Origin of the sequence: Streptomyces sp. NPDC087901 (genome assembly GCF_044742205.1) — a bacterium.
In the GTDB taxonomy this organism is placed as follows: domain Bacteria; phylum Actinomycetota; class Actinomycetes; order Streptomycetales; family Streptomycetaceae; genus Streptomyces.
Map to the genome: position 1 here is coordinate 1 of NZ_JBIUUC010000018.1, position 112,006 is coordinate 112,006.

Below are 112,006 nucleotides of genomic sequence, written 5' to 3' on the forward strand. Positions count from 1 at the left end.
CCGCCCACCGCTTCACATCACTGAGATCCCCACCCATAACCAGCCCAACGACCAACCTGGCCACCAGTCACACCAAAGACCGTTGCAGTACTAGTTACGTGGGGTGGGCACCATGATTCACACGACCTCTGGTCGCGCTGGCACGCGGTCACCTGGGGGGCCGTTGCCCGGGGATGCTTCGGTTCGTTGTCCTGGCATGGCACAGAACCCGTCCCCCGATCCGTCCCCGTTCGTGGAGGCCGTGCTGATGCGCTGCCCCGACATGCCGACTGCAGATGTTGAGCAGCTGCGGGCCGCGGTCCGCAAGGCGCTGGTCGGCCGGCCCGAGTCCCAGTGGACCGAGGCGTTCGCCGACCTGATTATCGACCGCCGCGACGAGCCGTTCGCCCGACCGTTCTTTCAGCAGTCCGTCGGGGCCGGTATGGCGGCGACGTTCGGGTATGCGGAGCGCGGACCGGCGGGGATGGCCGCACTGATGCGCCGGTGCATGCCTCCGGAGACCGCAGATGCGGCCCTGGCGCTCGCGGTTCAGAGCATTGCCGCCGGCTCGTCCGCGACGGATGCCGCCGGGCACTGAGCACGCCCCGTTCTTGAGCCGGCTTACAGGCCGATGCCCTCGATGACGGCGTCCTCGCAGCGTCACCCTTGTCGACGTTGACCGATTCGCTGACTTGGGCGAGCGCGCCCACAATCACGCCCATGCCTGACTGGATGCCTTCATGGGGTACGACCGCGCTCATCTCGATAGTGACTGCCCTGCTCACCCTCGTGGTGAGCGGGCGGTACGTCTCGCCCTTGCTCGAAGTCCGCAACAGACGCTTCCAGGTGAAGATGCAGGCCCGCGAGGAGTTCCAGGCCAACCTGCTGATCATTCTGTCTGCGGTGACACGTCTGCTCGCCGTGCACGTACCTGCCGAAGCATGGTCCACTGCCCCGAACTCGATGCCCTCACCGGTCACGTCCGGTCCTTCGGCCAGATGCTCACCGAGCGCCAGGGCGAACGGCTGCCGCAGTGGCTCGACGCCGTCCGGCAAGACGACCTCCCCAGCCTGCACACCCTCGCCGCCGGCATCGACCGTGACCGCGATGCAGTCATCGCTGGCCTCACCCTGCCCTGGAACTCCGGCGTCGTCGAGGGACACGTCAACCGGATCAAGATGCTCAAGCGCCAGATGTTCGGCCGAGCCGGCTTCGATCTCCTGCGCAAGCGCGTCCTGCTCTACTCGTGAGCCACAGGTCAGACCGCATCATCAAGGAGCCCGAAGCCTTCAGGGAACCCTTCCAGGAACCCCCGCCGCGCTGAGTCGGACTCAGCTTCAGCCATCGTCCTCAAGAGATCGACGAACTCGCTCCGCTGGCCACTCGACAGCTTGCTGACCAGGTGTCCGACGCCCTCCAGGACCTTGACTGCGTCGTCCGGATCCATCTGCTCGTCGTCACAGCCCTCGATGAACCACAGGACATCGACCAAAGCCTCGGCCAGGGCGTGAGTCAGAGACGAGTACACGGGCATGGAGGCGGTCTCCCAGCAGGTCACGGCAGCAGAGCCCGGCCATCCCACCACACACCACTGACATCACACTCAGTCAGCGCTCCACGAAAAGTGAGCCAGAACCCCCGTTCCGTCTGGGGAGGAGCGGGTGGTAGGGCAGGCCGAAGGCGGCCAGCTCCTCCGGCGTCGCACGTCGGCACCACTCCGCCGCTGCGGTGATCGAGTCGTGGCCGGACGGGGTCATCGCGCAGACCACCAGGGCCAGGACAGAGGAGAGCCGGTAGCGCACTCCGCAGGCCCCTCGCGGATCGGTGACCGACTCGAACTCGGCAACCGGGCCACGGACTTGGTCCTTGGCCACACCCTCGCGGAGAGCTTCCAGGCAGGGCGCATGAGGCGCACGGACAGCGACAGGAGATGATGGAGGAACGAACACGGCACCTTCGTGGATCTTGCAGCGTAGAGAACTACATGATCCACAGGTGCCGTGTTCATCTGCTTCCGGGGCTCGCCATCGAGATCAATCACCCCAGGGTGGGGCGATCCAGGTACTCGCCGGGGCCATGCCCGGAGCCCCCGGGCCCATCCGGTGTCCGTCAGAGCCCGACGGGCTCGCCGTCGATCCACTGGACGCGCCTGTTGCGGCACAGGCAGAAGGGGTGGCCGACCGGGTCGGTGTAGACGCGCCAGCCGTAGCCCTCCTCGCCGACGAAGTCCTTGCGGAGGGTGGCGCCGAGGGCGGTGAGGCGCTGTTCCTCGGGTTCGAACTCGTCGACTTCGAAGTCGAGGTGGAACTGCTTGGGGTGCTCGTCGTCGGGCCAGTTCGGGGCGCGGAAGTTGTCGACGCGCTGGAACGCGAGCTCGATCTTGCCGAACTTGATGCCGGCCCAGTTGTCGTCGCTGTCGCGCTTGACGGGTTCGCCGGTGACCTCGGCGTAGAACGCCGCGAGCTTCATGGGCTCGGGGCAGTCGATGATGAAATCGGTGAGCTTCAGCATCCGGCGATCTTGCCACGCGGACCGCGAGGGCGGCAGGGGTGAGCCCCAGGGCCCCGGCGCCATGCGGGATCCCTCCGGGCCAGCAGCCGACAGCCTGTGCCACTCGTGGCCGCATCCGCTGGAGCAGAAGCGCTCGCGGCGTCGGCCATCGGCTATCGCGAGCACTGAGACCAACAGTCGGAATGCCTTCTGTCGTTCGTCGAGGGGAGCGAGGCCGGCGATCTTCCCCAGCTGTTCGTTGATCCGGCCGCGTGAGATCAGGACGGCGGGCGTATGGGTAGGGCGGAGTCCGGCACGGCGGATGCTCTCCGGTCCGTCCCCGGTAGTGGCACGGGCCTGTACGCAGTATTGGCACAAGAGCCGCAACACGTCGACCTGCTCCTCTGGCGGGAGACCATCGACCCATTCGATGCCCTGAGACAGCGGGCGCAGCCCCTGTGAGAGCTCGTTGAGCATGATGGCCCGCTCGTTCACGTCTCGTACCCCCGTCGAAGGGACAGCAATTCCTTGACTCGCAATCGAACAGCACTGCCCCCTCGCGCGGCCACTCCTTATGAGGCCCCAGGCAGCTCCGTAGCCTCCATCAAACGAGAGCCGTGGCTTCCCAGGCAGCGGTGACACACCCTTCCTCCCAGTGCCACCACCCCTTTGCCTCACCGTGTTCCAAGAGCTTGCGGATTCGCGGCATCCAAGGCAACCATCCGGTACTGCTCGATCCCCTCGCCGGTCGTGCCGAGACGGTGAAAGACCTCCAGCACGCTCTGCCGGGCAGCGGCTGAGCCGTTCTCCTTGAGCACGATCAGCCGGATGGTGCAGTTCTGAGACGGCTGGACCGTCTTCCCGGCCCAGAGAACACCGTCGCCATCGAGCTCCGCCTGGATGATGTCTCCGCTGGCGACGCCGCGGACGAACCACGGTGTGTTGTCGAGCCGCACCGTGCCGTCGCCGAGGTCCACTGCCCATAGGCTCTCGACGCTCGCCGGCGGCCAGCCGTCCTCGTCTATGTCCATTCGGAAGTGGACCTTCACGTGGTCGTCACTGATGTTCGTCACCGCGCCATCATCCACACCACGTCCACGGGCCCGGACCTGGGAGTACGTAGGGAGGATGTCACCGAGTCTGGACGGTGACGCAGGTGAACGTCGTGTCCTGGAGCAGTGCCGGGGTGAGGGCAACGCCGGTCAGGTGTTCTGCCAGGGCGAACGCCGCCTGTGGGGAGAAGTCCGGTTCCGGATTTTCCACCTCGAGATGGAATCCGATCCGTCGCATCACGTCGAGGAGTTCGTCGGGCTCGGCGCCCCAGCGGTCCTCCGGGAACATGGGGTCGAAGCACAGTCGCAGTACCTGGTCTTCTGCCCAGAGGAACGTGCCGACGGCGTTGATGTTGGTGAAGTGAGAGATCCAGCTCGTTCCGGCGGAGGCCGGCAGCGCTTGTTCCTCGGTGACCCCGAGGTAGCCGTTGGGCGGCTCCAACGGCTACCGCACGCGCGGCTGGAAGACCCAGCTCGCCGATCTCGCCGCCGAGACCGGCCTTGAGATCACGGTGTGTCACCTTCCGCCCGGCACCTCGAAGTGGAACAAGATCGAGCACCGGCTGTTCTCCCACATCACCATGAACTGGCGAGGCAGGCCCCTGACCAGCCACGAAGTCATGATCCAAACCATCGCCGCGACCACCAGCCGCACCGGCCTCATCGTCCAGGCCGAACTCGACAGCGGCGAGTACCCCACAGGCATCCGCATCAGCGACGACGAGATCGCAGCCCTGCCCATCACCCGCCACCGCTTCCACGGCGACTGGAAACTACACCCTCCACCCCCAGCGCCCGACGGACACGGCGACCACCATCAGCACACAGGACGAGGCCCTGGCGGACCGACCCTCGCACCTCACACGGTATGCACTCCAGAACCCGGAACTGACCGGAATGACCCGCCAGCAACTCAGCGAAGTCATCGACGCGTTGACTCCAGAGATGGAGGTTCAGCGTGAGCAAGTGCTCCGTGCGCGCCGAGGCCACGAGCGCCTGGTTGCCCCTGGCGCTGGTGCCAAAGCCAAGCTCACCTCAGCCGACCGGGTCCTGGCCACCGTGCTCCACATGCGAAAACTCGCACCTATGCATCTTCTGGGCCAGCTCTTCAACACCACCGCCATGACCATCAGCCGCGCAGCGAAAGACGTCCGCCCGCTTCTGGAAGCCCATGGTGTTCACCTCACCGCCTCAACGGCCCGTTTCCACACACCGGAAGATGTCGCCAGGTTCCTCGACACTGACGAAACCAAGATCAAACCAGCGTGTTGATTCCCGGCAAGCCCTTAGGATCGGGCTTCAAGTACGTTGCTCTAGCGATTCGTCTCCTCGACGACGCCAATGTGGTGGTCAAGCAACGACATAAAGTGTCGGAGGTATTCGATGCTGGCCGTGCGCACACGGTGATTGGTGCCGGAATGCCATAGGCTCTCTTGAAGTTCGCCTTGGCGTGCCTCTTCCCCAAGTCCGGGGCCAGCAAATAGCTCAGCAAGTTCATCGGCCACTGCGGCCAAGGTGTCCAGGCCCTCCGCCTGGGTCGCAAAGTATGCTCGTTGCCACCGTCCCTCGGGAACTTCCTCGATCACTCCACGCCGCGAGTGAACGGTCGAGAGACCAGCGCGAAGAGCTTCTGCGCTTTCGATCATGTAGCTAGACGCCTCCTCCAGTGCGGTCGGCTCGGGCGTGTTGTGCACAGTCTCTGAGATCACTGCGTCTTCGAGACGGGCATGAGCGGCGAAGAACCTACTGCCGCTGAGGAAAAGACAGCGGCAGTGTTCCTGTGTCAGATCCAGGTCCGGTCCGAAGCGCCTACCGTCGCCAGCACCGCCAAGAGGGCGTGGCCAGGGATCCTGCGGGTTCATGCCGCCCATTTTTCCATCCCAAGGTTGATTGGGGTGAAGCTACCCCACTTGCGCTGATCGCCGAACCGTGACGCGCGGGCCCGATGAAGGTCACCAATTTCCCTCTTTGTTGTTCAGCTTGTCCTGTAGTCGCGGCTGCCCCTTCTGCCCCTCGGGGGAGACGTCGGTCGTCCCGGGTTGGGGGTAAAAGGCGTCCCCCTCTGTTGTGACTGTGTGGGCTTCCCACCACCGGACGTCGTAGGCGTACACGCGTTCTTCCCCCCTGCGGATGAGAGTGATCGAAGTGGAGTAAGACCGGCCAGCCAAGTCCCGGTAGTCGAGGAGAAGCTGAACGGGGACTGAGTGGTCCCGCACGTCCTCGAAGATGACCTGCTGGATGTCGCTGGGGGCTAGAGCACCACCTCCCCAGTCAAGGGGACGGGTCAGAACGACACTCCCCTCAAGCTGGGCTCGAACGAATAGAGCGGGGCCCCGACCAGCATTGCGGACTTCCACGGACAACTTCCTGTTCTTGATGGTCCCCTCACGTCCGGGCAAGAGCACGGGGCGCCACTGGGCGCGCTGATCGGCCGCGGTTTCCTCGGCCAGGGATTTCGTGCGAGAAGCGAGGCTGCGGGTGAACCCGGCGAGGACCAGCGTGGCCGCCGCAAGGCCCAGGGTGCCGAGGGCGACGAAGGCATCCCAACCCCAGGACCACGGGCCACCGCTCTCGGCCGCGATCGTTACCACGCTGGAGACCACATCTCGAGTCATCCGGAACCCACCTCTTGGCTGGGGCCGACGACGACCTCGATCGGGATCGAGCCACCCAGGCCCACGAGCAGCAGGCACTGGTGGCCCACGGTGACCGAATCGGGGCAGCGACCGTACCGGTAGATCATGCCGAGCAGAATCCCAGCGCGGAGAGCATCGCGGCGGGAGCGACGCGTCCAGTCTGAACTCCGGTTCCGCCCCCGGACCCCGCGGCGGGACCAGGGCTCCCCGTACGGGCGCAATAGTGGCCGCAGGTGTGCTCGTCTTACCGGCGTCAGTCGCTTAGAGCTACGGCCACCAGACATGTAACGCTGAGTGACTACACGGGGCTCCGGTCGCGTTGCTGGAGGGCGGCGAAGTCGGCGTGCGCCGTCTCGACGGCCTCCGGGTACGCCTGGGCCTTCTCGTGCTCGGCCAGTGCCCGGTAGATGCTGGAGAGGCTTGGGTTCCGCCCCTTGCGCTTGCCAGTGGGGATGAGCAGGTCGGGTTGGATGTCCTCGACGGTCTCGCCGTTCGCGCGGCGGCGGAGCACGGTGTGCAGCATGTCGTCGGTGATGACCGGGGGCCGGCCGCCGTGGTTGCCCTTGCGGGCGGCGGCGTCGAGCCCTTCGAGGGTGGACTCCCGGATGTTCTCCCGTTCCGTCTCCGCCATCGCCGCGAAGAACCCGAACAGCAGACGTCCCGGCCCGCTGGGGTCGTACATCCCCTGAAGGGGGCCGGCGAGCATCTCCAGGACCAGGCCGTGCGCGGTGAGGTGGTCGGCGAGCGCGGTCAATTCTGCGGCGTCCCGGCCCAGCCTCTTCATCTCGTTCACCGTGAAGATCACCCGGCAGTGCGGGGCGTGCGCCTTGATCTCCCTCGCGGCGGCGAGCGCGGCCTCGAACTGTGGGCGGACCCGCATCCGGGTGCTGATCTTCTCGGCGAAGATTTTGTCCCGGGGAATGCCGTGTCCGGCGAGCGCGTCGAGCTGCGACTGGAGTTCCTGGGTGAGGCTGGAGCACCTCGCGTACCCGATGCGGATGTCCGCACTCGGGGTGCCCGGATCGACGGGGGCGGGCACGGGAGTGCCGGGCCGCCACGACTGCCCGGGGCCGCGGTCGGCGGGGGTCGGCACGCGCAGGAGTTTCGCGAGCCGGGGCACCTTCGTGAAGCGGCCTGTGTGATAAGTCCCAGCGACCGCGCCGGAGCGCGAGCGGCAGGGTGAGCCTGGCGCTGCGTCACAGCGCGGGCATGGGTGGCGCTCGACGTCGTCCGCTTCGGACACGAGTGCGGTTTGAGGGTCCGTCATGACCCTGGATACTGTCACAAACAATTCCCAGAACATGCCTGGTCCCACTTTTGAGTGAGAACAAGTTCTGACAGTGAATCCGCGCTTCGGACCGCTTCCGTCGACCGTCCTTGATCTTGCTCGGGCAAAGGACCGTTTCTGACAGGCGCGGTGCGTTCCGGCGTAGTCACCGGGCGGCTGGGCGCAGACTCGGCGGTCCGTGATTGTCACGGAGCTCGGGTGCCGAGATCCTTCTCGCTGGTGGGCGCCGCCGTCTCCTGGGAACGGGTGGCTGCCAGGCTGGCGAGGAGTTTGAGCCGGTCTTCGTCCGGGGTGCCTGGTTCTGCGGTGTAGATGGTCAGGGAGTGCGCTTCTTGGAGAGAGATGGGTAGGTCCAGCGGCTGGTAGGTGAGTTCCAGGGGGCCGGCGTCGGGGTGCTGGAAGCGTTTGACGCCGCCGTGGTGGACGCGTACGTGGTGGGCTGCCCACAGGGTGCGGAACTCGAGGCTGAGCGTGGACAGCTCGCCGATGAGTTCGCGCATGGCCTTGTCGTTCGGGTAGCGGCCGGCTTCGGCGCGCAGCACGGCGACGGTGGTCTTCGCGGCTTTTTCCCAGTCGACGTAGAAGTCGCGTGAGCTGGGATCCAGGAAGTGGTAACGGGTGTAGTTGGGGCGGCCGTGTTCGGCCGTGGTGGGGCTGGCGTACATGGGGGCGAACAGGGCGCGGGTGAGTGCGTTGGAGGCCACGATGTCCCGGCGGCCGTTGGTGACGAACGCCGCGGACAGGGTCATGGAGTCCAGCAGCCACTGCACGCGGGGCGGGACGTCGACGGCTTTGCGGCGGCGCCGGGAGGCCGGGCTGCTGGGCTGGGCGGCTTTGGCCAGGTCGAACAGGTAGGTGCGTTCGTCGTCACTCAGCTGCAGGGTGCGGGCCACCGCGTCCAGGACGTCCTCGGAGACGCCGCTGATGTGGCCCTTTTCCAGGCGTGTGTACCACTCGGTGCTCACTCCGGCCAGGACGGCGACCTCTTCGCGGCGCAGCCCGGGCACCCGGCGCCGTCCGCCGGTGGGCAGCCCGACCTGTTCGGGGGTGAGCTGGGCTCGCCGGCGGGCGAGGAAGTCGCGGATGTCGTCGCGGTTGTCGGGGCTGCTTTCCATGCTTTCCACGTTACGGCCGGAATCCGGCGGGAGGGGGGTTGAGCTTGTACCCCCGATAAACGCAGCCTTTCTCAACCTCGGCAGTGGCGGTTTTGTGGTGTGTGCACCCCGAAGTCAAGCCGTTGCGGAGTTGAAAGTATGAGTACGCAAGGAGGGACCCTTCAGGTCCCCGCCGCTTTGCGGGCCGAAGGCGGTGAGCGTTCACGGTCCCGTCTTCCGCTCGTCGTCTACGTGCTGGCCCTGGGCACGTTTCTGATGGGCACGACCGAGTTCGTGGTGGCGGGCCTGCTGCCGGAGATCGCGGGAGACCTGCAGGTCAGCGTGGCCCAGGCCGGGCTGCTGATCACGGTGTTCGCGGTCGGGATGATCGTCGGGGCGCCGCTGATGGCGATGCTCACGCTGCGCCTGCCCAGCCGGCTGACCCTGATCATCGCCCTGGGTATTTTCGCGGCCGGGCACGTCATCGTGGCTCTGGGGTCCAGCTTCGCGCTGCTGCTGGCGGCGAGGTTCCTGACGGCGCTGGCCACCGGGGCGTTCTGGGCGGTGGCCAACGTGGTGGCGTCTCGTACCGTCGGCCCTGCCGCGAGTTCCCGCGCGCTGGGCGTGGTGGGCGCCGGTGCGATGCTCGCCAACGTCGTCGGGGTGCCGCTGGGTGCCTTCGCCGGACAGCTGATGGGCTGGCGCGGACCGTTCTGGGCCCTCGCGGTCCTCGGAGCAGCCGCCACGGTGCTGATCGCACGCCACGTCCCGCACGAGGGCCGCAGCGGTGCGCCGACGTCGGTCCGCTCCGAGCTGTCCGCCCTGCGTTCCGGGCGCCTGTGGCTGGTGCTGGCGGCGTGCGCAGCCACGACTGGCGGCGTGATGTCGACCTACACCTACATCTCGCCCCTGCTGACCGGCCGGGCCCACCTGGCCGCCGGCCTCGTACCGCTGGTCCTGGCAGGGTTCGGTATCGGTGCCCTGGCGGGCTTTCTCGCCGGAGGCCGCCTGGGCGACAAGCGTCCTCACCTGACGACGATCGTGGCCCCCGCGGTCACCACGGTCCTGCTGCTGGCGATCTGCCTGTTGTCGGGCCAGGCCGCGCTCACGACCGCGCTGGTCGTCCTGCTGGGACTGTTCGGGCTCGGCGCCAATCCGGTGCTGATCGCCCTGGGCGTCCGCTTCGCGGGCAAGGCCCCCACCCTGGGCTCGGCGCTCACCGTCTCGGCATTCAACGTCGGCACGGCCATCGGCTCCTGGTTCGCCGGCCGCGCCCTGGACTCCTCACTGGGAGCCACGGGCCCGGCCGTGATCGGGACCGTCATCGCCGCGCTGACCCTGATCCCCGTGATCGCCATCGCCCTCATCCAGCGCCGCCGCACCGCCTCGACCGTCGTCGCGGGCGGCCACCGCGCAACCGAAGACTGAGACCTTCCCGCCCGGTCGGCGCGGCCGACCGGGAAGGCAACCCACCCGGAGCAGGCAATCCAGGCAAACAGGCGGTAAAGCGGTGATGCTCGTACGTATCACCAGTCCCGCCGGTCTGCTCCCTGCCAATCCCTCTCAAGCCAGCTGCCTCCGCGGCCGGCCCAGAAAGAAATCCAGGAGTACATCTCATGCGCGCTGCAATCCTGCACGCTCCCGGCGACGTCCGCGTGGAAGACATCGCCGAACCGACGATCACCGCCCCGACGGACGCGATCATCCGGCTCGCCGCCGCCTGCGTCTGCGGATCGGACCTGTGGCCCTACCGCGGCGTCGAGGCCGTCGACAGCCCCGTGCACATGGGGCACGAGTACGTCGGCGTCGTGGAAGAGGTCGGCAGCGAGGTGACGACCATCAAGCCCGGCCAGTTCGTGGTCGGCTCGTTCGTCATCGCCTGCGGTGTCTGCGAGGCATGCCGCTCCGGCTGGCCGTCCTCCTGCATCCACCGCACCTTCCAGGCCGGCACGCAGGCCGAGCGCGTCCTGATCGCCCACGCCGACGCCAACCTGGTGGCCACCCCCGGCATGCCCGACGCGGACCTGATCCCGAGCCTGCTGGCCGCCTCCGACGTCCTGGGCACCGGCTGGTTCGGCGCGGTCGCAGCCGAGGCCGGACCCGGCAAGACCGTCGCGGTCGTCGGTGACGGCGCGGTCGGCCTGCTCGCGGTCCTGGCCGCCAAGCAGCTCGGCGCCGAACGCATCATCGCGATGAGCCGCCACGAGCCCCGGCAGAAGCTCGCCCGCGAGTTCGGCGCCACGGACATCGTCACCGAGCGCGGCGACGAGGGCGTGGCGAAGGTCAAGGAGCTGACCGGCGGCCTGGGCGCCCACTCCGTCGTCGAAGCGGTCGGTACTCAGGAGTCCATGAACCAGGCCCTGCGCTCGGCCCGCGGCGGCGGGCACGTCGGCTTCGTCGGGGTCAACCACGACGTCACCCTCAGCGGCGAAGAACTGTTCTTCTCCCAGGTCCACCTGGTCGGCGGGCCCGCCCCGGTACGCCGGTTCCTGCCCGAGCTGATCGACCTGATCTGGCAGCGGAAGATCAACCCCGGCAAGGTCTTCGACCTCACCCTCCCCCTCGACGAGGCCGCCGAGGCGTACAAGGCCATGGACGAGCGCCGCGCCATCAAGGCCATGCTCACCCTCTGACCACCACCCCTGTCCGGGCTGCCCGGCCTGTCGCAAGGCCGGGCAGCCCGCCCCCGCACCCCTTCTGGAGCTGATCATGACCACGTACGCCCTCATCGGCGCCGGCCCCGGCCTGGGCCTGGCCACCGCCCGCCGCTTCGGCGCCGGCCACAGCGTCGCCCTGATCTCGCGCAACAGCGAGCACCTGGACCAGCTGTGCACGGAACTGGAACGGGACAACATCACCGCGCACGGCTTCACGGCCGATGTCCTGGACGCCGCCTCCCTCGCCACGGCACTCGATGCAGCCGCCTCCGCCCTGGGCCCTGTGGAAGTCCTGCAGTACAGCCCCGTGCCCCGCGCGGACTTCATGAAGCCGGTCCTCGACACCACCGCCCCCGATCTGGACGCCCCCCTGGCCTTTTCGGTCAAGGGCCCGATCGCCGCCGTGAACGCGGTACTGCCGGGGATGCGGGCCCTGGGCCGCGGCACGCTGCTGTTCGTCAACGGCTCCAGCGCGGTACGCCCGAACCCCGCCGTGGCCGGCACCTCCATCGCGTTCGCCGCCGAAAGCGCGTATGCGGCCATGCTCCACGACGTGCTCGCGCCGGAGAACATCCACACGGCCCAGCTGATCATCCCCGGAGCCATCCGCCCCGACGCCGAGCACTCCAGCCCCGACGCCCTGGCCGAGCGCCTGTACGCCATCCACACCGACCGCAACGGGTTCCGGCACTACGCCGAACCCCTGCCCGAGTGATGTAGCGGACCACGCCATGCCCTCCGCACCCCGACGAGCTCTGCTCCGCGCCGCCCCGGCTGCCGCCCTGTTGCTGACGCTGGCCGCATGCTCCAACGGTGCACCGGACTCCTTCTCACCGTCCGCGTTCTCCTCCGCCGACAGGAACACTGCCATGGACATCCGTGTCACCCTCGATGGCCGAGCCGTCGACGCGACCTTGAACGACAGCCCCGCCGCTCGCGACCTGGCGACCCTGCTCCCACTCACCCTGGATCTGAAGGACTTCCACGGGACGGAGCGGATCGGCTACCCGCCGCGCAAACTCACCACCGACGGTGCCCCCAAGCCGTCCGCACCCAAGGTCGGCGACATCGCCTACTACGCGCCTTGGGGCAACCTCGCCCTCTACTACCAGGACGGCCCCTCCGCCTCCTCGGACCTGCTCATCCTCGGCCATATCGACGCCGACGCCGACGAGCTGGCCCAGGCCGAGCGGATCACGATCGAGCCAGCCATCTGACTGCCCTCGCCCCTCGCACGGAGAGAAGCCCTCGTCCATGAACCCCACCTACGACTTCACCGGCCAAGTTGCCTTCGTCACCGGAGCCAGCTCCGGCATGGGCCTGGCCGCCGCCCGCGCCTTCGCCCAGTCAGGCGCCGCCGTCGCGCTGACCGATGTCAACGAAACCGCCCTGACCGCCGCCGCTCAGCAGCTCACCGACGAAGGCCACCGAGTGCTGGCCCTCACCTGTGACGTCACCGACGAGGACCAGGTCGCCGCCGCCGTGGACCGCACGGTGCAGACCTTCGGCCGCCTGGACATGGCCTACAACAACGCCGGCATCCAGATCCCGCCCACCGACGCCGCCGAAGAGGACGCCGATCAGTTCGACCGGGTCCACGCCATCAACCTGCGCGGCATCTGGGCCTCCATGAAGCACGAGCTGCGGCACATGCGCGCCCAGGGCAGCGGCGCGATCGTCAACTGCTCCTCCCTCGGGGGCCTGGTCGGCATCCCCGGCCGCGCCGCCTACCACGCCTCCAAGCACGGCGTGATCGGCCTGACCACCAGCGCCGCCCTGGAGTACGCCCCGCGCGGTATCCGCATCAACGCGATCTGCCCCGGCACCATCGACACCCCCATGGTCAGCGACATGATCGCCAAGGGGGAACTCGACCGTGCCGAAGCCGAAGCGAACCAGCCCATCAACCGGCTCGGCACGGCCGACGAGATGGCCCAAGCCGTGCTGTGGCTGTGCAGCCCCGGCGCGAGCTTCGTCATCGGCGTCGCCCTGCCCGTCGATGGGGGCTACACCGCCCAGTAGCCACAGGACCAGAGAGCGGGTCCGGCCGGAACGCCCCCGCCACCGCCCTCCGCCGTCCGCACGGGACGGCGGACAACGCACCGACCCCCGAGGGACACCGCCATGAACGCCAGTAACGACACCTTCACCGGCAAGGTCGCCTTCGTGACCGGAGCTGCTTCCGGCATCGGCCGCGCCACCGCCCTCGCGTTCGCCCGGGAAGGCGCCCGCGTCGCCCTCGCGACACCTCCACGACCGGCCTGAAGGAAACCGAACGGCTCATCACCGAAGCAGGCGGGCAAGCCCTGCCCCTTACCTGTGACATCACCGACGAGAACCAGGTGAAGGCCGCCCTCGACTCCGTCATCCAGACCTTCGGACGCCTGGACGTCGCCTTCAACGGCGCCGGCGTCGAGCAGCCGGTCCAGCCCATCGGCGACCTCACCAAAGAGACATGGGACCGCGTACTCGGTGTCAACGTCACCGGCACGTTCCTATGCATGAAGCACCAGATCCCGCTGATGCTCCAGCAGGGAGCCGGAGCGATCGCGCACGACCACCCCCTGCTGGCCCCGGCCCGGCAGAATCCCATCACGGAGCAGCCACCGAGCGAAGGGGCTTACTACCTGCACACATGACCGCCTGTCACCAGGTGGTCTGTTCCTGCGATCATGAGGGCCCGTCACCCCTCGACCAGTAGGAGCACCTGTGCCAGCACTCCGCCTCGCATCGATCGCCGCCGCCCTCCTTATCGGGTCAGTCGTCGGATGCTCCCCCACCCCGGCGGGGTCCGACGCCAAGCCCTCGACGCAGGCTTCCGTAACGGGGAACGCGTCCGCGGCGCCTGGCGCGCCCGCGGGTGGCAGCGATCTGACCCTCGCCGAAGCCATCGCGAAGCTTTCCGACGGCACGGAGGACCGCGTCGGCTACGAGCGGGACAGCTTCCACCTGTGGATCGACGCGGACAAGGACAGCTGTGACACCCGCAAGGAGGTTCTGCTCGCCGAGGCCGTCAAGGCACCTGAGCAGGGCGCCCGGTGTGCGCTGACCGGTGGTGAGTGGCTGTCGTACTACGACGAGGTCACCGTGGACGCCGCCACCAAGCTCGACATCGACCACGTCGTGCCGCTCGCCGAGGCCTGGGACTCCGGGGCATCGAACTGGGATTCGGGCCGCCGAGAGCGGTACGCCAACGATCTCGACGCCGAGCGGTCGCTTGTCGCCGTCACCGCGAGGATGAACCGACAGAAATCCGACCGCGACCCGGCGGAGTGGTTGCCGCCGGCCGCCTCCGCGCAATGCGTGTACGGCGCGGACTGGGTCGGAACAAAACTGCGGTGGAAGCTGGCCGCGGACACCAAGGAACGGGCCGCCCTGAACAAGCTCGCCGAGGCCTGCCCAGACACCGTCGTGAAGTACGAAGTCGCACCGTAGGGCAGACACGCCTGTTGGGACAAACCTGGCCGCCCGCACGGGCGGTTCGGTTGGTTCTTCCTCAGGCTCCAGGTCAGGGAAGCCGGTAACAGGCCTTCTTCGTGGAGCCCTTGAACTGTGTACAGACCAATGCCTTCGCGGGCAGTTTCGGACCGCTGGCGCGGCCGGTGTGCCCCCAGAGGGTCTCAACCGCGACGCCGGGTGCGCGGCCGTTGTCGCCCGTCCAGGAGGACTTCTTCCACCGGCTGGCCTTCACACCCTTCCCAGGTTTCTGGTAGGTCCACCGCGCCCAGTACGAGTGCCTCTTCCTCCCTGACACCTTGTGAGCAATGACCAGTGGCACCCGGTGGGGCGAGGCCTGCGTGTACTCGACGACAACGCAGTAGTCCCGGCTCGTCGCGCACCGGTGCGTTTGCACGACGCCGCCCTCCGGGCGCGCGGCATCCGCGGACGCTGGAACCGACAGGAGCAGCGCGGCAGCGGCCGCCAGAGAAGAGATCTTCCGCATGCTCGGTGAACTGATCCCGGATGCGGTAGTGCGGCAGGCGTTGCCCAGATCACCCGCACGAGACCTTCCTCGCACGCAAGTGTGACTCGCAGCAGGTAGGGGCACTGCGCGTTTACGCCCTCGAAGGAGAGCCGGGACTGCAGCATGCGCCGGCCCGCCCTTCGGCCATCTGTCAGAGCTGGTCGTTGATCTGCCGAGAGAGCCCCTCGAAGAACTCCTGCAGACTGCCTGCGGAAAGGTCGAACTGATCGAACCACGAGGCGGTGGTCGACCTCCAGATCCGCCCCGAGCCTGCAAGCGCGAACAGACAGCCACCCCCGTCGCTGGCGAAGACCAGGCCTGGCTCTTCCCCGTCGATCCGGACGGCCCCGTACTCGCGGAAGTGGTCTGCGACCAATGAGGCCGGGTGGACGAAGTAGCCGTTCTCCACATCGGGCAAGGAGACCTCGTCGATCACCCAGTACATCGTGGTCAGGTCTGAGGGAATCGGCGTCAGGTCCACGAGCGAGTCGGTCGCGTGCCGGCTCACCTCCGAAGCGGGCACGATCACGTTGCTGCCCGGCTCGAAGCCGTACCGGGCCTCGAACGACTCCATCAGCTTCGCGAGCGCTGCATCCGCCTGCTCACACCAGGCGCGAAGCCACTCGGCATCAAGCCGCTCGTCAGCCACGATCACTTCCTCTGCCCTCGCCGGGGACCGCCCATGCCGAGTCCGGAAGAACCTACAGGAGCGTTCACGTAGATCCGGCCAGAGCCAATTTCGGAGGTCTCATCGATGACAGGCGGGTGGCCATAAACTCGTCCGTCCAGAGCGACTTGTCGCCAACCCACGCGCAGGTTCCCGCGACTCAGCGGCCAGAAATCAGCGAACCCGCCCGCTTTGCCCGGCGGCAACGTCGAGGACGGCGAAGACCTCGACGTTGCACTCGTCCGTGAACTCGCCGAGGAACTCTGCCTCGATACCGCGCAGGCCGAAGGCGGGGACCTGGTGTGGGTTGTCGACCAGCGCGTTACCCGCCCAGGCCCGACCTCGATACCGCGCAAGCTCCACCTGATCTACCGCTTCCATATCAGCCCCGACACCCGCGCAACGCTCGCCGAGCAGGAGTTGGACGAGCTTCCCGACGGAAGCCGCGAGGTCGGCGTGATCGAGTGGGTCAACTACCACGAGACCGCCGACCTGCCGCTCTTCCCGCCCATCGGCCCCGCCCTCGCGGCCCTGCCCCACCCTCGGGCCGCCATCGCCGACACCGCCCTGGACGCCGTCACCGACGCCACGGACGGCAAAATCAGCACCAATCAACCCAGGAGGTCAAGGCACTGTCGAAGCTGCTGGACGGCAAACGGGTCTGCCGCAACTGCTTCGCCCGCAACTCGGCTGTGCCCTGCACCCGCTGCGGAGCCGTCCGCGAGCCCGCCGCCCGGGATGCCGAAGGGCACCCGCTCTGCCCCAACTGCCTCGTCAGCGACCCCGTCAACCTGGAGGAATGCCGCAGCTGCGGGCGCCGCCAGAAAGTCGCCGTCCGCCTTCCCGACGGACCCCGTTGCGCGAACTGCCGGCCCAGGACCGCCACCCAGTGCGGCATCTGCGGACGGACAGCGGCCTGTGAGATTTCCCGGGTCACGGACGAACCCTGGTGCAACCGATGCCAGCTGCGATGGACACTATGCAGCAGCTGCGGCACCGTCGACCACGTCCGCGGCGGCACCTGGGACGCGCCCCTGTGCGCGAAGTGCACCAACCCGGATCCGGACTTCTGGGGCCGCTGCCCGGTCTGCCGCACCACATGGCAGCTCAGCACCCGCCCCTGCCAGCGATGCACGCTCGACCAGTTGGTACGCAACCTCCTGGGCGACAGCACGGGCACGATCCGGCAGGACCTCGTCCCCCTCTACGAGGCACTGTCCGGAGCCGAACGCCCCACCAGCACCATGTTCTGGCTATCGAGCTCGAAGGTCAGCATCCTGCTCCAGCAGATCGGCCGCGACGAACGACCCGTCACACACGAAACGCTCGACGAGCTGCCCGCGAGCAAGGTCCTCGCACATCTCCGCAGCGTCATGGTCGCCACCGGCGCACTGCCACCTCGCGACGAACGCTTCGTCGCGCTGGAGCGTTGGATCACCGCTACCGTCCAGGCCCGCACTGACCTCACTGAACGCCGGATCTTGCACGCCTACGCCGTCTGGCACCACCTGCGCAGACTCCGTCGGCGCCTCGGGGAAGGGCACGCCACCCGCCTCCAGGACCTGAACGTGCGCTGCCACGTCACCGCGGCCGACAACCTCCTTACCTGGCTCCCCGGCAAAGGGTTGACGCTGGGGACTTGCACCCAGGCGGACCTAGAACGGTGGATGGCCGGCCCCACGGCGAGCTACCGCGACGAGACAGGCCACTTCGTCCGCTGGTCGGTACAGCACAGGCATGCCCGTGGCCTGACCTACAGCACCGTCCGCTGGACAGGCCCACTCGGCACAATCGACAGCGAGAAGCGCTGGGCCGACGCCCGACGCCTCCTCCACGACGACGCCCTGCCCACCCCGGACCGCGTCGCCGGCCTGCTGCTGATCCTCTACGCCCAGAAGGTCGCCACCATCAGCCAGCTCACGGTCAGCGACGTCCACATCACCGACGACACCGTCGCCATCGCGTTCGGCACCTCGCCGATCATCCTTCCAGAGCCACTGGCATCCCTAATCCGCGAACTCATCGCGACCCGCTGCGGCAAAGCCAAGATCGGCACCCCGGACGACGTCCCATGGCTGTTTCCCGGAGGCCGCCCCGGACAGCCCCTCGGCGACGACCGGATCGGCCAGCGCCTCCACAAGATCGGGATTCAACCCCAACAGGACCGCTCTACGGCCCTGTTCACCCTCGCCACCGAGATTCCTGCCGCGATCCTTGCCCGGATGCTCGGCGTCCACATCCAAGTCGCCGTCCAGTGGCAGAAGGCCTCAGGCGGAGACTGGGCCGCCTACGCCGCCGACGTGAGCCAGCGGCAGAGACCTTGACCTCCTCATTCTGTATGGTCAGGCCGCATGAACAGCGAGATGCTCATAGCCTCCTCCCGCCGCTGGATGTCAGCAGGGTTGGAAGCATTCACCCGAGGAAGCGATCTGGATTTCGCCGTCCACCACTTCGGCGTCGCCACTGAGCACGCGCTCAAGGCATTCTTGTCCTCCTATCACCCGGCGCTGGTGGTGGACGCCAACGACCTGGCCGGCCTACTGCATGCCACAGGCCATGGGGCACTAACATCCACCCCCATGGCTGGCAGTAAGACCATCCAAGCAACCGCGGCGTTCGAGCGCTGCAATCAGCTCCTCAAGCCACCCATCCCTGTCAAGATGGACGTGCTCAAGTCACTCCTCAACGCGCGCAACGGTGTCTCTCACCTCGGCGCACACGAGCCAGATGAGGTGCGGAAGCATCTGATCACGTCAATCCGCGTCATCGATCCCCTGCTCGTCTCGCTGGGCGTCACACACTCGGACTTCTGGGGCCTCTATCGCGACCTTCATGACGAGCTTCTTCAGAAGCGCGCGGACGAGCTGAAGCTCGCCTACATGGCCAAGATCGTCAACGCCAAGAATGTCCTCGCCTCCAGACTCGGCCCCGCGTGGGACGTACGGGATCTGGCCCGACTCACTGCCGAGCTAGCGTGGATCGACAGCGACGAGGAGTCGGCGCCGTGCCCCGCCTGCAACATGGAGGGGCGGCTGTGGGGCAATACGTCCGTCGATCGGCAGGATGACGGTGACCCCACGGACTACAACACCGGGGACTGGGCCGTGATGCTCTATCCCCTCGGGTTCTCGTGCCCGGTTTGTCAACTGGATCTTGAAATTGACGAGTTTGAACTCGCTGGATTGCCCACCGAAGTCCGTACTTCCCACGATCCAGTTGAGTGGTCGATGCCAGACGAGGACATGGGGCGAGACCGATAGGGCATGCGTTGGGCGCCCGGCTTAGCTCGGCCTTCTGCCTTCCGTTGGCAGGGCATTCGGACAGTTCCAATACCCGACTCCACCATTAGCCATCTACCCCACCGAGACCATCGAGGCTCACCGCGCCTTCATCTCCCGCCGAAGAGCACTACGCCCCGCCGAGGAGTACCGCACTCCCACCGACGCCGAATGGGAAGACTTCCTCGGCCACTTCGAACGACGCAAACTCTCCGTCGGCACCTGCGCCCGCGCCTACGGAACCACCTGCATCCATGAGCACGCCTGCTTATCCGAACTACCCAGCTCACGGACCGACTGGGCCGATCGTGGGCGGAGTTGCTAAAAGTAGTGGGCAACAATCTCGGCGTCCGGGAGTATCCGGGCGTGTCGCGCCGCCAACTCGTGCCTGATCGCTGGCCTCGATCAGTCTCCGGCTCGCTCCATGAACACCGCGTCCCAACTCAGCCGGCGTCCAAGGCGTCTGCGCGCCTCGTCAGGTCCGCCGCGACGCGATCCCAGTCCGGTCCGTGCAGCCACAAGTTCTCGGCAGCCTCGCGCATCAGCGCTGGCTCATCAGGTCGCTGCAGGAGCACCAACCGGTAGGACAGGTTGCGAACCCAGACCGGCAAACGACCATCGACCACGTGAGGGCAGAGCTCACGGAGCATGGCGAGGATCGAATCGGCGTCAGCGAAAGTCAGTTCCTCGACGAAGTAGTGCTCCCGGTGGTCGAGGTCGCACTCAGGCGTCGGTCCGAACTCGTCTCCATAGAGACACCGGGCGTGCTCCGTCAAGGTGCTGTGCATGTCCTGGAGCCTATGACGCCTTGATCCGCGGGGGCGAAGCGATTATCGGGAGGGTGCCCCAGTGGTATTTTGACCCGAAATCGCGGGAGGGGTGAGTAGGCGGGTGGACAGAGACCGGCGGCATGCAGCTGTCGTGGTACTCCGTGAGCTCGGGCGAAGCCACGATTACCGTGACCGGGCGGATGCCGGTCACGGCCTGGCAGGCTTCGCCGAGATGCAGGAGGCCCTCGGGCCGCTGCTGGAGCTCGTGCTCGACGCAGGTGACACCTTCGTCACCCGGGTGACCGCGGAAGCCGTGCTGCGGCGAAAGGACAGGATCGGGTTGGCGGTAGTCGCCTCCGCACTGGCAGTCGCCAACTCGAATCACAGCGATTGGATCCACACCGCACTTCACGATGTGTTCAGCATTTTCTCCGAGGACCGGGACAACGCGATGCATTTGTGCGAGGAGATGTTGCGGGACACTGACGACCGCGTTGCCCTGGGGGCTCGTCAGATGCACGAAGCCCTGGCCGAGATCGACCCCGTTCTTCGTCCCATTTAGCCCGGGGTGGACACTGCCGTGAGAGCGCAGGTGCTCGGATCTCAATCCGGGCATCCTGCTGTGCCCAGCTCCATGAGCGGACCGGCATTCCGCCGGCTGTCGCGTCGGTGCTCAGCGTTCTGGCTCGGCGCTGGTTCGTCCGGCGTCGCGGCGGAAGTCGGGCATGCCGAGGTGGACGGTGGACGGCTGGGCGGCACGGTCGCGCATGGCCTCCAGCTTCTGCGCGGCGGCGGCCATGGTGGTCTCGATGGCGGCGACCTCGCCAAGCCAGCCCTGGTCCCGGGCCTCCCGGAGGCGGTCGACGAGGTTGGCGTGGATCTCCTGGAGACGTGGCATCTGGGCCGGGTCCACGAGAAGTAGGGGACATCTGACGCAGGCGTTTTCATGCTGGCACGGGGTCGCGTAGTCGCGGCCGCAGGTTCCCAGGGCGACCTTGCGGAGTTCGAAGTGGGAGAGGAATTCGTCCCACTCGGTGGTGGTGAGCTCGCGGTACTCCTCGCTGGGCCGCTCGGTTCTGCGGCGGGCGATGAAGGCCCGGTGATGGGAGATCACGTCTTCCGGGTAGATCGCGGCATAGCCCATGGTGGTGTCCAGAGCGGCGTGGCCGCAGATCTTCGCGGCGATGTGCGGGGGCAGTCCGGAGCGGATGGCGTCGGTCACGAAGATCCTTCTGAAGTCGTGGGGGCGCCATTCGAGCGGATCGCCGGCCGCGGTGATCTGGGCGGACTGCGAGGTCGCGACCAGGCACTCGCGGATATAGCTGCGGGTCAGCGGCCGGTCCTCGGTGCCGTACCGGCGTTGGAACAGGAACGGCATGGGCGGGCTCCAGGTCTGCTCGAACACGTCGTAGGCCGACACCAGCGGCAGTGCGGCGTTCCCGGCTCGGACTCTGAAGATGACCGCAGTCAGAACTTCCGCCAGTTCCGGGGAGACCAGCAGCAGGCGTTCCGCATCGGTTTTGGAGGGTGCGACTTGCAGCATCGGTACCACCTCGCCGGTGGTGGGCAGTGTGTAGGCGATGAAGCTGTGGTGGGTGAGCTCCAGCATTTCCTCGATCCGGATGCCGGTGTGCCGCAGCACCTCCACCGTGGCCCAGGACCAGAACGCCGCCTCCTCCTCGTGCGTCAGGTTCCGCCGCCTACTGGCGGTCACCTCGGTGGCATAGACGCGGCCGGCCTGCCCGGACCGGCAGCGCTCGAACTCCTCCCCGGCAATGAGGAACCGTCCACCGGCCGGCGTCGCGCGAGCCGCGGTAATGCGAGCCTCGGCGTTCTTGCGCTGCCGGTCGACGGCGCGAAGCAGGGTGGGCAGCAACGGCAGTTGGGTCCTGGTCCGCTGGTCCATCCGGGACTTCACCCTGGACCTGGACTTCTTCGTCGCGCACTCGCTCGCCTTGATCGGACACGGCGCCACCCAGGGCGCCCACCGCGCCGGATCATCGGCCGCCCAGCGGGCGATGTCCTGGTAGAACGCCCGGACGAACACCAGCTCGCTGCGGAAGTTCACCCGCGGCCGCACCGCGTGACCCTCAGCGCCACGAATGTGGGCCAGACGTTCTTTCCACGCCTGCGCGACCTCCGGCGCCAGTCGCAGCGAGTCAATGCCCGGATGGTGGATCTCCAGGTCGCGCCAGAACAACCGGCATAGATTGCGGGCGATGGAACGCAGCGAGACGTGGTCGAGCTCGGGAGCCCGCTCGGTGAAGTACTCGACCAGCAGATCGCGGACGGCCCGGCACTCGATGCCGTACCCGTCGACGATCTGCTCGACGCTGCGACGGCCCTCGATACGAAGCACCCGCAACCGCAGTGGTGCGCTGGCCGGGAGCACACCGGTCTCCTTGAGCAGGGCATAGAACAGCGGCCGGCCCGCGCTGCCGCGGAAGTGATGTTCCTCCAGCGCGGCGGTCAGCTCGATGCAGTCGCCGACGGTGATGTCGCTGACCAGGCCGCCCTTTCGGATCACAATCCAGGTGAGCTTATTCAGGGCGTCGGACCTGGCCGCGGCAGTCGCGTGCTGAGCCAGTTGGTCGAGCCGCTGGAAGGCATCGGGGTCGATGGCGGCCCGGGTCTCGGTGAGCATCACCGTCAGGCGTTGCCGCAGCAGCCACCGGTAGCTGGGGCGGATCGCCTGCCCGGCGACCAGGAGCGCCAGTCCCGTGGCCAGTTCATCGCGTTGGTGACGCTTGGGTGTGCCGCGCCCCTGCAGGGGCAGATCGGTCCACTCGAAGCCGGCGTCGTCCGCTCCGCTGGCCATCCAGCGATCCTGCCAGGTCTCCCCGGGCTGGCCTTCGAGCCAGTCCAGCAGCTTGCCCAGGCCCCGCCGCCGGGTCTTGTCGCGGGTCAGGCCCGCACCGGGGTCGGTGAACAGTCCCAGCAGCCGCTCGACCAGGCTCTCCCGGCTCTGACAGGTCTGCCACCAGCTCGCTTCGCCGACTCGCGGTTCCCACTCAAGCGCGTTCCCCACCTCAGGTGACTCGACGGGCCCGCCAACGTCGACCTGTACGGTCGTATTCACTGGCTCTCCCCGTCGGAAGTCGATGTGCCGAACAGTGCTGCCAGGACCTCGGGGCGGTAGCCAGGCGCGGGCGGGGCTGGCGGTTTGGCCTGCTCGGTGCGCTGCCGTTCATGGTGGGCCAGGACGCGGGCGACGACCTCGTCGGGCGTGGGAGCGATATAAATTTCCGTGGTGGTGATGTGGGCATGTCCCATGACCCACTGCACGTCGGCGAGGGTCAGGTTCGGATCGCGGACCATCCTCTTGGCCGCGCTGTGCCTCAGGTCGTGCAGGGTCCAGTTCGCGCCGAGCAGCTGGTTGGCGCGGGTGAAGACCATCCGGGCCGCGTCGTACTCCAGCGGGCGGAAGGGCCGTCGCAGCGTCCACCACAGCGGCTCCGACGGGTGCTTGGGGACCATGCCGCGCAGTTCCTGCTGATAGAGCCGCAGCCACACGAACGCATCGGCGGAGGCCGGAAGGTGCTGGAGAGTCTGGCTGCCCTTGCGGACCACGCCGATCGTCTGGTCCTCGGGCACGACCAGGCCCTGTTCGACGCCGAGCAGCTCAGAGGCGCGGGCGCCGGTGGAGATGTAGAACGCGATCAGGGCCCTGTCCCGGTTGCACTTCAACGCGGCGAACAGGTCGTTGAATGCCTGGTCGGGAATGATCCTCGGGGTCGGCTTGGGTTCCTTAGGCTGATAAGTGCCCCGGCGCGAGGGCTGCCGGAACGGCTGCATCGGGTTGTGATGCGCATTCGGACTCCCCTCGTCGGCAGCCCCGCCCTGCGGGAACGGGTTGATCAGCGGTCGGCCGTGGGTCTCGCGGTGGTACTCGTAGAACGACCGGATCACCGCGCGAGCGTGCCGCCGGGTCCGAGCGGCATAGTTCTCGCCGGGCGCGACCTTCCCCGTGACCGGGTTCACCGAGCCCGGTGGGGGCGCGTCGGGACGGCGCTGACGCGGAGGCTTCTTCGTGGTCTTCAGCCACAGCGCGAAGTCGCGGGCCTCGACCCGGCTCGCGAGATACCAAGGCACGTCCACCGCCCGTAAGAACCGGACCCACGCCAACAGCTCGTAGGCGTAGGATCGCAGCGACGTCGGACTCGCGTCGTCGGCGAGCATGTGGTGCAGGAACTCGCTCACCGACGCCACCTCGGTGCCATCGGCGTCCACGAGCCGAAACGGCTGCAGAGGGTCATCGCTCTTCTCGACGCGGCCGACACGTGCCACCTTCAGCGCCGCCACATCCCGGACCGTCGTGCTGTGCTCTGGCATCCATACCTCCACGGGCCGATCTACTCGACGACACGCGACGAAACCAGATCCACCACCACACGTGCAGTCAGCACGACCCGCCAGTAGCAGCCACAACCCCTCCGTCGTCACTGTGAGTTGGCCTCGAAGGAAGCCCAGGGGGGCACCTCAGTTAGTTCGGTCAACGGGACGTCCGCTGCTCCCTCCTCCGGCCAGAGCCAGCGCAGCGCGGCCGGCTCGTGGAGATCCGCGACAACCTCCTCGACCGGATCGCCGAAGCCGAGAGGGAGAGCTGGCTCGGTGAGGTCGAAGGACTCAAGGTCAGCCTGGCCGGAGCCGAGGATAAGCTCGCCCAGATCGACCGCCGTTCCCACCCAAGAACAACCGTCAGTCTCGGCATGCCTACGACCAGGAGCGGAGATCATTGAGCACCGGCGCAGATCACGAAGAACCGGTGCTCGGACTCAGCACTTGGCCGATCGAGCGCCTTCAGGCGTTCACCACGGACGCTGACTGCCAGCAGCTTGAAGCAGCACGTGTCGTCGCGCAGGAACACGCCTACGACTCCGCCCAGCCTCGGGAGGTCCGTCGGCAGTGGGCCAAGCTGTCACTGCTGGCGAACCGGCGCATGCACGGTGACGGTCCGGGTGATCGAGCGCGCGAGGTCCAACAGGACTTCATGCTCCGAATGTGGGTCATCGACCACCTCGGTCCCGATGACAAGGATCCTCACTGGAGCCCCGAGAAGCTGGCGTCCGACACACTCGACGCGCTGGCTCTCACGCCGCCACACGCCCGTGCTCTGACCAGCAGCTGGCGTGAGCTCCCCATCGAGCAGATCCGCGAGCTACGGCGGCACAAGAACCTGACAGCCCATCTGGAGAGGCTCATCAACCACCTGCATCCTGGCTCAACACGAGATCAGTTTCTCCTCTGGGCCGAGACCCGCCGGCTTCTGCCCTGACCTGCCGCTGGCCGATCAGACGCTGCACCGCGGGCCCAGCTCGAAGTTCAGAGAAGTCACGAGCCCGAAGCTGATGGCTCCGCTCCACAGGGCGTGCGGCATCGCGTCCTCCAGGCCCCCCTGGCGGTGCGGGCTGGGAAAGATCGGCACACCTGAGCGCGGCACGTACATGCCGCCGGCCTGCCGCCCGCGCTTCGATCCTGTGACTGAGCGCTTCACCTGGCGGGATTCGTCAACTGAAGTGCCCAGCGGTCAGCAGGGCATGGCGGGGTTCATCAGCTGGCTCAGTCGGTGTGGGTGTCAGGCGGGGGCCATGGCCCATCGAAGGCCGGCCCACAGTCGAGGGGCAGGTTGGCCACGACCAACGCGGCCGCCTCGGACGGCGTGAGCCCCTCACCCAGGACCGAGGAGTACAGCGGTCCGTACACCACGCACGGAGCGCTGCCCGCGATGAACGGTAGGTCATTGCTCCACGGGAACTGCGAGTTCCGGTGGAAGGTGAGGCACCCATGGCTCGGGAACGGAAACAAGACCCGCAGCCGCGGTTCGGCGTAGGCAGCCTCCATCACTGCCGGATCACCCCGCCGCACGCTGGGATCGCCCGCAAGCATTAGCCGCCAGGTCTTCTCGACAGTCGTCTCCTCAGCCATTCGGCGATCATGGCGCCCACACCCCTGGTAGACAACTCACCCCTCCCTCGCCTGGCTCCCGGTCTTTCAATCGGCATGCATACCGACGGTGTCCCGGGCCGGAGCCAGTCAAGACCACCTGACAGGCGTCGCCCGCCAATTCAGACGCTCAGGCTCGCCAACTGGAGCGCTCACCCGCCAGGTGAAGCGCTCAGTCACAGATCCTCGTTCGGGCTCGTCGTGATCGCATCGCGAGGTCGCATGTTCGATTTATGTTCGAGTACTGTAGAGATCTGGAAGGTCCTTTTGGGTTGTTTTGGGATTGTATGACCGGAGGGTGTGATGGGTGGTGGAGTGCATCTGCATGTCGCCAGCGGCTACTCGGCCCGCTACGGCGCCTCCCATCCGCATGACCTGGTCGCCCGTGCCGCCGAGCGCGGCATCGAGGCGCTCGCGCTGACCGACCGGGACACGGTCACCGGAGCGGTCCGCTTCGCGAAAGCCGCGACCGCGGCCGGCGTGCGGCCGATCTTCGGAGTCGACGTCGCGGTCGCCCCGAATACTCCCCCGACCCCCGCCGGATCCGGCGGGCGACGGGCCCGGACCCCGGTCCGCGGCGGCGCCCATGTAGTCGAGGCCCCTTTGCGGGTGACGCTGCTCGCGCAGGACGGTGTGGGATGGGCGCGGCTGTGCCGGCTGGTCTCCGCTGCCCACGCCACTGCGGGCGGCGGGCCGCCGGTCGTGTCGTGGCCGGTGCTGCGTGAGTACGCCAGCCAGGGGCTCATTGTGCTGCTGGGGCCGGCCTCGGAGCCGGTGCGGGCGCTGTCGGCCGGCCGGCCGGATATTGCCGAGCAGCTGCTGGCCCCGTGGCGAGAGGTGGCCGGGGCGAATCTGCGCATGGAAGTCCTGTGGTGGGGCCTGCAAGGGCTCGGTCCCGGGTCTCTGCGCCTGGCCGCACACACCCTGGGCCTGGCCGACCGCCTCGGCATCCCGGCCGTGCTGACCAATGCGGTCCGCTATGCCGATCAGGGCCAGCACCGGATCGCGGACGTCCTGGACTCCGCACGGCTGCTGCGCCCGATCGACCGGCGCCGGCTGGACTGCGGTGAGCGGTGGCTGAAGGACCCGGGCGCGATGGCGGCCGCGGCCGAGGAGATCTGCCGTGCTGCCGGCGCCGGGCCGAGACGGGCAGCGGCGCTGCTCGCCGAGACCGTCCGCACGGGTGAGCAGTGCGTGATCGATCCGGTTGCCGATCTCGGACTGGGCCGGCCGCATTTCCCGGAGCCGTCCGTAGTCGGTGCCGAGCCGGGTGCCGGTGGGGCCATGCGGCTGCTGCGGCAGCGGTGCGAGGCAGGGATGCTCGCCCGCGGCCTGGACCACGATCAGCAGGCGATGGAGCAGCTTGACTACGAGCTCGGCATTATCGGCCGGCTCCGCTTCGAGCCGTACTTCCTGGCTGTGGCGCAGGTTGTCGCGGACGTGCGGGATATGGGGATCCGGGTCGCCGCCCGCGGGTCCGGTGCCGGATCCATGGTCAATCACAGCTTGTTCGTCGCCACGGCGAACCCGTTGGAGCACCGGCTGCTGTTCGAGCGGTTCCTCTCCGAGCGGCGTGTGTCGTTGCCGGACATCGACATCGATGTGGAGTCCGCGCGTCGTCTCGAGGTCTACGACCGGATCATCGAGCGCTTCGGTACCGATCGGGTGGCGGTCACCGGGATGCCGGAGACCTACCGCGCCCGCCACGCCCTGCGCGATGCCGGTCTTGCCCTCGGTATGGCGCCGCACGTCGTCGACAGGGTCGCGAAGGCGTTTCCGCACATCAGGGCGTGCGACATCCGCGACGCGCTGCAGCAACTGCCCGAGCTGCGGCACCTGGCGGCGGACGCGGATGCCTACGGGGCGTTGTGGGAGCTCGCGGAGGGTCTCGACAAGCTGCCGCGTGGCATGGCGATGCACCCCTGCGGAGTCATCCTCTCCAACCAGACGCTGCTGGACCGGCTGCCTGTACAGCCGACGCCGGGCGGCTACCCGATGGTCCAGGCCGACAAGGAAGACGCCGAGGACCTGGGCCTGCTCAAGCTTGATGTGCTGGGGGTGCGGATGCAGTCGGCGATGGCGCACGCCGTCACCGAGATCCGCCGCACCACCGGCCGGCAGATCGACCTCGACAACCCCGACCACGTCCCCTTGGATGACCAGTTCGCGTTCGCGCTGATCCAGGACTCCGACACCGTAGGCATGTTCCAGCTGGAGTCACCCGGGCAGCAGGACCTCGTCGGCCGGCTCCAGCCCCGCGACCCGCAGGACGTCATCGCCGACATCAGCCTCTTCCGGCCGGGCCCGGTGCAGGGCGGCATGCCCGCCCTGTACATCGCCGCCCGTCACGGCGCCGCCCCCGCATACCCGCACCCCGACCTCGAACCCGTCCTGCGCGACACCTACGGCGTGACGATCTGGCACGAGCAGATCATCGACATCCTCGCCGTGATGACCGGCTGCGACCGGGCCCTGGCCGAGGTCGCCCGCCGGGCCCTGGCCGACGAGCAGCGCCTGCCGAAGCTCGAAGCATGGTTCCGGGAGAGGGCCGGCGCCCGCGGCTACACCACCGGCGTCTTGGACGAGGTGTGGGAGATCGTCGCGTCGTTCGGTGCGTACGGGTTCTGCCGTGCGCACGCCGTTGCGTTCGCCGTCCCGGCGTTGCAGTCGGCCTGGCTCAAGGCCCACCACCCCGCCGCCCTGTACGCCGGGCTACTCGAGCACGACCCCGGGATGTGGCCGGCGCGCGTGATCGTCTCCGATGCCCGCCGCCACAACGTGCCCGTCCTGCCCGTTGACATCAACCACTCCCAGCCCGCCTACACCGTGGAGGAGACCCCCACCGGGTGGGGTGTGCGCCTGTCGCTGTCCTCGGTGAAGGGGATCAGCGAGGACCAGGTCGCCCAGATCGCTGCCGGCCAGCCCTACAACTCGCTCCAGGACTTCTGGAAGCGGGCCCGGCCCGCCCTGCCGATCGCCGAACGCCTCATCCAGATCGGCGCCCTGGACCAGGTGAAGGGGGGCCTGACCCGGCGGGATCTGCTGCTGCAGGTCACCGAGCTCCACCGCGCCACCCGCACCCGCCCCAGCACCGGACAGCTCCCCCTCGACGGCACCGTCATCACAGCCGAGGCCTCCGGGCTGCGGGAGATGTCCAGCCGCGATGTCATGGACGCCGAGCTCGGTGTCCTGAAGATCGATGTCTCCCAACATCTGATGACCCACCATCACCGTCTGCTCCGGGAGATCGGCGCCACCGACGCCGCCCACCTCAAGGCCATGCACCCCGGCCAGCAGGTCCTCGTCGCCGGCGTCCGGGCCTCCACCCAGACACCCCCCATCCCGTCGGGTAAGCGCGTCATCTTCGTCACCCTGGAAGACGGGTCCGGGCTCGTCGACATCGCGTTCTTCGAAGACAGTCACGACGATTGCGCCCACACGATCTTCCACAACGGCCTGCTCCTGGTCCGCGGCACCGTAGAGGCCCGCGGCCCGCGCCGCACCGTCGTCGGCACCATGGTCTGGGACCTCGAAGAGCTCGCCGCCGCCCGCCGCGACCACGGCCCCCAGCGCGTCCTCAAACTCCTCGGGCATGCCACCACGGCCCCCACCCCCGCCCAGGCCACCCACGCACCGGCGCAGGGTGGGCCGGCCCGGACGCTGCCCAACGGGACCGCGGGTGCGCGGCTGCACCCATACGCCGACCTCCAGCCCGTCGGCACCAGGTCCGCCGACCTCAACCGGCTCGGCCACACCAGCCAAGGCAGCGCCGGATGACCCACAGCCCCCGCGCCATCATGCGCATCCACTTCCACGTCGCCGAGCCGGCCGAAGGCCTCTACGACCAGCTCCTGGCCGTCCTGAACACCATCACCCCGCGCGTCGAACCCCACCCCGCCGACTGGTCCGCAGACCTCGACCTCACCGGAGCACTGCGCTACTGGGCCCGGGACCCGGCCGCGCTGGTCGGCGTCATCCGGCTGCGGGCCCTCGCTCTTCATGGTGTCCAGAGCTCCGCCGGCGCCGGCCCGAACCGCATGATCGCCACCATGGCTGCCGCCGTCACACCACCCGGCACAGCCACCGTCATCGGCAACAGCCCCTACGACATCGCGACCTTCCTCCGCCCGCAGCCCGCCGCAGCACTCCCCGGGATCGGACCCGCCACCGCCAAAACGCTGGCCCGGTACGGAATCCACACCGTCGGCGACATCACCGACACTCCGCTCTCCACACTGCAGCGGATCCTCGGCGCCGCCCCCGCCCGCCAGGCACACGAGCGCGCCCACGGCCGCGACAAACGACCCGTCACACCCGCGGCCGCACCCCGCTCGCTCAGCACTGCCCACTCATACGACCGCGACGAGCTCGACTCCACCCGGCACCACGCTGCCCTTCTCGGCCTCACCGATGAACTCGGCGCCCGCCTTCGCGAAGAGCACAGCATTACCCAGGCCCTCACCCTGACCGTCGCCTACGCCGACCGGACGAGCACCACCCGCACCCACACCCTGACCGAACCGACCGCTCACACCCCGCAGCTCGCCCGCACCAGCCTCGAAACTGGAGGAGGAGCGGGTTCCCTTGCGGCGGCGTGAACTGCCATCAGCGCATCTCAGCAGGTGGGCCACCCTTGTTCGGGCTGTCACCCATGCGGTTGGGATTCTCGGGATAACTCGCAGATTCTGCGAGCCAGACTCCTAATCTGCATGTTCGTGGCAGATTCCGATACCCGACACTTGCTGGTCGTACCCCGAGGCGCATCGGTCGACAGACCGCCGCCCGGTGAGGCGAGTCTCGCCGACGTGGTGACGCTCGGACGGCGCCGTGCCGCAGAGATGAGCGGGGCGGACGCCGAAGGGTTCTTTCTGGACACCCTTGCCGAGTACCAGTGGGCGCGGGATGCCGCTGGGCTGATGCCGGGAACGATCGACAAGCTGATCAAACCGGTGATCGAGATCTGCGACTTCTTTCAACTCGTGCCCTGGCAGTTGGAGCCGCGCCACCTGGACCACTACTTCGCCGGGCCCGGAAAGCGCGGGCGGGCGACGAATCGCAAGAAGATCAACCACATCGACGCATACTTCGCGTTTATTGAGCAGCGGTACGCCGGGGAGATCCACCGCAGGTTCGGGGCAATGGTGGAGTCCCCGGTCGATACTTTCAACCGACCGCGCCACCGAGGCGATTTCGGGCTGCGGATCCCCCCGTCCCGGGCCGCGCTGAAGGAGTTCTTCCGCCAATGGCGCGATTCCCTGCCAGCTTCCCGGAAGGAGGCGGTCGCCTGCCGGAACTACGTGATGGCGAAGATCGCGTACATCTCCGGTGTGCGGGCGGCGGAACTGTGTGCGGTGAAGCTGTCGGACGTCCACTGGGAGGCTGGCCAATGGGGCCGCTTCCTCGTCGACGGCAAAGGCGCCCACGGGTCGGGTCCGCGCCAGCGAGAGGCGTATCTGTTCAAGGAGGGCCGCGAGTTGCTGTGGTGGTACGTGGAGCAGGTACGCGGACTGTTCCAGGACGATCCCGAACATCCTGCTGCCCCGTTGTGGCCCTCGGAGCGGCTGCCCGCCAGGGTCGCCTTGCTGAACCTGCCGGTCGCCCCGGCGGTGACACCGTCGACGTTCCGCCGCTCGTTGAAGGGGGCGGGTGCGGAATTCCTGACCGGGCCGGTGCGGGAGTTGTTCCCGCATCTGCTGCGCCACGCGTGCGCGGCGCACAACTATGAGAACGGCATGTCCTTGTGGGAGGTCCAAAAATTGCTGGGACATATCTGGGCAACCACGACGGTCCGGTACCTCGCATCCGTACATGCGGACCCTGAGGCAACGGGCCGTGACGCCTCCGAGCGGGCCGCCCAACGGCTGCTCCTGGACCAGGGGAACCTTCGGTGAAGTGGAATCTGCGCATGGTGGCGGCCCAGCGGGATATCTGGCGTCCGGTGCAACTGCTGGCCGCGTTCAAGGCGGTGGGGTTCAATCCGTCGCTGAGCAAGACCTCGGCGCTGTGGGGCGGGACGCCGGTGACGGTTCGCCTGGAGGATCTGGACATGATCTGCCAGGCACTGCAGTGCACGGTCGCTGACCTGATGCAGGCCGAGCCGGTCGCCGCCGCCGAAGCCACTGAAGAGCAGCCGCAGTCGCTGGCGGCGGGTGAGGTGCCCAGGGCCAGGCCGGGGCCGGTGCGCCCGGTACCTCGGCGCGATGGGCCGCGCCGCCTGCTTCCGCCGAACTGAGGCTGACGTGGAGCGGACGCGGCAGTGCCGCGAGTGCCTGACCTGGGGTGTGTTCGCCCGTGACGTGTGTGGTGGTTGCAAGGAGTGGCAGCCCGCCGCCGGGCCGTCGGCGGTGTGCAGACTGTGCCGGCACCGGCAGCGGGTGAGTATCGACGGGCTGTGCCGCCTGTGCCTGATCACCCTGCGGTCGCAAGGGCGTGCCCCGGACTTCGATGATGCGCTCGGGCCGGAAGACATCCAGCTGATGGTTCACGTGTCCGTCGGCCGGCTCGGCCTCGCCCTGCCGTTGTCCCGCGGCGGCGTACGGCCGCGCAGCCAGCGGCGGAACGTGAAGGCCGGACGCCGGGCAAGGCCGCATCTGGACGATCAGACCGTAATCCCTGCCGCCGTGCCCGGGCAGGGGATTCTCCTCCCCGCACAGCGGACGGTCGATGCTCTTCACCTGACCCGGATCCGGGACCGGACCTGGCCGGAGTGGCCCCGGCTCGCCGCCCTGGCAGCCGAGATTGCCGGCGAGCGCCGGGTGAGTGACTCCTGGCGGCGGATGGTGCTGAGGCTGGTGCGGGCGGCCTTGTCGATGCGGGATGCCGACGGCGCGAGGCTTGTTGCCGAGGAGTACTTCGAGCAGCTTCCCAAGAACGGGACCGGCGGCGCCGTCGAAGTCCTGCGCCGCGCCGGCCTGCTCATGCCGCGGTCCCAGCCCAAAAGCCGGTGGCCGACGCGCAGCTGCGGTCACTGCGGCTGCTGGGGCGTCACCAAGGGGCTGTGCCGGGGCTGCGAGAGCTGGAAACACGAGCCGATCCGCTATCCGGTGGCCGGCTGCGCCCGCTGCACGCGCACCCTGCCGTTGTCCAGGGCGGCCGGTCTGTGCCGGGGCTGCCTGATCCACGTCCGCGAACACGGCCCCGACACTCCGGGGCACACCCAGCTCCAGCTTGCCCTAGGCAAGCGGCCCGTCACCCAGCTCAAGCACCCCGCCCGCTTCCTCGGCTACGACACCACCGCCACCACGCACCGCACCCGGGCCCGGGAACGCGCCCGGCGCAGACCGGCACCCCGACCAGTCTCCGAGCATCTCGTCGACCCCCAGCAGGGCGCCTTGTTCCCGGCAATGCGCGACTGGAGCAGGCTCGCCTCGTTCACCGCGGACGAACTGCCGGCCCTGACTCCCAACGCGGAACGGCTGCTGGATGGCTTCACCCGGTTCTGCCGCGCCCAGCTCCGCTTCACCGACCCCAACCCGCACGGTCACGCCGCAGCGTTGCGCGCGCTGCGGATCGTGCTGGCCCACCTCGGCGCCGCGGCGCCCGTCCACGAAGCCGACCTGCGGGACCTGGCCCGTCTCGATCCGAACATCAGCGCCCAACGAGTCATCGGATTCCTCACCCAGCTCGGGCACCTCGTGCCCGCACTCACCGTCGATCACGACCAGGCCGCCATCAACCGGCTCACCGCCTCCTTCCCCGACCCCATGCGCACCGAACTCCAGCACTGGGTCACTGTCCTCAAAGGCGAAGGACGCCGCCGCCACCAGCCCCTGCCCACCGCCACCATCCGCGGCTACCTGTGGCAGGCCGCACCCATCGTGCGCATGTGGAGCGAACACACCACCACCCTGACCGCCATCACCCAGCAGGACATCCACGACATCCTCACCCGCGCACCCGGCAAACCCGCCCGCAGCGCGCACCATGTCCTGCGCAGCCTCTTCGGCGCCCTGAAACAACAACGCGTCGTCTTCCGCGACCCCACCCGCGGCATCCACCTGCCCGCCAACCCGCCACTGCCCCGCCCCCTGCCGAGCGACCGGCTCGCCGGCCTCCTCGACCGCGCTCACACCCCCCTCGCCCGCCTCCTCGTCGCCCTCACCGCCATCCACGCCGTCCTGCCCTCCCAGGCCGCCGCCATCCCCTTGCGTGACCTCGACCTGGCCAACGGCCGCCTCCGGCTGCCAAGCCGCACCCTCTACCTCGACTCGCTCACCACCGAGCTCCTGTGCACCTGGCTCACCCACCGCCAGAACACCTGGCCCGTTTGTGCCAACCCCCACCTCCTGGTCAGTGCCCAGACCGCCCTCGACCCCACCGGTCCCCCCATCGGCAAAACACTCCTGCGGAACGCCATCGGCCGCACCGGGCTAACCGCCCGCGCCCTGTGGCAGGACCGGATCCTCGCCGAAGCCCGCCACAGCGCCGACCCCGTCCGTCTCATCCGCCTCTTCGCCATCGCTGACTCCACCGCCATGCGCTACGTCCAAGCCGCCCACCCTGAGAAGACCGGCCGACTACACCCGTGACAGCCGCCGGCAACGCCGGGTGGAGTCGGCCTGAATGCCAGGGCAGCGCACCGCCGGTGTGGAGCGGGCCATTCAGTGATCCGATCATGCCCGGGGGCGGAAACGGTCCTCAGAGCAGGACGTTAGCCAGGTGAGCCAGGACCGAGGGAAGCTTCTCCCCTGGCTTCCTGAGCTGGCCACTACCCAACCAACGAGAGGCAGCAGCAATGAGCAGCAGCAACATCGACCGGGCTCACGTCCTCGGCTTCGCCCTGGCCACCGCGGCGATGGATGCCAGTAAGAGGATCGGCCGGCGTGAGATACAGGTTTTCCTCAGTTACGCCATGGCCGACTTCCTGCGTAGTTTCGGGCCGGGCAGCGAGGAACGGGGTGTGCTCTTCGGCACGATCGGCTCGACGGCACGCCGCCGCGGCTACAAGGGTGACCCTCGTCTTCTGTTCGGACTGATGTGCGGGGCGATGATCGAACACGGTGCAGCGACCAAGGACGAGCTGGACGAGCTGATCGCCGACTAAATCTGACCACCGCCCCGCCGCGCCCCGTCTGCCTCACGGCCAACGGGGCGTTGTCGTTGCCGGGACCCTTGATTAGCCATCGGGGGGCGAAAATGGTCATAAGGTCCAGGTCCTGCGGTCATCGGACTGTCTGCAACCGCTGACCTCGTCACCTTGTCTTCACCGTCATGACGTCCGGGAGAAGGTCACGATCACTGAATGAACGCGAGCTGCGGCTGTGGAAGGTCGGGCGAGCGCTGGTCCTCACGTTCGTCGCTGCGGTTCTGGTCGCGGGCGGAGTCTTCTACGGGTTGGTAGTCCTCCTGGACTTCCAGGAGATCGACACCACCGCGAAGCTCGATGCGAAGACGCTCTTCGACTTGGTGAAGCTCTCGTTCGGGGTGGTCGCCGGGGCCGGCGCGCTCGTCGCCCTGGTCGTCGCCTACCGCCGCCAGCGCGTCGACGAAGCCGGCGCCCACCGCGAGGCCACCCGGCTGCACACCGAGCGCTTCAGCCAGGCCGTCGAACAGCTCGGCTCGGACTCCCCCGCCGTACGCCTCGGGGGCGTCCACGCTCTGGCTGGCCTTGCCGACGACGCCCCCGAGCCCGGACTGCGCCAGACGTGTATCGACGTCCTGTGCGCCTACCTACGGCTCCCCTACACACCCGACCCCGGCGAGGATCCCGCTCATCTAGAGGAACACCAGCGCTACCTCGCCCTGCGCGAGGTACGGCACACAATCCTTCGCCTCATCGGCGAGCACTACCAACGCCCTCAGGGCACCCAGCGCTCCTGGCAAGGCTCCTACCTCGACCTCACAGGCGTCACCTTCGACGTCGACCTGATGTCCTTCAAGGGCGCGGTGTTCGCCGGCAGCACGGTGTCCTTCAGGGGAGCGACGTTCTCCGATGGCATGGTCTCCTTCAACGGAGCGGTGTTCTCCGCCGGCAAAGTGAACTTTGCCGGCGCCACGTTCTCTGGCGGCATGGTGTTCTTCAGTAAAGCTGTGCTCTCGGACGGCGTGAACTTCTACCAAGCAGTTTTCTCCGACGGCACGGTGGACTTTGGCGGGGCGACGTTCTCCGGCGATGTGCTGTTCGCTGACGCAAGGTTCTCCAACTGCACGGTGCGCTTCGACAACGCAACAGGTCCGGCTCCGCAAGGGCTTCTGGCTGCTGTCGGCACACCTGCCCCCGCAGAGGTCGTGCTTCCCACGTCTTGGTTGCCAAGCCCGTAACACGGGGCGTAACAGCATAGTCATACAGTCGTCCGATGGAGCGGGGAGGCGGAAACGGTGGGTTTGCTTCGGACCTAGCCCGCGCCCGTCACCGTCAGGCGGTCCCCCAGTTAGCCGGGTACACCGACGAAGGGCAGAAGATGGGCCGGATCAAGCCGAAGCGGGCAGAGCGAGCGAAGCGACCGACGGCAGCTCGCTCTGCACCTCTCTCCCATCCGCGCCTGGCTGAGGGAGACGAACTGCTGCAACACATGCTTGCTCTCGAACTTGATGACGCCGACCATCGGGCGGCTGACGGCATCACGCTCTACGCCCTTGCCTTCGACCTGGCCGAAGGCAGTGCCACCGTGTTCTTCCACGACAAGGAGCTCCGTGACGATGACGACGGGGAAGGCCCCTACTGGACCAGCGGCCTGATGATCTACCCCGATTGCGTCGACGCGACTGCTGTGGACCTCGAAGTTGGCGGCCTGGAGGAATGGCGCTTCCACCCGGACCACCTCCAACTCATGCGGGACATCGAGGCCATGGTCTATACGTGGGACGGCGGGCCCTGGGACGACTTCGTCACCTTCACGGAGAAGGACCTCGCCCGCCGCGACGCCCAGGTCCGCGAGATTTACGACCGCTACGCCAGCCGATACCCCGGTCGCATCCACGCTCCCTGGGAAGGATGACCGGCGGCACATGCCGCCCCTCTACAGTCCCCCTATGCCGCAGCACGCCAAGAAGCATCACTTTGTACCCCAGTTCCTGCTCCACCACTTCGCTGGGCCTAAGGGCCAACTAGTCGCCCACCAGGTGATGAGCGAGCGGCGATTCCCCACCGCCGTCCGCGCCCTCGGACACCGCAACTTCGGCCACTCGATCTATCGCCCGGGTCAGGAACCGGACCACATATCGATGGAGGCGGCCATGGGAAACATCGAGGGCGAGGCAGCCACCGTCGTCAGGGAACTGGTGCAGGGCCGGGAGCGCGCTGTACCCGCCCATGCCCGAAGCGCCCTTGCCTGGCTCCTGGCCCTCCAGTGGCAGCGCAGCCGCTTCCTGATGCACGTGATGGGCAAGGCAGCCAGGGACGACGAGTACAGCTGGGTGTCCGACAAACTGCTGCAGACGAGCATGATGGGGTTCATCTTCATCCAGGTGATTGAGCCGTGGCTGCTGCGCAACGACGAGGACGCTCACTACAAAGACCGGTGGAATCCCCTGGTATCCACCCTGCTGTCCAGCAGCATGCACTGGTCCAGCTACCGCCCCCGCGGAGGCGGGCTCCTGGTTAGCGACAACTCAGTCTGTCTCTCTGGCGTGGTGGGCACCCCGCCGGAGGATGTTCCTCCCGCATTCTTCGACCACGGTGTCGGAATCGGGCTTGGCAACTTTCGGCGCCTGACTCTACCGCTGAGCAGTAGCCTCGCAGTGATCATCTCTCGTGATCCCCAGGACGCCTCTCGGCTGCGAGTCGCGGATATCAACCGCTACACCGTCTTCAACAGCCGTGAGTTCGTAGCGCACGCTCCGGACTGGGCCACAGCCCATCCGGAGTTCGCTCGCGAACTTCCTCAACTGCTAGAGCGGCAGCGCATGGTCGCGCCCTCTTTCCTGCAGGGATACGCCCCGGGCGGCCGCAATTAGCGTCTGGCGCAGGTTCGGTGATTACACGCTTGGGCGCGGATCCTTGGCGATCCGATCACAGGCGAGGGCGGGACAGTGGAGCCCGGACCGTGGACGGGTCCCCCGGATGGCTCAGTCCTCGTCGTCTCGGATGATGCCGCCTGACACGTGCGGGTCGAATCGGCCAACGCGCATGGCCTCGATGCACTGCAGGACACGGGCGAAGGACGTCAGTCCGTACGTGATGTATCGCGTAGGCGAATCCCCGGAGACACTTTCACGCTCGACGGGGACCCCGCCCATGATTGCCCAGTAGGTGTCACGCACGTTGTGCTCGGGGTGAGTCCTGACCCACGCCATCTCGACGTCCGACGCGAACTCGTTGGCGGACGTGCAGGTGTACTGGTCCCATTCCACGACGGGCTTGGTCGGGTCGAGCGCGGCGATCGTGCGTACCTGCTCGATGCAGCGCTCGTAGATGCGGGACAGCTCGGCATTCAGATCTTGGCTCATCAGGTTTCCCTCCCCGCACCGGACCGTCCGGCGACTGATGAACTCTGCCCGAAGCCGCAGTGAAACAGTCGCGCCGCCTCGCACCATCCGATGGCCCTGGGGGCGTAATCGGTCATATGGGGCGGGTTTCTTCACGGAGCACCACGGCCCCGGACGCCGCAGGCGAATTCGCACAGCTCGACGGCGACGGCGACGAACTTCCTCACCATCCACGACCTCCACAACGCGGCCTTCACCTACTTCGCCTTCCCCGTACCCCGCCGGAGAGCCACTACGAGCGCGAGCCTGCCGTTGACTGCGGCAGAATGCGGCCGTCGACATACGGGTTCGCCGCTGTACGTGTCCAGGATTCTCGGAACCCGCGCGCTTCACTCCTCACCCGCCTGGGACTTCAGCGCGCCCGCGTCCGCACCATCTCGCTCCGTGCCGAACGGCTCCTCCCGGCCGAACAAGCCGTGCATCAGCTCACGCTCGACACCCACGACGACAAGGCCCGCGACCTTGAAGCCGCCCTCGACCGCGCCCGCGCCCGCTACGGGCCTGGCATCACCGGAACCGCAGCCGCCCATCGCTCGGGCTGATGGCGGGGCACAGCGCGACATCCATCGGACTTTGGCGAAGGAAAGCACAGCTGTGACCCGGGCAATCCTGCTGGTGTGGGGCATGACGGAGCGCTGCGGGCGAGGCACCAACGAACTCCACCCACGCGGTGATAGGTGTCAGTCATGGACTGGACACTGCCGGAGCCGATGCTTGCCGCCGCGGTGGACAGTCCAGTCCTGCCTGCCCAGCACGCTGCGGAGCCGAAGTGGGACGGCTACCGGGCTCTCTTGGCCCGGTATGCGGACGAGCGGGTGATGATCCGTTCCCGGCGGGGAACGGACATGACCATGGCGTTTCCAGAGGTCACCGCAGCTGCCGCCGCACTCCCCGTGGATGTGGGGCTCGATGGGGAAGTGGTGGTGTGGGAGAACAACCGCCTGGCCTTCGAACGGCTCCAGGGCCGGCTGAACCTGATCGGCTCGGCCACTGCCCGGCTGGCGGCGACGTGGCCGGTCCACTTCGTGGCTTTCGACCTGCTGCACCACGGGGCTGACGGAGATCTGACCGGCCGCCCATACGCCCTGCGCCGCGCCGCGCTGGAATCGCTGTTCGCCGAGTACGAGCTCGCAGCACCGTGGGTACTGTGCCCATCCACTACTGACCCGGCCCTCGCGGAAGACTGGCTGTCGTGGTCTGCCGTGGGGATGGAGGGCCTGGTCTTCAAGCGCTTGGACCAGAAGTACACACCCGGCCGCGGCTGGAGAAAGTACAGGCAGCGGGCATCGACGGAGGCCATCGTCGGAGCGATCAGCGGCTCCCTGTCCGCGCCCGCGACCGTTCTTCTGGGCCGCTTGGACACGGCCGGCGCCCTGCAGTACACCGGCCGCACTTCCGTCCTGTCCTACCAGTCAAGGCGGGCGCTCGCTGCCCTCCTGGCCCCGGCCTCGGGTGGGCACCCCTGGGAAGGGTGGACCTTTTCGGCCGCCTGGGGCACCAAGGACACACTGCAGGTCGAGTTGGTGGAACCGGTGTTGGTGGCGGAAGTAGCTGCGGACGTATCGCTCGACTCAAAGGGCCGGTGGAGACATCCCGTGCGATGGCTTCGGTTGCGCCCCGAGATGGTTCCGGGTGACGTGCCGTTGTTCGGTTCGGGCAACGAGCCGGCTGCGGGCTGACGTTTCAGCGGGCGGCTCCCTCGCCCGGCTGGAGCAAGCCCTGTGCCGAGAACGACGACCACTCCCCGGTTCGCTGCCTCGCCACTCCCGCCTTGATGGTCCTCCTAGAAGAATCCTTGCCGAGGCTGCCAGCCGCGCTGCTGGTCCTCGGTGCCGTTCGTCCTCGGCCATATGCTCACCAGCCCGAGCATGGACATCAGGGACGTGCGGTACGGAGCGCCGCCCATCTGGTCGGCATCCAGGCCCGCACACTTCATTTCGATGGTGAGTCGGAAGTGGCGCAGACTCTCCAGCAGCGTGCCGCGTTCGTCGACCGTCTCGACTTCGGTCTTCCGACGGTCCGGGGGGGGGTACCGTCCGCGCCCGCGGACGTGCCGGAGCCATCAGGAGTGCTGCGGGTCGCCAGCGCTGCGGCCGTAGCGGGCGAGCATCGTCGTGACCGCCCCCTCGACGGCGTGGCCAACGCCGGCAGGTGCGGGGCTCCAGTCGGCGAGCAGCATCCGCAGCCACAGGACGTAGTTGGCGATCATTCCCAGGAACTGGTTGGTGGCGCTCTCCGCGTCGGGTACCACCGCAGTGCCCCCGGCGTGCTCGGCCTCGGCCTCCAGGTAGTGCTGCACGGAGATGAAGTAGGGCAGCTTGCCCAGCTCGCACTGAGCCCGTCCCAGTGATGCGCATTCTTGAAAACGGCCAGGGATGCCCTTCGTTCCTCAGACGGTTGCGTGATCAACGAGGGCGGGGCCCTGTCGCCGTGTCAGTCCTCGCCTACCTCGATGGGACCTCCCCCCGCTCGTAGCAGGCGTCCACCGAGGGCGTGGGTCGCCTCTCTGAGCTCTCGGGGCTTGATGATGCGGCCGCCCACACCGTGTGCCCCACCCCTTATGTGCCCCACCCCTTACCTGGCAGAACCGGGAGATATATCAGTGGACCATGCAGAACTGAGCGGGACCGTCGCGTCAGCACATGAAGGAAGAGGCGAGACCGATGAGCTTCCGGCTGGCGCTGTCGCCGCGTCGCTCGCCTGCGGTAACCCAACCCACCGTCGCCGACCTCAACTAGGGCGAGCGCGTCCCAGGTGTCTTACACCGGCTCGGCGGGCATGCGCGCGCAGATGAGCAGCGTGGTCATGGGCAGTGAGGTGTCGTCACCGGGATCGGGCAGGGTCTGTGTCTGGCAAGCCTCGAATCCGGCTTCACCGAGGAGTTTTTCCCACACGGTCGCGTCCAGGACCCATCGCTGCATGGTGCCGGTGCGGGTGGGGATGTCTGCGGGGCGGCAGTCGGTCTCTGGCGGGGTCCCGTTGCGGTAGTGGGCCAGGGTGGAGAACACGAGCCGTCCACCAGGCCGGAGCGCCGAGGCGGCGGCGGGCAGCGTCGCGCGGGGATCGGTGAAGTCAACGGCCCCGAAGACCGAGTAGATGACGTCCGCGCCGTGGGGGTGGCGGTGCAGGTAATCTGCTGCGTCGGCCTCGATGAACTCGACTCCCGGAACGTGTCCGTACAGGGCGCGGGCCTTGGTGTGCTGTGTGGGTGAGCTGTCGATGGCCAGCACCCGGGCTGCGGCCGTGCGCCCGGCAACATGGGCGGCCTGGCGGCCTGCTCCTGCCCCGAGCTCGGTGACGGTGCGTCCGGCGACGTCGCCGAGGATCTCGGCGCCGGGTCCGGTGCGCTGGTACCAGTCCCAGTACATCCGTGCATCGACGCTGCGTGGGCTGCCCGCGGGCGAGGGGGCGCCGTAGTGCTGCCAGAGGTCGGCGGGGGCTGCTGGGGTGTGTGAGGACGGATTCACCGGCCCATCCTGGCCCGTGGGTCATGATCGGCGTCGGGTCTCGTGCCGATTCACCCCAATGGGTCCGCTCCCGGGCGTGGCAACGTCCCCCACGGGTGCGGGGGACGCGCCGCTTCTTACGGGTCGTCAGTGTCCGTCCTCACCGGGGCGGCACGGGGTGCACTTCGTGGAATCGGCGGCCCACAGGGGACGGTCGACAGTGAAGCCGGCGCGGGCGATGAAGTCGGCGGTCCGCGAGACCGAGCCGTCGACCTTCATCTCGACCAACGGCACGTGGTGCAGGTAGGCACCGCCGTTGTAGCGCTCGCAAAACTCCATGTACGCCACCGTGTCCAGGATCATCGTGTGCACACCGATGTCGATGATGCGGCCAGGCCCAAGACCGAGGCCCTGGCCGCGGTGCTCGATGGCCGTGATCAGGTAGGCGATGGCCTGGCCGAGCACCCTCTCCGCCATGACGGAGTCGAACGGATAGTCGCGCATCAGCAGACCGGTCAACTTGGTCCACTGCTCCACCGGGACGAAGGTGCGCGGATCCCTCGGCGTCGAGTCGGGACCGGCAGTGCGGGCAGTGCGTTCCAGAACGATGGCCATCGTGCGCTCCCCTTTCGGCTGGCCCCCTGGGGCGAGGGCTCCGCAACAGGACAGCACCGGCATCAGCCGGAACGCCTCCAACTTCGGTTGCATGCACACCGTTTGCAGGTCCTGCACACGGTGTATACGGGGTCCTCCTGTCGCTCTACGGTGGAGGATGGCCCCGGCCCATGGTCAGGAGGCGGGCATGCACTCGGACTCCGTATGGCACTCCGCGCAGGTGCGGGACCTGCTAGCCCGTCATGACGCCGGCGGGCTGATCCGGCTGGGCCGGGAGTCGCGCGGCTGGCGTCAGCACGACTTAGGGGCCGTGGTCGGGTGCTCGGCGTCCACCGTCTCCCGGCTGGAAACACGCGGCAGCCGTGCCGAACTCCGGCTGATCAGACAGGCAGCTTCGGCGGTTGGTATGCCGTCAAATGTACTATCGGCAGCTCTGGGCCTATCAGCCCCTCCCGCCACTAGAGTTGCGTCGGTCGGTCCGCGACCCGAGGAGGGCCCATTGCGCCGCCGCACACTGCTCGCCACCGCCGGGGCGGCAGTACCCGCAACCCTGCTCCTCGCCGTAGATGAGGCCCTGGCCGGTCCGCTCGTTCCGTCCGGCACACAGGCGCCGCTCGACGGCCGCCTCGCCACTGCGCGGGCCCTCTTCGACGCGGGGCGGCATGCGGCCCTCCTCGGCCTGCTACCGGAGCTGCTGGGCGATGCTCACGACGCGGCCCGGTCGCGACAGGACCTCGACCACGCGCGCCTGTCGTCCTGCTACGCGCTGGCCTCGCAAGTCCTGATCAAGATCGGGCGGCACGGCCGGGCCAGGCTCACAGCCGACCGGGCCACGACATACGCAGAGCTGTCCGGATCACCACTCGCGACCGCGGCCGCCGCCCGGGAACTGTCCATCGTGCTGCGGCACCAGGACCAGCCCGCCGCCGCTCGACGCCTGATCCTTCAGGCCGCCGGCGGGGTCGAGTCCACCGGCCTCGCCACCGCGCCGCAGCGAGCCGCCTACGCACAGATGCTGTGCACCACGTCCTACACCGCCGCCCGCGCAGGCGACCGGACACAGGCCCTGGCCATGATCGAGGAGGCACGCCGCGCCGCCCGCAGCCTCCCCGAACAGCCCCCGCGCGGTCGCCTGTTCCCGCTGACACCGGCAGCCGTCGACCTGTACGCGGTCGGGGTTCACTGGGCACTCGGGGACGCCGGCTCCGCGCTTCAAGCGGGCAGGAACCTGCGGGCCGCACAGTTCGCGACCGCCGAGCGCCGGGGCCGGATGCATACCGACCTGGCTCGTGCCTGGTGGCAGTGGGGCAAACCTGCGGAAACCGCGCGGGAGCTGCTGGCTGCACTGCGGGCAAGCCCCGGCGAGGTACGTGACCGGCCAGCAATCCAGCAGATCGTCACGGACCTCTCGGCACGGCACCCCCGCACAGCGGGTGTACGCGAGCTCGCGGGAAGCGTCACACCGCTGTCGTAGGCAACACGGTGGAAGCCAAGCGGCCAGGCGGTGCCCGACCCCGGAGGGCTGGGCACCACGTCCCCATCAGGTGACGTCAAGCCCGCACCGATGCATACCTGGACTTCTGTGCCGTCAGCAACCGCGTGGTCGTCGAGTACCTGTCCAGCCGGGGGTGGAACGGGGAGGGCACCGACGTTCGCGTCCTCGACGGAGAGCATGCTCGGAACGCCCCTGCGTCGGCGGGGAGGCCACGACCCGGATCCCGACTCCAGTTCGCGCGCCGGAACACCCCCGCATCGGCGGGGAGGACGCCTGGACATGGTCGGGGATGCCGTTGGCATCCGGAACACCCCCGCGTCGGCGAGGAGGACGGCGAGGATGCGGGGGTCGTCGTACTTGACGCCGGAACACCCCCGCGTCGGCGGGGAGGACTAGGAGATGAACGTCCCCTTGTTCGGCAGCGTCGGAACACCCCCGCGTCGGCGGGGAGGACGTACGGAGGCTCATCCGCTGCGGTGCTGTGCCCGGAACACCCCCGCGTCGGCGGGGAGGACCTGAACTGGTCGGCGGACGGGGCCACCACGCTCGGAACACCCCCGCGTCGGCGGGGAGGACGCGCCCTCCGTCAGCCGGACCGTCGCCCGCTCCGGAACACCCCCGCGTCGGCGGGGAGGACGGCCCGGTTGCGAGGCGCAGAGGCACGTCGTACGGAACACCCCCGCGTCGGCGGGGAGGACGAGATCTACAACGGTGGCAGCACGAAGTTCAACGGAACACCCCCGCGTCGGCGGGGAGGACTCGGTCGCCAACTGACCGGCGCGCGCCTCGGCCGGAACACCCCCGCGTCGGCGGGGAGGACCCGTTGAGGAGTTTCACGGGCCGTCCTGGGCGCGGAACACCCCCGCGTCGGCGGGGAGGACTGTGCAGAGCGACATGGGGGTGGCGGCATGAGCGGAACACCCCCGCGTCGGCGGGGAGGACGCTACGGCGGTCTTCACCGCCTCGGCGACGAGCGGAACACCCCCGCGTCGGCGGGGAGGACGCTACGGCGGTCTTCACCGCCTCGGCGACGAGCGGAACACCCCCGCGTCGGCGGGGAGGACAGGCTCCCCCGCCCGGTCGCGAGACCTTCCGACGGAACACCCCCGCGTCGGCGGGGAGGACCGGTGAGTACGCGGTCGTGGACGCGGTGTGCTCGGAACACCCCCGCGTCGGCGGGGAGGACCCCGAAGTAGTCGGTCCACGCCGACCCGTCGGCGGAACACCCCCGCGTCGGCGGGGAGGACACTTCCTGACCTGCACCTCAGCCAGGGGTTTGCATTTCCTTTACTTGAGGTTGTGTGGGTGGGAGTCCAGTCATACGCATGAGAGTGAGGCCGTCGAAGTCCTCGGGAACGCGGCGGCGGGTACCCGCAGTACGGATCGTGTAGCCCTGTTCTGTGGGGGCGGGGTGGATCAAGACAGCGGCTCCGTCTTCGACGACGTCGGCTACTGAGTTCCAGAGGCTGTCGCGGACGCGCGCCGAGACGCTGCCGACGAAGATTCCGGCGACGACTTCGGTGGTCCAGCGTGAGAGAGCGCCGCGGAGGTGGTCGGGGACGGCTGTGGTGGCGATGACGAGCATGGACGGCATCTCAGTCTCCGTCGGGTGCGTAGTTGACGCCTGCTTGCAGGGTGCCGGCTTTGGGATCCCAGAGATGGACTATGCGAACGTCCTGGCTCTCGGGGCTGTCGTCGCCGTCTTCGCCGTCTCCGATGTCGGACGGGGGTGCGAGGAGGCTCTGGATGTCGCGGACGATGCGTGGCAGGAGTCGCAGGAGCCTCAGTTCTTCGCGGAATGAGCGTCGGGCGTCTTGTTCGGGCTGGGGCGATTGGTGGAGGGAGAAGGCGATGGGAATGGTGGTGGTGGCTTTGTAGAGGTCGGCAACGTCATAGACGAAGGCGTGTTGCTTTCCTGTGTGGACGAAGCCGAGGGCCGGTGAGCAGCCGAGGGCGAGGATGGCTGCGTGGACGATGCCGTAGAGGCAGGTGTTGGCGGCGGACAGGGCGAGGTTGACGGGGTCTTGAGTGTCCCATTGGTCGGGGTGGTAGTTGCGTCGGAAGCGGCCGATGCCGTGTTGCTCGGCCTGGATTTTGTAGAGGGATTTCATGCGTTGGCCCTCGAGGCCGCGGAGTTGGTCGAGGGTGGCGTTGGAGGGTGCCTGGTCGGGGCTGAAGCGCAGGTCGTACATGCGGGTGGCGGTGCTGAGTCGTTGGTTGAGGTCAGCCCAGGCGGTGACTTGACGCTCCAGCCAGTGGGTGGTGAGGGAGTCGGGCAGGATCGCTGCGTAGGCGCGGACGCCTGTGCTACCGGTGCAGATGACGCTGGTGCCGTGGCGGGCGAGGGTGGCCAGGGCGCGGGTGGTGATGGATACGCCGGGTCCCAGCAGGAGGCAGGAGAGGGCGGCGGTGGGGAGGTAGACGAGGTCGGTGCGTTCGTGGTTGACGTCGATGCGGGCGCAGACGCCGGTGTCGTCCTGGACGATGCGGACCTTGTCGAGGTAGAGGAAGGAGAGGGAGTCTGCGATGCGGGGGAGCATGGCGAGCGTGGGGGCGGCCAGTCGTGTGCGGGCGTCGTTGCCGGATGGGCGGGTCATGGGGTGGGTGCGGGCGCGAGGCTGAGGAGGCCGGCGCCGTAGGACTTGCCGCGGCCGATTCCGCTGAGGACGGCGTTGGTGAGTGCGTGGGTGTCGGTGATGGTGGCGGTGCCGTCGTAGCGGATGAGGCTATGGCGCATGCCGGGTTTCGCGGTGCGGCTGCGTGCGGGGGCGATGGTGTGGGGGGTGAGGGTGTGGAGTTGCAGGCCGCTGGCGGTGGCGCGGCGTTGCCACCATTGGTCGGCGTCGGGTCCGCTGAGGGGAAGGGTGCGGCCCCGTTCGTTCTTGCGGTCCAGCGAGAGACGTTCGCGTTTGATGGGGTTGACGACGATGCGGTAGCGGACGCCCAGTCCGTCGTGGAGGGCCTGGAACATGGGGGCGAGTTCTCGAGTGTCGGCGTTTCCGTAGCCGTGGGGCAGGCCGGCGGTGTTCAGGGGGTGGGCGGCCTGGACGAGGAGAGTGTGGCCGTCGTCGTCGGTGTCGAGGCGGTACAGGAGTCCGGTCTGCTGGCGGGCGTGGTCGCCGAGATGGTCGGGCACCATGCGCATGAGGGTCTTGTGCATCTGGTCGGCGTCGTGGATGTCGCGTTGGACGGCGCGGTGGTGGGGGTTGAGCCGGATGCGGGCGAGGACCGCAGGACTGGGGCTCATGCGACGGTCTCCTGTGTGTTGAGGGCGTAGCGGATGAGCCGCTCCTGCAGGGGCGGGTTGTCCTGGTGCGAGGGCCGGTTGCCGGTGTCGGTCTGACTGGTGAGGAGCCGGGCCGGGAGGTGCTCGGTGGTGCGGTACAGCGTGCGTCGGGCGTGGGCTCGGGCGTGCGGGGCGAAACTGACGGGCTGGTCATAGGAGCTGAGCTGGATCGTCTCCTGACCGCGGTCGTGTGGTGGTGGGGTTTCCCAGTAGAACCGGACCGGCACGGTGCCGTGCTCGTGATCGGTGGGGGCGCGGGTGGCGGGGTCGGGGCTTAGGGGGACGTGGTGGAGGAGCTGTGTGACCGGGTCCGTGCAGTGGGGGCGCAGTAGAAGCGGTTCGTCGGGGATGCAGGAGCGTCGTCCCAGGTAGGGGGCCCAGTGGGGGGTGGTGAGGGCTTGAGTGATGCGGTTGAGGGTGGTGTCGGGGGCTTGGACGGCGATGACGAAGACGGCGTCGGTGAGGTAGTCGCGGCGGGTGATGACTGCGGCGCCTTTGTGTTTGCCGCCGCTGGTGGCGGCGGTGAGCGGATCGGGCAGTCCGCCGCCGGCGGTGTGGAAGTCGGTGAGGAGGGTGCCGGGCCGGTCGGCCCTCACGGTGAGCACGATGTCGGCGTAGGGGTTGTCGGCCAGGGCGGTGGTGCGGGGGCGGCCCTCGGCGGCGGCGAACATGCCGAGCAGCCCGGAGCGGGTCGGGAACGGGGCGGTTTCCCGGGTGGGTGTGAATGCGGAGCGTTCGCCCCAGGACTGCAGGGGGCCGGCCAGGCGCAGGAGGAGTCCGTTCACGGTCGGCTGCCGTGGGCGGTGAGGGCGGCGTCGACGGTTGCTTCGATGAGGCCGGCGAACGAGGGATGTTCTTCGCCGATCCCTTCGAGGGTGTTACCGCTCACGGCGGCGTGTCCGTGGAAGGGGCGGTGGGCGTCCGCGGTGAGGCGGTGGATGTCGCGGGCGTAGGCGGCCAGTGCCTGGCGGGAGGGTCCGGAGAATCCTCCGGCGTTGTCGGCGCGCACCGGGGTCTCGAATGCGGCGGCCAGGGAGAGGGGGCGGTGGCGGCGAACGGCCAGGTAGGCGAGGTCGGGGACAGTGTGCGGGGCGGTGCTGTTCTTCTTGGCCTGGGGCAGTGACATGAGGAACTGTTCGGCGAATGAGGCCAGGACGGTGCGTGCGGCCTTGGCGTCGCCGTCGAGGTTGGTGATCAGATCGGTGAGGTTGACGGAGGCGAACCGGTAGAAGACGCCGGCGCCGAATTCGGCGGTGTTCAGGTGGCCGCTGCCGGTCGCGTCCACGGGAAGCCAGTCGTCCACTGCGGTGAAGTAGTCGCGCTGGGGCTCCGCGGCGTGGGTGGTGAAGGCGTGAGCGACTTGGGCTGCGCCGTCTACGTTCGCTCCGGGCAGTTCGGCGAGCATGCGGCCCAGGAGGCTGATGGAAGCGGTGCGGCGCTTGAGGATCTCCTCGACGTGTGCGGGCGGCAACAGGGCGCCCGGGTTCTTCTTCCCCAGCCCCTTTTCCAGTGCCTCGCGGTGGAGGGTGCACAGGGTGGTCAGCTCCTCGATGCCGCTCTCCGGGAGGAACAGGAGCACGGAGGTGTGGCCGGCCTGCTCGACCTTGAGGGGCTTCTTCGCGCTGGCGGATGCGGCGACCTGGGCTCCGGCGAATGCGGCAAGGTCCTCGGGCCAGTCCTGGTCGCGGAGTTTTTCTGCGACCTTGACCGGCACCAGCCGGGTGCGGGCGGCCTTCTCCCCCAGGTCGGCCTCGACGCCGTGACGGATCACCCGCTTCCAGGACTGGCTGGAGACCCGCAGACGCGACGCGTTGCCGTACTTGACACTCTTCGGTGAACCGAGATCGTCGCGGTTCAGATTGGCAACGGGCACTGACTGCAGTGCGTGGAAATCAGCGAACACGGACATCGGGCATCGTCTCCTTCGACGAAAAGTTCTGAGAATGGGGTCCGAGGTACGACAGAAGGGTCGCGGGGCCGGGCAGGGCGGCCATGAAAGAGGCGCGGTGTCAGCCGGTCTGTGCGGCGTCTTCGTCAGTGGCGGAGTCGTCGTCGTGCAGGGTGCTGAAGTAGGACTCCATCCACCGGGTGGCAATCCGGTCCCGGTCGCGGTCCCACCAGGCCAGGTTCTCCAGCAGCACCGGCCAGTCGATCTGCACACCTCCGCTTTGCAGATGGCGTAGCAGGGAGGGCAGGCGGGTGTGCAGGGCCTCGCTGCTCTGGCGGGCCATCAGGTGCAGGTCGGACTCTGCGGTGTTCGGTTTCATCAGGCGCTTGTTGACCCCGTCGGCCAGGGCGGTGCCCAGGGTCGGCCGCTTCCACCATCCACGCACCGCCACGCCCGTGGCTGGTCCCGGCTCTCCTTCTTGCCGGTTGGCGGCTTCGGTGTCGCGGGCCAGGCGGGGGCGGTCGGCGATCAGCGCGGCGATGGCGTAGTAGGCCCGTTTGTCGTCGGGGTACAGGTTGTCGGGCAGTCGCCGGACCAGGTAGGCGTGTGAGCGGGGGCTGCGCTCGACGGGGCGAGCGACCGCGCTGCGCAACGCGGCACGCGCCCGGTGGTCGCGGGCGCACAGTTCCTTGATGTGGTTCACGTACTTTTCCGAGTAGCGCGGCTCGTCGTCGGTCTGTGGGGGGCCAGTTGGCCGGGTATCAGGCATGGGGTCTCCGTCGGGGCAGGTCAATGACGTGGTGGGCGTCCCGGGCAGCCGGGCTGTTGGCCGGGTGTCACCGAGAGGGCGGAACGGGAGGGGAGATTCAGGCTGCGGGGGCGGGGCGTGGCACCGCGGTCCGAATGGTCCTGCGGGCCCGGTTGCGGGCCCGGGCGACGCGCACGTCGGCGCGCATAATGCCGATGGCATCGTCGAGGGCGTCAAGTGCCGCGTCGGCGAAGGGGCGGTGCGGGGCACTGTTCGCCCCATCCGTGGTGAGCAGTGTCCAGAAGACCTGCTCGGCACGGGGCCAGAACACGGCCAGGGCCCGGCTGTCCCACGGGCCGGGCTTCTTCCGGTCCAGGCGGACTTTCTCCGCCATGTCCTCGCCACCGTCGATGGTGAGTTTCCAGGCGAGGCGGGCCGCGAATGACAGCCGGTCGCCGATCTCCTCGGCGGCCTGCCGGCAGGCCCGCACCCGCAAAGCCTGGGCTGCGTCGACGTCCTCCTGCCAGCCCAGCACCGGCGGGGTGGTGGCCTCGTACCATCCGCTGTCGCGCTGCTGGCCGTCCTGGTCGAAGCCGTAGGCCCGCACCCGCAGCACGGGGGCGATCGAGCGTGGTACGTCCTGCAGGATCAGCGGCCGTTTCGACTGCCCCGGTACATCCTTCAGGAGCAGCGCGTCCAGGTCCCGCCACAGCGCCCGCCGGCCGTTCGCGAGCCGCGGGAAGTCCGGGCCCTCACCGTTGCGCGGCCGGTCCAGGACCAGGAACGGGTCACGGACGTCGGGAGCAGGTGCATGCGTGGACCACGACACATAAGCGTCGCCGACCATCTGATGGCCTGCGGGGACCAGGAGGACGGCGTGACGGGCCCGGCCTGTCAGCAGACGCCCAGGCCACGTGGCGGGCACGGCCGGGCCCAAGGGATCGGGAAGCGCATCGGCCTCCCACGGGCAGGCGTCGTCCTCATCCGCATCCACTCCCCCCGCACCCGGGACCGGGACGGAAAGGACGAGGGAAGTGAACAGGTCCGGTGCCCACGGATGGAAGGACACCGTCTTGCGCAACGGGCCCGCATCTCCGCTGCCCGCCCGCTCAGCGGTGATCTGTCGCGGCGTGCACTGCCCGGCGGGGCCGTAATAGAGCTGGCCGATCAGATGCCACAGCGCCTCCGCAGCCGGAACGGGCACAGGATCACCGTCATTGAAGTGCCCGAACAGAACGGCACCGTTCACACCCGTCGGGCGCCCGAAAACAAGCTTATTGATCCCTGACGGATTCGGCTTGCCCTTCTTGTCCACGCACTGCTCGGCCAGCCGTGGATCCTGCAGGAACGGCCGCACCGGGTCGAACGCATCGAACCGTCCCGCCAGCGCCTCGTCATCGAAGTACGCATCCACCGCGTCCGCGTCGAACCGGCCGGCCTCGAGCACCCGGGCACGCAGCCGGACCCAGTCCTCCACGTCCTCGGCGACATCAACGTCATCGAGGCGGACCCCGCCATGACCGGCGATACGCGCCGTGAGAGCGGCAAGAATCCGCAGGAGCCCCGAAGCGGACGGCGGTAACGGAACCTCCAGATCCACGATCTCGTGCGCCCGCCGGAACAGCTCTCTCATCCCCAGCCGCACCGACCGCTCCCCCACCGCGCCAACCTGCACCGGCTCACGCAGCCGCACCGGAATCCACGGCTCATCACGCACATCGAAACCCACAAAAACCTCCCCCATCCACATCGAGCGCAGCCCACGGCAATGCCTCCCGGGTCACGGTGAGGAGGCCGGGGCAACGCAGGCGCAGTCAAGCACCCGCCACTGACAACGCGGTTGGTGTCAGGGCGTGTTGGCGACTCAAGCACATAAGGCGACCCCGTGAAGAAATATCTGGAAGGTTCGCCTTGGAGTGGTTTATGCATGGTAGGAAGCCTTTTACGTACCGCGACCGTCAAACACGACACGGCGACACAACAACCTCAGAAGTCGCTCACGAACCAGTTACCGTGCTGGGCCACCGATGGAGCGCGAGCAGCCATCCGGGTATCCGGCCCGCAGCGACCCTCGACCAGGGCAGCGAATCCTTGCCGCCGCAGGGGTGATCCCGTTCGACTCGGGGTGGTCACGTTCACCTCTACCCCTTCCCCGCCGATGCGGGGGCGCCGGCCCGACCGGCTCAGCGGCGCACGATGCCCAGCTCAGCATCCAGCGAAATGGCCTTCCCCAGCACCACGGCGGGGCGCACCTCACCACCCACGACCGCCTGACGCAGCACGACCAGTTCACCCAGGAACGGGTGCCCTGCCCACACCTCGGGCACCGCGAACTCCACCGCAGACGGAGAAAACCAGTCGGCACGCACCGGCACGGTCCGCTTCATGACCGCGCGCACCGCCTCGATCGACATCCGCCCGTCACCTCCCGGACCGGGCAGCGGGACATCACCCACGACATCCAGCGTGACACCCCCGTTCTCCTGCTCAAACACACACAGCAGGCGCACCGAGTCGGCACCGAGCCGGGTCGCCGCCTGCCCTTCGTCAGCGACACCGCGCTCGTGAAGCTGGTACAGACGCCGCACGGACCGCTTACGCGGAATAGCAATGCTCTCGCCGACACTACGCTGGGCGAACTCATCACCCTGCTGCGCCGTCCATGCCGCCTCCCAGCGCGGACTTTCCCAGTCGAAGCGCTCCGCACGGTCACCATGCACCTGCTCCACCAGCTGCTGCACCTCACCCGGAATCGCGATACGGCCCCCGTCCCGGTCCGCCAGTACCCTGGACGTCTCCAGCAGCAGGTACTCCGGGTAAACACTGCCCCACCGGACCGGAACCGCCCCGCCGCCGGCAAGCGGATCCAGCACGATCAAGTGAGGCCCGCCCTTGCCGGCCGCCCACAACGGTCTCGGCCCCCGAGGACGCCCCTTCACGCACCACCACGACTCGTGACGCCAGCAGCGCCCTGCCCGCTGCAACAACAGCGCCAATGGCGCCAAGTCACTGATCACCACATCCGCGTCAAGATCCAGCGACTGCTCCACCACCTGAGTACCCACCACAATCCGCCGCACCGGACCACCCCCAGCCGGCCTGCCACCATCGCGGCCCAGCCCCCCGGTGATCGCTATGGTGCGCGCCTCCCGCACATCAGCGGGCAACCGCGCATGAAGCAGCTCAATACCCCCACCCTCGAGACCACGACTCCGCAAGCGGTCCCGAAGCCAGACAAAGGTGTCCTGCGCCTCGTCCACCGTGTTGCACACCACCAGCGCACACCCCCCATCAGCACCCGTGACCAGCGAATCCACCAGGCGCTCGATGACCGCCAGCCTCGCCCTGGCACCCCCCTGCGCCGGCTCCAGGTGATTCACCGGCTCGACCGTCACGGCGAGATCCATCGCACGCTCCCCCACCTGCAGCGCCAGATCCTCCTCACCGATCGACGCCTGCTCACCCGATACCGCATCCACATACAGCCAGCCCGGATACGGCACCCTGAACGAACAGCCCTTCAACGCCCTCGAACTGTGCCCGGCCCCCTGCAGGTACTCCCGCACAAGCCGGTCACTGATCGACACGGGAAGCGTCGCCGACAACAGCACCACCGGCACCCCCAACGCTCCCAGCCAATTCAGCAAACGCCCCAGCAACACCTGCATGTACGGGTCGTACGCATGCGCCTCGTCCACAATCACCGTCTTGCCCGACAACGCCAGCAACCGCAGCGCGTTGTACCGCACCGGCAAAACCGACATCAGCGCCTGGTCAATCGTCCCCACCGACCACTGCGCAAGCAGCGCCCGCTTCGAACCGCGCAGCCACTGAACCGGCCCCACCCCCGGAACATGCTCCTCCGCACCGACCAGCACACCCCCATCCCCACTCGAGCCCTGGTCGCTGTAGGCGGCACTCAGCCACGCCATGCTGTGCGACAGCGTCAGCCCACCGCCCCCACCCCCCTGCCGCACCAGACTCCCCGCCACACGCCCATGCATCTGATCACTCGTCGCCATCGTCGGCAGCAAAAACGCGAACCCACGCGTCCCGCACACCCGGGCAAAAACCCGCTCCGCCTCCAGCGCCGTCTCACTCTTCCCATCCCCCGGCGCAGCCGTCACCACAAGAATTCCGGCACGCCCCGCTCCTGGCGCGGCCAGCGCCTTCTCCAAGCCCGCCACCACCGAGGACTGCAGCGCATTGGGGCCTCCCGCGATCCCGTACGCCTGCCCGAACTCCTTCCGTGCCAACTCCACCGGAGCCAGCCCCGCCTGACGGGCCAGTCCCGGCGCCAGGCGAACCGACTCCGCGAAATGCTCCCTCAGCCTCATCCGCCGACCGCGCTGGCGCCGAAGGAGGAAGTACTCCTGACTGACCAGCCAGTCAGCCAGAACCACCACCCCCGTCACCAGAACCGCCGCAGACGCTTCGAACACCTCAGGCCCCCGCGGTCCCCCCAGCAGGCCGAACACCGACGCTCCATGGGCAACACGCTCATCCGCCCACCGCGACCCGCCGAACAGCGCCTGGTAGGCCGCCGTATCCGTCACCTCGCGCTCAAGGGCGCCGAACACACCGTGGTGCCCGCCGATAACCTCCGCCACCCGCTCCAGCGCGGACACGCCGCCCGCCCCGTCCTCCTTGAACCCCAAAGCCGTCAACAGCACAGGCGCAACCTGCATCCCAGCCAGTGCGTGCCCCACCCGCTGCACCTCGGCCTGCCCTGCATCCGCAACCAGAACCTCACTCAGCTGGCCCCGGCCGCGCGCATCGCAGAACTGAAAGCCCGACACCTTCCCGACATCATGCAAACCCGCACACAACGCCACCAGCGACCGAGCGCGCGTCGGATCATCAGCCACCCCCAGCCCCGCAGCAATATGAGCCCGCTGACTCTCAGAGAGATACGCATCCCACAAGTACCCGGCCATCGCGGCGGAATCCAGCAGATGCCGCACCAACGGATACGGCCTCTCCAGGCCCCGCGACTTCCCCCACACCGACTCATCCGGCTCGCGCATCATTCCGACTCCCCCGCCTTGATACACGCGACACAACCACACCGCACGAACATGAACTCCCCCAACTCCGCGTGTAATCTGCCAACATGACCACGCCCCCCAAGATCAACTGCTGGGCAAAGAATCTGCAAAGGCGTCATTAAGGCGCAGGTCAGAAAGAGTGCTCCCCGCCGACGCGGGGGTGATCCGGAGCGGGCGACGGTCCGGTTGACGGAGGGCGCGTGCTCCCCGCCGACGCGGGGGTGATCCGGCGACGGGGAGCTTGGCGACGTCGATCTGGCCGTGCTCCCCGCCGACGCGGGGGTGATCCGTTCGGACCGGAGTGTCACACGCCGCCGGATTTGTGCTCCCCGCCGACGCGGGGGTGATCCGGCCGTGGAGGGTGTACTCGAAGGCTGCTGCTTGTGCTCCCCGCCGACGCGGGGGTGATCCGCGTCCCTCACCGCGTACGAGGAGCTCGTCACCGTGCTCCCCGCCGACGCGGGGGTGATCCGCGAGACGCCGTCGCGGCGGTGGTGCTTGTCCTGTGCTCCCCGCCAACGCGGGGGTGATCCGTACAGCCCGCTCGCGAGCTCGCAGATGAGTGCGTGCTCCCCGCCGACGCGGGGGTGATCCGCGCTCCGCGTATCCGGTGATCGGGGCCGGCACGTGCTCCCCGCCGACGCGGGGGTGATCCGCTGGCCAGCATCGTCGACCTGACCGCGCAGGAGTGCTCCCCGCCGACGCGGGGGTGATCCGTCGTTCCGGATCTTCCCCGGGGTCCGACTCAAGTGCTCCCCGCCGACGCGGGGGTGATCCGCCCCGCCGCCGCCAGCCCAGCCTGTGGGCTCGGTGCTCCCCGCCGACGCGGGGGTGATCCGGAGAACCGGGGGGACCACTCCCCCGGCAGTCGGTGCTCCCCGCCGACGCGGGGGTGATCCGACGGCGACCAGGGCTTGCCGGTTGCCGATCTCGTGCTCCCCGCCGACGCGGGGGTGATCCGCAACCTGAAAGGCCAGCTGAAAAGCCAGCTGAGTGCTCCCCGCCGACGCGGGGGTGATCCGGGCAGCGGTCACGGCTGCCACTGCCTGAGCTTGTGCTCCCCGCCGACGCGGGGGTGATCCGTCGTTGTCGACGCGGTCGCCGACGTACAGGATGTGCTCCCCGCCGACGCGGGGGTGATCCGCTCTTGAAGACGCGGGCGGACATCAGCGGGTTGTGCTCCCCGCCGACGCGGGGGTGATCCGCTGGCGAGGAAGGCGTCGCGGAACGTACGCAAGTGCTCCCCGCCGACGCGGGGGTGATCCGTAGCCCTTTCCGGCACCAGCACCGGAAACGGCGTGCTCCCCGCCGACGCGGGGGTGATCCGTTGGCGATGGCCTTCAGCGGGTAGTCCTCGTTGTGCTCCCCGCCGACGCGGGGGTGATCCGTTCGGGGTGCCCGGTTGCTGCGGCACGTCACAGTGCTCCCCGCCGACGCGGGGGTGATCCGCTTGGGCCTGCCGTCCGGTTCCGGTCTCGTTCGTGCTCCCCGCCGACGCGAGGGTGATCCGGGCATCGCCCAGTCGACGGGCGAGGACGCGCAGTGCTCCCCGCCGACGCCGGGGTGATCCGTACAGCGACATCGCCCGGCGCCAGATGAGTGCGTGCTCCCCGCCAAAGCGGGGGTGATCCGGTGAGGACGGCCTGCTCGACGAGGAACTGGTCGTGCTCCCCGCCGACGCAGGGGTGATCCGGCTGGTCTCGCCGATCCCGTCGGCGAGGGTGAGTCCTTCCCGCCGACGCGGGGGTGTTCCGATCTCGCCGTCGTACCCGTGGCCGGACAGGAAGTCTTCCCCGCCGACGCGGGGGTGTGCCGCTGAGGGGGGTGGTCGCGCAGGGGGTCGCCGTGGTCTGGGTGTTCCGTACCACTCCCACTGCTCCCCGCACCCGCGGGGATGGTCCCGCCTGCGGGACCGGTGCCCGCGTTCGCCAAGCAGTACGGGGTGAAGTACCCGAAGGTCGTCAAGCGGATCGTCGACGATGAGGACGAACTGCTGGCGTTCTTTGACTATCCCGCCGAGCACTGGATCCATCTGCGGACTACGAACCCATCGAGTCGACTTTCGCCACCGTCCGGCTGAGAACCTCACCAAGGGCGCCGGCAGCCAGGCCGCCGCACTCGCCAGGGTCTTCAAACTCATCGAGTCTGCGCAGCAACGCTGGCGTGCTGTGAACGCACCTCACCTCATCGCCTTGGTCCGGGCAGGCGCCCGCTTCGAACGCTGCCGCCTCGCCGAGCGGTCGGAAGGGAGGGCGGCATGACCGGCCCGCACCTGGACGAGGAGCCCGCAGAGCACGGACGCTTCGCCCGCTACCTACAGACCCAGGAGAACGTTGCCGAGGAGGACGAATCCGACCTGGTGGCAGCCGTCCGGCGCGGCGAAGATGCCGATGGCGGACAGTGCGGTGGGCCGCCGTCTGGACCGCCGGGCCGCCGACCTGCTGACCGACCGCGGGTTCGTCTCCTCGGCCCGAACCATGACCGCGGTGATCCCCGACCGCGACTTCCTCACCCGCCGCTCGCGCGAGTGGACCCTGTTCAGAACCATCGTCCTGGGCAAGTGTGTCGCCCCGGACTGTTCCCGGCTGATCTGGGTCTGGCTCAGCCCCAGGCCGACGGCGAGATCAGCCTGGGGCTCCCCGGTCCGCAGCATCAGGGCCGCGACCGTGAGCCGTAACGTCTGCCCTGTGCTGGGCATATGCGTACTCCGCATCAGGTATGCGCGGGCGGGGTGCCGACTGGCATTGCCCGGGCTCGAGATCGCCGGACTGCCTTCTGGGCGACGATCTCCGCCCCGCTCAGCGCCGCGGGGGCGTCGGCGCAGAGATCGCCTCTCAGAACGGCACGTGGGTGGATTCCTGGGCCTCTTGTGCCTCAGCGGTGGCTACCGCTTTGGTCAGGCTGGCCGCCCATTCCCGCTCGATGCGGTCACGGTCGACCTCCGCCGCGAAACGGCAACTCCGGCACAAGCCCAGAGTGACGACCGGCTTGCCGCAGGGGCCGCTGTGTCCGGGGCACGACCCGTCCTCGGTAGCAGGCAGCGTGTCGGCGACGTATTGGTAGAACGCCTGATCGTGGCAGGTGCGGCATCGGCTGCCGTCACGGGTGCGGTGAGCGCAGGAGTAGACGCTGAAACCGGGGCACTTCGGCCACCCCAGGTGTTCGGGGCACAACGTCTCGCCGCTCACGGCCAGGTACGGGCACATGCCGTCGTCGGCCACGCAGTCCTCGAGGGACCGGGGCTGGCGCTCCAGGTCCCGTTGCACATCTTGCCACGCGGCGGGAGCGTAGGTTGAGGAGCCTTCCCCGCGTTGACGTTCCGCTCGCGTTCCTGGATCCGGCACGGCCGGACCGATGGGTCCGGTCTGGCCGGGCAGGGTGGCCCACAGCTGCTGGGCGGGCAGCGAGGCCAATTTCCGCAGGCGTCCCGCGACCACCGCGCTCCGGGTCCGCTGGAGCGGGTGCGGCATCGGATGGTTGATCACCTCACGGAGCAGCTCGGCGCTGTGACCGGCCTCCAGCAGTCCAGTGACCATCAGTCCTTGATCCCGCATGGCGGTCCCCCGTAGCAAGTCAGCGCGGAGTTGGTCGTCGGCCGCGTCCATTAGTAGTCGGACCCCGGGTGAGTTGTCCGGCTGCGCAGAACCGGGCTCCGCCGCCGCTCCGGCCATCGTGGTCACGGTGGTGAGATCACCGCTGCCGCCATGGGGCGCTTGGCCTCCGGCCGCTGCCGGCCCCTGGACCTGTTCCGAATCGATGCCGCTGCCCCGACCGTCCGTCCGTGCTTCGTGTGCGGTCTCTACCTGCACGGATGGACGGACGGAGGTCGGCGGCACGTCTGAGCGGGAAGTCTTAGCGGAAGGACTGAGCGGGGGTTCGCGATCATGCAGGTCAGGGCCCGAATCCGGGTCAGAATTCTGACCCATTGGGCTGGAATTCTGACCCAACGGGTCAGAATTCCGACCCGGGAGGTGCGGGTCAGAATTCTGACCCGCACTCTCGGCCGCCTTCTCGGCCCGCTTCTTCGCCGCCAGCTCCAGCTCCCGGGCACGCGCCTGCCGGGCCGACTTCTCCGCCGCCTCTCGCACGTCATCGAGGACGTCGAAGACGTTACGAGGGCCTGTGTAGTCCTTCGTCGGCATGAGATTGATGCGGATGCGCAGGCCCCGTCCGGCCGCAAGTGCGCGCGACGATGTCGTGATCCGGTGCCCCTCCGGCGTCGTCACCAGCCCGATGGCTGTGAGCTGGTGCAGCAGTTCCCGGATCCGGGACACGCTCGACGGGGAGGCTGGCTCCCCCGGCCCGACCCGCTTCTTGGGCAGGAGGTGGCACAGCTCCCAGAGGGTGAGCTTGCGCACCGGGCCGCGCTTCTCGATCACCAGGGCGCGCATGATCAGGTACAGGCGGACCGCCGATTCGCTCAGCTGAGGGCACACCGCCACCCAGTCGCGGATCTGGCTGGCGTGCCACCCGTCGTCGTCCACCGGCGGATACAGCTCAACCGGCTGTCCGTTCTCTGCGGAGGTCGGGTGGCCCTTCGCAGACTCAGGCTTCGTCATCGGGCGAGCCCCTGAGTGGCGCCCATAGTGCGAGCCAGGGTGAGGCCGAGCGTGATCTTCATACCCACCCCAAGGGCGGGCGCAACTCCAAAGGGGACACGGAGGCCAGAGAAACCCCTCAGAGAGGCTGCCTGGACCCTGCGGCCGGCGCGGTGCGAGCGGAACATGATGGGTGGATCTCCCCTGATAGGGGAGCCGTGACCAGCAGATGTGACCTGACTAGACACCCAGGTGGTGGCGTACCGCGTGGCGGTCCGCTTATTCTGGGTACAGGTGACTGCGCGGACCTATGGTCCACGGGCATCACCCCGGCGAGGTCACCTCACCGGACACGACTCGGGTGTGAAGGCCTGCGAGTCGATTGCTAGGGAGCGGTCCCGTTGTGGCGACGGGGCCGCTTCGGCGTTTTTTAGGGCACGATTGGTCAGCTCGTAGTTTCAAGGACATCGGGGTGCCGTGTGGCGATCCGTTCGAGTAGGCGCCCATACGCCCGTCGCTGCGGGTTGCGAGGTTCCGCCTGACCGCTCTCCCACCGCACGACCTGGATGCGGTGCACGCCAACTGCGGCTGCGACTTCCGCCTGCGTCAGGGAGGCGGCTTGTCGCAGTCGCGCTCGGACTGCAGGTTCAGGCAACCGGACAGCTTGGGCGAGCAGATCGTCGACCGGGTCAGGCGCTGGCATCGAGACCTCTCTCTGCAGCAACAGGATTAGAAGTTACGCGAACGCTACACACGAAGAGTGATGACGGCTGGATGTTTGGCGGCGTGTCAGGCGGCCTAGCCGAGCTCTTTGCGGTTACCTCATGCACTGGCTGACAGCACAAAAGGGAAGGGCGCGCGGCGGACCCTCCACTTGGCATCCTATGCTCCCCTAGGGGAGCATAGGCACGGGAGGCGACCTCCGCAGTTGGGGGCGCCCGTGCGTGGACGCTCACTGGCGCGCGTTAGCGTGTCCCTAGGAGAGTCACGAGGAGGATTTCTTGCCAGGCGAGTCGACGCCAAACGATCGCGAGCGGCCCGCATTTCAGCGGATCGCCGCAGAGTTGCGCGCCAAGATCCTTGACGGAGCTCTCAGGCCTGGCGAGAGAGCACCCAGCGAGATGGAGCTCAAAGAACACCATAACGTCTCCAAAATGACGGCTCGCAACGCGCTGGTCTCCCTGCGCGATCAGGGGGTACTGGAGAGCCGGCACGGCAAGGGGTTCTTCGTCCGGTCCTTCGAGCCAATTCGCCGCAACGCAACTCGGCGACTCTCCAAGGAACTGTGGGGTGGTGGCCAGTCGATGTGGTCTGTCGACGTACACGACCGCCCCATGGAACCTGTGGCCGATGAGCCCATTGAGGCACTCGCGCCCGCCGGGATCGCCCGAACCATGAGGTTGGCCAGCACCGACCGAGTCTGTGTACGTTCCAGGGTCTACTTGGTGGATGGCGTTCCGGTCATGACCGCCGTCTCCTATCTCCCTCTGGACCTTGTGGCCAACTCGCCCGTCATGCAGGTGGACACCGGCCCTGGCGGAATCTATGCACGCCTGGCCGACCTGGGGCACGAACCCAAGCGCTTTCGTGAAGAGCTGCGTTCGCGGATGCCGACTCCGGAGGAGGCTGGCCAGCTTGCGATGGGGGCTGGTACGCCCGTCATGCACATCGTGCGTACCGCGGCCGACGCCACAGGGCGGATCGTCGAAGTGAACGACATGCTGCTCGACGCCTCACGCTTTGTCATGGAATATGATTTCACCGACTGAGTTCAGCCTTGTGAGCCCCTGTCAGCGCCGCGCTGACAGGGGCTTTTTGCGTTCCGTCACGCGTGTTCGCTCTGCGCGCTTGACTCCCCTAGGGGAGTGGGCTTCAATGGGGCTCATCTCCCCTAGGGGAGGTGTAGATCTAGTTAGGGAGAAGCCGGTGGCAGACACCCGGGAGATCGATTTGCTGGACGCAAATGAGGTAGCGGAGATCCTGCGCCTCCACCCCCAGACTGTTCGACGCCTAGTCCGCGAGAAGCGCCTAAACGGTCACCTACTCGGCAACGGAGCACTGCGCCGTCGTGGGCTGCGTATCCCCAAGGCGTCGGTCGACCGCTATCTCGTCGAATCAGCCGTCAGGTAGAGCGTTGCAGCAGTAAGTCGTCCGCCCTTCGGGGCGGCCGGGGTAGTCCTCGGGTCACTGAGGGCGCGAGAGCACCATCGAACTCCCCCGGAGCCTGACGGCCGCGACCACTGTGTGCACGTCGCAGCGCTGTGCGCTGTCTGTCCTGCGGGGCGCCGGCCCATGCCGTGCGGCCCGGAGGGCCGAGAGAGCATCGCGACCCGCTCCCTGCCTCTCCGCCCATGAGGAGCCCAGATGTCTGCTTCCACCCTTGAGCGCACCGCCCGTCCCCGCTGGAGCCGGACCCGCTCGCGCACCGTTAACAACCGCGTGCCGCTTGCCGTTTCCACCCTCAAGCCCCACCAGTACGACCTGCGCCCCACCTGTGCGTCGCTGATCTGCCCCGACTGCAATACGTGGGTGCCGATCACCGGCCTTCAGACCAAGAAGCCCAAGGTGGTGCCGCACGACACCGGTCTGGCGGGTACGGCTCCGGCCGTCCGCTGCCGACTGGGCAGCAATCGCCTGGTCACCATCGACGTGACGGTCAAGAAGTGGCAGGAGCGCCTGGAGGACGGCAACTCGGAGACGGTTCACCGCCGCAAGACCACCGTGCTGCGGAGGCCGAAGGTCGCGCCCGCTTCGGCCGTCAGCCAGATCGCTGCACAGAAGCAGACGGCGACGACCGACGACGAGCCCGGCAACGGCCGGCCCCTGTGGCTGCTGCGCGAGATGAAGTGGGCGTCGACCGAGTCCGCGGTCCGCGACGCCGACACCCGACGCGCGCAGCTGCCCGACAGTGAGGCGCCCTTGGGCGCACCGCCGGTGCCGCTCAAGACGCTGCGTCCCCAGCGCCGCACGAGCTGACCCGCTCCGGACGAACGACCACGGCCCCGGCCACCCCGCAGAGGGGCGGCCGGGGCCGTGGCTGCTCGTACAGCAGTCACAGGGCCACAGGCCCTGAACGCGACGAACCCCCCGGGGGCCTAAGCCCGGGGGGTTCGTCTTCGCAGCTCGCCCTCTCGCGAAGGGGATCTACGCATGCACAGGATGGCATCCACTCAGGCCCGGCATACGCGCCGGGCCGTGCTTCCGGCCGCCATGAGCGATTCCGCCGTCACCCCTCGTTCCGGCATCGCTGACGACATGAGCCGTGACGACGATGCTCGCGGCTACGAGCGTGACGAGACCGACCAGTTTCACCAGGTCGTCCGGCACCTCGTGATCGACGGTGACGACCGAGCCCGGGCCGCCGGCCGCCAGGCACGGCGCACCCTCGCCGACATGGTTCCCGGGTACGCCCGCCAGCCCGTTCTGCGCCTGACTCGCCAGCTGACGTTCCGGGCATCCGACCAGTGCCAGCCGTGCGGCGGTCAGGGCGGCCGGATGGTGGACACCAGCAGCGATGGTGTGACCCGTCAGCACTGGCAGTCCTGCACCTCCTGCAGCGGGTCGGGGGTGACCCGATGAGTAGTTGTGGGCACCCCCCGCGCCTGGTGACGGTGAATCACGTGGGCGCCGACGGCACGCCGTATCAGACCGTAATTCACGAGCCCTGCCAGTGCGGGGGCGGCGCCCGGTAGCCGATGGCACATCACATACGGACTGCCCGTGCCGCACAGCACCGTGCGGCACGGGCAGTCACAGCACGTGGCCTGGCTCCCCCGCTCACCATCGTTCTTCTCGCGGCCGCCGCAGCGGCGGCGGCGAGGGCGTGGGACGTGGGCCACCTCGTCGCTGACACCCACCCAGCACCGCTGAGAGACAGCTGACACAGAACAGCCCCGGGGATGCACCCCCGGGGGCTGTCTCGTACGGACCTTCTGGGAGGCCCTGATGAACCACTCCATCGTAAACGCGAACTACGCCCCCTCCGCCGACCTGCCGGTCAACACCAACTGGCGGACCGCCACCGCCTGCAAGGACGACCCCGAGCTCTTCTTCCCGATCGGCACCACCGGCCCGGCACTGCTCCAGATCGAGGAAGCCAAGGGCGTCTGCCGCGCTTGCCCCGTCATGGAGCGCTGCCTCCAGTGGGCGTTGGAAAGCGGCCAGGAGCACGGCGTGTGGGGCGGCACGGACGAGGGCGAGCGCCGCCGCATCAAGCGCCGCGCGGCCCGCAGGAGCGCCGCCTGACTTTCGTCGCGCGGGAGCAGCGATCAACTCCCTGTCCCTGCGACGCAACGCCGTTTGTCACCGGCTGTCCGTACGACGGGCAACCGGCCTCGTACACCTTCAGCCCGGGAACATCCGGGACCGCCTTCCTCCCCGCAGGAGAGCCCCATGGAAAGCAGCCACCAGCTCGACACCGCGACGACCCCCACCGGCGCCCCCCGGCTGCCTGACTCGCTGTGCAAGCACACGCCGAAGTGTCCGACGGCCGCCAGCTCGGACCGTGAGGCCGCGCAGGTCGTGAACGCTCACCCGGAGCAGGGCTGGAGCCTGCTGTGCAACGGCCTCCTGCTCTTCGAGGACACCGGGGAGCTGCTGCCCGACGGCCAGATCATCGCCCCGCACCGGCCCCTCGCCACGGTCTGACGGCTGCCTGATCCGCCCGCCCTGGCCGCCGAACTCTTGGCGGCCGGGGCGGGCGGTGACTGAGAGCCGGACAGCCCGGACGCCCGTCCCCGCGCCGGTGCCCGCCACGCGCGCCTGATCGAACCAACCGTGAACCGCCGCCCCCGCCGGGGCGGCACCTGACCTGGAAGGAGGCGGCGTGGCCGCCACACGAACCGCCCGCAAGAGGAGCCCCGCCCGCAGGAAGCCGGCGGCGACCCGTCCGGCTCCGCAGCCCACCACCTCCCCCACCCCCGAGGCTCATCCGGCCCCGGCGGTCGTCGACTTCGAGGCGCTGGCCAGCGTCGCGGACGCCCGGGACCGGGCCGCCGACGTCATCGACACAGCGCGCGAGGAGGCCGCTGCCCTCCAGACGGAAGCCGAGAGTACGGCCGCGCGCACCGTCGCCGAGACGCACGAGCAGGTCGCCGGGTTGATGAGCGAGGCGCAGACCCGCGCCGCGGGCATCACCGCCGACGCCGACCAGGAGGCCACCGCACAGCGCACGGTGGCATCGAAGGACATCGAGGCGGCGCGCGGCGAGGCCGACCGGCTCCTGGCGGCGGCCCGGAACCGTGCCGAGACCCTGGTGGGTGAGGCCCGCGCACAGGTCACCGACCTCACCGAGCTGGCCACCACCGACCGGGCGGCCACGGCAACGGCTTTTGCCGAGCTGCGCCGCCTGGCGGAGGCCGACCTCACCGAGATCAGTGGCCTGGTCGACCAGCGCCGCACCGACGCGGGCCAGATCCTGGCCCGCGCCCAGGAGCAGGCCGACGAACTGGTGGCCGTGGCGCAGCGGGAGGTCGAGAAGGCCCGCGAGCGGTTCGCCCAGCTCGCGGCGACGGCGGCTGAACAGTACGACGGCCGCCGCGCGGAGGCGGAGGCGCTGTACGCGGACGCGGTCAAGTCCGCCGACGACCGGCGCCGCGAGGCCGACGACCGGGTCGCAGCCGCGCACACCGAGGCGGAGGCGGCCCGCACCGAGCTGCGGACGAAGCTGCGCGAGCTCACCGACCAGTTCGACGCGGAGGCCGCCACCAAGCGCCAGGCCCTCGCCGACGAGCTCACCGGGCTCAAGGCGGCGTGCGACAAGCAGCGCGAGCGGCTGCGGGAGGAAGCCAAGACCGTCGCGGTGCAGCTGCGCGAGGCCGCCCAGAAAGAAGCGAGCCGCATCACCACCGAGGCGGAGCGCAAGGCGAAGGCGGTCACCGAGCGGGCGAAGGCCGATGAGGCCCGTGCCCGCCGGCTGCTCGATGAGGCCCGGGAGGCGAAGAAGTCCGCGTCCCGCTGGAACGGCTGGCAGCAGAACATCAGCCGCACGGCGTGGAAGACCGCGCCGTGGATCGCTCTCGCCGCCGGCGTCGGGCTCGCCGCCTCCGGCGAGTACGAGCTGGCCCGCATGGTCGGCATCAACCAGTACGTCGCCCCGCTGCTCCCGGTGTCGATCGACGTCTACTGCGTCACCGCGTTCCGGGCCAAGAAGGACATCCCCTACGCGCTGCTGCTGATGGCGTCGGCGAACGTGACCTACCACCTGTCCGAGCAGGCCCACATCGTCCAGGACGGCCAGTCGGCTCCCTGGCCGCTGACCACGTTCGTGGTGCTGATCTTCGTGGCCGTCATCTGGCGCGTCCACACGCTCATGCACGACGACAGTACGGGCGGGCACAGCGCTGCCGCTGCTGCGGTCGGCCGTACAGGTACGGACGGCGGAAACGGAACGCCCGCCCGTACAGGTACGCACCGGCGTACAGACGGTACGGATCCCACATCGTCCAGCCATACAGAGGGCACGAGCCATGACCTGTACGCCGCACACAACACGGTGCGGACGCACGGCATGGGCACTGGATGGGACGGTACGGACCCTGTACGCCCCGCCTCGCACCCGCCGCACGACGGCGGGACCGAAGCGACGGTGACCAGGGCGTACAACGACCGTACAGACGGCGTACACACCACCCCCGAGAGGGCGGCGCGTACAGGTACGACGGCTGCGAGGCGCACAGGTACGGCCAGTGCGGCCGTACAGGGACGCACCGGCGCCATCAGCGTCCGTACACAGTCCGGCAGCGAAGACGTTCCGGGGGCCCGTACAGGTACGGCCGCCACGTCCTCTCCCGCAACCGGAACCAGCAGTACGGCGGGTGCGGACCGTCCCGGTACGCCTGTACGGACGGACGCCGAACTCCTGCCGCTCGTACAGAACCTGCCACGCGGCAAGGACGGGTTCGTGACCCTCTACCAGGTCCGCAACCAGCTCTCCGTCAACAACAACCGCGCGGTACGCCTGCTCTCCAAGGCCGGCCTGCTGCGCCCCGAGGACGCGGACAAGCACCTGACCTGATCCGCCGTCCGGCACACACCAGTGAGGGCCAGCCCATCCGAAGTGGGCTGGCCCTCGCTGCGACTGCCGGAAGCAGTCCGCAGCCCCCCAAGTACAGCAGGAGGAAACCCGCCGTGAACAGCAACGACCCGAATCACGCACCTCTGCGCGATGTGGCGCAGAACCCGGAGGCAACCGCCCGGTACCTGGCCGATGTTCAGCGGGTCCTGCTGGACATCGGCAGGAACCTGGAGGCCCTGGCCCTGGAGACCCGCGTCCACTGCCGCGACACCCACGTCGAGGGCGACCGCTGGTTCGACGCCTGGATGCGCGCTCAGCCCGTGGAAAGGGCGCTCAAGGACGTCCTCAAGCACGTCGAGGGCGTCACCAAGGGCCTGGAAAAGAGCGCATTCAAGCGCCGCGCCCACGACGAGGCGGTCTCGAATACCTCCAAGAAGAGGAAGGAAAAGGAGCTGGAAAAGAAGCGCAAGAACGCCCCGCCGCTCCAGGCTGCTCCGCAGAATCCGCCGCAGCAGGGTGGACAGAGCCAGAATTCCGGCTATGGTGTTCCTACGTCGATTTACGACCTGGGTGACAGGGAGTCGGCGTGACGCGCCCCTTCAGCAGTGTCGAACGCTCACTTCAAGGGCGAAATGACTGGCTGCAGGAAGAAGAGCGCAAGGCGATCGAAAGTCGCGGCGAGATCGGCCGGATGGAATTCTGGCTCCGCCTCACTCGGTCCGCAATCACCAAGGAAGTCAAAGCGAATCGCGGCGACGTCATCGCCGGATTCACGATGGTCTGCCGCCTCTTCAAGCTCGTGCTGGAGAAGCGGGCCGCGGGCGATCCGCGACTGTTCGACCACCTGATGCAGTACGCGGACACCGTGCTCAAGCAGCACGGCCCGCGCAGCTGACCACCCACCACGAAGGCCCCGCCGGACTCCGGCGGGGCCTTCGCCTCGCGTAATGCGTGCACACGTGCACGTGCACACGCGTGCACACGAGACCCACCATCTGTCAAGCCCCCTGAAGGGAGGTGGACCGTGTCCGACGACACGGACGACACCGGCGGCGGAACCCTGGTCCAGGGCCCCTGGAGCGGCGACGCCACCTACACGCTGCCGCCGATCCCGGATTTCATCGACACCATTCCGCCGCCGGAGAACATTCCCGCCGCACCCCCGGAGTCACCGGAGGAGACGACAATGCAATTGCCGACGATTCCGGCCGCGCCGAACCCGTTAACGGCATTGCGGTCGGACGGAATTAGCCCGCCGGAAGTCGGAGAAGATGAAGGTGAATACGAGGAAGGCGAATACGTTCAGCCTCGTTCTCTCGCCGATCGTCTCGGTGACTGGTTGGAACTTCGGTTGGAAATGGCGCGGTACAACCATGAAAGCGAAGCGCCTTTCCGTGAGGCTGAAATAGCGCGGAAGGCTGCGCTGCTGGAGGGTCGCACCGCGCAGGAAGTCGCGATGATGGAGCAGAACGGAAAGTTCCACGCCGCGATGATGAAAGCGAAGGGCGACAAGGCGGCGGCACGCGGAAAGGCGGATGCCGACCGTATGAAGTCGCCCAGCTCCGGCCTGGGGGCGGACAAGGGCCGCTCGAAGGCCGTCGGTGGTGGCGGTTCCCCGCGCGGCGGGGGCGGCAGCGGCAGCGGGGCGTCCCGCAACAGCTCAGGGCCCGGCCCGAAGGGGCCCGGGTCGCGCGGATCGAACTCCGGCGGCACCGCCGGGCGTTCGGGTTCCGGGAGCGGTAAGGGCGGCCCGAAGGGGCCTGACCGGTCCTCTGGCGGCCGTTCCGCCGGTCCCGGGCGCACCGGGTCCGGCGGAGGCTCGAAGGGCTCCCACAGCGGCTCTGGCGGCTCGGGCAAGGGCAGCAGCTCGAAGGGCGACGGCGGCCGGGCGCAGAACAACAGTCCGGCGTCCAACGCCCGTGCGGAGCGAGCCCGTGCCCGCGCTGATCGCGCCGCGACCCTTCAGGCCGGACGTCAGGAGCGGCGCAGTGCCGGGCACACCGCCGGTGTCGCCGACCGGACCAGCGACCGGGACCAGGCGCGCGCCAACAGGCAGAAGGAGTGGGAGGACCGCCGGGCGAAGAAGGCGGAGCGGGACACGGCGCGCAAGGCGAAGCGGGAAGGCGCGGCGGCGGCCGAGCAGGGCCGCACCACGCTGGGCAAGGCCGTCGGCGAGGGAGCCCAGCGCCGGTGGGACAAGCGCCGCGCTGACGCGACGGCCGACAAGGCCGGCACGGAGAAGGTGAACCTGACCAAGGCCAAGGACAGCAAGGGAAAGGAGACCGGCGGCAAGGACGACAAGACCGCCAAGGAAGCTCCGGACGGGGCCTCCAAGGCCGGAAAGGACACCCCGGCGGCCGGTGAGTCCGGCAAGGACGACAAGGCCGCTGACGGGGCGTCTGGCGACGCGAAGAAGCGCCGCCGGTTCCGCCGCCGCGCCAGCGGTTCGGGCCGGGCCGGGCGACGGGATCGCACCCGCCGCACGGGCCGCGCTGGGCGCACCGGTCGTACGGCGGGTACCGGTCGACGCGGCCGCACGGGCCGGCCATCGGCCAGCCGGTTCGGACCGGAGCCCACCCCGACGGTGGAGTGGCCCGACCGTCCCACCCGCCCGCCGCGCACCGCCTCCACGGGCGGCGACGACATCGTCGACGCGGACATCGTCCCCGACGCCCCCGGGGCCCTCACGACCGGCGTGCGGGGCCTGCCGCCCGCGCCGGAACGGCACACCGCACGGCCCGGCACCAGCCAGCCGACCAGCACAGAAGGGAGCAGCGTGAGCAGCTCGGAGGTCAGCAGGCCGTCCGGCGCGGGCGGCCTCGGCGCCCAGCACCGTACGGACATCACGTTCGACGACTACCTGATGGAGATGGCAAACATCGCCATCCAGGCCGCCTCCGACCTGGAGCGGGCCGAAGCCCTCGCGGAGGCCCTGGACAAGGTGGCCGACGCCCTGCGGGACATGGCCACCGACCTGGTCGGCGACCACAACGTCACCACCGAGGTCACCGAGCTGATCTCGGACCTGGCCGACTCCGCGGCCCACATGAAGCAGCAGGCGGAGCGGTGCGCGACCGAGTGCGGGCTGGCCCTGGAGGCCGCCAAACTCGCGGCCGCGATGGTCGCCCGCGTGTACGGCGAGGACATGGCCGCGAAGGAAGACGCGGGTCTGACGTACGCGTCGGCCGCCGCCCACCACGACTAGAAGCAGAGAGGAAACCCGCTGATGAGCAGCGATCTGACGCCCAGCGGCACGGCGCCCGCCGTCGCCGACGGCGACAACCGCTACAAGGCCGTCCAGGCCAAGCTCGACGCCCTCGGGCGCGCGCTCGATGACGCCGGGCTCGGCCTGGAGGAGCTCGTGCGCAGCGTCCGCAGGAACGCCAAGCGTGCCGAGGACGCGGCCCGCGACGTCGACAACGCCGAACTCGACCCGAAGTTCGTGGAGCTGACCAGCAACGTCGGTGTCGCCCTCGGGGGCGCAGGGGTGCAGGTCAAGAAGCTGCACGAGACGGCGCAGGAGACCGCCGACCTCACCCACGAGACCAAGCGCACCCACTCCAAGCTGTACGGCGCATTGGACGACATCCGCTCGGGCCGTCGCGAGAAGACGCCCCGGCCGGGCTTCTTCAACCGCTGACCCCCCCCCCCACCCACCCCGTCGCGGGCGGCCCCGCACACCTCGCGGGGCCGCCCGCGGCTGTTCTGCGAAGGAGAAGCCGGTGACCACGCCGCGCAGCGTCGCGCTCGAACGCCTCGCCTACACCCTCGCCGCGCCCGTGCTGGCCGTGGCTCCGAACCTCTACCCCGACAGCCCCGTCAACCAGGTCGTGCAGCTGGCCGGCGCGGCCGGGATCGGCGGCTGGTTCCTGGCCGCCAAGAGCGATGAGCCCGGCGCCGGACGCAAGATCCTGCGCTGGAGCCCGCTGGTCCTGGCCGCCGCCATCGACACCGCCGCCGGACACACCACCGGCTGGGGCCCGTACGGGCTGGACGGGCTGCTCGCCGCCGCATGGGCGGCGGCCGGCTACCTGGTGATGCCGTTCTCCCGGCACGCCCGCCGCCGCCACCGCCCCGCCCTCGCCGCCCCGGCCCCGCAGCTGGCGCCCGCCGAAGCCCCCGAGCCCACTGAGGTAGTGCCGGCCGACGACGCCGACGTGCTCACCCGCGGGGTGCGGATGATGTGGGAGCAGGCCGGAATGCCCGGCCGTACGCACGTCGTCAAGGCCACCCGGCACCCAGGCATGCGGTACGACATGACAATCCTGCTGCGCGCCTCCGAGACCGGACGGCCGATCACCGGCCTCACGGAGGCCGCGGTCGCCGCCCCGTTCGCCGTGCCGTCCAGCGACGTCGTCCTGGCGGAGGTCGCCATCCAGCCCGGCCGCCAGAGCGGGCCGGGCTGGATGGAGGCCCGCATCACCCCCGACGCCAACCAGCGCCGCCGCACCAAGCCGACCGACCAGGAGCGCTGGACGGACAAGGTCGGCTGGCCCAAGGGCGGCGCCCCGGGCTCCGAGCTGGTCCACAAGACCCGCGACAACGTCCGGGGGGTCACCTTCTACCGGGCGAAGATGGCCGATGCCACCACGACCCCGCGCATCGACCTGGCCAAGGTCTGCCGCGGCCTGAAGCTCCCCGAGGACGACAGCTGCGTCTTCGTCCTCATCGACGGCACCGAGTTCCTCATCAGCGCGTTCGACAAGCCCCCGCTGTCCGCGATCTTCCCCGCCACCCGGGAGCTGCTCACCCCGGACGCCAAGGGCATGTACGTGTGCGGGTTCACCATCACCGGCCAGCCGGTGAAGTCGATGGTGTATCAGCACGACAAGAACGCCGCAGCCCACGGCCTCATCCTCGGGGTGAGCCGCAGCGGGAAGACCCAGTTCTTCGCGATCAACATGGCCGCGCAGTCCCTGGACGGCCAGGTGGTGTGGCTCTCCACCGTCCGCAAGGACGAGAAGACGTCCACGCTCGGGAAGTACATCGACCGGCAGGGCTCGAACGCCCTGTGGATGGCCCGCTCGCTGCGCGCGGCGAAGGCGTTGTGCGAGATCCGCGCGGACATGCCCTGGGCGTACGACGGCGAGGCGCACGACTACAAGCCGGGCGACTCCCGCTGCCCCTACCGGCAGCTGAACGTGTACGCGGACGAGTTCATGACCGCGGCCCAGGACGGGGACTTCGGCGAGTTCATCCAGAAGGACGGAGACGACCTCACGGTCACTGGCCTGAAGTACGGCATCGGCTTCAACCCGGCCGGGCAGTCGCCGTTCGCGCACAACGGGTTCTCCACCGAGATGAAGGACAACCTGCGGCAGAACAGCCGGCCGACCATCTTCAACATGGGCTCGCCCGGCGCCACCCGCAAGGCGGCGGAGGGCACGATGGAGAACGCCTACGACGTGCCGACCATCCCGGCCCGCTACGCCCAGCAGGAGGGTTCCGCGATCGAGCGGGCGATGAAGGGCGAGGCTGACCCGGAGAACGGGGTGAGCACCGGCGGCGTCGCCGTCATGGTCATGGACAACGGCCGCGCGGTCCTCATGCGGTCGCTGTACGCGGACTTCGACACCGATCTTGCCACCCTGTTTCCCGACGACGTCAACCACCTCACGGACCACGAGATCAGTGAGCTGGACAAGCGCGGCCTGTGGTTCGACTGGAACGAGCCTGTGCGGCCGGGCGAGTTCTGGCCCGAGCCCACGGACGACGACGACGACGGCTCCCGCCGTCGCGGCGGCAAGGGCGGTGGCGGCAAGCGCGGCAGCAGCCGCGAGTCCCAGGTCGCCTCGCCCCGCCAGGCACTGGAGGCCATCAAGAGCCTCAACAACGTCTGACCCTCTCCCAGCCTGGCACCGGTGTGGCCGGCCTGCCCGAGCACGGCCGGCCCGCCCCCGCCCGACCTATCAAGGAGGTCCCCGTCGTGGCCCTTTCCATCTCCGCCGCCGCGCTGCTGGGCATCATCGTGGCCGTCCTGCTCAAGGGCGGCTACGTTCGCTTCGGCTCCATGCTGGCGTGCAGCCTGTTCGGCTTCACCCTCGCCGCGACCGGCCTGTCCCCGCTCATCAACAACGGCCTCGCCTCGCTGGGCAGACTGGTCTCCAGCCTCTGATCGTTATCCGTCGGCCAGTTCCGCCAACGCAGCAGTAGAGCGCCGAAATCTGACGCATGCTCGTCTCGGGCCCCACCAACCACACGGGGGGAGACGAGGGCATGGCACACCTGCACTACACCTGCTGGGACTGTGGCGAGGACTGCGTCGTCCACGGTGACGGGTGCGACTGCTGCGACCTGGTCGAAGTCCCTGACGAGTGGGACTGCTGGAACTGCGGCGCGCTGAACTACACCCCCGACTAGCAGGCCCTCCCCTCCCGTTGCACGACGCCGAAGGGCGCCGCCGGACACACCCCGGCGGCGCCCTTCGGCGTACCCCGCCTGGAGCCCCGATGCCCACCACACCCGCCCCCGCCATAAGCCATCCCACCCCGACTGCCGCAGCTCCCGCGCCGCCGGCGGCTTTGTCCCTCGAGGAACGCCTGGCGTTCGTCAACGCGGCGATGACCGTGCGACTGGAGGAGGCAGCCGTCGCCTACGAGGTCAACAGCTCCCACATCGACATCGAGCCCGTCGACCTGGCCGACGTCGTCACCCTCCCGCTGACCCCCACGCTCCAGCCGCGGACGCCCTACCCGACCCCGGTGGCGGCGCTCCTGCAGCGCGCTCATCACCGGCTGCTCACCGGCGGCTGGTGCTCCGGCGCCCTGGTCGACGAGGACGGCGCCCGCTGCATGCTCGGGGCCATCCGTATCGAGGCCCGCGGCGACAGGGGCCTGGAAGGCGGCGCGGCCGCCGTGCTCCTGGACGCGATCCGCCGCCAGTTCGGCGACCACGTCGACTCCGTGCCCGGCTTCAACGACTCCTGGACAGACGGCCGCCACCCCCTCCGGATGCTCGACCAGGCCGCCGGCCTCGCCGACGCTCGCTGCCTCTGACTCCCGCCCCGGGCCACCTGCCTCGCACCCGAACCCTCGCGGTCGGGTGCGGGCCAGGCCGCCCGGCCTGCACACCACAGACCACCACCACACGAACCCGACCAAGGGAGCGCCCCGCCATGCAGTCCGACGACAAACCCATCAACGGCCAGCACTGCCCGAACAGCCCGAGCTTCCTCGACCTGCTCGCCCAGACGCCCCCACCGCCGGACATCGACCTGAACGAGGACCCCGGCACCAAGCGCTTCGCCCAGCTGCGCACCGGGTGGAACGCCTCCTGGGAGCAGGGTGGCTTCCTGCATGGGCGGTGGGAGGAACTGCGCCAGCTCCCACAGGCCGGTTGGCACGGCATGGCCAACTGGATCAAGGCGCTGCTGGTCCTCACCGGCGTGTGCACGGTCATCATCCTGCTCGACACCACGGGCGACATCGTCGACGCCACCCTCAACCGGCTGGCCGACTCGGGCCCCGCTACCCGGGCTGGCACCAGTGCATCCAGCGAGCTGTGGGGCGTGATCGACAACCCGATCCGCGCCTACATCGCCCAGCACACCGCCGGCCTCACCGTCAGCAGCTCCGCCGTCTACACGTTCTGGCAGCTGACGGGCCTGTTCGGCCTGATCGGCGGTTTCATCGGCGTCACCGGCGCCCGCCTCACCTGGGTCCTGTGGGGTGCAGTAAGCGCGGCCGCGGTGTGGTCCGCGGCCCCGGCCGACGGACGCACCGTCGCCACCGGGATCGCCGTCCTCGCCTGGACCATCGCCTCCACCGTCGCCCTGCGCGGACTGAGCCTGCGCCCGGTCGTCAACAACTTCCTCCCGCCCGCCCCGCCTGCCCCAGCCGTCCAGCCCCACATTGATATCCGGCCCGAGATCCACATCCCCGCCCCGGCCCCCGCGCCCGACGACGACGCCCCCGACAACGTCCACCCGCTCCAGCACTGACCCCCGGCGCCCCATGAAGCGCCGGAACGGAACACCTGCTGAGACCTGACGCCCTGCCTGGTCCTCGCCCTCACCGGGCGAGGACCGTACAGGCCGCCTGGCCACCGCCCCCCGCGCCCCGCCGACGCACCGACGTCAGCGGGGCGCGGTGTTGCCCACCCAACTGCTGGAGGAGATCACTCGTGCTCATCCCCCACCCGCGCCGCCGCATCGGACGGCCCCGCCCGCAGCGCCCCGGACCCCGCTACCCGCTGCCGCCCCGCCGACTCCCCGGTATCTGGGGCGCGTGATGGCCGACCAGGACCAGGACCTGGTCGACGTCGACATCTACGACGACGGAGCCGGTGGCTTTCCCGAGTACGACTGGAACAGCGCCCCGAAGGACCTCCTGTTCACCCGCCGGCAGTTACGGGCAGCCGGCCTGTCGCCGGGCGGGCACGGACCCGTCGCGCAACTGCGCTGCCGCCGCTGCTCCTACCGGCCGCTCACCGAGTGCACGCATCTGGCCTGGCTCTACGACGTCAGCCTGGCGAAGCCCAAGCGCACGGCGACCCTGGCGCAGGAATGGGCGCTGGACCGGGCCATGGCGGCACGCCAAAGCTGCCCCGTACCGACGTGCCGCCGCCGCTACACCTTCTGCTTGCCAGCTCAAAACACTCGGCAGCTGCTTGGAGTGTCACGACGGAACCCCGGCGGATCCACGCACCTACCACGCGCCCACGGCACCGGTCATTCACCGGCTCGCCGCCTGACCGCACATCCGAAGGAGAACTGCTGTGACCGAGACCCTCACCCAGCCCGCCACCGGCCTCGCGGCCGACTCCCCGCTGTCCATCCTGTTCAACATCGTCGCCACCACCACGCGCGCCGTACGAGACGAGGAGAGCGACGGCGCCGAGACCGCGGCCGCCGACCACGTCTACCGCGCATACCCCGACACCCTCGGCACGGCGCTCGAGGAATTCTCGTGGACCGGCTACCCCGCCCTGCGCGACAACGGGTTCGAGCCGAGCGCCGTGGCCAACATGGGCGGCGGCCTGTGGCTGCACCACACCGTCACCGACGACGCCGACTACCGCGACGTTCTTACCCTGCTCGTGCCCTGCACCTGCACCTGCGAGCGCGGATACGTCGGCTGGCAGCTGGAGGACGAGAACGACCTGCTGGAGATCCTCACCGAACTGCGACGCACCGACGGCCACACCGTGCACGACGGCGACAGCGGCGGTCCGCACTGCGCCAGCACGCCCCTGCCGTCGCGGGCCGGAGCGGGCGCGTAGCCACACATTCGGCATCTCGCCCCGCCCGGCCTTTCCGGCCGTCGCACCCCCGTTCCGACACGAGATCGCCCCGGCCACACAGGCCGGGGCGATCTCGTGCAAGGCGACCGCAGCATCGGCAGAGAGGCCGGCCGCCCCGCTCCCCTTCACCCGAGAATTCGAGATCAGGAGAACCCCAGCATGCCCCGTCTGCCCATCACCACCGAGCGCCTGGCCCTCTTCGGCACCCTGTTGGCGACCTTCGGCGAGCTCCACCCTGCCTGCGACCACTGGGTCCAGGGCAGCAAGACGGCCTCGCGGAAGCGGCTGTACGGCGAGGACCTGGTCCACGCCGACGGCTCCCCCGCCACGCCGGACTCCACCCGCCCGACCATGACCACCACCACGCTCGGCAGGCGTGCCGCAGCCTCCCATCAGACTTCTCTCGGGGTCGCCCGGAGCGCGAGCTCGGGAAGCACGATGACCGCCCAGCTCAGCGGCGTGCGCCGTTGGACGGTGGGTGCGCGACAGGTGTCGCGGACCGAGGCGGTGGCTGGCTGATGCTGTTTTTCGAGAGCCTTCTGGCGCATCTGGTCGGCGACTACCTCATCCAGTCGGACTGGATGGCGACGGAGAAGGTCAAGCGCTGGTGGCCTGCCATCGTGCATGGCACCACGTACGGACTGCCGTTCCTGCTGATCACGCAGTCTCCGCTCGCGCTGGCTGTGATCGTGGTGACGCACATCGTCCTGGACCGCTATCGCGCCGCGAAGTACCTGGTCTGGGCGCGCAACCTGCTCGCGCCAGCTTCGCGCCGCGTGGCGTGGGCCGACGTGCAGAAGAACCAGGGCTCGCCCGTGGCTGTCCCGTCCGGTCTCGCGAACGCCCTGGTCATCATTGCCGACAACACGGTGCACCTGGCGATCAATGCAGCCGTCCTGGCCTGGTGGGGGTAGCGCCGAGGTAAGCCTAAAAGCCGTCAGTACTTGATCTTGCGGGGGCGGTGATGCTCGGTCCGCTCAACGCGGGTTGGTAGCCGTGAGGGCGTTGACTCGGTTCTCGTACTCGCTGCGGGCCTTGCGCTGTGCCGGGACCCGGTGCAGTGGTGCCCGTCTCGGCCGGGCCGGGCAGCACCACTATGTACCGGGGCGCGTACACGCCGATTTCAAGACGAAAGTCGGCATTCACCTGCCTGGGAGGCGATCTAGCACCTACCGTGGGCGATTGTGTCCTCCGCACCTGCGCCCCCGCCCGGTGGGCCCCCGCCGCCGCGGCGGCGGCAACGGCTACGGGCGCGCTGGGCCGCCCGCCATGCCCTGCCCCGATTCGGCTTCTGGCTGCTTAGTCGGGGCGTCGTCGTGCTGGCGATATGTGGGGTGCTTTACGCGCTGAACGGATTCTTGATCGGCTGGGCGAACGCTTACGAGGTGATGATCGGCATCACCTCGCCCGCGGCCATCCATCCTCAGTGGTGTGCCTGGGGGCTGTCTTTGATCGGTTGGGTCGCAATCCCCGCCATTGTCGGAGCGGCTGCTGGCTACGTAATCACCGAGCAGATCCAGGCTCACCACGCGCGCGAGATGGGCGAAGTTCTCGACGAACTGCGCCGCCTGGCGGAACCTCCTGGCCTGCCCCCAGCCTCTGGAGGCGACTCGTGATTACCTTGCACGGCGTGTATGAAGAGGGCAGCGAGGCCGTCAAAGAGGCGATCCGGGCGTTTGGCGCTCGCCATGCCTTCAATGGTGCTGCCCCAGGCGCCACACCCGACTGGGACTGGGCGCAGCAGCACTTCACCTATCTGATCGAGGCCATCTTGGGACGGGCAGTACCTCGTAGTAGGAGTGCCCAGGACACCGTGCGCCGGGCCGAGAACGAGGCCGTTCACTTCCTTCTGTCGATCAGCAACCTGCCTGACTACCGCTGTCCTATCTGCGTCAGGCGGCAGGCCTCTTCTGTGAGCCCCCGGCCTACCCTGGAGGCGTCGTGACGGACGACGAACGCGCCACACTCGCCGAACGCGACGCGCAAGGAGCCCGCCTGCGCGGACTCCTCTTTCTTGCTTGCCCCGATGCCCCCGCTCGGGCCATCGAGTCCACCGCCGACGCAATTGTCCGGCACGCCGAGGAAATGCCCGACGAACCAGTCCCTGAGGCCGTTTACCTCAGCCAGCCCAAGCAACTCTCGGATGCAGACCGGCCAAACCTGACCGGCGCGTACCTGGCTGACGCGGATTTGACCGATGAGAATCTGAGCGGCGTGATCCTGGCTGGCGCGGACCTGACCCGCGCGAACCTGATGCAAGCGGATCTGAGTGGCGCGGACCTGACCCGCGCAGCCCTCAAAGGCGCGGACCTGACCCGCGCGATCCTGGCTGGCGCGGACCTGACCCGCGCGAACCTGATGCAAGCGGATCTGAGTGGCGCGGACCTGACCCGCGCAGCCCTACCGAGGGCGTATCTGCCTCGCGCGATCCTGGCTGGCGCGGACCTGACCCGCGCGAACCTGATGCAAGCGGATCTGAGTGGCGCGGACCTGACCCGCGCAGCCCTCAAAGGCGTGCGCCTGTCCGGCGCGAACCTGTCCGGCGCAAACCTAGCCAACGCGGATTTGACCGATGAGAACCTGAGTGGTGCAAAGCTGAGAGGCACGAATCTGACTCGCGCCACCCTGACCCGTGCAGACCTGTCCAACGTGAACTTGAGGCATGCGAACTTGACTGATGCCAGCCTGACGCGCGCAGACCTGACCCGCGCAGACCTGAGCAGCGCACACTTGAGCGGCGCGAAACTGCCCGGCGCGAACTTGGCCGACGCGAACCTGGCGCTCGCGGACCTGACCGAAGCAATGCTTACAGGTGCTACGGACATGCGTCTTCCTGAAGGAGCAATCTGGAACCGGGAGACCCAGTGGCCTGCCAATTTGGCATCAATTGTCGCCGAGCACTCCGACGAGGTGAGTCCAGGCCTCTACAGGGTGCGCGGTGGGCAGAGCCCAGTCGGGAGCACCGTCCGGGTATGACTGCCTGGCATCCCTGACCTGCGAAGTCAGCGAGTAGCTCTGCCGTTTGCAGCTGGTGACACGGTCTTACCGGACGCCTCCGCGCGAGTCTGGCATCCAACCCGTCGGCGGTGTCCAGTCGTCGGATGGTGGCCACCCATCCGGTGGCGGCCACTTGGACGGAGCTATGTAGGGCATCCGTACATCATCGACTCACCGAGGTGTCGCTGCGGCCGGAATCACGACCGTGGTACCAACCTCATGCGACGGCGCAGTTAGCGGTTGACCTGGGCCATCAGCTCACGGTTCGCGGCGCGGGCGGCTTCGAGGTCCTCGTCCCGTTCCGCGAGTTCGCCGCGGAGGTCGAGATTCTGCTGTTCCAGCTCGGTGGCGCGGCGTGTGAGCGTCTCGATGTCGGCCGGGGCGCCGAGGCCGGATGCTTCCCAAGCTGTCTGGCCCAGAGCCTCGGACAGGCGCCGTTCGAGCCGGGTGATGTGCGCGGACAGTCTCCCGTTGCGGGCCGTGAGGTTCGCGACGTCAGCCAGCAGCGACTTGCGGCTGACCTGCGCTCCGGCAGTCGTGCCGGGCGGGGGCTGGCCCGCGCGGGCGATGACGGCTGCGTGCAGATCTCCGTGGCGGTGAATCAGGCTGCGGTGGACGCCGGCGGCGCGGGCGACCGAGGAAACGCTGATCTCCTCGCCAGTGGAGGCCAGTTGGTCGAGAGCTTTGAACACTCGGTTTCGTCGTCGGTCGGAGTCAGCGGCCCGTGCTCGGGTCAGGTGGTCCGGTGATGCGCTCACGCGTCACGCTCCAGTCGCAGCTCCGGCTCGGGCGGACAGATGCCGGGCATGCCCAGGGAGACGGTGCGGGATTTGCGCAGGGTCCGGGTGGCGTCCTTGATCTGCTCGCGTTCGTCCTCGGTGAGCCCGTCGAGGTCGGTCTCGACGCGGCGGATCAGTGTGCGGATGCGCTTGATCTCCTCGTCGGACGGAGTCGCTTCGGTGCGGGCCCAGGCGTCGAGGTCCGAGGCCGCGGCGAGACGTTCGCGGTCCCTCAGCAGGGTGTCCAGATAGGTCCGCAGCTCCGGCAAGTACGACGGGTCGGTGCGGAAGTGGTCGCAGCCGACGCAGCGGAACCGGAACGGGCAGCCGTGGCCGCCGGCTTTGACGTTGCTCGGTTCGACGCAGATCCCGTAGGGGACGGACACTTGGCCGATCCGCAGGCGGGCGTGCTCGTGCTCCAGGAGCTGGCGGGCCTGGGTCCAGATCTTGTTGCCGTGCCGGTCGAACTGGTGCGAGACGAGTTTGTCGACTGCTGCTCGGGTGCGTTTCTCCGTGACCCGGTAGTAGCCCTGGGTGGTCTGCAACGACCGGTGGCCCATGAGCTCGCGCAGCACGTCGGGCAGGGTTCCGGCGTCGGCGTGCCGTTGGGCGTAGGAGTGGCGGTAGGAGTAGGGCACGACTTCCAGCTTGGGGAACTCGGTGCCGTCGGCCAGCAGCAGCGGCGCCATGGCGTTGACCCAGCGGCGGTGGACGTTGCCGATGTGCTGCATCCGGAACGGCTTGGTGCCCTCGGAGTTCTGCCGGGGCTGGGGGAAGAGGACCAGCTTGGACAGCTCGGTGTCCGGGAAGCGTGCGTGGATGGCCTTCTTCTGCCGGACGATGATCTCTGCGGTGGTGTCCGGGATCGGCAGGCGGAGGCCGATGCGGTTGTTCTTGAAGTCTGTGTAGACGAGCACGGATTTGCCGTGCTCGTCGGTCTCCATGCAGTCCCAGGGCAGGCATCCGATCTCGTCGGGGCGTCGGCCGGTATCGACGAGGATCTCGATGGCGGCGCGCGCGTCGTCGCTGCCGTCCCGGATCTGGTCGAGGGTGGGCAGCCGCTCGCAGAGCTGGCTGAGGATTTCCTTCGGCAGGGCTCTGCCGGGTCCTTCCTCAATGACGACCGGGGGCATGTCATGCCTGCGCAGCGCGAAGTCGTCGGGCAGGTCGGCGAGGATTTCGCCGGGTCGGGTCAGGCCCAGGTCGCGGATTTCGCGCAGGAACCGGCTGGTGAAGCGGCAGACCGTCGTGCGGCGGAAGGCGCTGATCTTGCCGGTGTGCGCGAGGTGAGCCACGTACTGCGTGAACGTCTCGATGTCGCTTCGGCCGAGCGCGGCCATGTCCGCTCCGTCGTCCTGACGGGAGCGGACGAGGCTCTGGGAGAGGTAGCGCAGGCAGAGGATCATGTCGGAAAGGCCGTTGGGGATGTTCTTGCCGTAGCGGCGGGGGATCTCGTCCAGCACCCACGTCTTGCAGGCCCGCCGCATCCACTCCTGGTGCAACGGCGTGAAGTCCATCTTCCGCCACTGGCCGAGTCCGAAGGCGCCCATGTTCCAGACGTCCTTGATCTGCTCCAGTTCCGGAGTGGAGACGGCGGCCGCGATCATGTGGCGCATGCGGTTGGCCATGCCGGCCAGGTGGGTGTTGCGGGGCACCTGGACGTCGCCGAACTGCTCGACGCGTTGCTCGCGCAGGTGTCGGACGACGCCTCGCAGCAGGACGGGCGGGCTCTTGACCTCGGCGTCCGTGCGGGCCTGAAGGACGTAGAGGATCTCGGCAGTCACCAGGGCCGGCAGACCCCGCAGGCTCAGCGCGGTGGACTCCGCCGTGCCGGGCTCGGTGCGGCACCACGCCTCGAAATCAGCGTCGGGGACTCGTGCCTCCTGCCACCTCACCCAGTGCGGAGGGCAGAACAGGTTCGAGCTGTTCGCCTGGTGCCGGTGGCAGGCATCCACCGAGCACAGGCCGAAGCCCGGCAGCGGGCGAACGCGGGGGTCGGCGAAGAACTCCTCCAGCGGCGGACGCCCCAGCCTCGTGAACAACTCGCGGTGCCGCATGCACATCTGCGTGCGGGACGACGTCCAGGGGCGCCGGCACTCATGGACAGAGCACCCGCCCGAGATGTTGCTGATCTGTTTTGGCTCGGTGGCCAGGAAGTCCTCCGGCGTTTTGCCGCTTCGCTTCCAGCTGCCGCGGCAGGCCGAGCACAACCCCAGGTCCGTCTTGCGGGCCGCTGCCCAGCAGCCGGAACGGGCGCAGATGTGCATGCCGAGGAAAGGGTGGTCCGGTGAGGGCCGAAGGATCCGGGACTTCTCGTCCCAGTTTAGAACGTCCAGCGTCTCCGGCCGGATCAGAGCGCGCAGCCGTTTCGCGCGGGCGGGCAGCAGATCCGATGCGGGAGCGGGCACCAGTCGCAGGGCCGTGGTCATCCGTTCCTCCTGGGAGCGAGAGCGCCGACCCGTTCGACGGCGGACCGCAGCCGCTGCGGATCGGGATGCAGGTAAACCTGCGAACTCGCCGCGCTGGCGTGCCCGAGCAGGTCGGCGATCTCGTCCAGGACGGCGCCGGCGTCGGCCGCGTTGCTGGCGAATCCGTGCCGCAGAGCGTGGGGATGAACGCCGTCGGCCAGGCCGGCCCGACGGGAGAGCCGGTCGAAGAGGTCGTTCAGGGCTCCTGGCGGCATGGGCGCCCCCAGAGGGGGCCGGAACAGGTTCACCAGGACGAAGTCGCTGTCGCGAGCCTTGCGGCAGGTGTCTCGTTCAACGACGTATTGGTCGTAAGCCTGGACCAGTAGGAAGTCGACCGGGACGGCGCGCGAACGCTTCGACTTCGCCCAGGCACCGTTGTCGTTGTCCCGTCGCACCACGTGCAGGTGGGAGCCGGGAATCCGGCAGCCCAGCACGCTGGCATCCAGGATGAAATGGATGTCCTCGCGCCGCATGCCCACGGCCTCGCTGCGGCGCAGCCCGGCCCTGGCGAGCAGGAGGACGATGAACCGGTCCCGGGCCGAGCGGCAGGCCCGCAACAGGGCAAGGACCTCCTCGTCACTGGCGCGGCCGACCGGCTCGTGCGGTTCGGCGGCCCGGTGCCGGGCCTTGGCGTAGTAGCGAAGGTGGCTTCCCTCGCCGCGGGCCTGCATCGGCAGGTCCCGGTCGTCGGCTACCTCGTAGAGCTGGGACAGCACGAACGTCGGCACCGTGCCGAGCGTCGTGCCGTGGGTGAGGAACTCGCGGACGCCGGCCAGCACGGTGTTGATCCGGCGTGGCCCGCGAACGGGTTCACTTCCCGGTCCGGCCGCCACCGGACTGCCGTCACCGGTCGAGTGCCGCAGCCAGAACATGAAGCTGCCCAGCCGGCCCGCCGCCGTTGTCCAGTCCCGGCCGGTGCAGCGGCACCACGTCAGATAGAGCACGACCGCCCCGGCATATGTACGCGTGGTCGATTCCGCCTGATCGCGGCCGAAGCGTACATGCCGCAAGAACTCGTCCGCTTCCGGTACGGGCGTCAACCGATCGTCGTCCAACACGGTCCAGTACCGCTGCCCCGACGGCATGTGTACCGGGAAGGGCCGCAGCCCTCTGGAGATCACCTGATGAGTCACGAGCCTTCAACGACAACTACGACGTGCACGACACGGCGACGCGAACCGTCGCACACTGCACCCCTCTTGGGGGCGACGCGACAGTGCACGACGCGGTCACAAACCCGAGAGAATGTCGCCTCGTACACCGCCGTACAGCTCGGGGCGACCATCGCGGTCACCCACGCGTTCGGCTACCGCGTCACACCGGCCGCGCTGCTCGCCGGTGCGGCCATCAACGCCGGGACACACGCCGCGATCGACCGCGGCGCCGCTTTGCTGTGGCTGGCGAAGAAGACCAAGAAGACCGGCTACATCGAGCACTGCAAGGCCGCCCGCGTCGATGACGACGGCAAGGCCACCTCCGAGCTCACCGGGCCGGGCAGTGCGTGGATGGAGCTGGATGCGGCACTGCACCGCGCGATCGGCGTCGGCGCCGCCGCCGTCACCGTCTGGCTCACCACCCGCCCCGGCGCCCGCCGGTGACCCGGGCCCGCATCGAACGCGTCCGCGCCGCCGTCGGCATCGCCTCCCTGGCGCTCCAGCAGATCGAGGACGACCTCAGCGCCGACGACGTCGACCAGGAGGAGCTCGCCGCGATCCTGCGCGAGCTCATCGAGGACACCGACCCGCCCGGCGGGTTCGTCCCGTTCCTCGCGCAGCTACTCACCGCCGCCGCGCGCCGTGCCGAGCGGCTCGAACCCGACCGTGACGGTGACGCCTCCTGCCCGCTGCACGAGGCCGCCGCCCTGCTCAATGACAGCGCCGGACAGCGCCTCATCTGGGCCGCCCGCGCCCTTCACCCGCAAGGAGAACTCACATGACTCAGCCGATCTACCCGCCGATGCCCGAGCACAGTCTGGTGGTCCTCATCGGCCCGTCCGGCGCCGGGAAGTCCACGCTCGCGCGCACCTGGCCCGCCTCGCAGGTCCTGTCCCTGGACGCGCTGCGCGAAACCGTGAGCGACGACGCGGGCGACCAGCGCGCGACCGGCGACGCCGTCGCCGCCCTGCACCTGCTGCTCGAAGCCCGGATGCGCCGACGCCTGTTCACCGTCATCGACGCCACCAACACCACCCGGGCCGCGAGGGAGCCGCTGGTCGCCGCCGCCAAGCGGCACAACATGCTCCCCATCGCGCTCATGGTCGCCACACCCGGCGTGACGTGTGAGGAGCGGCAGGCTACGCGGCCGGCCAACCGTCGCGTGCCAAGGGCCCGGTCGTTCAGCAGCACAGGGACACGGTCAACTCGCACCGGACCCTCAAGGCAGAGGGATTCCCCGAGATCGTCTTCTCCGACAGCGTCTGCCGGCTGCTGCCGTTCCTGGAGCGGCTGAGCGGGACCCGGCAGGCCGACCTCGGACTGGACGACGGTGACGGCCTCGGTGATCTGCTGCTCGTACGTCGGGTGTTCGGCTCGGAGATCCTGCCGCTTTGGCGGTGGAAGAACGGCTCCGATCTCGCCGGCGGCGACCGCGTCGCGGAGATCCGCCTCGGTCAGCAGTACCTCACCCTCGCGTACCGCCCGGACATCGACGGTGAAGGCGACTACGGCTTCGAGGCGATGGTGCCGTGCCCCTACGACGACGAATGCACCGGTACCGCCTGGGTGCCCGTCCACAGCGTCACCTGTCTGTTCCGCGCGCTGAACGGTGGCCTGGACGACGACGAAGACATCATCTGCACCGTCCACGGCCCGAACGACGACCCTGACGGCCGCGCCGACCTCGAAGAGCAGTTCGCAGACGCTGTCCGCGAATGAGCCGCGCCGCCGACGGAAGCACCGACGATCCGTGCACCCCGATCAACATCCAGTTATGAGTGGCCCCGGCCGCCCACACCCCCTCGTGGAGGACCGCATGGCCCGCAAGCCCGTCACCTGGTACATCGCCACCCCTACCGACGGCACCATCGAGATGTCCCGCCTGGCCGGAACCCCGGTGGGCCTCTCCGCCAACGTCGGCAAGGTCATCGACCACCCCAACCCCTGCCACAACCAGTGGTACGACGAGAGCCGCTTCTCCTACTTCCGCATGGTCAAGCGCGTCGGCGAGGCGCTGGAGGACACCGGCACGGCCGCGCGGTCGACGTCGCCGCGTCGGTCGGCGCCGCGACGACGGACGTGCTCGGCACCCGCGACCTGACCGCGTTACAGAGGGCCGCCGACGCCGCTCTCTACGACGGCAAACACACCGGCCGCGCCCACCTCGCCACCGCCGCGCACGCCACGACGCCGTCCATCAACGGCCGCCGGGCGGGCAGGCCGGGCACAGCGATGTGGGGGCGAGCCGCATGAGCGCTGCGACCCTGCCCGAAGGCGACTGGATCCGCGGCATCAGCATCAGGCAGCCGTGGACCATCGCGATCCTGACCCGCGCGTTCCCAGTCAAGTTCATGTGTTCAGAAAGGCCGACCGATCGCCAACGGTACTGCGCGGAGCAAGGACCTACTCGGCGGACGCCTTCCGAGTGAGCCGGTTCTCCTCTCGGTCGAACTGGGCCTCGATGCGACGCAGGACGGTGTCGTCGATGGTGTTCTCGTCGCGCAGGCGGATGACGGTGGCACGTTTGCGGGCCAGGAGGGCGAGACGGAGTTCGGTGGTCTGGTGGTGGCGCAGGTCGGCGGCGCCGCCGCCATGAAAGTGGAGGCCAGGACGATGCCGCGCAGGCTGCGGCGGATCGCCCGCAGGGAGATGTTCAGGCTCTCCCAGGACAGCAGGAAGGGGAGGCGTCGCCGAGGGGGCTCCCGTGCTGCGCCTTGCCTTGGTGTGGGTGTGTCTCCAGCGTTCGGTGGCTGGAGACCTGACTTCTTTCCGTGGCTACCCGGGGGGTGTCACTTGGCTGCGGCGCGCACCAGGTCCAGGTAGCGGTCCCAGTCCCAGTACGGTCCTGGGTCCGTGTGTGTGGCGCCCGGAACTTCGCGGTGGCCGACGATGTGCTCGCGGTCGATGGGGATGTCGTAGCGGGTGCTGATGTCGGCGGCCAGTTGGGCGGAGGCGCGGTAGGCGGTGTCGGTGAACCAGCGGTCCGGGTCGTCGACGTATCCCTCGTGCTCGATGCCGATGCTGCGTTCGTTCCACTCCCGGTTGCCCGCCTGGTAGGCCACGTCGGCCTCGCGGACCATCTGGGCGAGGCGCCCGTCGGAGGAACGGATCAGATAGTGCGCGGCGGCTTGGTGTGCCGGGTCGCGGAAGGCGCGCACGGCGTTCTCGTAGCGGGACTGGGTGACGTGGATGACGATCCGGTCGATGCGGTAGTCGTCCGGCCGGTTCGCGTAGCGGTAGTTGGCGTCGGGGGCGGCGGTCCACCGGGCGGTCGGCTGATCGACGGTCCCCTCCCGTACGTCCAAGAGGCCGCTTCGCTGACTGGGAAGTTCGGCGACGGCGGCGAAGCAGAGTCCCGCGACGGCCGCGGCCCCCGCACCGAACAGGAGGGCGCGGCGGGTGACGGCGCGCCCTGGCGGTTCCCAGCGAGAGGCGGGGCGGCGGGGGCTGGGTATGTCGTTCACGGTGTGTGGTCTCCGGGGACGTCGGAATCGGGGCGACTGCCGACGGAGGGGCTGTATCCGGACACCCCGCAGGACGTGCTGGGTGTCCGCGGCATACCGTCCGCCGATGCGAGGAGCCGGACCGTGAACCGGCGGGCCAGGTTGACGCGTCGGCGCATCGGCCGCTACCCCGTCGATCCGAGTGTCGTGGGCGGGAAGGTCAGGACGACGCGCCCTCGCAGGCCGCCTCCTTCGACCATGCTGTGGGCCTTGGCCGCCTCGTCGGCCGGGAGAGCGGCGGCGACGCGGGGTGTGAGCAGGCCGGATTGGATCTGCTCACGCAGCCCGGCGATGGCCGCGTGGTCGGTCGCACGGGTGCGGACGTTGACCGGATGCACCGTGATGCCGCGACCGGGGGCGCCCTCCCAGAATCGGAAGACGGCGATCTGGCCTTCGTCCCGCACCGCGGGCGCGATGCGGTCGTGGAGCATGGCCGTGTCCACGACGGCGTCCACGCCGGCAGGGGCGAAGTCGACGATCTGCTGGAGCACTCTGTCGCCGCGGGGGACGACGGCCTCGGCGCCGTAGGAGCGGAGCAGCTCTTCGTCGCTCTGCGATGCCACCGCGATGACGTGCAGCCCTTCCGAAGCGGCGAGCTGGACGGTGAAGCCGCCGACCGCGCCAGCGGCCCCGGTGACCGCCAGCGTCGAACCCTGCGCGAGACCGAGGGCATCCAGCGCGCAGCGGGCGGTCAGTGCGTTCATGAGGAACGACGCCGCCTGAGGAAACGTGGTCCCGGCAGGCTTGCGCGTGACGGACTCGGCCGGGAGGACGACGTACTCGCTGTAGCCTCCGTGACGGCCGTGGTTGTCGACGATGCCGATGACGTCCGTGCCCAGGGAAAGTCTCTCGCCCTCCATGGGGCGGACGTCGTCTGCGATCTCGTCGATCGTTCCTGCCACGTCCATGCCGGGGATGAACGGCGGCTCCACGTCCCGGTACCAGTCGGTGAGGGAACCGTCGCGGAGCATCACGTCGGCTGGGTTCACCCCGGCCGCGCGCACCTGTACGCGCACCTGTCCTGGACCGGCGTGCGGTTCGGGGAGGTCTACGACGTGGAGGACCTGGGGTCCGCCGTACGAGGACAGGCCTATGGCCTTCATGGAAAAGCTCCTGGTCGGATCGATGAGAGGCAGCGGGGAGGAAGGGAAGGCGCGCGCAGGGCATGCTTCACCTTGCATGCGCCGTTGCGCCGTGCGCTGTTGTGCTGGTCAGCGGTCGATGCTGGCCATGTTCGCCTCGTCGTGGCGCTCGCCCGAGGCGGGGGTGAGGTTGTTGAGGCGGTCGAGCTGTGTGGCGCTGAGTTCGATGGCGGCGGCGGCGGTGTTCTCCTCGACGCGCGCGATCCGCCGGGTACCAGGGATGGGGGCGATGTCGTCGCCGCGGGTCAGCAGCCAGGCCAGCGCGGTCTGCGCCGGCGTTGCCCCGACCTCGGCACCGATGGCCTGCACCTCGTCGACGATCGCCAGGTTGCGCTGGAAGTTCTCACCGGTGAACCGCGGGTTGGTCTTGCGCCAGTCGTCGTCGGAGAAGTCGTCGACGGTGCGGATCTGCCCGGTCAGGAGGCCGTGCCCGAGCGGCGAGTAGGGCACAAGGCCGATGCCGAGTTCACGCAACAGCGGGAGGATCTCGGCCTCGATGTCGCGAGTCCACAGCGAGTATTCCGTCTGCAGCGCGGCCACCGGGTGCACGGCGTGGGCGCGGCGGATGGTGGCGGGGCCGGCCTCGGAGAGGCCGACGTGGCGGATCTTGCCCTCGGCGACCAGCTCGGCCAGCGCGCCGACGGTCTCCTCGATGGGGGTGTTCGGGTCGACGCGGTGCTGGTAAAAGAGGTCGATGTGGTCGGTGCCGAGCCGCTTGAGGGAACCTTCGACCGCGGCCTTGACGTTGCGTGGGCTGCTGTCGATCACGCCCAGGGCGGGGCTGCCATTGGCGTAGGACACGAGACCGAACTTCGTGGCGATGACGACGTCGTCACGGCGGCCCTTGATGGCCTTGCCGACGAGTTCCTCGCTGTGGAAGGGGCCATAGCCCTCGGCGGTGTCGATGTGCGTGACTCCGAGGTCCAGCGCCCGGTGAATGGTGCGGATCGATTCGTCGTCGTCCAGGCCGCCGCCGGTGGTGTAGGTACCGGCCATGGTCATGGCGCCCAGACCGATGCGCGAGACATCGAGCCCGCCCAGGGATACGTGCTTCATCGGATACTCCGTACTTCATGGTGAGCGTCAGCCATGGCCGGCTGACGGCTGGGATGGGAGACGGTGCCGTCAGGCGGTGGCGTCGTCGTGGCCGAGGTTGCCGCCGAGTTCGCGGGAGGCCTGGGCCTGGGCGAGGAGTTCCTGGGCCTTGGCCTCGACGCCCTCGATGGCGTCGGCTCCGGCGACGAAGCGCAGCGGCGGCGCGGTCCGGTCGGCGATGGTCAGCAGGGCGCGGGCCAGCTTGACGGGGTCTCCGCCCTGCTGGCCGTTCATGCTCTTCCAGGCCGCGACGGTGGCGGTGGTGCGCTCGGCGTAGTCGGCGATGGTCGGCTCGGGCCAGGTGGTGGAGGCGTCCACGAGCAGCTCGGTGCGGAAGAAGCCGGGCTCCACGACCGTGGTGCGGATGTTGTACGGCTCGACGTCGTAGCGCAGCGACTCCATCCAGCCCTCGACGGCGAACTTGGAGGCGGCGTAGGCGACGCAGAACTCCTGGCCGATCAGCCCGGCGGAGGAGGACAGGGTGATGATGTGCCCGTCGCGCTGCTTGCGGAGGATGGGCAGGATGGCGCGGGTGACGTTCATCGGACCGAAGAGGTTGGTCTCGAACTGCTGGCGCATCTGCTCGGCAGTGATCTCTTCGAAGTAGCCGGCGTAGAAGTTGCCGGCGTTGTTGATCAGTACGTCGATGCGGCCGAAGCGGTCGACGGCTGCGTGCGCTGCGGCCTGGGCGTCGTCCAGGCTGGTGATGTCCAGCTTGGTGACCAGGAGGTTGTCCTGGGGGCCGCCGAGGGTCTTTTCGACTTCCTCGGGGCGCCGCCCGGTGGCGACGACCTGGTGGCCGGCCGCGAGGGCCTCGCGGGCGATGTCCGTACCCAGACCGCGACCGGCACCGGTGACGAAGATGACCTTGCTCATGGGGAGGCCGTTTCTTTCGGGCGCCGCGGCGCGGCGCCTGGGGAGGGATGAGTGGGCGAGTGGTGCGGTCAGGCCTGGTCGGTGGGCATGATCCACAGTTCGCCGATGGAGGCGTGGCGGGGGCGGGTGACCATGTAGGCGACGCCGTCGGCGATGTCCTCGGGCTGCAGGACCTCGGTCTGCTCGTAGAAGGCGGCGGTCGCCTCGCGGATCTCGGGCTTGTGATCGTTGTGCGAGGCGAGCTCGGTGGCCACGCCACCCGGCTCCAGGACACCGACGCGCACATGGCGCTGGGTGATCTCCTTACGCAGGGACTCGGTGAAGCCGTTCACGCCGAACTTGGTGAGGTTGTAGACGCCGTAGCCGTTCCAGGCTTCGCGACCGGCGATCGAGCTGATGTTGACGATGTCGGCGACCCGGCGCGGGCCCTCCTCGGCAGCCTTGAGCAGGTGCGGGAGGGCGGCGTGGGTGGTGTGCAGCAGGCCCTGGACGTTGATGGCGATCATGCGCTCCCACTCCGTGGGGTCCGCGCCGACGACCGGGCCCAGCAGCATCAGGCCGGCGTTGTTGACCAGGATGTCCAGGCGTCCGAAGTGCTCGACAGCTCGCTGCACGGCCGCGGCGGCCTGGGCGGAGTCGGTGATGTCCGCTTCCACCGCCAGGGCCGCGCCTCCGGCAGCGGTGATCTCTGCGGCGAGGTCGTCGAGGCGGTCCTTGCGGCGGGCCACCAGGGCCACCGAGGCGCCCTGCTCGGCGAGCTGTCGGGCGGTGGCGGCGCCGATACCGCTGCTCGCGCCGGTGACCAGTGCGACGGTGCCGGTGAGCTTGGAAGTCATGGGGAGGATCCGTTCTGCGGGCGTGCTACACATCCATCGATGCGGGCACTCTGCTTATTTTTCGCTAAAGGGGTGAAAGCTTCCCTGCATCCAGGTAATCACCCGGGGGGCCCGCATGGGGCGCCGTACGGGGCACCTCTCTTCCGGGGGTCTGCCAGTTCCCCCCTACGGGGGGCACGGCGGGACCGGGGCTCCCTGCAGTCGTGTGGACTGTCAGCCGACGATGACGACCGGCTTGACGACGCTCTGGTTGCGGCTGCGCATCAGTTCCAGGCTGGCTGCGAGGCTGTCCCAGCCGTGCAGCACGTGGGTGGCCAGCGGCTGGGTGTCGAGTTTGCCGTTCGCGATCAGCAGCAGGAGCCGTTCCATGTAGTCACGGCCCTGGTTGGCCTGAGCCGCAGTGAGGAACTTCTCCATCACGCCGTAGTTCCAGACGTCCATCGGGAGCGTTACGGTCTCGTCGTCGAAGAAGCCCGAGACCACCGAGACGTGGCCGCCGAACTTGGTGATTTTCATGGCGGTGCCGATCTGATCGCTCGCGCTGCCGCCACTGGCGACCAGCACGCTGTCGACCTGCACGCCACCGGTGAGCGCCATGATCTGATCGTGGACGTCGCCCTGCTTGTAGTCGACGAGGTCGGTCGCCCCGTACTGGCTCGCGAGGGCCATGGTGTTCGGGCGTGAGCCGACGGCGATGATGCGGCCCGCTCCGCGCAGTGCCGCCGCGGCCACCCCCATCAGTCCCACCGGGCCGACCCCCAGGATGACGACGACCTCACCGAACTGGATCTCCATCCGCTCCACACCGGTGAAGCCGGTGGCGGCCATGTCGTCGACGGACACCGCCTGCACGTCGGTGACCTGGTCGGGGATGTGCGCCAGGTTGGAGTCGGCGTCGAAGCACTTGACCAGTTCGGAGAACCAGCCGCCGTTGGTCGGGTCGTCGGAGAAGTACGGGCTCTTGCTCTGGTGGAACTTGCCCTCGCCGCGCTGGGCCCTGGGGTGGCGCCAGTCGGCAAGGCCTGCGGGAAGGACGACACGGTCCCCGGGAGTGAAGTCGGCAACCTGGTCACCGACCTGCTCGACGACTCCGACTGCCTCGTGGCCGATCACCTTGCCGAGCGCGTTGGGCAGCGACAGCGAGTCGATGAGGTGTACGTCGGTCGTGCAGGTCGCCACCGCGGTCGGGCGGACCAGGGCGTCGTACGGTCCGATCTCCGGGACCGGGACCTCCTGCCAGTCGGCACGGCCCTTCTCCTGGATGACGTAACCCTTCATGGTCTTCATGCGGGGGTATTTCCTCTCTTGCCGCCTCGCCCGGCGGCCAGGGGTGGTGCTCTGCGTCCGCCGGTGGGTGCGGGTGTCGGTGCGTGTGTGCGGGCTGCGGGGTTTCAGCAGGGCGAGATGCGGACGGTTGCCGCCTTCGGCCCGTCGCCCTGCATGATCGGGACGGCGTCGCTGCCCGGGTACTTCGCCTCGTAGGCGGCGTCGATCGCGGCGTCGAGGTCGCCGCCGCCGGCGGGCTCGAAGACGACGTCGTGGAACTCTCCGGCGACCCGCACGCGGCCGGCCCGCTGGCTGACGGCCGCCTGGTGCCAGCTCGAGGACTGCCCGTTGGCGGCGCGTACGTAGACGTCGCCGTCCACGACGAGCGCCCAGGTCTGGGTCGGGGTGCCGTAGGTGGTGCCGTCCGCGCGGAAGGGGGCGACGAACAGGTCGGTGTTCTCGGCGATCGTGCGAAGGTCTGCGGGGCTCCAGGAAGTCATGACGGTCCTTCTCTCGGACGTGGTGCGGGTTAGTGGGGTGAGACCGGCCGGCTGCGGATGGTGCGTGCGGCGCTGCTCGCGCAGACGCCGGTGCGACGTCGGTGGCCAGAGTGCTCAGCCGTGGCACGCTCACGACGTGGGGTGCTGGGGGATCCGGTTCCAGCCCCTGCGGCATTTCCGCCGTTACTAGGAGTTTGATCGGGAATACCGGCTTCTGTCTGTTCTCCAGGCAACCATCCGTGGGGCCTGCGTGGGGCGCCGTACGGGGCACCCCTCGTCCGGGGGTCTGCCAGTTCCCCTTTACAGGCGGTCGGCCCGCGGTGCCCGTCGTACAGCCTGGAGCGCTGCCGCACCCAGGGCGTCTCCCGGATGGCGTCTCCCGGATGCTGCGCATCCGTGGCACGGGCCCCCGCTCACCGCCTGCTACGCCGTCGGACGGCGTAGCCGTACTGCTCGGGCCAACGGGGCTCGGCGCCGAGTTCGAGTGCGGCGTGCTGGGGCCAGTAGGGGCTGCGCAGCAGTTCGCGGCCGAGCAGGACGGCGTCGGCCTGTCCGGTGGCCACGATGTCCTCGGCCTGGGCCGGCTCCAGGATCAGGTCGACGGCGCCGGTGGGGATCCCGGCCGCTGCACGCACCTGGGCTGCGTAGGACACCTGATAGCCGGGCTCGACGGGGATCGTGGCGTCGGGGACCATGCCGCCCGTGGACACGTCGAGGAGGTCGACGCCATGGGCGTGGAGCTCCTTGGCGAGGCGGACGGTGTCGTCGCCGGTCCAGCCCGTGCGCTCGTCCTGTGGGTTCTCGGTCAGCCAGTCGGTTGCCGAGGTACGGAAGAGGACCGGCAGGTCGTCGGGCCACACCGCGCGTACGGCGTCGACCACCTGGAGGGGGAAACGCAGCCGGTTCTCGAAGCTGCCGCCGTAGGAGTCGGTGCGGTGGTTGGCGGCGGGAGAGAGGAAGGAGTTGATCAGGAAGCCGTGGGCGCCGTGCAACTCGACCACCTGGAAGCCCGCGGCCAGGGCGCGCTTCGCCGACTCGGCGAAGTCGCCTACCAGTTGCTGGATTCCGTCCACCGTGAGCTCGTGCGGCAGGGACCGCCCGTCGAACGGTTCCGGGCTGGGCGCGACCGCCTGCCAGCCGCCCTCGGCCTCGGGGATGTACCGGCCGGAAAGCCAGGGCTTGTCGACGGACGCCTTGCGGCCAGCATGGTTGAGCTGGATGGCCGGGACCGACCCGTGGGAGCGGATGGCCGCGGTGATGCGCGCGAACGCCTGCTGCTGTTGGTCGTTCCACAGCCCCAGGTCCCAGGGGGTGATGCGCCCGTCGGGCCGTATCCCGGTGGCCTCGGCCATCACCAGGCCGGCACCGCCGGCGGCCCGGCTGGCCAGGTGGGTGAGGTGGAAGTCGGTCGGCACCCCCGTCTCCGGTCCGTCCGAGGCGGCGGAGTACATGCACATCGGGGACGTCCAGATGCGGTTGGGGATCTCGAGTGACCGCAGGAGCAGGGCGGTGAACAGGGTACTCATGGGGTGGTTCCTCATCAATCAGGATGTACCAGCCCGGAGGTGGACAGCGGCCTGGGGCGGTATGGGGTGCTGTGTACGGTCCGGCCGTCGTCGGGGCCCGGTCCTGTCCGGCGAGTTCGAGGTGTGGTCCCGTCGTCCGGATGGAATTCCTGTGCCAGGGCGGCCCTGGGCCCTCGAACGTCGGCAACGCCATCTGCGTCCGCCGCGCATTCCCCACGGCCGCCGTGGAGGACGAGGGCTCATCGGTCACGCTATTGGTCGACCACCTGCATCTGGGCGTCATTCATACGTCCGCCGTGCACTTCGACCTCGGCGAAAGCAGTGTCGATTTCACGAAGATCCTTGGGCGACAGTCGAACGTGGAGTGCTCCCAGGTTCTCGTGCAGATGCTTCAGGTTGCGGGTGCCCGGGATCGGTACAATCCACGGCTTCTGCGCCAGAAGCCAGGCCAAGGCGACCTGAGAGGGCGTTGCATTCTCGTTCTTGGCGATTCGCCTGAGCAAGTCGACGACCGGCATGTTGACCGCCATGTTTTCCGGAGAGAAACGATCAAACGTAGCTCGAAGGTCCGTTTCGGAATCGAGCTTGGTGCGGCCGTTCATGTCCCCTGTGAGGTATCCCATTCCTACGGGTCCCCACGGGACGAAGCCGATTCCCAGCTCTTCGCAGATCGCGAGCACTCCGTTCTTCTCCGGGTCCCGTTCCATCAGCGAATACTCCGTCTGGATCGCTGTGACGGGCTGAACAGCGTGTGCTCGACGGATGGTCCTGGCGCTCGCTTCGGAGAGGCCGAAGTGCAGGACCTTTCCCTCCGCGATGAGCTCCTTGACCGTGCCGGCCACATCCTCGATGGGCACGTCGGGATCCACCCGGTGCTGGTAGTAGAGATCGATGCGGTCGGTCCGAAGGCGCTTGAGCGATTCCTCGACCACTCTCTTGATACGGTCCGGTCGGCTGTTGAGCGTGCCCCCGGCTTCGATGTCGAAGCCGAACTTGGTGGCGATCCTGACTTCGTCGCGGATTGGTGCGAGTGCCTGCCCCACAAGCTCCTCGCTCGTGTACGGGCCGTACACCTCGGCAGTGTCAAAGAATGACACGCCCCTGTCGTGTGCCTCGCGAAGGACCTTGATGCCCTGGTCGATGTCGGCGGGAGGTCCGTAGTTCGCGCTGATACTCATAGCGCCGGCGCCCATTTCCGACACTTCCAGTTCCCCGAGCTTGCGGGTCTTCATTCCGTTCTTCCCTTCGGTGGCGATTTCCCCGCTCCGGCTGCTGCTGTTCCCCTGGAGCTCACCCGCACGGGCAGACGCGATGGATGGCCCGATGGCCAAACCAGCTCCGAGTATTCCAGCCTTGCCCATAAATCCACGGCGGCTGAAGGTGCCGCCACCTCGATGTCCTGATTCCCTTGCGTGATTGCGCCTGGTCATGCAGAACTCCTTGGTCGGTTATCGGCAGAAGTGCTTCAAGCGGTCGGTATCGAGGCAACCATCCGCGGAGCCCCCGTGGGACGTCGTACGGGGTACCGCTCTTTCGGGGGTCTGCCAGTACCCCTTTACGCACGGTCGGTCCGCAGCGCCCGCCGTACTGTGGACTCATGGACCACAGCACCGAGATCCGCGAGTTCCTGCGCACTCGCCGGGCCCGGATCACCCCGGAGGAGGCGGGCCTGACCCCGCATCCCGGCGTCCGCCGGGTACCGGGGCTACGGCGCGAGGAAGTCGCTCAGCTCGCCGGGGTCAGCGTCGACTACTACGTACGCCTGGAGCGCGGCCGCACCCAGGGCGTCTCCCGCACGGTCCTGGACGCCGTCGCCCGCGCCCTGCGCCTGGATGACGCTGAACGCTCCCACCTCTTCGACCTCGCCCAGCCCACCGAGGCCCGCCCCCGGCGCAAGCGGCCCCTCAGCCCCCAGCGCGTCCACCCCGCCCTGTACCAGGCCCTGGATGCCATCAGCACTCCGGCGATGGTCCTGGGGCGCCGCATGGACGTCCTGGCCACCAACCGCGTCGCCAGCGCCCTCTACACCGACTTCCAGGCCCGCCCGCACGCCGAGCGGAACTTCCTGCGCTACCTCTTCCTCGACGAGGCCGCCCGCACCCTGTACGGCGAGCACTGGAACAAGGCCGCCGCCGAAACCGTCGCCACCCTGCACCTGTACGCCGGAAGCCACCCCGACGACCCTCAACTTACCGACCTCATCGGAGAGTTGTCCCTGCACGACGCGGACTTCCGCAGTATGTGGGCCGATCACGACGTCCGCGCCCACGCCACCGGTACCAAGTACTTCCACCACCCTCTCGTCGGCGACCTCGCCTTCCACTTCGTGACCCTGGACGTCGCCGGGGCCCCCGACCAGTCCCTCGTCATCCTCACCCCCGAGCCCGCCTCCCCCTCAGCCGAAGCACTCTCCATACTCGCCAGCTGGACCGGTACCGCCGCTGCCGCGTCGGCCCCCGCTGAAGACACACGCGACCGGACCGCCTGACCTCCGCGACGGCATGGGGCGATGCATGGAAGTGGCATGACCAGGACAGCCCTTCCTGACACCTTGTGCCGATCGCCGTCATCCGGGCGTACGACCTCAGGAAGCCAACGGACCCATCCCGCACGAAGCGGCCGACGACGTCCTCACCCCCAGGTCCCCGGAGCCTGGAGTGCCGAGTTACGAGCGACGAGCCGATGTCCGTATGTCCGTACCCACGCAAGGAGTTCTGTGAGCACCCCGTCCTCCAGCCCCGCCAAACCCGTGGTGGTCCTGCGCCCCGCCCCGCAGCGCACGGACCGCATCTTTACCCCCGCCGCCCTGGACTCGCTCCGTGACCGCTTCACCGTGGTGGACCTGGAGAAGGACCCCACCGAAGAGGCCCTGGAGGAGGTACTGCCCGACGCCTTCGCGATCGTCGGACAGCCCGACCTGCCGGCCGAACGGCTTCTCGCCGCAGAAAAGTTGCGGGCTCTGCTGAACGTCGAGGGAAACTTCTTCCCCAACGTCGACTACGCGACCTGCTTCGAGCGCGGCATCCACGTCTTGGGCTGCGGGCCCGCCTACGCCCAGGCGGTCGCCGAGTACTCCCTCGCACTCGCCCTCGACCTGGCCCGCGGCATCAGCCGCGAGGACCGCGCCTTCCGCGCCGGACAGGAACGGTACGTATCCGACAGCAACGCCGACGCCGTCCTGCTGCACGGCTCCGACGTGGGCCTGGTCGGCTTCGGCAACCTCGGCCGCAGCCTGAACCGGCTCCTCGCCCCCTTCAGGCCCACCCTCCGCGTCTACGATCCCTGGCTGCCGCCCGGCGTCCTGCGCGAACACGGCGTGCTCCCCGCCTCGTTGAACGAGACCCTGACCCGCAGCCGCTTCGTGTTCGTCCTGGCCACCGCCACGGACGACAGCCGCCACCTGATCGGGGAACGCGAACTCGCCCTGCTGCCGGACGGCGCCCGCCTCGTCCTGGTCAGCCGCGCCCCGGTCGTCGACTACCCAGCCCTGCTCGACCACGTCGCACGCGGACGCCTCCTCGCAGGCATCGACGTATGGCCGAACGAACCGGTTGCCGCCGACGACCCGGCCCGCGACCTCGACGGCCTCGTCCTCTCCGCACACCGCGCGGGCGGCATCCCACAAGCCTTCCAGGCCATCGGCGACATGGTCCTCGACGACCTGACCCTCCTCGCCCAGGGACTCCCGCCCGTGCGTATGCAGAGTGCCGCCCGCGAACTGGTCGGCCGCTACCGCAACCGTCCCGTGAGCTGAAGAGACAGAGCTGAAGAGGCCCCGATGACCGCACAGCAGCCCCAGCCGTCTCACCCGCTGACCGCCCTCGACATCCCCTGCCAGGGCCTGCTCTTCGACAACGACGGCGTCCTGGTCGACTCCGACCACGGCGTCGACCAGGCATGGAGCCAGTGGGCCTGCGACCGCGGCCTGCCCCCGGAACAGGTGACCGCCATGGTGCACGGCCGCCGTTCGGCCGACACCGTCGCCCTCCTGGTGACCGACCCGAAGGAGCGAGGGGCCGCGCTCGCCGCGATCGACCGCTTGGAAGTCGAGGCCGCGGCCACCACCACCGCGCTTCCTGGCGCCCGCGAGTTCCTCACAAGCCTGCCCTACGACCGGTGGGCGGTGGTGACCTCGGGAGTCACCGCCCTGGCCCGGGCCCGCCTCGCCGCAGCGGGACTGCCCACGCCACCCGTGCTCATCACCGCGGACGACGTCAGCCATGGCAAACCGGCGCCTGACGGCTACCGCACGGCAGCCGACAACCTGGGCTTCGCCCCGACGCGGACCGTTGTCTTCGAGGACAGCACCGCGGGGGCGAAGGCCGGAGCCGCAGCGGGCGCCACCGTCATCGGAGTCGGACAGCGCGGACTGGCCACCGACGCCACCTTCGTCGTCCGCGACCTGCGCGGCCTAACCTGGCACGACGGCGTCCTTAGCCTCGCCGCCGCGGACCTGCTGCGGTTCTGACCACGCCTGCCGCGTCAGACCCGGGGGCGAGCTCAAGCGGTCAGCGCATCACCGCTGTTCAGGAGGGGGCCCACGGCCCGGGTCAGCCGGCCCGAGAAGTCTCCGGGCAGCGCGACGCTGGGTCAGCCAACCCCGACCACCGCCTCGTCCCGGACCGGCCGGGCCAGGCGTGCCCGGGACAGTGCGAGGACCACGGCGCCCGCTGTGACCCCGCACGCGCCGAGCGCCGCGGCGCCGGCCAGTGCGGAGTCCGCGAGCAGCAGCCCGGACACGGCGGAGCCGGCCGCGATGCCCGCGCCTATCAGGGTCACCAGCCAGGCGAACGCCTCGGTCACCGTCCCCTCGGGGGCAAGCTCGCCGACCATCCCGAACGCCACCGTGAGCAGTGGCGCGAAGAAGACACCCGTGCCCACCGCGACCAGGCAGACTCCGAGCGGGCCAGGCACCAGGGCCACCAGCCAGTACGCGCCCGCCATCCCGCCGCACAGAAGGACGGCCTTGATCGGGGCGGCAGCGCTCCAGCCGAGCGCGCCGTAGGTCATGTCGGCGATTTCGCGAGCGGCTCGCAGCGCGTCGTCGTGGGATGAGGCAGCGACGAGCGCGAGGCGGGAGTGGTGGCCCAGGCGCCATGGGTGGGTGGCGTCGGCCGGTCCGTGCAGGGCTTCCGGTAGGCGGTAGATGTGGAGACCGGGGACCGGCTCGACGGCCTGCACCGCGACGGTGGTGGCAGACCCGTGGAGGCTGATCTCGTACGTGGAAGCCGGCAGGGGCTCGGGGTTGGGGTCGGTCTCGGGGTGGGTGAAGCGCACGTGCTTGCCCAGGCACGACTGGTCCCGCAGCGCCGTAGACCTCCTGTCAGGAAGTTCCTTCGACCTGGACGACCACATCGACGGGCTGACAGAGCGGACGAACATCCTCTTCATTCCAGCAGGACCCGCCCAGTTCGCAGACAGCACCGACGAGCCACAGGTGCAGGCATAACGCTGCAGCCGCTCCCGATGCCCAACCTCATCTCGGAGCCTGTCTGGCACCGGTGCACGCTACGAGCAGGCTTTGGGGCCTGCCGGACCCAGGCGGCTGTCCGGCAGGCCCCGGAAGACCAAATCGCTCAAAGACGACGAATCATGGCATGCGTCCCAAATATCGGGCCACAGAACAGGGGTGCAGGCAGCCAAACTCAAGAGTCCCGGTACGAGTCGATCTCCCCGCCGCTGAGAGGCCGTCAGGCGGCCCTACAGCCCTTCCCGCCCCGTGGAGGAGGAGGTCGGATCGACCAGGAGGGTGACAGCGGCCACCATGTGCTGAGCACTTGATCTGGCGAGTGAGCGTTGACTTGGCGGAGCTGAGCACCCGAGGTTGCAAGATGACCCCATGAGCGAAGCGATAGCGCAGGACCCTTGGGCGCAGAGGGTGTATCTGACCTGGCTTGCGCGAGACATCCGGTACACGCTTGATGCGCTTGAGATGCTGCTGGACCGCGCCCGTCTTGACCCGGTACCTCTGTCGGCGTGGATCTATCTGGAGGACGTCCTCGTCTTCACCGGCAAGGTCTCCAGAATGCTCTGGCCCGTCGAGAAGAAGAGCAAAGGCCAGACGGACGAGGGCCTTCAATGGCGGCTGAAGCGGGGGCCCTACCTTCGGAGGGTTCTTGGGGTGGATGACAGTTCTCCTCTGAAGGACCGAAAGGTCCGCAACGGGAGCGAGCATTTCGACGAACACCTTGACGAGTGGGTCGTCCACCATCCCCGGCCGACCCGTGAAGAGCTGGAAGCCGACGCCCTGGCAGAGCTCCCCGCACCTCCGATGCGGCTGATCAATGCGCAGTCCCGGACTGTGGAAGTGGTGGGCGTCCGATTCGAGCTGGGGCCCGTGGATCAGGAGCTCCGGCGGATCCTGGCCAGGATCGAGGAACTCCAGCCGCTGGCCGCACTGCCAAACCCGGAAGTGGCTGCGATGCTGGGCAGCCTTCCTCCGATCCCTGTGATCTCGTTGGACGCCCCGACCAGGCGACCCGATGAAGACGTCACCACGGGCGCGGACGTATAGGCAGTACTTGCTGAGGGCTTCAGCTGGAGGATCCCGCCAGCTGAAGCGCTCAGCCACATCCGATGTGACTGATCGCGATAGCGGAGGTGCATTGGCTGCGGATACTGTCCGGGCAGGAATGCCCCCGTGGTGGGCGGCGCAGAGGGGGATTCTTGTGGACGGGGAGTTGATCACGGCGATCGCCGCGGTAGTCGTCGCTGTTGCAGGAACCGGGTACTCGGCCGTGCAGACACGGACGGCGAAGGATGCCGCGAAGGCCGCGACGGATCAGGTGGACCTGATGCGGCGGCAGATCGAGAGGGAGGAGAAGGACCGCTTCGAGAGTAGCGGGCCCGCGTTCGAGGTAGACAACGCGCACGCAGACGAGTCCGATGCAAACGTGCCGCGCGCGCTGGTGAAGGTCAAGCAGGCATCCGGGTCGCGACTCGTTTCCGTGGTGGTCGCCGCAAGTGGTGCCGGTGTGGAGGGGATGCGTGGCGCCTTCGATCGTGACTCGGCCTGGAACTACCGGCGGGAGGAGTGCATCGACTTGGGAGCGTCAACCCCGGGTGCCGTACACGACGTATATGTGGACCTGGACTTCGACACCCACCGGACGGACGTGCATTTGACGCTGGTGTGCTACACCGAGGCTGGTGAGCGCTGGGAGCGAGCGCTGGGGGCACGGGTGGAGCCTTTGCCCGAGCCGCCACGAGGAACACGCAGGGCCTGGGCAATTTGAAGCCGTAGGCCAGGACACGATTCGCAGCCAGGAGCTGAGCCCACTCGTCATAGTCGCGCCTCTCGCGGTCATCGTGCCGCGGACCGTCGCCCAGGACGGTCGAAAAAACGAGCGCGCTACTCGGCAAACGGCGTCAGCAGGGCGCTCAGGCACATCCGACAGCCCTGTCCTGTGTCCCACCTCATGACAGAGTGATCAGGTTGGCCTGTGTGCGGTGGGGGGAAACACGTGAAGCGACGTCTCAAGGCCTTGGCGGTTGCGGCCATGGCCACGTTGGCGCTGGCCGGCTGTGGTAGCAGCGGAGAGAGCAGTACCGAGGGGAGCAGCCGCCCATCAGACAGCCCGTCGACGGGTAGTTCGGGACAGGCCTGGGATTCATCAGTGCCCTACCGGTTGAAGTTGCCGGCGGCGGTACTCAAGGGCGCTTTCACGGAGGCCGATCATTCCGAGCCCGATCAGGGCATTGCGTCGATGCTCTCCGGGCAGATCGAAACCGGCATCTCCGCGTTCGCTGCATACCAGCCCGCCGACCGTACGTCGGATACATCGGGGCCCGTCCTGGCGGTGACCGGTGTGTACGGAACCGTGCTCAGCCCAGTTAACGCCCGCGACCAGTTCCTGAAGATCCTCGACAGCCGGACCAGTGACCCCGAAGGGCGCTCCACCGTGATCATCGGGCCTCGTACGGTCATCCCTCAGGGATCGTCGGAGCCCGTTTTCTGCCGGATCGTTCAGGAGGCCGATCAATTCGGAACGACCTGGCAACCGAGCTGCTCCTGGGCGGATGGTTCGGCTGTTGTCGAGGTAACTCAGAGCGTGCAATCCAACAAGAATCCTGCCGCGTTCGACCTTGAGGCCTTTGCGGCCAAGACAGCGATCATCCGCAATGAGGTCCGCTCCCCCATGGCGCCATAGCTGCGTCCCTCGCTTCGGCGCCGGGCCAGTCTACTGAAGCGTGCCGTGATAGACCATTCGTACACCGGCGAGGTACGCGCCACCTGTACTGCAGCGGGCCAACCTTGCGGACTTGGTCGTGAGCCCCAGAGGCCGGTAGGACTGAAGGCGCCGGCCTATCGGCGCCCGCCGGATGGCGGGTGCGGCTCGCGGCGGCGGGTGAACTCCTTGGCGAGTTCGACTCGGGCGCGGTGCGGGCCGCCCGAGGTGGTGGTGCACCGGGCTTCGGCGCCTTGACCGCAGTCTGGGCAGGTCACCTCGTACGTCCGCCACGGTCGCAGGGCGTGCTGCCGCTCTTTGCGTTCCTCGATGATCGGGCGCGTCCGCTCGTCGTGGGCCCCACCCTGCGCCTCATCAGCCGTGGTATCCGCGAGACACCTTGTTCCTCTGCCGACACCACAGCGAGGACAGTTTCCTTCCACCCAGTTCCGGTGGGCCACCTTGCGGTGCCGCCCCCCTCCCCCGGCTTTCGGGCCTCGCTGCAGGCCCTGGCCGGGTTCGGCTGGAAGACCGGCGCGTTCCCGCCATGCCTCGATCTGTGATCGGCGCTGCGGGCTGATGGTGTCGACCTGCTTCGCCGTCTGCATTACCTCCCCGACCTTTGACAAGAAGAGATCTGCATCCATGAAGTGAGGAAGCTCGTCGAGGCCGTCGAGGAGGCCGTTCAGATGCTCGATCCTGGCCGCGGCGACGGCGGCAAGGTAGTCGGTGGCTGCCGCGATCACATGGTCCTCCGACTCGGAGATGCCATCCTTGGTGGCCGCCCTGGCGAGATTCCGGAACCTGCGGACCCTTCCGTGACGCTGTTCGGCCACGGCCTGGTCCAGATCGGCGAACAACTGCCGCCGGTTGGCAATCTGCTTCTCAATCCAGAGACGCCCATGGCGCACGGCCGCATCCATCTTTTCCTGCACGCGCGGGCTCACCCCGGTGATGCCGGTGATCTCACCGCACATTGATTCCGCCAGGGAAATGGACTCAGTCCGGCGTGCGTAGAGCAGCTTGCGGATCAGCTCCTGCGCCCGGGTGTCCTGTGCCGACTCTTGCTTCTTGCCCGGCGTCCACTTCGGTGCCGGGGGCGCGCTGCGGGCCAGAGTGATCTGTTGAACCGCTGGGGTCGACAGGCCACGACTGGTGATCTCGCAGTCCTCCAGGTCGAACCACTCGGTGGGCCGGGCGAACGCCTCGGTTCCGATCCGGACATGGCGGGTTGTCCCCTGGCTGTCCAGACGAATGCGGTGCACGTACCAGCGCTCGATGAGGGTGTTGCGGTCCACTGGCACGGACAGCCCAAGCACCGGCTCGCTCTCGCTGTCCCACACCGGGGGCACCGACTGGTCCAAGTGCATGCGCAAGTGGTGGTGGGGGAGCTGGACATCAACAACCGAGCCGATCGGCACCCCGTCGAATTGGGCGAACTCAAAGACGGCCTGTTCGCCGCGATGGTGCAGCCACGCCGCGGCAGCAGACTTCACGTACAGGTGGTCGGCGCTGGAGACGCCCCGGGCCCGGCGCCGGCACACGTGAGGGTGTCCGTCGGGGCCGGGAAAGTGTGCGAAGTGGCAGACCCGGTCGGTGTACAGCTTGGTAGTCAACTGCAGGCCGCAGCCGCCCAACAGCAGCCCACACCAGAACGAGTCGCCTTCGTACCGTTGCCGAAACGTGTCTAGCTCGATCGCCTCGAGCGGCAGCAGGAGAGGCTCGTCGGAGTCTGCGCTGCCCAAGGCAGCCGTCTGGATCTGCCGCCTGTCCTCCACCACCAGCGCACCCCTCCCCCATCCATCTTGCCAGCCGATCTGTTGACGGCGCCGCCGATTCCAACGCACCGGATCATCGATCGGTTTCCTCGGGCGGGCGGCGCCATACTGCTTGACCGCTTCCCGGGCGGCGAACCAAGACCTCTCCCCCGTGGTTCAGCCCATGTCGCAGGACTCCTTAGCGCCCGGCCCCTTCAGCCGAATACGGACCGGGCGAAGGTGACGGTGCCAGCGAAGGCATCGCCAGCACCAGCACCGCGACGACAGCCCATGTTCCCCGCCATCACAGCGCAGGCAGCGCCCACAGGAGGCTAGGTTCGCCCAGGACAGCTGGACCGACTACCTCGCTGCCTGCACGAACGACGAACTGAAGCCGCCGGAAAGATCTTGGGGGACCAGTGACGGGACCATCCGCGAGGAATGCTGCGACACCTTGATGTTGCAGGCCCGACGATCGTTCGATGACTGCCAAGAAGCGTTGCCTCACCCTCCATGTTGCCGTTCCTGATCTTCCGCAGAGGGGCGCAAGCGTGGAGGTCCGACCGCTGGTCGACGGTGAGGACATCTTGGCTGAGGTGTTCACAGAAGGGCCGGGCGAAGATCCCAAGTACCTCTTGCTGCCGGACGGCCCGCTTACGGCTGGTCCTGAGCCGCACGAGGTGCGGCTGGCCGAGGCAACGTGCACCGAAGGGTGCTGCTTTATGTGACCATCCGGCGCGACGGCGACCGCGTGATCTGGAGCGAGTGGCGCAACCCCGACAAGGACAACGTTGACCTGCCTGAGTTCTGGTTCGATGCTCGGGAGTACCAGACAGAGGCAGAGCGAGCCGTTGCGGACCACAGCTGGGAGTGGCCAGCACGCACCGTTGCCCGGCTGTTGGAGCTGGACCTCAGAGAGCGCGCCGGCTGGCTTGCACGATGGGAATGTGAACTCGGCGGTGTGTCCGCCTGGCTTTGGGAGCCCGACCAGATCAACCTCTTCCTCTTCCATCCGTGCCGCTCGGCCATCAGGGAAGACCGCCCATGGCTGCAGTTCCAGGTGGTGCTTGACGTTCCCAGTGACGACCCTGAACGTCAGGCCGAGAGACTTGCTGAGCAACTTGTGGCGGGTGACCCACGCCAGACAGCCGAGGTCTGTGGCGGATCTCCGGAGTACGCCAGGCAGCTTGGTTATCCGTGGCCGCAGCGGCGGAGGGCCTGACCGCAAGGAACACCGCATGCAGGCAGGAACAGTGCAAGGTTGGAACACCGCCTCTTCACCAGGCCCTCCAGCGAGCCCGGCGCTGTCCCGCTCACTGGCTTGCGGCGGCCTGCTGCCCCAGGGACTGCCGCCCAACTCCCGAAGGCCAGTACTCCCCACAAGCCCTTGGGGAGAACAGGCCTCCTCTGCGTTCTGCGCCAGCCGATACATGTCCGGATCACTTCAACCTCGGTTTGGAATGCAGTCAACCGCTCCTTCCGGGCAATCTGTCGGGCCTCTCTCGGACTGGATGTTGTACGCGTACAACGTTCAAAGGGAAGGCGGTGCCCTCCGACGAATGTTGTACGCGTACAACGTTGGTGATCCGTACGAACGGCCTGGCTACCGACTGCCGTCCACAGCTTCGATGCTTCTGTCACACCGAAGTCCGTTAGACCGGTGTATGTGAGGCCCCGCAGAGAAGGCTCCGGTCATCACCCGCAGTCTCAGATGTTGTACGCGTACAACATCCAAGACCGGCAAGAACCTGATACGGAGCGGCCTTGCCCCTGGAGGTCTCTCGAGCCTGATGGTTCTGTCTCACGACGGCGCTTCGGTGGGTGCACGCGATGCTATGCCGCTGGAGGGGCTCAGGAGCCACGATGAGGTAGCTGGGCGCAGGATGCCGGCGGTGACGACTCGGAGGGGGCAGGGTGCGAATCCAGATGCTGTGCGCCGCGCATGCAACAACTGCGGGGCAACCACGAAGATCAACACCCGGCCAGGTCGCCTCTACTCCCACCAAGTGCCAGGCCAACTTGCACCTGCTTTGCCTCAGGAGAGTTCGTAGCACCCCCGCAGGGCGGTGACCGCTCCTCCTGCCACCGTTCAGAACTGCGCGGAAGACTTCTGAATCTGGTTCCCCGCAGCCCATCATTGACGGCACGTCGAGAAGCGTCCGCACTTTTCCTGGCGGGCTATAGGGACTTGGGAACAGGCGCTGCCCTACGAAGCCCGGCGAGGAGAACCTCGTGAAGCCAGTGCCACACGCCCGCCTCGGTCCTCGGCAAGGCCGCGCCAGCACGTCATGCCAGAGCCGAAGCCGAGCTCCTCGGGTTGCACTGGACTTCGAGCGGGCTGCCGTCGACGGATCTCACCTACGGGCGCCAAAGGGGTTCCTAAGACGGGACGAAGCCCTTTTTACCGGGGTAGGACGGGCAGAAAGCGTCATCTGATCACGGATGCCACCGGCATCCCGCTGGATGTCACGCTCACCGGCGGCAACCGTAACGACGTCACCCAGCTGATCCCGCTCCTCCAGGCCGTGCCGCCCGTGCGTGGCAAGCGGGGCCAGCCCCGGCGCCGCCCCGAAGTGGTTCTGGGTGACCGCGGCTACGACCACGACAAGTACCGCCGGCTCGTCCGGGACCTCGGCGTGAAGCCGCTGATCGCCCGCCGCGGAACCGAGCACGGATCCGGCCTGGGCACCCAGCGCTGGGTCGTGGAACGTGCGTTCGCCCACCTGCACTGGTTCCGCCGCCTGCGGATCCGCTGGAAGATGCGCGACGACATCCACCAAGCCTTCCTCACTCTCGGATGCGCACTCATCTGCTGGCGGCGACTGCGCGCTCTGACGAGCGATGCCCTGGGCTAGTCAGCCGCCGCCAGTCGGTTGAGAATCTCCATGGGGGTGAAGTCCCAGCCGACCAGGCGCGGCCCGCTCCAGTTGATGCCGATCTTGTACCCCTCTCGGGCGGCATCGGGCAGATCGCGATCGCGCCAGGTGTCCAAGGGCACGGATTCAACGCGTAGCCCGTGCCCCCAGATCTTCGCTGCCCTCTGGGCGCGAGCCGAGGTCGACCAGAAGGGGAGACTTCGCGTGCCGTCCGCAGAGAGGGGAGCAGGGCTCCCGTCGTCATCCCGGACAAGCCAGACCACTCTGCTTTGGCGGATGTCTCGGAAGAATGCTGCCGCTTGCGAACCGCCCTGACTCATGGCCACCGAGCCTAGCGTTCCCCGCCACTCTTTTCGTTAGGAGTTCTTGGGCCCACCATGATCCTGGAGCAGAGATGCCAGAAGGAGGGCTTGGATGTTGTACGCGTACAACATCCAAGCCGCGCACCGAGAGTCCTGCGAACAACGAGGACGAGGTCCTGGACGCGCTTCTTACTGCGCCCCACGAGGGCTGGCGGTGACGCCTTCGCACTGACGGCCAATCACTGTACGCGTGCACCATTTGCGGGCCGGGCAAGGGTCCTGCTGCGAATGTTGTACGCGTACAACACCTGTCACCGGCAGGGAGCGGACCCGGAACGGTTCTGGTGCAGATCGAAGACTGCGTGGCTGTTCTCGGTCCGGGGAAGCGGCTCCGTCGTCTTGGCCGACGGCAACTGGCATTGCGTCTCTTCACGGATCTGCTCGCGCCAGGCTCTCGAGCGTGGGAGGCAGCCTCGTTTTTGCGGGTCGCGGGGGCGAGTCCGGCGTAGGCGGCGAGGTGGCCGACGGTCGGGAAGGTGCTGCCGTCACCGACCTCGAACAATATCCGTGTGCCGGTCCTGACGCCGACTCCCGGCATCAATCTCAGGACTTTCGAGAGAGAGTGCCTCTAGGAGGCAGCAAGGCGTAACCGACAAGAATGCGGCGCGTAGCCCAAGCACGAGTGCACGCGGCCGGCTCCATTTCATACGCAAGGAGCATGTATGCCGGGAGGGGCGGGGATGTTGTACGCGTACAACTTCCCGCCCCTCCCGCGGAGCCAGGTTTCTACTTGCTGACCGGGCGTTCCTGCAGGAGCCCTGCTAGTTCCTTCAGCTCCTCACTGGACATGTGGTCTGCCAGAGCTTCGGCAACCTGCTTCACGTCGATAACGTCGATGACTCCGCGTCGCGGCAGAACAGCTGCGCGCCGCGTCGCGTTCTGCACGGGAACCACAGTCGCTTCTCGGTCGACCTCATTGTCTGCCTGCCGCGTGGGGGAGTGCTGGGAGTCGGAGGCCTCCGGGACGGAGCTCGAAGCGGGGGCATCACTGGCCGGACCTGGCAGAGGCGGGGACGCGCTCGTTACCTCTGCAGGCGCCGTGCGGGCTGTGGGGGAGGGGTGGTCGTTCTGGGGCTGTTCTACAGCGTGCTGTGTGCGACCTTTTGCCTGGGCAAGGAGAGCACGTTCGGCTTCCCGATCAGCGGAGCGAGCTGCCTTCTCGTCCTTCAGCACCTGCAGCAACTCAGCTGCGGAGAGCAGGCCTTGGTGGTCCTTCAGATGTCGGACCAGGAGGCGTCCGTCTCGTTCCGGAAGGTCACCAGAACTGAGCATCTGCTGGATCGCTTCGGGTAGTTCAAGCAACGACAGCTGGTGCGTGATCCAGGACCGATCCTTGCCCAAATTCTCCGCAGCACGGGCTCGAGCTCCACGCACTGATTCTTCAGCACAGACCTCAACGAGCTCGTTGATGCCGCGCGCCCGCTCGATGATGTCGAAGTCGGCGCGGTCGAGGTTCTCCTTGAGGAGATGGTTTATGAACGTCTCCCGGGACGTCGCCAGCTCGTCACGTACAACGAAGTCCAGAGCATCCAGTCCGACCTGGGCGGCGCTGCGGTAGCGGCGCTCCCCATTGACGAGGATGTGGCCGACGTCGCCAACCTCATCTTCGTGATCCGGCCACAGACTCAGGTAGGCATCACGCGAGACAGCAACGCAGGCGGCGAGCTGTGTAACTCGCAGTTCCTCGCCGAAGCGGGTCAGTTCTTCCTTGGTACCGAAGTTACGCCGCGGGTTGAGAGGGGTGGGAGCAACTTCATTCAGGCGCAGGCGGACGAGCTCGTACGCCGGCACATCTCCTTGCGTGACGGCCTTGGCCCGGCCGCGTGCGCTGCGGCCGCGGGGGACGTTCCCGAACGAAGAGCCGGTACCCAGCCGGTCGGCGGCCTTCATCGGTTCACCGCCAGCGCGATGGTGCGCAGGACCTCGGCCTGCTCGCAGTCAGGAGCTGAGGTAAGGAGCGGTTGCTTCAAACGGGCTGCTTCGCGCTGTTCCTTGCGCTCGGGGATCACGCCCAGCACCGGCGGGTCTCCGATGGCCTTCCAGCTCTCAAGGGAGGAGGTGGCGATGTACCCCTTGCGGCTGTCGTACATGTTGACGATGAAGCCGATCTTGCTGATCTCGATGTCGAGGTCGGCTGTCAGGTCTTCGATCTGGTCGAAGAGCATGTCGTAGGCGTCCGCGGAGGAGTCTTCGGCCAGCACGGGAATCAGAACACCGGAGGCGTCGGCCTCCTCGCCCTCGCGGGTGCGGCCGTAGTACAGAGCGGTGTCCATCGAGTAACCCAGGCTGGGCGGGCAGTCGATAACGATGTAGTCGAACTCGCTCTCAAGCGGCTCCAACGCCTTCTCCAGAGCCGTCTCCTTGATCCGCACGTGCCGGGTGGTTGCCAGCTTGGCATCCAGCAGGAAAGCGTCCTTGCAGCCAGGCAGCAGGAACAGACGGCCGCCGAAGCTTCCCTCCTCTATCGGGACGAGCAGGTCGCGCAGCTTGCCCTTTCCTTCCCCCAGCATGTGCTTGGCCAGGCTCGGGCTGTCGATGTCGAGCATTGGGTAGCCGAGCTGCTTCGTGAGATGGCACTGGGGGTCGAAGTCGATGAGCAGGACGCGCTGGCCGGATTCCGCGAGCGCCTCGGCTACGCCGGCGGACGTTGCCGTCTTGCCAACGCCGCCCTTCTGATTGCCGAAGATCAACCGTCGGGCACCGGTTGTGCGGGGGGCGCGGCGGGGGGAGGGGTGGCTGTCGAGCCAGAGTCGAATCGACTGGGCGATGCCTTGGTTGAAAGCGACCCCACGGCCCTTGCAGACGTCCTTGAACTGGCCGTACAGCCCGGCGGGAAGGTAGGTGGCGAACGAGGCGCCACCGGACGTATCGACCTGTGAGCGGGGGACTTCCTCGGTTTTCCAGGCGTGGACACCTTCGGTTACGGCGTCCTTGATGTCCACGCCCAACTCGGCTGCACGAACCTTGAGTTCCTGTCGGAGGGCTGCCGGCAGCTTAGCGACTACCTTTTCCCGATCATCGGGACTGTATGGGACGGTCATGCGGGTACCTTACTCACCTCATGGGTGGTGGCAACGCGACACCCCGCCAATACAGTGGAAGCAGATCGTCAGCGAGGCCGTAGCGCAAGGATCGAATCGCCCAGGACAATGTCCCAGCCCCGGTGCGATTTCACCGCCTTCGCACCCTCGATTCCCGCAACCGGATCCGTGAGCGCCGACACCAGGTCGAGACCGAAGGGGTAGGAAGTCCACTCCAGTTCCCAACGATTCCCGTTCCCCCACAGACGCCGGCGCACGGACCAGACGGGGCGCTCGTCAGGCCGATTGAGCGGATCATCGAAGAACGTACCCACTGCCCACGAGCCTTGGGGATCGCGCAGGCACAGACGAACCAATAGCCCTGCCAGGAGAACCTCAGCGTCGGGGGACGCCGAAGGCAGGTCACCGAGTACCGCCCGCTCCTCTTCTGTGAGGGCGCTACTGGTGCGCCACACACCGCACTCTTCGAAGTCGACCTCATCATCAGGGCCGGGCGGGTACTTGGCTGCGACGTGACGGACATTGACGCGCCCGTGGGCAGGTGGCGGAGCCGGTAAGTCTCACCGATCTGCTCCTCCAGGCGTAGCCCGGGCAGCTTCCTCCCGGCCCCGGGCCCGCTGGGAGTCAGCCAGCGCGCCACGTTGTAGGGGGCCCCGCAGACAACAGCCAGATGGTCGAACTGCGGCGACAGGACCATGTCGTAGGCGGTGACTCCATAGATCGCCCACTCGCCCGGCCACGCTTGCAAGTCACCCTGGTTGAACACACCCAAGGCCAGGAGAAAGCGCAGCCGGCACTGTGCTGGCGTGCAGTCATCCAGACCCAAGCCGCTCGAGTGGCGGGCGATGCCCAGGGCGGCGGCGCCTGAGCTCTCACCGGTGTAGCGACGCCTCTGGCCAGCGGAGACACGACGTGTGGAATGAGACATGCTGACGTCCTTGAAGCTGCCCGGCCAGCAGAAGGTCGCACATCGCGATGACGATCAGTTATCCGACTTTGCGAAGCGGGCGCCCCACACCCTCTGCGCACACCCCACATCGGTCCGGGCCCGACAAGTGTGTGCTGGCCGGGCCTACGCGAACCGGCAGATCCCGATCGTAAGGCCCGCCGCGCCCTCAACCGACCGTTCACACCGAACGCCCCACGATCGGGTGACGGCTGAGCGCGAACGAATACAGCTCCGAGAGGCGACCGAAGGGGCTGACCAGCAGTGACCCGCAGCGAGGGACATGCCCAAGGCTCCCGAGACAGGCCGGCTCAGCCGGAGCGGCCCGTACCATTGTGCTGTCGGCCTGGGAGGGCCGTGGTCCCTCAGAGCGTCGCGGCCCAGCAGACGTTCGGAGCAGGGACCGAAGGAGCTCAGCTTTACTCCATCACGACCACCCAGTTCTGAAACGGGAACGGCAGCCACGCGCCGTACCGCGGGCCGCAGGTACGGGAGCAAGGGCCTCCCATGCGACACCATCGAGTAAGCCGGACTGCTGAACTCCGCTGCTGTCTTACCGGCGAGACCTACCAACAGGCGTACGCCGCCCTCCGTCGAGGACAGCCGCCGATCCCGCCAGCCTCCACCGCCGAACAACGCAACTTCGAGGCAGACGTCTTCGACGAACTCCTCAAATCCCGCAACCGGTTCACCGAGTTCACCTTCGGGATTCGCCGCATCCACCCCCACCCCGACACCCTCAAGATCGAGGTCGAGAGCGAACAGCGCGCCACGGACCTGCTGCACCGACTCCTTCCGGTGTACGAACTGGACACAGGCGAGGTCTACGGACTCTTGGGGCTGCGCATCCGCCAGATCAGCGAGCGCGGCATCGAACTGCACATCTGCGACCGGCAGACGTCACTGTGGCTGACGGGACTCCCTCCGAGCGCATGGCGCCGGATCACGAAGAACCGCCCCGCCGAACTGGCCCCCGGCTGGCGCTCGCTGTGGCACAACACAGGCACCTGGACCGCAGAAGAAGCCGCCTCGGAAACCCAGTGGAACACCCCGAAGTGGACCCAGCACTTCTACGATGGCGCCTGGTGCACGAGCGGACTCCTGCGCCGCCTCGCGGCCTTCCACACCGTCGCCCCCGCCTACGCGGTCAC

At 68.4% G+C, this 112,006-nt stretch carries 108 protein-coding genes, 12 pseudogenes and 2 CRISPR repeat arrays (1 of these 122 cut by a window edge); of the genes and pseudogenes, 68 read left to right on the forward strand and 52 right to left on the reverse strand.

The window, feature by feature from the left end; genetic code table 11:
- Window positions 1–196: 196 nt before the first annotated feature.
- Window positions 197–577, forward strand: a complete 381-nt coding sequence (locus ACIOEW_RS35995) for a hypothetical protein (RefSeq protein ID WP_401969261.1) — start codon at window positions 197–199, stop codon at window positions 575–577.
- A 352-nt stretch (window positions 578–929) separates the two neighbouring features.
- Window positions 930–1,229: pseudogene (locus ACIOEW_RS36000) on the forward strand (transposase); the annotation flags it as partial.
- Window positions 1,230–1,237: 8 nt separating this feature from the next.
- Here ACIOEW_RS36000 and ACIOEW_RS36005 read toward each other — a convergent pair.
- The 6 genes and pseudogenes from ACIOEW_RS36005 to ACIOEW_RS36030 form a co-directional block, all read right to left on the reverse strand.
- Window positions 1,238–1,513: a hypothetical protein gene (locus ACIOEW_RS36005; RefSeq protein WP_401969264.1), complete on the reverse strand. Its 276-nt coding sequence runs from the start codon at window positions 1,511–1,513 to the stop codon at window positions 1,238–1,240.
- A 112-nt stretch (window positions 1,514–1,625) separates the two neighbouring features.
- Window positions 1,626–1,928: pseudogene (locus ACIOEW_RS36010) on the reverse strand (transposase family protein); the annotation flags it as partial.
- A gap of 160 nt (window positions 1,929–2,088) precedes the next feature.
- The gene (locus ACIOEW_RS36015) at window positions 2,089–2,490 is read right to left on the reverse strand and encodes a VOC family protein (RefSeq protein WP_401969524.1); all 402 of its coding nucleotides are present in this window, start codon (window positions 2,488–2,490) and stop codon (window positions 2,089–2,091) included.
- Between the two features lie 105 nt (window positions 2,491–2,595).
- Window positions 2,596–2,946: pseudogene (locus ACIOEW_RS36020) on the reverse strand (DUF5958 family protein); the annotation flags it as partial.
- A gap of 197 nt (window positions 2,947–3,143) precedes the next feature.
- Window positions 3,144–3,542: a DUF4265 domain-containing protein gene (locus ACIOEW_RS36025; protein WP_401969267.1), complete on the reverse strand. Its 399-nt coding sequence runs from the start codon at window positions 3,540–3,542 to the stop codon at window positions 3,144–3,146.
- A gap of 58 nt (window positions 3,543–3,600) precedes the next feature.
- Window positions 3,601–3,963 carry a DUF6461 domain-containing protein gene (locus tag ACIOEW_RS36030; RefSeq protein WP_401969270.1) on the reverse strand — a complete coding sequence of 121 codons (363 nt, stop codon included), beginning with the start codon at window positions 3,961–3,963 and terminating at the stop codon, window positions 3,601–3,603.
- Between ACIOEW_RS36030 and ACIOEW_RS36035 the strand changes: the two are divergent.
- Window positions 3,953–4,313: pseudogene (locus tag ACIOEW_RS36035) on the forward strand (ISAzo13 family transposase); the annotation flags it as partial. The gene ACIOEW_RS36030 and the pseudogene ACIOEW_RS36035 overlap by 11 nt on opposite strands.
- A 105-nt stretch (window positions 4,314–4,418) precedes the next feature.
- Window positions 4,419–4,793 carry a hypothetical protein gene (locus ACIOEW_RS36040; protein ID WP_401969546.1) on the forward strand — a complete coding sequence of 125 codons (375 nt, stop codon included), beginning with the start codon at window positions 4,419–4,421 and terminating at the stop codon, window positions 4,791–4,793.
- A 41-nt stretch (window positions 4,794–4,834) separates the two neighbouring features.
- Here the strand turns inward: ACIOEW_RS36040 and ACIOEW_RS36045 are convergent, their stop codons facing one another.
- From ACIOEW_RS36045 to ACIOEW_RS36065, 5 genes are all read right to left on the reverse strand, one after another.
- A complete protein-coding gene (locus ACIOEW_RS36045) occupies window positions 4,835–5,383 on the reverse strand; it encodes a hypothetical protein (protein ID WP_401969272.1) in 549 nt (182 codons plus the stop codon).
- 90 nt (window positions 5,384–5,473) lie between these two features.
- Window positions 5,474–6,136, reverse strand: coding sequence for a hypothetical protein (locus ACIOEW_RS36050; RefSeq protein WP_401969274.1), 663 nt, complete (start codon window positions 6,134–6,136; stop codon window positions 5,474–5,476).
- Window positions 6,133–6,264: a hypothetical protein gene (locus tag ACIOEW_RS36055; RefSeq protein ID WP_401969276.1), complete on the reverse strand. Its 132-nt coding sequence runs from the start codon at window positions 6,262–6,264 to the stop codon at window positions 6,133–6,135. Before ACIOEW_RS36055 ends, ACIOEW_RS36050 begins: the two co-directional genes overlap by 4 nt.
- Window positions 6,265–6,455: 191 nt before the next feature.
- Window positions 6,456–7,250, reverse strand: coding sequence for a recombinase family protein (locus tag ACIOEW_RS36060; protein ID WP_401969278.1), 795 nt, complete (start codon window positions 7,248–7,250; stop codon window positions 6,456–6,458).
- Window positions 7,251–7,630: 380 nt separating this feature from the next.
- On the reverse strand, window positions 7,631–8,560 hold the full coding sequence (locus tag ACIOEW_RS36065; protein ID WP_401969280.1) for a helix-turn-helix transcriptional regulator: 930 nt from the start codon (window positions 8,558–8,560) through the stop codon (window positions 7,631–7,633).
- Window positions 8,561–8,698: 138 nt separating this feature from the next.
- Between ACIOEW_RS36065 and ACIOEW_RS36070 the strand changes: the two genes are divergently transcribed.
- From ACIOEW_RS36070 to ACIOEW_RS36105, 8 genes are all read left to right on the forward strand, one after another.
- Window positions 8,699–9,967: an MFS transporter gene (locus ACIOEW_RS36070; protein WP_401969282.1), complete on the forward strand. Its 1,269-nt coding sequence runs from the start codon at window positions 8,699–8,701 to the stop codon at window positions 9,965–9,967.
- Window positions 9,968–10,155: 188 nt separating this feature from the next.
- Window positions 10,156–11,172, forward strand: a complete 1,017-nt coding sequence (locus tag ACIOEW_RS36075; protein WP_401969283.1) for a zinc-dependent alcohol dehydrogenase family protein — start codon at window positions 10,156–10,158, stop codon at window positions 11,170–11,172.
- A gap of 76 nt (window positions 11,173–11,248) precedes the next feature.
- Complete coding sequence (locus ACIOEW_RS36080) at window positions 11,249–11,911, forward strand: SDR family NAD(P)-dependent oxidoreductase (RefSeq protein ID WP_401969286.1); 663 nt, start codon at window positions 11,249–11,251, stop codon at window positions 11,909–11,911.
- A gap of 16 nt (window positions 11,912–11,927) precedes the next feature.
- The gene (locus tag ACIOEW_RS36085) at window positions 11,928–12,413 is read left to right on the forward strand and encodes a cyclophilin-like fold protein (RefSeq protein ID WP_401969289.1); all 486 of its coding nucleotides are present in this window, start codon (window positions 11,928–11,930) and stop codon (window positions 12,411–12,413) included.
- Window positions 12,414–12,450: 37 nt separating this feature from the next.
- Window positions 12,451–13,218, forward strand: a complete 768-nt coding sequence (locus tag ACIOEW_RS36090; protein WP_401969290.1) for an SDR family NAD(P)-dependent oxidoreductase — start codon at window positions 12,451–12,453, stop codon at window positions 13,216–13,218.
- A 102-nt stretch (window positions 13,219–13,320) separates the two neighbouring features.
- Entirely contained in the window at window positions 13,321–13,461 is a 141-nt protein-coding gene (locus ACIOEW_RS36095) for an SDR family NAD(P)-dependent oxidoreductase (RefSeq protein ID WP_401969292.1), read from the forward strand.
- A 41-nt stretch (window positions 13,462–13,502) separates the two neighbouring features.
- Window positions 13,503–13,835 carry an SDR family NAD(P)-dependent oxidoreductase gene (locus tag ACIOEW_RS36100; protein ID WP_401969526.1) on the forward strand — a complete coding sequence of 111 codons (333 nt, stop codon included), beginning with the start codon at window positions 13,503–13,505 and terminating at the stop codon, window positions 13,833–13,835.
- Between the two features lie 70 nt (window positions 13,836–13,905).
- Window positions 13,906–14,631: an HNH endonuclease family protein gene (locus ACIOEW_RS36105; protein ID WP_401969295.1), complete on the forward strand. Its 726-nt coding sequence runs from the start codon at window positions 13,906–13,908 to the stop codon at window positions 14,629–14,631.
- Window positions 14,632–14,704: 73 nt separating this feature from the next.
- Here the strand turns inward: ACIOEW_RS36105 and ACIOEW_RS36110 are convergent, their stop codons facing one another.
- Both ACIOEW_RS36110 and ACIOEW_RS36115 read right to left on the reverse strand, forming a co-directional pair.
- Window positions 14,705–14,887, reverse strand: coding sequence for a hypothetical protein (locus tag ACIOEW_RS36110; protein WP_401969296.1), 183 nt, complete (start codon window positions 14,885–14,887; stop codon window positions 14,705–14,707).
- 424 nt (window positions 14,888–15,311) lie between these two features.
- The gene (locus tag ACIOEW_RS36115; protein ID WP_401969298.1) at window positions 15,312–15,809 is read right to left on the reverse strand and encodes a hypothetical protein; all 498 of its coding nucleotides are present in this window, start codon (window positions 15,807–15,809) and stop codon (window positions 15,312–15,314) included.
- A 210-nt stretch (window positions 15,810–16,019) separates the two neighbouring features.
- Here ACIOEW_RS36115 and ACIOEW_RS36120 point away from each other — a divergent pair.
- The 3 genes and pseudogenes from ACIOEW_RS36120 to ACIOEW_RS36130 all read left to right on the forward strand — a co-directional run.
- Window positions 16,020–16,277, forward strand: a pseudogene (locus ACIOEW_RS36120) (NUDIX hydrolase); the annotation flags it as partial.
- 695 nt (window positions 16,278–16,972) lie between these two features.
- A complete protein-coding gene (locus tag ACIOEW_RS36125; protein WP_401969301.1) occupies window positions 16,973–18,151 on the forward strand; it encodes a hypothetical protein in 1,179 nt (392 codons plus the stop codon).
- Window positions 18,152–18,178: 27 nt separating this feature from the next.
- A complete protein-coding gene (locus ACIOEW_RS36130) occupies window positions 18,179–19,087 on the forward strand; it encodes a hypothetical protein (RefSeq protein ID WP_401969303.1) in 909 nt (302 codons plus the stop codon).
- A gap of 461 nt (window positions 19,088–19,548) precedes the next feature.
- On the opposite strand, the gene ACIOEW_RS36135 is transcribed toward ACIOEW_RS36130, so the two are convergent.
- Window positions 19,549–19,893 (reverse strand): hypothetical protein, encoded by a 345-nt coding sequence (locus ACIOEW_RS36135; RefSeq protein ID WP_365536394.1) that lies wholly within the window; start codon window positions 19,891–19,893, stop codon window positions 19,549–19,551.
- 133 nt (window positions 19,894–20,026) lie between these two features.
- Between ACIOEW_RS36135 and ACIOEW_RS36140 the strand changes: the two genes are divergently transcribed.
- Window positions 20,027–20,437, forward strand: a complete 411-nt coding sequence (locus tag ACIOEW_RS36140) for a hypothetical protein (protein WP_361896720.1) — start codon at window positions 20,027–20,029, stop codon at window positions 20,435–20,437.
- Between the two features lie 111 nt (window positions 20,438–20,548).
- Here ACIOEW_RS36140 and ACIOEW_RS36145 read toward each other — a convergent pair whose 3' ends face one another.
- From ACIOEW_RS36145 to ACIOEW_RS36155, 3 genes are all read right to left on the reverse strand, one after another.
- A complete protein-coding gene (locus ACIOEW_RS36145) occupies window positions 20,549–22,954 on the reverse strand; it encodes a tyrosine-type recombinase/integrase (protein ID WP_401969306.1) in 2,406 nt (801 codons plus the stop codon).
- Window positions 22,951–24,207 carry a site-specific integrase gene (locus tag ACIOEW_RS36150; protein WP_361896711.1) on the reverse strand — a complete coding sequence of 419 codons (1,257 nt, stop codon included), beginning with the start codon at window positions 24,205–24,207 and terminating at the stop codon, window positions 22,951–22,953. Before ACIOEW_RS36150 ends, ACIOEW_RS36145 begins: the two co-directional genes overlap by 4 nt.
- Before the next feature lie 107 nt (window positions 24,208–24,314).
- Window positions 24,315–24,560, reverse strand: a complete 246-nt coding sequence (locus ACIOEW_RS36155; protein WP_401969308.1) for a hypothetical protein — start codon at window positions 24,558–24,560, stop codon at window positions 24,315–24,317.
- A gap of 50 nt (window positions 24,561–24,610) precedes the next feature.
- Between ACIOEW_RS36155 and ACIOEW_RS36160 the strand changes: the two genes are divergently transcribed.
- A complete protein-coding gene (locus ACIOEW_RS36160; protein ID WP_401969311.1) occupies window positions 24,611–25,150 on the forward strand; it encodes a hypothetical protein in 540 nt (179 codons plus the stop codon).
- 284 nt (window positions 25,151–25,434) lie between these two features.
- On the opposite strand, the gene ACIOEW_RS36165 is transcribed toward ACIOEW_RS36160, so the two are convergent.
- Window positions 25,435–25,800 (reverse strand): DUF6193 family natural product biosynthesis protein, encoded by a 366-nt coding sequence (locus ACIOEW_RS36165; protein WP_401969312.1) that lies wholly within the window; start codon window positions 25,798–25,800, stop codon window positions 25,435–25,437.
- A gap of 321 nt (window positions 25,801–26,121) precedes the next feature.
- Between ACIOEW_RS36165 and ACIOEW_RS36170 the strand changes: the two genes are divergently transcribed.
- The 9 genes from ACIOEW_RS36170 (at window position 26,122) to ACIOEW_RS36210 (ending at window position 37,713) form a co-directional block, all read left to right on the forward strand.
- Window positions 26,122–29,595 (forward strand): DNA polymerase III subunit alpha, encoded by a 3,474-nt coding sequence (locus tag ACIOEW_RS36170; RefSeq protein ID WP_401969315.1) that lies wholly within the window; start codon window positions 26,122–26,124, stop codon window positions 29,593–29,595.
- Entirely contained in the window at window positions 29,592–30,416 is an 825-nt protein-coding gene (locus ACIOEW_RS36175; protein WP_401969316.1) for a DNA polymerase thumb domain-containing protein, read from the forward strand. Before ACIOEW_RS36170 ends, ACIOEW_RS36175 begins: the two co-directional genes overlap by 4 nt.
- A gap of 111 nt (window positions 30,417–30,527) precedes the next feature.
- Window positions 30,528–31,709: a site-specific integrase gene (locus ACIOEW_RS36180; protein WP_401969318.1), complete on the forward strand. Its 1,182-nt coding sequence runs from the start codon at window positions 30,528–30,530 to the stop codon at window positions 31,707–31,709.
- Window positions 31,706–32,050 carry a helix-turn-helix domain-containing protein gene (locus ACIOEW_RS36185; protein ID WP_401969321.1) on the forward strand — a complete coding sequence of 115 codons (345 nt, stop codon included), beginning with the start codon at window positions 31,706–31,708 and terminating at the stop codon, window positions 32,048–32,050. The genes ACIOEW_RS36180 and ACIOEW_RS36185 overlap by 4 nt, the downstream gene beginning before the upstream one ends.
- A 142-nt stretch (window positions 32,051–32,192) precedes the next feature.
- On the forward strand, window positions 32,193–34,346 hold the full coding sequence (locus ACIOEW_RS36190; RefSeq protein ID WP_401969324.1) for a hypothetical protein: 2,154 nt from the start codon (window positions 32,193–32,195) through the stop codon (window positions 34,344–34,346).
- Between the two features lie 206 nt (window positions 34,347–34,552).
- Complete coding sequence (locus ACIOEW_RS36195) at window positions 34,553–34,861, forward strand: hypothetical protein (RefSeq protein ID WP_401969325.1); 309 nt, start codon at window positions 34,553–34,555, stop codon at window positions 34,859–34,861.
- A gap of 167 nt (window positions 34,862–35,028) precedes the next feature.
- Complete coding sequence (locus ACIOEW_RS36200) at window positions 35,029–36,078, forward strand: pentapeptide repeat-containing protein (RefSeq protein ID WP_401969328.1); 1,050 nt, start codon at window positions 35,029–35,031, stop codon at window positions 36,076–36,078.
- Between the two features lie 251 nt (window positions 36,079–36,329).
- Complete coding sequence (locus ACIOEW_RS36205; protein WP_401969330.1) at window positions 36,330–36,755, forward strand: hypothetical protein; 426 nt, start codon at window positions 36,330–36,332, stop codon at window positions 36,753–36,755.
- Between the two features lie 34 nt (window positions 36,756–36,789).
- Complete coding sequence (locus ACIOEW_RS36210) at window positions 36,790–37,713, forward strand: DUF4238 domain-containing protein (RefSeq protein ID WP_401969333.1); 924 nt, start codon at window positions 36,790–36,792, stop codon at window positions 37,711–37,713.
- Between the two features lie 111 nt (window positions 37,714–37,824).
- Here the strand turns inward: ACIOEW_RS36210 and ACIOEW_RS36215 are convergent, their stop codons facing one another.
- Window positions 37,825–38,205 carry a hypothetical protein gene (locus tag ACIOEW_RS36215; RefSeq protein WP_401969335.1) on the reverse strand — a complete coding sequence of 127 codons (381 nt, stop codon included), beginning with the start codon at window positions 38,203–38,205 and terminating at the stop codon, window positions 37,825–37,827.
- Between the two features lie 383 nt (window positions 38,206–38,588).
- Here ACIOEW_RS36215 and ACIOEW_RS36220 point away from each other — a divergent pair.
- Window positions 38,589–38,786, forward strand: a pseudogene (locus ACIOEW_RS36220) (hypothetical protein); the annotation flags it as partial.
- Between the two features lie 144 nt (window positions 38,787–38,930).
- Window positions 38,931–39,923, forward strand: a complete 993-nt coding sequence (locus ACIOEW_RS36225) for an ATP-dependent DNA ligase (RefSeq protein WP_401969337.1) — start codon at window positions 38,931–38,933, stop codon at window positions 39,921–39,923.
- Between the two features lie 383 nt (window positions 39,924–40,306).
- On the opposite strand, the gene ACIOEW_RS36230 is transcribed toward ACIOEW_RS36225, so the two are convergent.
- The 3 genes from ACIOEW_RS36230 to ACIOEW_RS36240 form a co-directional block, all read right to left on the reverse strand.
- Entirely contained in the window at window positions 40,307–40,621 is a 315-nt protein-coding gene (locus ACIOEW_RS36230) for a TetR/AcrR family transcriptional regulator C-terminal domain-containing protein (protein ID WP_401969529.1), read from the reverse strand.
- Window positions 40,622–41,003: 382 nt separating this feature from the next.
- Window positions 41,004–41,711, reverse strand: a complete 708-nt coding sequence (locus tag ACIOEW_RS36235) for a class I SAM-dependent methyltransferase (protein ID WP_401969338.1) — start codon at window positions 41,709–41,711, stop codon at window positions 41,004–41,006.
- A gap of 126 nt (window positions 41,712–41,837) precedes the next feature.
- Window positions 41,838–42,305, reverse strand: a complete 468-nt coding sequence (locus ACIOEW_RS36240; RefSeq protein ID WP_401969340.1) for a glycine-rich domain-containing protein — start codon at window positions 42,303–42,305, stop codon at window positions 41,838–41,840.
- Between the two features lie 187 nt (window positions 42,306–42,492).
- Between ACIOEW_RS36240 and ACIOEW_RS36245 the strand changes: the two genes are divergently transcribed.
- Complete coding sequence (locus tag ACIOEW_RS36245; RefSeq protein WP_401969342.1) at window positions 42,493–43,779, forward strand: helix-turn-helix domain-containing protein; 1,287 nt, start codon at window positions 42,493–42,495, stop codon at window positions 43,777–43,779.
- A gap of 203 nt (window positions 43,780–43,982) precedes the next feature.
- Window positions 43,983–45,047: direct repeats of the CRISPR family, unit length 29 nt; unit sequence CGGAACACCCCCGCGTCGGCGGGGAGGAC.
- Between the two features lie 17 nt (window positions 45,048–45,064).
- On the opposite strand, the gene cas2e is transcribed toward ACIOEW_RS36245, so the two are convergent.
- From cas2e to cas3, 8 genes are all read right to left on the reverse strand, one after another.
- On the reverse strand, window positions 45,065–45,394 hold the full coding sequence (gene cas2e, locus ACIOEW_RS36250) for a type I-E CRISPR-associated endoribonuclease Cas2e (RefSeq protein WP_401969344.1): 330 nt from the start codon (window positions 45,392–45,394) through the stop codon (window positions 45,065–45,067).
- A gap of 1 nt (window position 45,395) precedes the next feature.
- The gene (cas1e, locus tag ACIOEW_RS36255) at window positions 45,396–46,340 is read right to left on the reverse strand and encodes a type I-E CRISPR-associated endonuclease Cas1e (RefSeq protein ID WP_401969532.1); all 945 of its coding nucleotides are present in this window, start codon (window positions 46,338–46,340) and stop codon (window positions 45,396–45,398) included.
- 53 nt (window positions 46,341–46,393) lie between these two features.
- Window positions 46,394–47,047: a type I-E CRISPR-associated protein Cas6/Cse3/CasE gene (cas6e, locus tag ACIOEW_RS36260; RefSeq protein ID WP_401969346.1), complete on the reverse strand. Its 654-nt coding sequence runs from the start codon at window positions 47,045–47,047 to the stop codon at window positions 46,394–46,396.
- Window positions 47,044–47,871 carry a type I-E CRISPR-associated protein Cas5/CasD gene (gene cas5e, locus ACIOEW_RS36265; RefSeq protein WP_401969348.1) on the reverse strand — a complete coding sequence of 276 codons (828 nt, stop codon included), beginning with the start codon at window positions 47,869–47,871 and terminating at the stop codon, window positions 47,044–47,046. Before cas5e ends, cas6e begins: the two co-directional genes overlap by 4 nt.
- Window positions 47,868–48,995 carry a type I-E CRISPR-associated protein Cas7/Cse4/CasC gene (gene cas7e, locus ACIOEW_RS36270; protein ID WP_401969350.1) on the reverse strand — a complete coding sequence of 376 codons (1,128 nt, stop codon included), beginning with the start codon at window positions 48,993–48,995 and terminating at the stop codon, window positions 47,868–47,870. Before cas7e ends, cas5e begins: the two co-directional genes overlap by 4 nt.
- A 100-nt stretch (window positions 48,996–49,095) precedes the next feature.
- A complete protein-coding gene (casB, locus tag ACIOEW_RS36275) occupies window positions 49,096–49,743 on the reverse strand; it encodes a type I-E CRISPR-associated protein Cse2/CasB (RefSeq protein ID WP_401969352.1) in 648 nt (215 codons plus the stop codon).
- A 97-nt stretch (window positions 49,744–49,840) separates the two neighbouring features.
- Window positions 49,841–51,451: a type I-E CRISPR-associated protein Cse1/CasA gene (gene casA, locus ACIOEW_RS36280; protein ID WP_401969355.1), complete on the reverse strand. Its 1,611-nt coding sequence runs from the start codon at window positions 51,449–51,451 to the stop codon at window positions 49,841–49,843.
- A gap of 454 nt (window positions 51,452–51,905) precedes the next feature.
- Window positions 51,906–54,752 carry a CRISPR-associated helicase Cas3' gene (gene cas3, locus ACIOEW_RS36285; protein ID WP_401969357.1) on the reverse strand — a complete coding sequence of 949 codons (2,847 nt, stop codon included), beginning with the start codon at window positions 54,750–54,752 and terminating at the stop codon, window positions 51,906–51,908.
- Between the two features lie 157 nt (window positions 54,753–54,909).
- Window positions 54,910–56,585: direct repeats of the CRISPR family, unit length 29 nt; unit sequence GTGCTCCCCGCCGACGCGGGGGTGATCCG.
- Between the two features lie 100 nt (window positions 56,586–56,685).
- Between cas3 and ACIOEW_RS36290 the strand changes: the two are divergent.
- Window positions 56,686–57,031, forward strand: a pseudogene (locus tag ACIOEW_RS36290) (transposase); the annotation flags it as partial.
- Window positions 57,032–57,084: 53 nt separating this feature from the next.
- Here the strand turns inward: ACIOEW_RS36290 and ACIOEW_RS36295 are convergent.
- The 3 genes from ACIOEW_RS36295 to ACIOEW_RS36305 form a co-directional block, all read right to left on the reverse strand.
- Window positions 57,085–57,468: a hypothetical protein gene (locus tag ACIOEW_RS36295; protein WP_401969359.1), complete on the reverse strand. Its 384-nt coding sequence runs from the start codon at window positions 57,466–57,468 to the stop codon at window positions 57,085–57,087.
- Window positions 57,469–57,604: 136 nt separating this feature from the next.
- A complete protein-coding gene (locus ACIOEW_RS36300) occupies window positions 57,605–59,329 on the reverse strand; it encodes a hypothetical protein (protein ID WP_401969360.1) in 1,725 nt (574 codons plus the stop codon).
- A 424-nt stretch (window positions 59,330–59,753) separates the two neighbouring features.
- Window positions 59,754–60,011, reverse strand: a complete 258-nt coding sequence (locus ACIOEW_RS36305; RefSeq protein ID WP_401969362.1) for a helix-turn-helix transcriptional regulator — start codon at window positions 60,009–60,011, stop codon at window positions 59,754–59,756.
- A 298-nt stretch (window positions 60,012–60,309) separates the two neighbouring features.
- On the opposite strand from ACIOEW_RS36305, the gene ACIOEW_RS36310 reads away from it, so the two are divergent.
- The 23 genes and pseudogenes from ACIOEW_RS36310 to ACIOEW_RS36420 all read left to right on the forward strand — a co-directional run bounded on the left by ACIOEW_RS36310 (window position 60,310) and on the right by ACIOEW_RS36420 (window position 78,539).
- A complete protein-coding gene (locus ACIOEW_RS36310) occupies window positions 60,310–61,077 on the forward strand; it encodes a GntR family transcriptional regulator (RefSeq protein ID WP_401969364.1) in 768 nt (255 codons plus the stop codon).
- A gap of 106 nt (window positions 61,078–61,183) precedes the next feature.
- Window positions 61,184–61,438 (forward strand): helix-turn-helix domain-containing protein, encoded by a 255-nt coding sequence (locus ACIOEW_RS36315; RefSeq protein WP_401969367.1) that lies wholly within the window; start codon window positions 61,184–61,186, stop codon window positions 61,436–61,438.
- Between the two features lie 234 nt (window positions 61,439–61,672).
- The gene (locus ACIOEW_RS36320) at window positions 61,673–62,284 is read left to right on the forward strand and encodes a hypothetical protein (protein ID WP_401969369.1); all 612 of its coding nucleotides are present in this window, start codon (window positions 61,673–61,675) and stop codon (window positions 62,282–62,284) included.
- 183 nt (window positions 62,285–62,467) lie between these two features.
- Window positions 62,468–62,887, forward strand: a complete 420-nt coding sequence (locus ACIOEW_RS36325; protein WP_401969371.1) for a hypothetical protein — start codon at window positions 62,468–62,470, stop codon at window positions 62,885–62,887.
- A 366-nt stretch (window positions 62,888–63,253) separates the two neighbouring features.
- Window positions 63,254–63,553: a WhiB family transcriptional regulator gene (locus ACIOEW_RS36330; RefSeq protein WP_401969373.1), complete on the forward strand. Its 300-nt coding sequence runs from the start codon at window positions 63,254–63,256 to the stop codon at window positions 63,551–63,553.
- Between the two features lie 213 nt (window positions 63,554–63,766).
- Window positions 63,767–63,955 (forward strand): DUF5999 family protein, encoded by a 189-nt coding sequence (locus tag ACIOEW_RS36335; protein WP_401969535.1) that lies wholly within the window; start codon window positions 63,767–63,769, stop codon window positions 63,953–63,955.
- A gap of 178 nt (window positions 63,956–64,133) precedes the next feature.
- Window positions 64,134–66,323: a hypothetical protein gene (locus ACIOEW_RS36340; protein WP_401969375.1), complete on the forward strand. Its 2,190-nt coding sequence runs from the start codon at window positions 64,134–64,136 to the stop codon at window positions 66,321–66,323.
- A gap of 113 nt (window positions 66,324–66,436) precedes the next feature.
- The gene (locus tag ACIOEW_RS36345) at window positions 66,437–66,913 is read left to right on the forward strand and encodes a hypothetical protein (protein ID WP_401969376.1); all 477 of its coding nucleotides are present in this window, start codon (window positions 66,437–66,439) and stop codon (window positions 66,911–66,913) included.
- Window positions 66,910–67,218: a hypothetical protein gene (locus tag ACIOEW_RS36350; protein ID WP_401969378.1), complete on the forward strand. Its 309-nt coding sequence runs from the start codon at window positions 66,910–66,912 to the stop codon at window positions 67,216–67,218. The genes ACIOEW_RS36345 and ACIOEW_RS36350 overlap by 4 nt, the downstream gene beginning before the upstream one ends.
- A gap of 561 nt (window positions 67,219–67,779) precedes the next feature.
- A complete protein-coding gene (locus tag ACIOEW_RS36355) occupies window positions 67,780–69,528 on the forward strand; it encodes an ATP/GTP-binding protein (RefSeq protein WP_401969380.1) in 1,749 nt (582 codons plus the stop codon).
- A gap of 21 nt (window positions 69,529–69,549) precedes the next feature.
- Complete coding sequence (locus ACIOEW_RS36360; protein WP_401969382.1) at window positions 69,550–69,963, forward strand: conjugal transfer protein TraB; 414 nt, start codon at window positions 69,550–69,552, stop codon at window positions 69,961–69,963.
- Window positions 69,964–70,045: 82 nt separating this feature from the next.
- Complete coding sequence (locus ACIOEW_RS36365) at window positions 70,046–72,163, forward strand: chromosome segregation protein ParM (protein WP_401969385.1); 2,118 nt, start codon at window positions 70,046–70,048, stop codon at window positions 72,161–72,163.
- Window positions 72,164–72,249: 86 nt separating this feature from the next.
- Entirely contained in the window at window positions 72,250–72,438 is a 189-nt protein-coding gene (locus tag ACIOEW_RS36370) for a hypothetical protein (RefSeq protein WP_401969386.1), read from the forward strand.
- A gap of 101 nt (window positions 72,439–72,539) precedes the next feature.
- Entirely contained in the window at window positions 72,540–72,683 is a 144-nt protein-coding gene (locus ACIOEW_RS36375) for a hypothetical protein (protein ID WP_391931569.1), read from the forward strand.
- Between the two features lie 89 nt (window positions 72,684–72,772).
- Complete coding sequence (locus ACIOEW_RS36380; protein WP_401969389.1) at window positions 72,773–73,318, forward strand: hypothetical protein; 546 nt, start codon at window positions 72,773–72,775, stop codon at window positions 73,316–73,318.
- A 119-nt stretch (window positions 73,319–73,437) separates the two neighbouring features.
- Window positions 73,438–74,262 (forward strand): hypothetical protein, encoded by an 825-nt coding sequence (locus ACIOEW_RS36385; protein WP_401969391.1) that lies wholly within the window; start codon window positions 73,438–73,440, stop codon window positions 74,260–74,262.
- Window positions 74,263–74,551: 289 nt separating this feature from the next.
- A pseudogene (locus ACIOEW_RS36390) lies at window positions 74,552–74,854 on the forward strand (RRQRL motif-containing zinc-binding protein); the annotation flags it as partial.
- A gap of 184 nt (window positions 74,855–75,038) precedes the next feature.
- Entirely contained in the window at window positions 75,039–75,542 is a 504-nt protein-coding gene (locus ACIOEW_RS36395) for a hypothetical protein (protein ID WP_401969394.1), read from the forward strand.
- A gap of 180 nt (window positions 75,543–75,722) precedes the next feature.
- Window positions 75,723–76,082, forward strand: a complete 360-nt coding sequence (locus tag ACIOEW_RS36400) for a hypothetical protein (protein ID WP_401969396.1) — start codon at window positions 75,723–75,725, stop codon at window positions 76,080–76,082.
- Complete coding sequence (locus ACIOEW_RS36405; protein ID WP_401969538.1) at window positions 76,082–76,477, forward strand: DUF3307 domain-containing protein; 396 nt, start codon at window positions 76,082–76,084, stop codon at window positions 76,475–76,477. The genes ACIOEW_RS36400 and ACIOEW_RS36405 overlap by 1 nt, the downstream gene beginning before the upstream one ends.
- 270 nt (window positions 76,478–76,747) lie before the next feature.
- A complete protein-coding gene (locus tag ACIOEW_RS36410) occupies window positions 76,748–77,179 on the forward strand; it encodes a DUF6313 family protein (protein WP_401969398.1) in 432 nt (143 codons plus the stop codon).
- Window positions 77,176–77,508, forward strand: a complete 333-nt coding sequence (locus ACIOEW_RS36415) for a hypothetical protein (RefSeq protein ID WP_401969400.1) — start codon at window positions 77,176–77,178, stop codon at window positions 77,506–77,508. The genes ACIOEW_RS36410 and ACIOEW_RS36415 overlap by 4 nt, the downstream gene beginning before the upstream one ends.
- The gene (locus tag ACIOEW_RS36420) at window positions 77,505–78,539 is read left to right on the forward strand and encodes a pentapeptide repeat-containing protein (RefSeq protein ID WP_401969402.1); all 1,035 of its coding nucleotides are present in this window, start codon (window positions 77,505–77,507) and stop codon (window positions 78,537–78,539) included. The genes ACIOEW_RS36415 and ACIOEW_RS36420 overlap by 4 nt, the downstream gene beginning before the upstream one ends.
- 254 nt (window positions 78,540–78,793) lie before the next feature.
- Here the strand turns inward: ACIOEW_RS36420 and ACIOEW_RS36425 are convergent, their stop codons facing one another.
- The 3 genes from ACIOEW_RS36425 to ACIOEW_RS36435 form a co-directional block, all read right to left on the reverse strand.
- Window positions 78,794–79,252: a hypothetical protein gene (locus ACIOEW_RS36425; RefSeq protein ID WP_401969404.1), complete on the reverse strand. Its 459-nt coding sequence runs from the start codon at window positions 79,250–79,252 to the stop codon at window positions 78,794–78,796.
- Between the two features lie 62 nt (window positions 79,253–79,314).
- Window positions 79,315–81,768: a tyrosine-type recombinase/integrase gene (locus tag ACIOEW_RS36430; RefSeq protein ID WP_401969406.1), complete on the reverse strand. Its 2,454-nt coding sequence runs from the start codon at window positions 81,766–81,768 to the stop codon at window positions 79,315–79,317.
- Window positions 81,765–82,865, reverse strand: coding sequence for a tyrosine-type recombinase/integrase (locus tag ACIOEW_RS36435; protein WP_401969409.1), 1,101 nt, complete (start codon window positions 82,863–82,865; stop codon window positions 81,765–81,767). The genes ACIOEW_RS36430 and ACIOEW_RS36435 overlap by 4 nt, the downstream gene beginning before the upstream one ends.
- A 141-nt stretch (window positions 82,866–83,006) precedes the next feature.
- Between ACIOEW_RS36435 and ACIOEW_RS36440 the strand changes: the two genes are divergently transcribed.
- The 5 genes and pseudogenes from ACIOEW_RS36440 to ACIOEW_RS36460 form a co-directional block, all read left to right on the forward strand.
- Entirely contained in the window at window positions 83,007–83,405 is a 399-nt protein-coding gene (locus ACIOEW_RS36440; protein WP_401969411.1) for a hypothetical protein, read from the forward strand.
- Window positions 83,402–83,743, forward strand: a complete 342-nt coding sequence (locus ACIOEW_RS36445) for a hypothetical protein (RefSeq protein WP_401969412.1) — start codon at window positions 83,402–83,404, stop codon at window positions 83,741–83,743. Before ACIOEW_RS36440 ends, ACIOEW_RS36445 begins: the two co-directional genes overlap by 4 nt.
- Window positions 83,740–84,680: pseudogene (locus ACIOEW_RS36450) on the forward strand (AAA family ATPase). Before ACIOEW_RS36445 ends, ACIOEW_RS36450 begins: the two are co-directional and overlap by 4 nt.
- 97 nt (window positions 84,681–84,777) lie before the next feature.
- The gene (locus tag ACIOEW_RS36455) at window positions 84,778–85,062 is read left to right on the forward strand and encodes a hypothetical protein (RefSeq protein ID WP_401969414.1); all 285 of its coding nucleotides are present in this window, start codon (window positions 84,778–84,780) and stop codon (window positions 85,060–85,062) included.
- Window positions 84,993–85,214, forward strand: a pseudogene (locus ACIOEW_RS36460) (hypothetical protein); the annotation flags it as partial. The gene ACIOEW_RS36455 and the pseudogene ACIOEW_RS36460, both read left to right, overlap by 70 nt.
- 536 nt (window positions 85,215–85,750) lie before the next feature.
- On the opposite strand, the gene ACIOEW_RS36465 reads toward ACIOEW_RS36460, so the two are convergent.
- The 9 genes from ACIOEW_RS36465 to ACIOEW_RS36505 form a co-directional block, all read right to left on the reverse strand.
- Window positions 85,751–86,425, reverse strand: a complete 675-nt coding sequence (locus ACIOEW_RS36465; RefSeq protein WP_401969416.1) for an N-acetylmuramoyl-L-alanine amidase — start codon at window positions 86,423–86,425, stop codon at window positions 85,751–85,753.
- Between the two features lie 164 nt (window positions 86,426–86,589).
- Window positions 86,590–87,567, reverse strand: a complete 978-nt coding sequence (locus ACIOEW_RS36470; protein WP_401969418.1) for an NADP-dependent oxidoreductase — start codon at window positions 87,565–87,567, stop codon at window positions 86,590–86,592.
- Between the two features lie 108 nt (window positions 87,568–87,675).
- Complete coding sequence (locus tag ACIOEW_RS36475; protein ID WP_401969421.1) at window positions 87,676–88,662, reverse strand: aldo/keto reductase; 987 nt, start codon at window positions 88,660–88,662, stop codon at window positions 87,676–87,678.
- 69 nt (window positions 88,663–88,731) lie between these two features.
- Window positions 88,732–89,577: an SDR family oxidoreductase gene (locus ACIOEW_RS36480; RefSeq protein ID WP_401969423.1), complete on the reverse strand. Its 846-nt coding sequence runs from the start codon at window positions 89,575–89,577 to the stop codon at window positions 88,732–88,734.
- A gap of 68 nt (window positions 89,578–89,645) precedes the next feature.
- Complete coding sequence (locus tag ACIOEW_RS36485) at window positions 89,646–90,413, reverse strand: SDR family NAD(P)-dependent oxidoreductase (RefSeq protein WP_401969425.1); 768 nt, start codon at window positions 90,411–90,413, stop codon at window positions 89,646–89,648.
- Window positions 90,414–90,626: 213 nt separating this feature from the next.
- Window positions 90,627–91,700, reverse strand: a complete 1,074-nt coding sequence (locus ACIOEW_RS36490) for a zinc-binding dehydrogenase (RefSeq protein WP_401969428.1) — start codon at window positions 91,698–91,700, stop codon at window positions 90,627–90,629.
- 104 nt (window positions 91,701–91,804) lie between these two features.
- On the reverse strand, window positions 91,805–92,179 hold the full coding sequence (locus tag ACIOEW_RS36495; RefSeq protein ID WP_401969431.1) for a DUF2255 family protein: 375 nt from the start codon (window positions 92,177–92,179) through the stop codon (window positions 91,805–91,807).
- A gap of 413 nt (window positions 92,180–92,592) precedes the next feature.
- Entirely contained in the window at window positions 92,593–93,705 is a 1,113-nt protein-coding gene (locus tag ACIOEW_RS36500; protein ID WP_401969433.1) for an NADH:flavin oxidoreductase/NADH oxidase, read from the reverse strand.
- 251 nt (window positions 93,706–93,956) lie between these two features.
- On the reverse strand, window positions 93,957–95,135 hold the full coding sequence (locus ACIOEW_RS36505) for an aldo/keto reductase (protein ID WP_401969435.1): 1,179 nt from the start codon (window positions 95,133–95,135) through the stop codon (window positions 93,957–93,959).
- A gap of 167 nt (window positions 95,136–95,302) precedes the next feature.
- On the opposite strand from ACIOEW_RS36505, the gene ACIOEW_RS36510 reads away from it, so the two are divergent.
- From ACIOEW_RS36510 to ACIOEW_RS36520, 3 genes are all read left to right on the forward strand, one after another.
- Entirely contained in the window at window positions 95,303–96,193 is an 891-nt protein-coding gene (locus ACIOEW_RS36510; RefSeq protein ID WP_401969436.1) for a helix-turn-helix transcriptional regulator, read from the forward strand.
- A gap of 228 nt (window positions 96,194–96,421) precedes the next feature.
- A complete protein-coding gene (locus tag ACIOEW_RS36515) occupies window positions 96,422–97,459 on the forward strand; it encodes a hydroxyacid dehydrogenase (protein ID WP_401969437.1) in 1,038 nt (345 codons plus the stop codon).
- Window positions 97,460–97,483: 24 nt separating this feature from the next.
- Window positions 97,484–98,173, forward strand: a complete 690-nt coding sequence (locus tag ACIOEW_RS36520) for an HAD-IA family hydrolase (RefSeq protein ID WP_401969438.1) — start codon at window positions 97,484–97,486, stop codon at window positions 98,171–98,173.
- A 122-nt stretch (window positions 98,174–98,295) separates the two neighbouring features.
- On the opposite strand, the gene ACIOEW_RS36525 is transcribed toward ACIOEW_RS36520, so the two are convergent.
- The gene (locus ACIOEW_RS36525; RefSeq protein ID WP_401969439.1) at window positions 98,296–99,087 is read right to left on the reverse strand and encodes a hypothetical protein; all 792 of its coding nucleotides are present in this window, start codon (window positions 99,085–99,087) and stop codon (window positions 98,296–98,298) included.
- A gap of 457 nt (window positions 99,088–99,544) precedes the next feature.
- On the opposite strand from ACIOEW_RS36525, the gene ACIOEW_RS36530 reads away from it, so the two are divergent.
- From ACIOEW_RS36530 to ACIOEW_RS36540, 3 genes are all read left to right on the forward strand, one after another.
- Window positions 99,545–100,219, forward strand: a complete 675-nt coding sequence (locus tag ACIOEW_RS36530) for a hypothetical protein (RefSeq protein WP_401969440.1) — start codon at window positions 99,545–99,547, stop codon at window positions 100,217–100,219.
- Between the two features lie 118 nt (window positions 100,220–100,337).
- Window positions 100,338–100,940 carry a hypothetical protein gene (locus ACIOEW_RS36535; protein WP_401969441.1) on the forward strand — a complete coding sequence of 201 codons (603 nt, stop codon included), beginning with the start codon at window positions 100,338–100,340 and terminating at the stop codon, window positions 100,938–100,940.
- 228 nt (window positions 100,941–101,168) lie between these two features.
- The gene (locus ACIOEW_RS36540) at window positions 101,169–101,855 is read left to right on the forward strand and encodes a hypothetical protein (RefSeq protein WP_401969443.1); all 687 of its coding nucleotides are present in this window, start codon (window positions 101,169–101,171) and stop codon (window positions 101,853–101,855) included.
- A 155-nt stretch (window positions 101,856–102,010) separates the two neighbouring features.
- On the opposite strand, the gene ACIOEW_RS36545 is transcribed toward ACIOEW_RS36540, so the two are convergent.
- Complete coding sequence (locus ACIOEW_RS36545) at window positions 102,011–103,654, reverse strand: hypothetical protein (protein ID WP_401969445.1); 1,644 nt, start codon at window positions 103,652–103,654, stop codon at window positions 102,011–102,013.
- Window positions 103,655–104,112: 458 nt separating this feature from the next.
- Between ACIOEW_RS36545 and ACIOEW_RS36550 the strand changes: the two genes are divergently transcribed.
- Window positions 104,113–104,358, forward strand: coding sequence for a hypothetical protein (locus ACIOEW_RS36550; protein ID WP_401969446.1), 246 nt, complete (start codon window positions 104,113–104,115; stop codon window positions 104,356–104,358).
- Window positions 104,355–104,852, forward strand: a complete 498-nt coding sequence (locus ACIOEW_RS36555) for a hypothetical protein (protein WP_401969448.1) — start codon at window positions 104,355–104,357, stop codon at window positions 104,850–104,852. Before ACIOEW_RS36550 ends, ACIOEW_RS36555 begins: the two co-directional genes overlap by 4 nt.
- A gap of 986 nt (window positions 104,853–105,838) precedes the next feature.
- Here ACIOEW_RS36555 and ACIOEW_RS36560 read toward each other — a convergent pair.
- Window positions 105,839–105,947: pseudogene (locus tag ACIOEW_RS36560) on the reverse strand (IS5/IS1182 family transposase); the annotation flags it as partial.
- Window positions 105,948–105,952: 5 nt separating this feature from the next.
- Here ACIOEW_RS36560 and ACIOEW_RS36565 point away from each other — a divergent pair.
- Window positions 105,953–106,485: pseudogene (locus ACIOEW_RS36565) on the forward strand (IS5 family transposase); the annotation flags it as partial.
- Here ACIOEW_RS36565 and ACIOEW_RS36570 read toward each other — a convergent pair.
- The 4 genes from ACIOEW_RS36570 to ACIOEW_RS36585 form a co-directional block, all read right to left on the reverse strand.
- The gene (locus tag ACIOEW_RS36570; RefSeq protein WP_401969450.1) at window positions 106,482–106,826 is read right to left on the reverse strand and encodes a DUF2750 domain-containing protein; all 345 of its coding nucleotides are present in this window, start codon (window positions 106,824–106,826) and stop codon (window positions 106,482–106,484) included. The pseudogene ACIOEW_RS36565 and the gene ACIOEW_RS36570 overlap by 4 nt on opposite strands.
- A complete protein-coding gene (locus tag ACIOEW_RS36575; RefSeq protein ID WP_401969541.1) occupies window positions 106,747–107,406 on the reverse strand; it encodes a transposase in 660 nt (219 codons plus the stop codon). The genes ACIOEW_RS36570 and ACIOEW_RS36575 overlap by 80 nt, the downstream gene beginning before the upstream one ends.
- 188 nt (window positions 107,407–107,594) lie before the next feature.
- A complete protein-coding gene (locus tag ACIOEW_RS36580) occupies window positions 107,595–108,758 on the reverse strand; it encodes a ParB/RepB/Spo0J family partition protein (protein WP_401969451.1) in 1,164 nt (387 codons plus the stop codon).
- Window positions 108,755–109,909 (reverse strand): ParA family protein, encoded by a 1,155-nt coding sequence (locus tag ACIOEW_RS36585; RefSeq protein ID WP_401969452.1) that lies wholly within the window; start codon window positions 109,907–109,909, stop codon window positions 108,755–108,757. The genes ACIOEW_RS36580 and ACIOEW_RS36585 overlap by 4 nt, the downstream gene beginning before the upstream one ends.
- Window positions 109,910–111,362: 1,453 nt before the next feature.
- Between ACIOEW_RS36585 and ACIOEW_RS36590 the strand changes: the two genes are divergently transcribed.
- Window positions 111,363–112,006, forward strand: partial view of a hypothetical protein gene (locus ACIOEW_RS36590; RefSeq protein WP_401969454.1) — the 5' portion only. Its footprint extends 361 nt past the window's final position; 644 of the gene's 1,005 nt are visible here — the first part of the coding sequence; it begins with the start codon at window positions 111,363–111,365; the stop codon falls past the right edge of the window.

What these genes read in the sequence shown, in the direction of transcription:
- ACIOEW_RS36195 (WP_401969325.1), top strand. Translation starts at nt 34,553, where the DNA reads ATGAGCAGCAGCAACATCGACCGGGCTCACGTCCTCGGCTTCGCCCTG.
- ACIOEW_RS36225 (WP_401969337.1), top strand. Translation starts at nt 38,931, where the DNA reads ATGGACTGGACACTGCCGGAGCCGATGCTTGCCGCCGCGGTGGACAGT.
- ACIOEW_RS36505 (WP_401969435.1), bottom strand. Translation starts at nt 95,135, where the DNA reads ATGACCAGGCGCAATCACGCAAGGGAATCAGGACATCGAGGTGGCGGC.
- ACIOEW_RS36570 (WP_401969450.1), bottom strand. Translation starts at nt 106,826, where the DNA reads ATGAGTCAGGGCGGTTCGCAAGCGGCAGCATTCTTCCGAGACATCCGC.
- ACIOEW_RS36305 (WP_401969362.1), bottom strand. Translation starts at nt 60,011, where the DNA reads ATGCCAGCGCCTGACCCGGTCGACGATCTGCTCGCCCAAGCTGTCCGG.
- ACIOEW_RS36015 (WP_401969524.1), bottom strand. Translation starts at nt 2,490, where the DNA reads ATGCTGAAGCTCACCGATTTCATCATCGACTGCCCCGAGCCCATGAAG.
- ACIOEW_RS36040 (WP_401969546.1), top strand. Translation starts at nt 4,419, where the DNA reads ATGACCCGCCAGCAACTCAGCGAAGTCATCGACGCGTTGACTCCAGAG.
- ACIOEW_RS36495 (WP_401969431.1), bottom strand. Translation starts at nt 92,179, where the DNA reads ATGACTTCCTGGAGCCCCGCAGACCTTCGCACGATCGCCGAGAACACC.
- ACIOEW_RS36480 (WP_401969423.1), bottom strand. Translation starts at nt 89,577, where the DNA reads ATGAGCAAGGTCATCTTCGTCACCGGTGCCGGTCGCGGTCTGGGTACG.
- ACIOEW_RS36580 (WP_401969451.1), bottom strand. Translation starts at nt 108,758, where the DNA reads ATGAAGGCCGCCGACCGGCTGGGTACCGGCTCTTCGTTCGGGAACGTC.
- ACIOEW_RS36205 (WP_401969330.1), top strand. Translation starts at nt 36,330, where the DNA reads ATGCTTGCTCTCGAACTTGATGACGCCGACCATCGGGCGGCTGACGGC.
- ACIOEW_RS36530 (WP_401969440.1), top strand. Translation starts at nt 99,545, where the DNA reads ATGAGCGAAGCGATAGCGCAGGACCCTTGGGCGCAGAGGGTGTATCTG.
- ACIOEW_RS36005 (WP_401969264.1), bottom strand. Translation starts at nt 1,513, where the DNA reads ATGCCCGTGTACTCGTCTCTGACTCACGCCCTGGCCGAGGCTTTGGTC.
- ACIOEW_RS36215 (WP_401969335.1), bottom strand. Translation starts at nt 38,205, where the DNA reads ATGAGCCAAGATCTGAATGCCGAGCTGTCCCGCATCTACGAGCGCTGC.
- ACIOEW_RS36240 (WP_401969340.1), bottom strand. Translation starts at nt 42,305, where the DNA reads ATGGCCATCGTTCTGGAACGCACTGCCCGCACTGCCGGTCCCGACTCG.
- ACIOEW_RS36295 (WP_401969359.1), bottom strand. Translation starts at nt 57,468, where the DNA reads ATGCCCAGCACAGGGCAGACGTTACGGCTCACGGTCGCGGCCCTGATG.
- ACIOEW_RS36375 (WP_391931569.1), top strand. Translation starts at nt 72,540, where the DNA reads ATGGCACACCTGCACTACACCTGCTGGGACTGTGGCGAGGACTGCGTC.
- ACIOEW_RS36535 (WP_401969441.1), top strand. Translation starts at nt 100,338, where the DNA reads ATGCCCCCGTGGTGGGCGGCGCAGAGGGGGATTCTTGTGGACGGGGAG.
- ACIOEW_RS36070 (WP_401969282.1), top strand. Translation starts at nt 8,699, where the DNA reads ATGAGTACGCAAGGAGGGACCCTTCAGGTCCCCGCCGCTTTGCGGGCC.
- casB (WP_401969352.1), bottom strand. Translation starts at nt 49,743, where the DNA reads ATGCCTGATACCCGGCCAACTGGCCCCCCACAGACCGACGACGAGCCG.
- ACIOEW_RS36175 (WP_401969316.1), top strand. Translation starts at nt 29,592, where the DNA reads ATGACCCACAGCCCCCGCGCCATCATGCGCATCCACTTCCACGTCGCC.
- ACIOEW_RS36550 (WP_401969446.1), top strand. Translation starts at nt 104,113, where the DNA reads ATGACTGCCAAGAAGCGTTGCCTCACCCTCCATGTTGCCGTTCCTGAT.
- ACIOEW_RS36500 (WP_401969433.1), bottom strand. Translation starts at nt 93,705, where the DNA reads ATGAGTACCCTGTTCACCGCCCTGCTCCTGCGGTCACTCGAGATCCCC.
- cas7e (WP_401969350.1), bottom strand. Translation starts at nt 48,995, where the DNA reads ATGTCCGTGTTCGCTGATTTCCACGCACTGCAGTCAGTGCCCGTTGCC.
- ACIOEW_RS36470 (WP_401969418.1), bottom strand. Translation starts at nt 87,567, where the DNA reads ATGAAGGCCATAGGCCTGTCCTCGTACGGCGGACCCCAGGTCCTCCAC.
- cas1e (WP_401969532.1), bottom strand. Translation starts at nt 46,340, where the DNA reads ATGCTCCCCCGCATCGCAGACTCCCTCTCCTTCCTCTACCTCGACAAG.
- ACIOEW_RS36355 (WP_401969380.1), top strand. Translation starts at nt 67,780, where the DNA reads ATGATGGAGCAGAACGGAAAGTTCCACGCCGCGATGATGAAAGCGAAG.
- ACIOEW_RS36385 (WP_401969391.1), top strand. Translation starts at nt 73,438, where the DNA reads ATGCAGTCCGACGACAAACCCATCAACGGCCAGCACTGCCCGAACAGC.
- ACIOEW_RS36325 (WP_401969371.1), top strand. Translation starts at nt 62,468, where the DNA reads ATGGCATCCACTCAGGCCCGGCATACGCGCCGGGCCGTGCTTCCGGCC.
- ACIOEW_RS36575 (WP_401969541.1), bottom strand. Translation starts at nt 107,406, where the DNA reads ATGCCGGGAGTCGGCGTCAGGACCGGCACACGGATATTGTTCGAGGTC.
- ACIOEW_RS36065 (WP_401969280.1), bottom strand. Translation starts at nt 8,560, where the DNA reads ATGGAAAGCAGCCCCGACAACCGCGACGACATCCGCGACTTCCTCGCC.
- ACIOEW_RS36135 (WP_365536394.1), bottom strand. Translation starts at nt 19,893, where the DNA reads ATGCACAGCACCTTGACGGAGCACGCCCGGTGTCTCTATGGAGACGAG.
- ACIOEW_RS36090 (WP_401969290.1), top strand. Translation starts at nt 12,451, where the DNA reads ATGAACCCCACCTACGACTTCACCGGCCAAGTTGCCTTCGTCACCGGA.
- ACIOEW_RS36055 (WP_401969276.1), bottom strand. Translation starts at nt 6,264, where the DNA reads ATGATCTACCGGTACGGTCGCTGCCCCGATTCGGTCACCGTGGGCCAC.
- ACIOEW_RS36360 (WP_401969382.1), top strand. Translation starts at nt 69,550, where the DNA reads ATGAGCAGCGATCTGACGCCCAGCGGCACGGCGCCCGCCGTCGCCGAC.
- ACIOEW_RS36525 (WP_401969439.1), bottom strand. Translation starts at nt 99,087, where the DNA reads ATGTTCGTCCGCTCTGTCAGCCCGTCGATGTGGTCGTCCAGGTCGAAG.
- ACIOEW_RS36075 (WP_401969283.1), top strand. Translation starts at nt 10,156, where the DNA reads ATGCGCGCTGCAATCCTGCACGCTCCCGGCGACGTCCGCGTGGAAGAC.
- ACIOEW_RS36320 (WP_401969369.1), top strand. Translation starts at nt 61,673, where the DNA reads ATGTCTGCTTCCACCCTTGAGCGCACCGCCCGTCCCCGCTGGAGCCGG.
- ACIOEW_RS36095 (WP_401969292.1), top strand. Translation starts at nt 13,321, where the DNA reads ATGAACGCCAGTAACGACACCTTCACCGGCAAGGTCGCCTTCGTGACC.
- ACIOEW_RS36490 (WP_401969428.1), bottom strand. Translation starts at nt 91,700, where the DNA reads ATGAAGACCATGAAGGGTTACGTCATCCAGGAGAAGGGCCGTGCCGAC.
- ACIOEW_RS36165 (WP_401969312.1), bottom strand. Translation starts at nt 25,800, where the DNA reads ATGGCTGAGGAGACGACTGTCGAGAAGACCTGGCGGCTAATGCTTGCG.
- ACIOEW_RS36170 (WP_401969315.1), top strand. Translation starts at nt 26,122, where the DNA reads ATGGGTGGTGGAGTGCATCTGCATGTCGCCAGCGGCTACTCGGCCCGC.
- ACIOEW_RS36585 (WP_401969452.1), bottom strand. Translation starts at nt 109,909, where the DNA reads ATGACCGTCCCATACAGTCCCGATGATCGGGAAAAGGTAGTCGCTAAG.
- ACIOEW_RS36150 (WP_361896711.1), bottom strand. Translation starts at nt 24,207, where the DNA reads ATGCCAGAGCACAGCACGACGGTCCGGGATGTGGCGGCGCTGAAGGTG.
- ACIOEW_RS36400 (WP_401969396.1), top strand. Translation starts at nt 75,723, where the DNA reads ATGCCCCGTCTGCCCATCACCACCGAGCGCCTGGCCCTCTTCGGCACC.
- ACIOEW_RS36130 (WP_401969303.1), top strand. Translation starts at nt 18,179, where the DNA reads ATGAACAGCGAGATGCTCATAGCCTCCTCCCGCCGCTGGATGTCAGCA.
- ACIOEW_RS36380 (WP_401969389.1), top strand. Translation starts at nt 72,773, where the DNA reads ATGCCCACCACACCCGCCCCCGCCATAAGCCATCCCACCCCGACTGCC.
- ACIOEW_RS36405 (WP_401969538.1), top strand. Translation starts at nt 76,082, where the DNA reads ATGCTGTTTTTCGAGAGCCTTCTGGCGCATCTGGTCGGCGACTACCTC.
- ACIOEW_RS36085 (WP_401969289.1), top strand. Translation starts at nt 11,928, where the DNA reads ATGCCCTCCGCACCCCGACGAGCTCTGCTCCGCGCCGCCCCGGCTGCC.
- cas2e (WP_401969344.1), bottom strand. Translation starts at nt 45,394, where the DNA reads ATGCCGTCCATGCTCGTCATCGCCACCACAGCCGTCCCCGACCACCTC.
- ACIOEW_RS36050 (WP_401969274.1), bottom strand. Translation starts at nt 6,136, where the DNA reads ATGACTCGAGATGTGGTCTCCAGCGTGGTAACGATCGCGGCCGAGAGC.
- ACIOEW_RS36180 (WP_401969318.1), top strand. Translation starts at nt 30,528, where the DNA reads ATGTTCGTGGCAGATTCCGATACCCGACACTTGCTGGTCGTACCCCGA.
- cas6e (WP_401969346.1), bottom strand. Translation starts at nt 47,047, where the DNA reads ATGAGCCCCAGTCCTGCGGTCCTCGCCCGCATCCGGCTCAACCCCCAC.
- ACIOEW_RS36520 (WP_401969438.1), top strand. Translation starts at nt 97,484, where the DNA reads ATGACCGCACAGCAGCCCCAGCCGTCTCACCCGCTGACCGCCCTCGAC.
- ACIOEW_RS36475 (WP_401969421.1), bottom strand. Translation starts at nt 88,662, where the DNA reads ATGAAGCACGTATCCCTGGGCGGGCTCGATGTCTCGCGCATCGGTCTG.
- ACIOEW_RS36330 (WP_401969373.1), top strand. Translation starts at nt 63,254, where the DNA reads ATGAACCACTCCATCGTAAACGCGAACTACGCCCCCTCCGCCGACCTG.
- ACIOEW_RS36430 (WP_401969406.1), bottom strand. Translation starts at nt 81,768, where the DNA reads ATGACCACGGCCCTGCGACTGGTGCCCGCTCCCGCATCGGATCTGCTG.
- ACIOEW_RS36300 (WP_401969360.1), bottom strand. Translation starts at nt 59,329, where the DNA reads ATGACGAAGCCTGAGTCTGCGAAGGGCCACCCGACCTCCGCAGAGAAC.
- ACIOEW_RS36510 (WP_401969436.1), top strand. Translation starts at nt 95,303, where the DNA reads ATGGACCACAGCACCGAGATCCGCGAGTTCCTGCGCACTCGCCGGGCC.
- ACIOEW_RS36210 (WP_401969333.1), top strand. Translation starts at nt 36,790, where the DNA reads ATGCCGCAGCACGCCAAGAAGCATCACTTTGTACCCCAGTTCCTGCTC.
- cas3 (WP_401969357.1), bottom strand. Translation starts at nt 54,752, where the DNA reads ATGATGCGCGAGCCGGATGAGTCGGTGTGGGGGAAGTCGCGGGGCCTG.
- ACIOEW_RS36045 (WP_401969272.1), bottom strand. Translation starts at nt 5,383, where the DNA reads ATGAACCCGCAGGATCCCTGGCCACGCCCTCTTGGCGGTGCTGGCGAC.
- ACIOEW_RS36485 (WP_401969425.1), bottom strand. Translation starts at nt 90,413, where the DNA reads ATGACTTCCAAGCTCACCGGCACCGTCGCACTGGTCACCGGCGCGAGC.
- ACIOEW_RS36455 (WP_401969414.1), top strand. Translation starts at nt 84,778, where the DNA reads ATGGCCCGCAAGCCCGTCACCTGGTACATCGCCACCCCTACCGACGGC.
- ACIOEW_RS36080 (WP_401969286.1), top strand. Translation starts at nt 11,249, where the DNA reads ATGACCACGTACGCCCTCATCGGCGCCGGCCCCGGCCTGGGCCTGGCC.
- ACIOEW_RS35995 (WP_401969261.1), top strand. Translation starts at nt 197, where the DNA reads ATGGCACAGAACCCGTCCCCCGATCCGTCCCCGTTCGTGGAGGCCGTG.
- ACIOEW_RS36200 (WP_401969328.1), top strand. Translation starts at nt 35,029, where the DNA reads ATGACGTCCGGGAGAAGGTCACGATCACTGAATGAACGCGAGCTGCGG.
- ACIOEW_RS36245 (WP_401969342.1), top strand. Translation starts at nt 42,493, where the DNA reads ATGCACTCGGACTCCGTATGGCACTCCGCGCAGGTGCGGGACCTGCTA.
- ACIOEW_RS36315 (WP_401969367.1), top strand. Translation starts at nt 61,184, where the DNA reads ATGGGGCTCATCTCCCCTAGGGGAGGTGTAGATCTAGTTAGGGAGAAG.